The sequence below is a fragment of the Pseudomonas sp. SWRI92 genome (genome assembly GCF_014268685.1).
Taxonomy (GTDB): domain Bacteria; phylum Pseudomonadota; class Gammaproteobacteria; order Pseudomonadales; family Pseudomonadaceae; genus Aquipseudomonas; species Aquipseudomonas marvdashtae.
The window spans coordinates 111,525-226,867 of sequence record NZ_JABWQY010000008.1 but is presented as its reverse complement, the minus strand read 5'-3'; the positions used below and the strand labels follow the sequence as shown (position 1 = coordinate 226,867).

Here is a 115,343-nt window from a genome sequence, read left to right as displayed (position 1 = left end):
ATTTCGCCGTAGAGCCCCAGGAAGGCAAGACCCGTTTCCACGATTTCAAACTGGCCCCGGAACTGATGCACGCCATCCACGACTTGGGTTTCCCGTATTGCACGCCCATCCAGGCGCAGGTGCTGGGTTTCACCCTGGCCGGCAAAGACGCCATCGGCCGTGCCCAGACCGGCACCGGCAAGACCGCGGCATTCCTCATTTCCATCATCACCCAACTGCTCCAGACGCCGCCGCCCAAGGAACGCTACATGGGCGAGCCACGGGCGTTGATCATCGCGCCGACCCGCGAGCTGGTGGTGCAGATCGCCAAGGACGCCGCCGACCTGACCAAATACACCGGCCTGAACGTGATGACGTTCGTCGGCGGCATGGACTTCGACAAGCAGCTCAAGCATCTCGAAGCCCGCCACTGCGACATCCTCGTCGCAACACCGGGCCGCCTGCTGGATTTCAACCAGCGCGGCGACGTGCACTTGGACATGGTCGAAGTGATGGTGTTGGACGAAGCCGACCGCATGCTCGACATGGGCTTCATCCCGCAGGTGCGTCAGATCATTCGCCAGACGCCGCCAAAGAGCGAACGCCAGACGCTGCTGTTCTCTGCCACGTTCACCGAAGATGTGATGAACCTGGCCAAGCAATGGACCACCGACCCGTCCATTGTCGAGATCGAGGCGCTGAACGTCGCCAGCGAAAACGTCGAGCAACACATCTACGCAGTCGCCGGTGCCGACAAGTACAAGCTGCTCTACAACCTGGTCAACGACAACGGTTGGGAGCGGGTGATGGTATTCGCCAACCGCAAGGACGAAGTGCGCCGCATCGAAGAACGCCTGGTGCGCGATGGCGTCAACGCCGCGCAACTGTCGGGCGATGTGCCGCAGCACAAGCGCATCAAGACGCTCGAAGGTTTCCGTGAAGGCAAGATCCGCGTGCTGGTCGCCACCGACGTGGCCGGGCGCGGCATCCACATCGACGGCATCAGCCACGTTATCAACTTCACCCTGCCGGAAGTACCGGACGATTACGTGCACCGTATCGGCCGTACCGGTCGGGCCGGGGCCGCCGGGGTTTCGATCAGCTTCGCCGGCGAGGATGATTCCTACCAGTTGCCGTCGATCGAGGCGTTGCTGGGGAAAAAGATCAATTGCGAAACCCCGCCGACGCATTTGTTGCGGCCGGTTGAGCGCAAGCACTCTTGATTATTTGAAGTGATGGGTCCGATCAGCGCAGCCGTGACAGCTGCGCTTTTTTTTGCAGGTGCTTATGACTTCCAGCGATCCGCCGCCGCGTGATCGCTGTCCCGCCCTTCAACCCAGCGCGGGCCGTCAGCGGTGTTTTCCTTTTTCCAGAAGGGAGCGCGGGTCTTGAGGTAGTCCATGACAAAGGCGCAGGCATCGAATGCCGCCTGGCGATGGGCGCTGGCGGCGGCGACGAAGACGATTGGCTCGCCCGGCTCCAGGGCGCCGATGCGGTGCAGCACTTCCAGCTTGAGCAATGGCCAGCGCTGCTCGGCCTCGTCGGCGATCTTGCCCAGGGCTTTTTCGGTCATGCCCGGATAATGCTCCAGGAACATGCCAGACACATCCAGTCCGTCGTTGAAGTCACGCACGTAGCCGACAAAACTCACGACCGCCCCGACGCCGACGTTGGCCGCGTGCATCGCGTTGACTTCGGTTCCCGGGTCGAATGGATTGGCCTGCACACGAATCGCCATGGCTCAGCCTCCGGTCACGGTGGGGAAGAACGCCACTTCGTCACCCTCCGACAGCGGTTCATCGAGCTGGCACAGGTCTTCGTTGCGGGCGCACATGAGGTTCTGCTCCTTCAGCACCTCGGCACCGTCACGTTGGGCGAGCAACGCGCGCACATCGTCGACCGTGGCGAAATCGCCTTCCACCTTTAGCGAATCCATACCAAGCGCTTCACGGTATCGGGCGAAGAACTTCACCGTGATGTTCATGACGCATCCGCCTGGAAGTGGCCGCTCTTGCCGCCAAGCTTCTCCAACACCCGCACGCCTTCGATGGTCATGCCCCGGTCCACGGCCTTGCACATGTCATAAATGGTCAACGCGGCGACGCTGGCGGCGGTGAGGGCTTCCATTTCCACGCCGGTCTGCCCCGACAGTTTGCAGCGGGCGACGATGCGCACCCGGTCCTCGCCTTCGGCATTGAGCTCGACCTTGACGCTGGTGAGCATCAGCGGGTGGCAGAGCGGAATCAGGTCGCTGGTTTTCTTGGCCGCCTGGATGCCGGCAATACGCGCAACGGCGAACACATCACCCTTGGGGTGACCGCCGCTGACGATCATCTGCAGCGTGTCGGGCAGCATGCGCACAAAGGCTTCGGCGGTGGCTTCACGGAACGTCACGGCCTTGTCGGTCACGTCGACCATGTTGGCGCGACCTTGGGAATCGAGATGGGTCAGCACAGGGTAACTCCTGATCAGGAGCGTCGATTGTAAACCTGTGAGTCAGATTCCGGCAGGGCTGATTGTCGCACCTGCAATTGCCAGGCACTGCAAAGCCCCCTTGTGGGAGTCATAAAGAACCGGGCGACGGTGAGGTCGCCCGGTTTGGCTGGGATTACAGGTGAGATTCGGCGTATTCGGCCAGGATCGAGCGCGGTACGCCCTGCAGGGTGATATGGACCCCGTTTGGGAAATCCTTGAAACGTTCGGTCAAGTAGGTCAGCCCGGAGCTGGTCGCGGACAGGTAAGGGGTGTCGATCTGCGCCAGGTTACCCAGGCACACCACCTTGGAACCGGCACCGGCACGGGTGATGATGGTTTTCATCTGGTGCGGGGTCAGGTTCTGGCATTCGTCGATCAGGATCAGGCTCTGCTGGAAGCTGCGGCCTCGGATGTAATTGAGGGATTTGAACTGCAACGGCACTTTGCTGAGGATGTAATCGACGCTGCCATGGGTGCTTTCATCATCCATGTGCAAGGCTTCGAGGTTGTCGGTGATGGCGCCCAGCCAAGGCTCCATTTTTTCCGCTTCGGTGCCGGGCAGGAAGCCGATTTCCTGATCCAGGCCCTGCACGCTGCGGGTGGCGATAATGCGCCGGTAGCGCTTGCTGACCATGGTCTGTTCGATGGCGGCGGCCAGGGCCAGGATGGTCTTGCCGGAACCGGCGGCGCCGGACAGGTTGACCAGGTGAATGTCCGGGTCGAGCAAGGCGAACAAGGCCAGGCTCTGGTAGATGTCACGCGGTTTGAGGCCCCACGCCTCCTGGTGAAGCAAGGGCTCCTGGTGCAGATCGAGGATCAGCAGCTTGTCGACCTGGATTTCCTTGATCCAGCCGACGAATCCTTGTTCATCGATAATGAATTCATTGATGTGCACTGCCGGCAGGTTGTCGATCAGTTGCACCTGGTGCCAGGTGCGACCATGGTCCTGGCGAGTCTCGACCTTGCTCACACGGTCCCAGAAGGAGCCGGTCATGGTGTGGTAGCCGTTGGGCAGCAGCGATACGTCGTCGACCAGTTGGTCGGTGCTGTAGTCCTCCGCCGCGATTCCGCAGGCACGGGCCTTGAGGCGCATGTTGATGTCTTTGGTCACCAGCACGACAGCTTGGTCCTTGTTGCGCGCGTGCAGGTCGATCAACTGGTTGATGATGATGTTGTCGTTCAGGTGTTCAGGCAGCACCAGGTTGGGTTCGGTGCGTTTGCTCATCAGGATCGAGAGCAAGCCCTTGGGACCACTTTTGCCGCGCTGGATCGGGACCCCGAGTTCAACGTCTTCGGGCGAGGCGTCGCCCAAGGTCTTGTCGATCAGGCGGATCGCCTGCCGGCATTCAGCCGCCACGCTGTGATGCCCGCTCTTGAGCTTGTCCAGCTCTTCAAGCACGGTCATCGGGATGGCAACGTGGTGTTCTTCGAAGTTCAGCAGCGCGTTTGGATCGTGGATCAATACGTTGGTATCGAGTACATACAGGATTGGCTGGTTGGAGGAAGGGCTACGTCCGTGGTCATCCATACTCGGTCACCTTTGTGGGGGCCATTCGACGCAATACCGTGACAGTGCTGCGCCTCGAGGTAGCCACCGAATTCACCCGCGAGGATTCAGGTGAACTGCACACAATCTGGGTCTTGGAAGACGCCACCTGTGTTGCAGGTTTCGGCGGTCTGACTTCTTGATACTCCAAAACCCATGACAGGAAAAAGTACTTTGACGCTTTTTTGAAGTTTATTTTTCAGAGTGACGAATAGCCCTTGGCGTACCGCCGTCGCGCCGTTAAAGTCGGAAGTCCGGTCGCCCCGAATGCACGACAGAATCCCCTCTCGCCCAACGTTTACGGGGCTTTTGCTTTTCAGCGAAACGCGTCCTGGCAATCCTCCCAACCAATCCCGCTTTGCGCCGTTTGCGCAATGAGCCAAGGCATCGCCGTTTTGACCGCATCCTGCTTGGCGTTGAAATTGATGACGCCGTGGCGCCACAGCAACATCAGAGTCAGCACACGCTGGGCGCTTTGCTCGGGCTTGAGGCGGTTGGTGCTGTCCTGGGGATCGATATCCCATAGCGCCACTTGCAGGCCCTGGGTCCTGAAGAAGGACTGGGCATCTCCTCGGCGCTGGCCTTGGGGCGGGCGGAACAGCGGCACGTAATTCTCGGGAAGCTTGCCCTTGACCAGATCGACGCTGCGCCGCACCGAGTCCTGCCAATCCTGCCAATAGCTGTGGGAGCGGAACTCCCAGCCCTGCACCCCGACGCATTGCCCGGAATACAACGCCTGGAGATCATTGACCGAGCGATCCACCAGCCGCGCCTGGAAATCCTTGCCCAGCACAAAAAAGGTGCCGTTGATGTTCGACTTGCGCAGGTACTCGGTCAGCCACGGCGTATTGTCCGGCGCGACGTTGGCGCCGCTGTCAAAGGTCAGCAAGAACAGTCGGTCGTTCATCGCCTCGCCGTTGCGTTCGTAATCGCCGAAGCGCTCGACTTCGCTGCTGACTTGGGGAAACAGTGCTGCCTTGCGCAGCAGCTCGTCCCGATATTGCGTATGGAAGATCCGGCTCGGCTCGGCCCACTTGATGTAATAGGAATTGTCATCGAGCTCGAATCTGCCCGCCTCTTCGCGCAAGGTCGCCATGTCTTCGACCAGGTAACAAAACGACGCGTCCAATCCGCAACTGCGCTGGGCAAAGTTGTAGCTGGACAGCAGCCGCTGCCACAGCCGTGCCCGCAGGGCGTTGACCGCTGCCATGTTCACCGTGCGTAGCCCCAGGTACTGCTTGAGGGCTATTTCGTCCATGGCATCGACGTCCAGCAACACCCGGGCAAACATCAGGACCTCGGCCCGCGAGGCCACATCGAACAAGGTCGGGCTGGTGAGTTGCTCAGGCCAGGTGCTGCGGTCCAGGGTGGCGACGTCGTTGGGCGCGGCGATGACGCCGAGGCTCAGCAACCAGGCCGATAGAAGAAGGGCGATACGCAAAAGGGATGTCTCCATAACGAAACCCGCGCGGGATGATAGCTGATCCTGGGGCAGCACTGGCCTGTGACCGTATCCTTACTTGGCGAACCTGCTTTTGCCACAAAGGCTTCCCAGCAATCAATCCGGCCCGCCACCCATCCCCTATCACCTCAATAGCTGGAGTCCCCCCAAACAACCCCCTAGAATCGCCGCACCCTTAAAGGAGACGTTTGCATGCTGATGGTGATTTCCCCCGCCAAGACCCTCGATTTCGAAACACCGCCGGCCATCGAGCGCTTTACCCTGCCGCAATACCTGGATCACTCCCAGGAACTGGTCGAGCAGTTGCGAGAACTCTCACCGGCCCAGATCAGCGAGCTGATGCACGTTTCCGACAAGATCGGCGGCCTCAACGCTGCGCGGTTCGGCAGCTGGAATCCGGCGTTTACGCCAGACAATGCCAAACAAGCACTGCTGGCCTTCAAGGGTGATGTCTACACCGGTCTCGACGCACAAAGCCTCGGCGAAGCCGATTTCGATTACGCCCAGCAACATTTGCGCATGCTTTCGGGCCTGTATGGCCTGTTGCGCCCGCTGGACTTGATGCAACCCTATCGCCTGGAAATGGGCACGAAGCTGGCCAACGCCCGAGGCAAGGATCTTTATGCATTCTGGGGCACCCGTATCAGCGAGTGGCTGAACGAAGCCCTGGCCGACCAGGGCGACGACGTATTATTGAACCTGGCGTCCAATGAATACTTCTCGGCGGTCAAGCGCAGTGCACTGAACGCACGCGTCATCGATACCGAATTCAAGGACCTCAAGAACGGCCAGTACAAAATCATCAGCTTCTACGCGAAAAAAGCCCGCGGCCTGATGAGTCGGTTCGTTATAGAGCAACGCATCAATGACCCGGCGCAACTCAAACACTTCGACGTACAGGGTTATCGCTATAACGCTGAACAGTCCTCTTCGCAAAAAATGGTCTTTCTGCGCGACAACGCCCCGCAATAACGCAACGTCTCTTTCAGGCCCCGATAAGGGGCCTCGATTGAAGCCGTATGTGTCATCCCACTTCCCCGCCCAACTTGCCACTTTCTTGGCGCCAATAAATCAAACACCCCCTGCGCTAACTTTTCTTTCACTCGACAAATGTCAGATTTTTCCGTAGTGGCACCAAAATTTTTAATCCGTAGTGGCACAAAACTATCCACCCCCTTTAAACGCCCGTAACTAAAGGGCCAAACCGTAAGTGCTATCAATATGAGGGCAGTGCCATCTAGGCAAATATTTCGAAAAATTTCGAAAATGGCGATGAGCGGATCGGAACTATGTGAAATTGCACGGCTCATACCACCCGTAACGATTCTCGCCGAGCGTGTACGAGATAACTTACGTGGGACGCCGTCCGAAGTAACCGAGTTGTCACGACAACTTAGCGAAACGGTCGTCTAATTGGATCCACACTTAAGGGACGGGAGATAACGCACCACTACTATCCCCCTACAAGGCCAAGGCTGTGCCCCTATCAAGTGCTCTCACGAGCACACAAGCTTCTGATTTTGTGGGCTTTTTGCCAGAAATCGGAGGTCAACGACCTTTTGCACGGACGTCCCGACAACGAGGACTGGCTGCATAACAGGGCAGGTCATAACAACTAGGCCGCTTTGCGCACAACTTGAGTGCAATTATTTAGACACTCGGAACTTAGTATGCCTGCACACGGCATTGTGGCGCCTGCATTCCACACTTCCGAGTGCTCGATGACCGCTGAACACTATTAACTCCGGCCATTTAATGGCGTGAAAACAGAGGTAAATGCGATGCGCATTAGCATATTTGGTTTGGGTTACGTCGGTGCAGTATGTGCCGGTTGCCTGTCTGCACGGGGCCATGATGTAGTTGGCGTAGATGTCGCCAAAGACAAAATCGACATGATCAACGCCGGTAAATCTCCGATCGTTGAACCGGGTCTTGGCGAGCTGTTGGCGCAAGGCATTCAAACAGGTCGCCTGCGCGGTACCACCAACTTCGCCGAAGCAATTCGCGATACTGACCTGTCGATGATTTGTGTCGGCACGCCAAGCAAAAAGAACGGCGACCTGGAACTCAACTACATCGAAGCAGTGTGCCGCGAGATTGGTTTTGTCCTGCGTGACAAGACCACCCGTCATACCATCGTGGTTCGTAGCACCGTGCTGCCAGGCACCGTGGCTAATGTGGTCATCCCAATCCTCGAAGACTGCTCCGGCAAGAAAGCCGGCGTCGATTTCGGCGTCGCGGTCAACCCTGAATTCCTGCGTGAAAGCACTGCGATCAAGGACTACGACCAGCCGCCAATGACCGTCATCGGCGAATTCGACACTGCCTCCGGCGACGTCCTGCAATCGCTGTACGAAGAGCTCGACGCACCGATCATCCGCAAGGACATCGCCGTTGCCGAGATGATCAAGTACACCTGCAACGTCTGGCACGCCACCAAGGTGACCTTCGCCAACGAGATCGGCAACATCGCCAAGGCCGTCGGCGTCGATGGTCGTGAAGTGATGGACGTGGTCTGCCAGGACAAGGTCCTGAACCTGTCCCAGTACTACATGCGCCCAGGCTTCGCTTTCGGCGGCTCGTGCCTGCCAAAAGACGTGCGCGCCCTGACCTACCGCGCAAGCTCGCTGGACGTGGAAGCGCCGCTGCTCAACTCGCTGATGCGCAGCAACGAATCCCAGGTGCAGAACGCCTTCGACATCGTTTCCAGCCACGACAAGCGCAAAGTCGCCCTGCTGGGCCTGAGCTTCAAGGCCGGCACCGACGACCTGCGTGAAAGCCCACTGGTGGAACTGGCGGAAATGCTGATCGGCAAGGGTTTCGACCTGAAGATCTACGACAGCAACGTTGAATACGCACGCGTCCACGGTGCGAACAAGGATTACATCGAGTCGAAGATTCCTCACGTCTCGTCCTTGCTCAATTCCGACTTCGACGCGGTGATCGACAGCTCCGACATCATCATCCTCGGTAACCGCGACGAGAAGTTCCGCGCGCTGACCGAGAACGTACCGGAAGGCAAGCAGGTCATCGACCTGGTTGGTTTCATGTCCAAGGCCACCTCCCCGAGTGGCCAGACCGAAGGCATCTGCTGGTAAGTCTGTTAGCCGGCCGGGGCTTGCCCCGGCCGGCCTTTCGCCTGCCTTAACCCATCGGGCCGCCCACAAGGCCCGCCCGAGATAGAGACGGATGCAGATTATGCACAGGCTAAAGCACGGCCTGCTTCAGGCCGCCGGTTGGCTGTTTTACTTGAGTTTATTGATGGGCATCGCCACGGCGTTGCCCACGTCCACGTTCGACGCCGAATCGAAGGATTTCATCTTCCTGATCGGCGCCGTGGGCATTTGGCGTTACTCCATGGGAGCAACGCATTTCGTGCGCGGCATGATCTTCCTGTACATCGTCTACCCACACCTGCGCCGCAAGGTACGCAAGTTGGGCAAGGCGGCGGATCCGTCCCACGTGTACCTGATGGTCACCAGTTTCCGGATCGACGCACTGACCACCGCCCAGGTCTACGGCTCGGTGATTCGCGAAGCCATCGAGTGCGGGCTGCCCACTACCGTGGTCTGCTCCATCGTGGAAATGTCCGACGAATTGCTGGTCAAGAGCCTCTGGGCCCGCATGAATCCGCCAGAGCGCGTCAAGCTGGACTTCGTGCGCATCCCCGGCACAGGCAAGCGTGACGGCCTCGCCTACGGTTTCCGCGCAATCTCCCGCCACTTGCCGGACGACCGCGCCGTGGTCGCCGTGATCGATGGCGACACCGTGCTCGCCGAAGGCGTGGTACGCAAGACCGTGCCGTGGTTCCAGCTGTTCGGCAACGTCGGCGGCCTGACCACCAACGAATTCTGCGAAGTGCGCGGCGGCTACATCATGAGCGAGTGGCATAAGCTGCGCTTCGCCCAGCGTCACATCAACATGTGCTCCATGGCCCTGTCCAAGCGCGTGCTGACCATGACCGGGCGTATGTCGGTGTTCCGCGCCAGCGTGGTGACCAATCCGGACTTCATTGCCGACGTGGAAAGCGACTCGCTGCAACACTGGCGCCTGGGCCGCTTCAAGTTCCTCACCGGCGACGACAAATCGAGTTGGTTCAGCCTGATGCGCCTGGGCTACGACACGTTCTATGTGCCGGATGCGGCGATCAACACCGTCGAGCACCCGCCGGAGAAGAGCTTCATCAAGGCCAGCCGCAAGCTGATGTTCCGCTGGTACGGCAACAACCTGCGGCAGAACTCCCGGGCCCTCGGCCTGGGTATGCGGCGTCTGGGCCTGTTCACTTCAGTTGTGCTGTTCGACCAGCGCGTATCGATGTGGACCTCGCTGCTGGGCTTGACCGTGGCGATCATCGCCAGCTTCAAGTACGGCACCGCGTTCATCCTGGTGTACCTGCTGTGGATCGGCATCACACGGTTGCTGTTGACCTTGTTGCTGTCGTGCTCCGGACACCGGATCGGCCCGGCCTACCCGGCGATTCTCTATTACAACCAGATCGTCGGCGCGCTGGTGAAGATCTACGTGTTCTTCCGCCTCGATCAACAATCCTGGACTCGCCAGCCCACCCACCTGACCCGTGATCTCGCCAGCTTTCAACGTTGGTTCAACACTTGGTCGTCTCGGACCATGACCTTCTCCGCCGGCAGCATCTTTGTCGCCGTGCTGCTGACGATGGTCTGACCGGACTTGAATGAATTAACTAGGAAATCGCCCCTATGAACACCGCCGTGAATGTCAACGTAGTGCATGAATCCGAAGCCCAACGCCAACACGCCCGGGTCAAAATCCCGGCCAAGTTGCGCTTTTTCGGCCCTGACCGTACGCCCATGGAAGTCAAGGTCCTGGACCTGTCCGCCGGTGGCCTGTGCTTCAACGCCGGTCAGTTGCCGCTCAAGGTTGGCGAGACCTACAAGGCTCGCTTGCAGTTCGTGATCGACAACCTTGGCCTGGCCATGGACGTGGAACTGCAGATCCGTTCCTACGACCGCGAGACCGGCCGTACCGGTTGCCAGTTCCAGAACCTGGAGCCGCGGGACATCTCGACGCTGCGCCACATCATCACCTCGCACCTGGCCGGCGACATCGTCGGCGTCGGCGACGTGCTGGCGACGCTGCAGCGCGACAACTTCACCAAGGCTCGCAAGCAGAAAGATGAAAACGGCGGCATGAGCGCCTTCGGTCGCCTGCGCGCCGTGACCTTCAGCCTGGGGATTTTCATTGTCGGCCTGGCGGCGTTCGGTTTCATCTTCAAGTCGGTATATGGCATGTACTTCGTCAGCCACGCCCAGGCCGGCATCGTCAACGTACCGGGCATGGCGATCACCATGCCGCGCGACGGCACCGTGCAAAGCCTGGTCAAGCCCGACGGCCTGGCCGCCAAAGGCGCCCCGTTGGCGACCTTCAGCACCAGCATGCTCGACGTGCTCAAGGGTCACTTGGACGACAACCAATTGCAGCCGGCCAAGGTCGAGGAACTGTTCGGCAAGCAAATGACCGGCACCCTGACCTCGCCATGCGACTGCATCGTGGCTCAGCAAATGGTTTCCAACGGCCAGTACGCCAGCAAGGGTGACGTGATCTTCCAACTGGTTCCACGTGGCGCCGAAGCCAACGTCGAAGCGCGTTTCTCCTATCGCCAGTTCGGCGACGTGCGCCCAGGCACTCCGGTCAGCTTCCAGGTTGCAGGCGAAGACGCCACCCGCACCGGCAAGATCGTCAGCAGCAGCAGCCTCAAAAGCGCCGACCTGTCTTCCGATATCCGTGTGCTGATCCAGCCTGACGAAGCCTTGGACAGCTCCCTGGCCGGTCGTCCGGTGGAAGTCGTCAGCGACCGTGGCCCGAACCTGAACTGGCTGATCGACAAAGCCATGGCCGTTGGTCTTTAAGTCGAGGATATGCCCGTGACCATTATAAAAATCCTTAACACCCCACGGAGCCTGTGGGAGCGAGCATGCTCGCGAAAGGATCAACGCGGTCAGGATGAGATGCCGCAAGCGCGTTCCCAAGTGGGGACCCTGTGTGCCTTGGCATTGGCCGTGAGCCTGGCCGGTTGTGCCGGCCTGCCCGACCAACGCCTGGCCAACGAAGCCCTCAAGCGCGGCGACACGGCGTTGGCGCAGCAGAACTATCAGCAATTGGCAGACCTGGGCTACAGCGAAGCCCAGGTTGGCCTGGCCGATATCCAGGTAGACAGCCGCGACCCCGAGCAGATGAGAAAGGCCGAGGCGACCTACCGCGCCGCTGCCGACATCTCGCCACGGGCCCAGGCTCGCCTGGGTCGCCTGCTGGTGGCCAAGCCCGGTTCCACCGAAGCGGAAAAACATGAAGCCGAAGGTTTGCTGAAAAAGGCCTTCGCCAACGGTGAAGGCAATACCCTGATCCCGCTGGCGATGCTGTACCTGCAATACCCTCACAGCTTCCCTAACGTCAACGCCCAGCAGCAGATCAGCCAATGGCGCAGCGCCGGTTATCCGGAAGCGGGCCTGGCGCAAATCCTGCTCTATCGCACCCAGGGCACTTACGACCAGCATCTGGACGAAGTGGAAAAGGTCTGCAAGGCAGCCTTGGCCACCACCGACATCTGCTACGTCGAATTGGCCACGGTCTATCAGAAACGCGCTCAGCCCGAACAGCAGGCTGAACTGCTCAAGCAGATGCAGGCCGGTCACGCCCGTGGCGTAGTGTCTGCCCAGCGTGTGGACAGCGTCGCTCGTGTCCTGGCCGATTCGAGCCTGGGCAAGACCGACGAGAAAACCGCCCAGTCGCTGCTCGAAGGCATCGCCCCCGGCTACCCCGCTGCCTGGGTCAGCCTGGCGCAACTGCTTTACGACTTCCCCGAGCTGGGTGATGTCGACAAGATGATGCAGTACCTGGAAAACGGCCGTGCCGCCGACCAGCCGCGTGCCGAAGTGCTGCTGGGCAAGCTGTACTACGAAGGCAAGTGGGTGCCGGCTGACGCCAAAGCCGCCGAGGAACATTTCCAGAAAGCCGTTGGCCGTGAAGTGTCCGCCGACTACTACCTCGGCCAGATCTATCGCCGTGGCTACCTGGGCCAGGTGTACTCGCAAAAAGCCCTGGATCACCTGCTCAAGGCCGCTCGCAACGGCCAGAACAGCGCTGACTACGCCATTGCCCAGCTGTTTTCCCAAGGCAAGGGCACCAAGCCCAACCCGGTCAACGCTTATGTGTTCAGCCAGTTAGCCAAGGCGCAAAACACCCCGCAGGCCATCGAGCTTGCCCAGACCCTCGAAGCACAATTACCGCCGCAGCAACTTGCACAAGCGCAACGCCTGCTACAACAAGAGCAGGCCATTCGCGGCGCAATGAGCCCCGATACGCTGGAACTGCAAGCCCTAAAAGAAGATGACGGCGAGGAACCTCTATGAAGCTTTTGAAGCTCAATCCTTTTGTGCAGGCTGGTATTGGCCTGTCGTTTGCCCTGCTGTGGTCCTGCCCGACCCTGGCGGCCCTGACCGACAGCAAGAATTTTGGCCTGGAAGTGAAGATCACCGGCCAGTCCGAAGATGACCGCGACCTCGGCACCCAACGCGGTGGCGACGTCAACGGCATCGGCCTGGACCTGCGTCCATGGGTCTATGGGGAAAGTGGAGCCTGGAGCGCCTACGCCATGGCCCAGGCCGTGACGTCCACCGACATCATCGAGACCGACACCCTGCAGCAGTCGGACGACGTGACCCAGCAAACCGACAGCGGCGACCGCGAGGCCAAGAAAAACTACCTGGCCATGCGCGAATTCTGGATTGGCTACCGCGGCCTGACCCCTTATCCGGGCGAACAGTTGAAGTTCGGTCGCCAGCGCCTGCGCAACGACGACGGCCAATGGCGCGACACCAACATCGAAGCCCTGAACTGGACCTTCGACACCACCTTGCTGCGGGCCAATCTCGGCATCGCCGAACGCTTCAGCGAATACCGCACCGACCTCAAGGAGCTGTCGCCACAGGACAAGGATCGCATGCACGTCTACGGTGACGTCGGCTATCAGTGGATGCCTGGCCAGTGGGCGGGTATCCGTGCCCACCATTCCCATGACAGCGGCAGCCTCGATTACCCGACCCCGGGCGAAGCCACCGACACCCTGGACAAGACTCAGAACGGCGACTTGACCTGGCTCGGCCTGGAAGCCAACAGCGACGCCTACAACTGGCGCAACACCAACACCGTCAATTACTGGGCAAGCCTTACCGGCATGACTGGCGATCGCGACACGGTCAACCCGCTCGATGCCGACGGCACCCGCCCCGCGCAACTCAAGCGCAGTGACGACGTCGACGGCTGGGCCACCGACCTGGGTATCCGCCTGCGCCTCGACCCGCAATGGCAAGTCGGTGCAGCCTATGCCCGCGCCAGCGAGGACTACGAACAGAACGGCCTGCAAAGCAACCGGTCGAACTTCACCGGTACTCGCTCACGGGTCCACCGTTTCGGCGAAGCCTTCCGGGGCGAAATGGCCAACACCCAGAGCGCCAGCCTGTTCGGTTCCTGGCAGCTGCGCGACGAATACGACGCCAGCCTGGTGTACCACAAGTTCTGGCGCGTGGACGGCAACAAGCCGGTGGGCAGCAACGGCATCAATGCCGTGGAAAACAACACCGACGACGTGACCGGCGCCATCCTCTCCACCTCGTCCCTGCCGCTGCGTGACGGCAACAAGGACCTGGGCCAGGAAGTCGATCTGGTCGTCACCAAATACTTCAAGCAAGGCCTGCTACCGGCCGCGCTGAGTCAATCCATTGATGAGCCGTCGGCGCTGGTGCGCTTTCGTGGCGGCGTATTCAAGCCAGGCGACGCCTACGGCAAAGAGGTCGATTCGTACATGCATCGCGCCTTTGTCGACGTGATCTGGCGCTTCTGATGCGAACGGCCATGGGAGTGCCCGATATGAACCGCTACCTCAGGAACAGCCAGGCGATGAAAGGTTCGATCAGCCTGTTGGCCGCAGCGATGCTGCTGGCCGGCTCGTCGGCGTTCGCCAACGTTGAACCGGTGGTCAAACCGGGCAACGTGGTCAAGGAACTGCAACAAGCCAAGACCTACACCGTCAGCAGCGCGCCAACCGAACCGCTGGAGCTGGCCGCCCCGACCCTGCCCGACCTTTCCGGCTACACCGCCGAAGCGGTCGCCGCAAAGATCGTGCGCAGCAAGCCCGGCAAAGTCAGCGTGCGGCGGATGATGCAGGAAAACGCCTTGAAGGACTTCATCGGCGGCGACAACAAGATGGCCGAGTGGGTGGTGCGTCAGCACGGCATCCCACAGGCCATCTTCCTTGACGACGGTTATATGAATCTCAAGGACCTGGCTAAAAAGGTGCCCAAGTACATCATCGAAACTTCGCCAGGCGTCTACCTGGCGAAGATCCCGATCGTGGTCGGGCAGAAAGGCATCCTGGAAATCGACAAACAGACCCAGGAACTGCGCCTGTCCCAAGAGGGCGGCTCGTTCCTGGTCAACGATGGACATATGTTCATCCGCGACACCAAGGTCACCGGCTGGCGCGAAAAGGAAAACGGCCCCGCCACGTTCCGCTCGGCCAACGAATTCCGGCCGTTCCTGCTGTCCTGGGGCGGCACCGAGACCTACATCGTCAACACCAAGATGGCGAGCTTCGGCTATGCCAACAGTAAGTCGTACGGGGTGAGTATTTCCCAGTACACGCCGAACATGGCCAAGGTCCTCAAGCGCAAGGAACCGACCGGCTGGATCATCGGTTCCGAGTTCTCGGACATGTGGTACGGCTTCTACTGCTACGAGACCAGCGACTTTGTGATCAAAGGCAGCACGTACAAAGACAACATCGTCTACGGCATCGACCCCCACGACCGTTCCCATCGGCTGATCATCGCCGACAACACCGTCTACGGGACCAAGAAAAAGCACGGGATCATTATTTCCCGTGAGGTGAACGACAGCTTCATTTTCAATAACCGCAGCTACGACAACAAACTCTCCGGCGTGGTGATCGACCGTAACAGCGTGAACAACCTGATCGCCTACAACGAGATCTACAAGAACCACACCGACGGCATCACGCTGTACGAAAGTGGTGACAACCTGCTGTGGGGCAACAAAGTGATCAGCAACCGCCGCCACGGCATCCGGATTCGTAACAGCGTGAACATTCGCCTCTACGAAAACCTGTCCATGGCCAACGGCTTGACCGGTCTCTATGGCCACATCAAGGACCTGTCCGACACCGACCGGGACATCAAGCTCGACCCGTTCGACGCCGAAGTGTCGTTGATCGTGGTCGGTGGCGAACTGGCCGGCAACGGCAGCGGCCCGTTGTCCATCGACTCGCCATTGAGTGTCGAGCTGTACCGCGTGTCCATGCTCGCGCCGACCAAATCCAGCGGCATCAGCTTCACGGGGATTCTTGGCGAACGCCAGGACGAAATTCTCGACCTGCTGGTGCGCCAGCAAAAAGCCGTGCTGATCGACCCTGTCGAACGCCAGACCGAAATGCGGGACTGAGGAATGACCTTTATGAACCCACAGATGATCAAGCTCCTGGGCCTGTCCGCCCTGACTGCCGGCATTCTAGCCGCCGCAAGCGGCGCGCGTGCCGATGAAATCAAGGCACCGACCTTTACTGCTGAACCGTGCTGCAACCTCTGCCCTGCCGCCCATGACGCGAAGAACTACACCACGCGCTACCAGCAGAACTTCACCACGCTGGTACAGGCCCAGGGCGACTGGCTGTTCCGTACCCAGGAAGACCTGCGTACTGAATTCAATACCACGCCGGCCGGCTACAAGCGCATGCAGCAGCTGCACGATGCCTTCAAGAAAAAAGGCGTTGAACTGGTGATCGTCTACCAGCCGACCCGTGGCCTGGTGAACCGCAACAAGCTCAACCCGCAGGAAAAGGCTTCCTTCGACTACGAAAAGGCCCTGGCCAATTACAAAACCATGCTCGGTCGTTTCGCGCAGATGGGTTACGTGGTGCCGGATCTGTCGCCACTGACCAACGAAAACCTGCCCGAAACCCTGCCGGCCCACGACTTCTACTTCCGCGGCGACCAGCACTGGACCCCATACGGCGCACAGCGCACAGCGAAAATCGTCGCCGAGAAGGTCAAGCAGATCCCGGCCTTCGCTGACATTCCCAAGCAGGAATTCGAGACCAAGAAGTCCGGCCGCATGGGCAAGACCGGCACCCTGCACAACATGGCCGGGCAGCTGTGCGGCACCAGCTACGCGATCCAGTACATGGACCAGTTCACCACCGAGCCCAAGGGCGAGGCCGGCGACGGCGACCTGTTCGGCGATTCCGGCGATCCGCAGATCACCCTCGTGGGTACCAGCCACAGCGGCAAGAACTACAACTTCGCCGGCTTCCTGCAAGAAGCCATCGGCGCCGACATCCTCAACGTGGCCTTCCCCGGCGGCGGTTTCGAGGGCGCGATGATCCAGTACCTGGGCAGCGAAGAGTTCCAGAAGAGCCCGCCGAAGATTCTCATCTGGGAATTCTCGCCGCTGTATCGCCTGGACCAGGAAACCATCTACCGCCAGATGATGGCGCTACTGGACAACAACGGTTGCGAAGGCAAGCCAGCGCTGATGAGCAGCAAGGCCAAGCTCAAGCCGGGCAAAAACGAATTGATGGTCAACAGCAAGAATATGGACCTGCGTAACGGCAGTCACCAGATCGATATCCGCTTCGCCGACACCTCGGTGAAAACCTTGCAAGCCACCCTCTGGTACATGAATGGGCGCCACGAGGACATCAAGATCGAAAAACCGAACACCTCCGAAACCGACGGACGTTTCGCCTTCCAATTGCGCACCGACGAAGACTGGGCTTCGCAAAACCTGCTGGCTCTCGAAGTCCAGGGTCCTGAAGCCGGTAAAGAGCCGCTGCAAGTCGAAGCGAAAGTCTGCAAACGCAACGCATCTTCGCAAGCCGAGCAACAAACGGCTCAAATCGGACAATGAGGTCTCGTCTCATGACTAGAACCATGCGCACCCGAACGTTGAAAACGCTGCTGGCGCCGTCGCTGCTGGCCTTGGCGATGTTCGCCGGGGCCACGCAGGCCGCGGCCCCGCTGCGTCCGCCGCAGGGCTACTTCGCACCGATCGAAAAGGTCAAGGAAGGTAATGGCGGCCAAAGTTGCGATGCCGTGCCAACGCCGTATACCGGCTCGCTGCAGTTTCGCAGTAAGTACGAGGGCTCCGACAAGGCTCGCTCGACACTGAACGTGCAATCGGAAAAAGCCTTCCGCGACAGCACCGCCGACATCACCAAAATCGAGCGTGGCATTAGCAAGCAGGTCATGCAGTTCATGCGCGACGGTCGTCCCGAGCAACTGGAATGCACGCTGAACTGGCTGACCGCCTGGGCCCAGGCCGATGCGTTGATGTCCAAGGACTTCAACCACACCGGCAAGTCCATGCGCAAATGGGCCTTGGGCAGCATGGCTTCGGCCTATGTGCGCTTGAAGTTCTCCGAGTCGCGCCCGCTGGCCAACCGTCAAGAGCAAGCGCAATTGATCGAAGGCTGGTTCAGCAAAATGGCGGATCAAGTCGTCAGCGACTGGGACAATTTGCCGTTGGAAAAAACCAACAACCACTCGTACTGGGCCGCCTGGTCGGTAATGGCCACCTCCGTGGCGACCAACCGTCGCGACCTGTTCGACTGGGCCGTCAAGGAATACAAGGTAGGCGTCAACCAGGTCGACGCCGAAGGCTTCTTGCCCAATGAGCTCAAGCGCAAGCAACGGGCCCTGTCCTACCACAACTATGCCCTGCCGCCACTGGCGATGATCGCCAGTTTCGCCCAGGTCAATGGCGTGGACTTGCGCCAGGAAAACAACGGCGCCCTCAAGCGATTGGGTGACCGCGTGCTGGCCGGCGTCAAGGACCCGGATATCTTCGAAGAGAAGAACGGCGAAGAGCAGGACATGAAAGACCTGAAGATCGATTCGAAATTTGCCTGGCTCGAACCGTTCTGCAGCCTCTACACCTGCTCCGAAGACGTGCTGGAACGCAAGCATGAAATGCAGCCGTTCAAGACCTTCCGACTCGGCGGTGACTTGACGCGGGTGTACGACCCTTCGCATGAGAAAGGCGAAAAAGGAAGCTGATTACCGCTGATCGTTCCCACGCTCTGCGTGGGAATGCAGCCGGGGACGCTCTGCGTCCCAAAAAGCCGAACGCGGAGCTTCCGTAGAGGCATTCCCACGCAGAGCGTGGGAACGATCATCACCCCTCTTTTTCATGGGGGGGTTTGGGGGGGCTCTGGCCCTTGACTGTTGATTCAACATGGAGAGATCGGGATGGTATTTTCATCCAATGTGTTCCTGTTCCTATTCTTGCCGATCTTTCTCGGCTTGTATTACTTGAGCGGGCAACGCTATCGCAACCTGCTGCTGCTGATCGCCAGCTACGTGTTCTATGCCTGGTGGCGGGTGGACTTCCTGGCCCTGTTCGCAGGCGTGACCCTGTGGAACTACTGGATCGGCCTGAAAGTCGGCGCCGCCGGTGTGCGCACCAAACCGGCCCAGCGCTGGCTGTTGCTCGGCGTGGGCGTGGACTTGGCGATCCTGGGCTATTTCAAATACGCCAACTTCGGCGTGGACAGCCTCAATGCGATCATCAGTGGCTTCGGTCTGAACCCGTTCATCCTGACCCACGTACTGTTGCCGATCGGGATCTCGTTCTACATCTTCGAGTCCATCAGCTACATCATCGACGTCTACCGCGGCGACACCCCGGCAACCCGCAACCTGATCGACTTCGCGGCATTCGTGGCGATCTTCCCGCACTTGATTGCCGGTCCCGTGCTGCGTTTCCGTGACCTGGCCGACCAGTTCAACAACCGCACCCACACGCTGGACAAGTTCTCCGAAGGCTGCACGCGCTTCATGCAGGGCTTCATCAAGAAAGTGTTCATCGCCGACACCCTGGCGGTGGTGGCCGACCATTGCTTTGCCCTGCAAAACCCGACCACCGGCGATGCCTGGCTCGGCGCCCTGGCGTACACCGCGCAGTTGTACTTCGACTTCTCCGGCTACAGCGACATGGCCATCGGCCTGGGCTTGATGATGGGTTTCCGCTTCATGGAAAACTTCAAGCAGCCGTACATCAGCCAGTCGATCACCGAGTTCTGGCGTCGCTGGCACATCAGCCTGTCGACCTGGCTGCGCGATTACCTCTACATCACCCTTGGCGGTAACCGCAAAGGCACGCTGATGACCTATCGCAACCTGTTCCTGACCATGCTCCTGGGCGGTCTGTGGCACGGCGCGAACATCACCTACGTGATCTGGGGCGCCTGGCACGGCATGTGGCTGGCCATCGAGAAAGCGGTGGGTATCGACACCAACCCACGCAGCATCAACCCGATCCGCTGGGCGCTGACGTTCCTGCTGGTAGTGATGGGCTGGGTGATCTTCCGTGCAGAAAACCTGCACGTGGCCGGTCGCATGTACAGCGCCATGTTCAGCTTCGGCGACTGGTCGCTGTCGGAACTGACCCGTGCCAACCTCACCGGCCTGCAGATCGCTACGTTGGCGGTGGCCTACATCACCCTCGCCTTCTTCGGCCTGCGCGACTTCTACACCAATCGTCCGCCGGTCAAGGCCAAGCCTGAACAGAGCACCGAAGCCAACGGTCCTGCTACCGCGCAACCGGGGCTGATCAAAGCCGTACCGGGCGACAACCCGTCGACCATCCATGAACCGGGCTACACCGTCGGCGTCGAAGCCCAGGTGCAACCGGCCTACTGGACTGTGGACTGGTCTCGCTACGTGATGCGCACCCTGGTGTTGGTGCTGTTCATCGCCTCGATTCTCAAACTGTCGGCGCAAAGCTTCTCGCCGTTCCTTTACTTCCAGTTCTGAGGGATCTGAACATGACCCGCTCATTACGCATCTTCTACGTCGCGCTGTTTATGCTGATCCTGACAGCCCTGGGTATTTGGTCGATGCGCAGCTTCCTCGGCTTCAGTACCAACCCCGATGCGACCGTGCTCAACGGTCGCTGGGCCAAGGCCGTGGAAACGCACTACGACGAAGAGTTTCCGATCAAGCGCCTGGGCACCAACATCTGGGCGGCACTGGACTACAAGCTGTTCAACGAAGGCCGCAAAGGCGTGGTCCTCGGTCGCGACCAGTGGCTATACAGCGACGAAGAGTTCAACCCGATCGTCAACGAAGAACAGAACCTGCAGGACAACTACGCGCTGGTCGAAGGCGTGCGCCAGAAACTCAAGGAACAGGGCATCACGCTGGTCATGGCGATCGTCCCGGCCAAAGCGCGGCTGTACCCGGAACACCTGGGTGAAGTGAAGCCTTCGAGCATTCACGCCAACCTGTACCAGGATTTCCACGCTCGCGTGGCGGCAGACAAGATCCTCGCCCCGGACCTGCTCGGCCCGATGCAACAGGCCAAGCAAAGCGGCCAGCAAGTGTTCCTGCGCACCGACACCCACTGGACACCGGAAGGCGCGCAAATCGCTGCGGAACATCTGGCCAAGGCGATTGCCGAACGTACTCCTCTCAACGGCGAGCCACAGCGTTTCGTCACCGAGCCTGCGGAAAAGATTATCCACAAGGGCGACCTGCGTCAGTTCCTGCCGCTGGACCCGCTGTTTGAAAACCTGATGCCAGCCCAGGAGCCGCTGGTCAAACGCAACACCCGCGAAGCCGACGACCAGCCGGCCAGCGACGACGCGTTGTTTGCCGATGCCCAGGTGCCCGTGGCCCTGATCGGTACCAGCTACAGCGCCAACCCAACCTGGAACTTCGTCGGTGCGCTCAAGCAAGCCCTGCACAGCGACGTCGTCAACTACGCCGAAGACGGCCATGGCCCGATTCTGCCGATGCTCAGCTACCTCAAGAGCGACGCCTTCAAGAACAGCCCGCCACAAGTGCTGATCTGGGAGTTTCCAGAACGTTATTTGCCAGTGAACAACGAGATCGGCGACGCCGATCCGCAGTGGGTCGCCGAGCTCAAGCAAGCCGGTGCCCGCCAACAGAACGTAGCTGCTAACACACAATCCGAGACGCCCGATCGGGCGCAAAACTGAAAGAGAGGTCCACCATGACTTTCAACACTACTCCTCGCCGTCTCGCTGCTCGCTCCTTCAAGGCCGTTGCCCTGGTCGCCAGCATGAGTGCCCTTTCGTTCTCCGCCTTCGCCGGTGACTCAGCCCTGTACGGCCCGGTTGCGCCAAAAGGTTCGAGCTTCGTGCGGATCTACAACGCCAGCAACGCCGAAATCAGCGCCACCGTCGGCAGCACCAACATCAGCGACGTGGCCCCGTTGGCCAGCAGCGACTTCAGCTTCATGCCTGGCGGCGACTACAGCGCCAAAGTGGGCAGCCAGACCGTTCCGGTTAAACTGGCTTCCGATCACTATTACACCCTGGTGAACAACGCCACCGGCCAGCCACAACTGATCGAAGAACCACCGTTCAAGAACAAGCAGAAATCCCTGGTACGCGTCCAGAACCTCACCGACAAGGCGTTGACCCTCAAGACCGCTGACGGCAAGACCGAAGTGGTTCCGAACGTAGCGGCCAAGGGCCGTGGCGAACGTGAAATCAACCCGGTGAAAGTAAGCCTGGCCCTGTTCGAAGGCGACAAGAAAGTCGGCGACCTCAAGCCAGTTGCCCTGGAACGCGGCGAAGCAGCCGTGCTCTACGTGACCGGCTCGGGCAGCAGCCTGTCGCCAGTATGGGTCAAGCGTCCGGCTTCCACCCGCTGATCATTTGCCCGGGCGGCCTGCGGGCTGCTCGGGCACGGAACAAAAACAAGAGAGTGAAACGACAGAACGCAGTAGCTCTAAAACCATTTCGATTTTGTAGGAGTAACACACATGATTCCGGTGATCTTGTCAGGTGGTAGCGGCTCACGTCTTTGGCCGCTTTCGCGCAAGCAGTTCCCTAAACAGTTCCTGGCCCTGACCGGCGAGCACACTCTGTTCCAACAGACCCTCGAACGCCTGGTGTTCGAAGGCATGGACACGCCAATCGTGGTCTGCAACAAAGACCACCGCTTCATCGTCAACGAGCAACTGTCCGCTCGCAACCTGGAAGCCCAGCGCATCCTGATGGAACCGTTCGGGCGCAACACCGCGCCGGCCGTTGCCCTGACTGCGATGATGCTGGTCAACGAAGGCCGCGACGAGCTGATGCTGGTGTTGCCGGCCGACCACGTGGTGGAAGACCAGAAAGCCCTGCAACGCGCTTTGGCCCTGGCCACCGTGGCCGCCGAGCGTGGCGAAATGGTCCTGTTCGGCGTACCGGCCACCAAGCCGGAAACCGGCTACGGCTATATCAAGTCGACCAACGATGCCCTGCTGCCTGAAGGCGTCAGCCGCGTCTCGCACTTCGTCGAAAAACCCGACGTCAAGCGCGCCACTGAATTCGTCGAAGCCGGCGGCTACTTCTGGAACAGCGGCATGTTCCTGTTCCGCGCCAGCCGTTTCCTCGAAGAGCTGAAAAAGCACGATCCGGACATCTACGACACCTGCCTCCTGACCCTGGAGCGCAGCGAGCAGACCGCCGACACCATCACCTTCGACGAAGCCACCTTCGCCTGCTGCCCGGACAACTCCATCGACTACGCCGTCATGGAAAAGACCCAGCGCGCCTGCGTGGTGCCGCTGTCGGCCGGCTGGAGCGATGTCGGTTGCTGGGCGTCGCTGTGGGAAGTCAATGCAAAAGACACCAACGGCAACGTCACCAAGGGCGACGTCGTGATCCAGGACAGCCGCAATTGCATGATCCATGGCAACGGCAAACTGGTGTCGGTGATCGGCCTGGACAACATCGTCGTGGTCGAAACCAAAGACGCCATGATGATCGCCCACAAGGACAAGGTCCAAGGCGTCAAGCAACTGGTCAACACCCTCAACGCCCAGGGCCGCAGCGAAACCCAGAACCACTGCGAGGTATATCGTCCGTGGGGTTCCTATGACTCGGTGGACATGGGCGGTCGTTTCCAGGTCAAGCACATCTCGGTCAAGCCGGGCGCGTGCCTGTCGCTGCAGATGCACCACCACCGCGCCGAACACTGGATCGTGGTCAGCGGCACCGCCGAAGTGACCTGCGACGAGAACGTGTTCCTGCTCTGCGAAAACCAGTCGACCTACATCCCGATCGCGTCGGTCCACCGCCTGCGCAACCCGGGCAAGATCCCATTGGAAATCATCGAAGTGCAGTCCGGCAGCTACCTGGGTGAAGATGACATCGAGCGTTTCGAAGACATCTACGGTCGCTCCACCCCGATCGAACGTGGCGTGTCGGTGAAGACCATCGCGCAGTAACGATCAGCCGTACAAGAAGCCCCCATCCAGCCCACTGCGTCCCCTATCCGCAGCGGGTTGGGCGGGGGCTTTTTTTGGGTTCAGGCGGCGAGCCGCCTAGGGCCTGATGTCACGGCTTTTTTAAGCCACGTTTTGACTTTTATCGAGCCAGGAATCTTGATTTCAAGACTGCCTCCGAAGGCTGTATCGATCTTATCGAGCAGGGCGCGAGGCTCCATTCTTCCGACTTGTACAGCAGGAACTGCTGATTTTGCCAACAGCATTGCCTTCAAGTCTTTCAAATGACCTCTCACCATAGGTACCGTCTCGAGTTTCGAGTGCTCCGGGGCCAGAACATCTGGAGAGGCGAAAAACTCCACATTTTTGAAGTCCACGCCAAGAGCCTCTTGCAACGCCTGCTCGTCTTCAAGATCGTACTCAGCATAGTGAGTCGCCGAAGCGAGAAACGCGCGATCATTTACCTCATCATTAATGACCAAGAGAAAAAAGGTGAAGCCCATATTGCCTGCCTGGGTCCAGTCTTTTTCATTTGTGTTACCGCTCTTGTCCCCCAGCTTCTTCACGCCCTGTTGAACCAAGGCAAAATTCGAGGTGATTTCACTGAATGGCGGCTCGCCGCCGGACTGAGTGTAGTGCCGCAACTTGAAACGCTTATCCTCTGTTTTTGCCATGACGTTGGGCGCTGCCTTGGCTGTTATGAAATTCAATTTACCCGCTGTGATTTCTTCCATCATGGTGAAAGGTAGTTGCCTGTCCTTATCACTGTACTTAGCCGAATAGCGGTCGAAAATGCCCTTTGCCGTTAGCTTAGGTTCAGATACGAATTCAAGTCGGCGAAACGGCACAGCAGGATTGATGAACGGCGCTTTCTCACCTTTTTTTGTCTCCGGCCCGCTCACCACATCCTCTTTTCCGCGCCCATCCGTATCCACAAAAGTAAGCGGATTGTTTCCCACCATCGCGTATAGATTCAAACCCTCCACCGCCCCCGCCGGGTCCGGATTCACCCAACGCTGCAACCACGGGACGTAATAACGAAAACCGTAGTAGTAAAGCCCCGTCGCATCCCGCTCCTTGCCTGAATAACGGACCGTCTTGTAACTCACCTCGGTTGTATCGCTCCCGGCCAGGTAAGCGGTTTCACCAAACGGATAAAAGTGCTCCTGACTGATGATCCGCCCGTCCTGGGCCAGTTCCAGGCCGACCGAGCCCAAGTGATCCGCAATGCTGTATCGATAGCAGTCGTTCTCGCCGGTCGGCGATGCGCTTTCCCAATGCAGGACGCGGACGCCGCTGAGCCCGCCATCGGCGACGATTACCTGCAACGCCTCGCCCGTGCCGCTGTCTGCGCGCAGTTCCAGCCCCGGCAAATAACGTACTTCGGCGGACAGCGTGCGAGCGCCGGTTTGCAGGGTGCGAAGCTTTCGCACGCGTTGCCCGCCGCCGTCATAGATATAGGCCTCGCTATCGTTGAGCCCCGAGGCGCGTTCGATGGGCGTGACCGAACTCAACTGGTTACGCAGGTCCCACGCCAGGAACCGGCCTGCGTCCAATTCCAGGCAATTGCCCCGCGCATCGAACGCGGCGGCGATTTCCTCTTCCGTGGGCGGCACGCCATTGCGGTATGGCAGGCAGCGATTGCTGTACTGGGCCGCTTTGATTTCCCGGCCATGGCTTTGGGCACCGACGTGCGTCAGCTCCAATAAATTACCGGCCTCGTCGTAGCGGTAGGTCTGCCGGTAATTGCTGACCGCCGTCGGGTCGTTGCGCTCCACGGCGTTCGGCCCCTGATTGGCGGCGCCCGCCTCCCACCCCGTGGCTTCGATCAGTTGGTAGAGACTGTCGTAGACAAAACGGCTGACCGGCTCGACACGCTGGTTGGCGAAGTAGCGGATCGGCAAGACTTGATCCTCGATGCCGAGCACATTGCCCATGGGGTCATAGTCGTAGAGCAAGTGTTGCAATACCTGACCGGCGCGCCCGGCTCGGCGTTCTATCAACCGACCGTCTTCCGGGCTGTATATGAGCGTGGTCTGGACGTCGTTGCCGGCCGTCTCCTGTTCGATCTGCCCCTGGGCGTCGTAGCGAATATCACTTACCAGCGACTGCCAGGCCCCCATTCCCTCCAATTGCAATTGACTGCCAGACATCCGGCCATCGAGCGTCAGGCTTTGCCGTTGTCGATTTCCCCTGGCATCGATCTGCTCCAGCACATCCCCCAGCGGCCCGACGCGCCACGTCGAAACGGCGCCGTCACCGGGTTCAAGCAAGAGCTCGCGATCAGCCTCCAACTCCGGCCAATCGACTTGAGCCGCGTCGAGAATGAAACGACGATCCTGGACAAGGTTTTGCCCGGTCAGGGCAAACGACGCCAGCACCAGCGTCCCCGCCGGGTCGTCGTGACGGATCAATTGCCCATGCTGGTTGTGGTCTTGATCGCCCTGGCCCGGATATCCGTAGGTCATGCGCTCGGTGCAGCGACGTGGCTGGCTGGTGCCTTGCTCGAACACCGCCACGGGACGCAGCAGGTTGTCATATAAAACCTCACGTTGCGTCCCTCGACCGTCCCAGCCCAGCAAGCCTTCATCGGCAAGACCGGGCAGACCGGTCTGTATGCCCGCGTCGACGCTGTCCGTATGCAGCGTGGCGCCGGACAGCGAATAGATCGCCGAAAGATTGGCCGGCGCCGTCTCATCCGTCCGTTGCAAAGCCCACAAGCGCGGATCCCACTGTTTCACCGCGCGCCTGGCCATATCGAAGCGGCTGCGGTTGATGCGTCGCTGCGCAGGGCCATGCTCGACGTTGCGGCAATAGCCCACCGAACGCACCGGCAAACCGCGCGCGTCGACAGCAATCAGTGTTGGTGTTTTATGATCCATACTCATTAAGCAGTGCCCGTCATGACGCCATGGTTCTACAGGCCATCTAATCAACGGTCCGGCAAGACTGCCTACTGTCAGATGTGACAGTGGCGACAGGCGGGCAACCAATCGCGGTACGCAGACAAGACAATCCGGAGCATTCCGCCGTTTTTTTGCTGATTATCGGGGCATCCAAGCAGTATTTAGCTGCAATTATTGGTTAGTCACGTGCACCCGCATGGACTGGACTTTGCGAACCCTCATTTTTGAAAAAACAGTGACCGATGCGTTCGAGCGATTGAACAGAGAGACTTTTCGGTCTGGTGTATATTTTTCGATCGAAGCCGTCCCCTGGGTGGTCTGATAAATAATTTTCCAGGCTTGCGCCTCTTGGTCGAATTTCATAAAGGCAAAGGCGGTGGTGACCTCTTCCTGTTGGCCTTTGGCGCCCAAGGCATAGCCGTAGTCCTTGTAGCCCATTACCGCGCCAAGTCCGAACCCATGCTCGCTGTCAGCTAAATCATTGTATTCGGCGTTTTCCTTACCGCCTTGGACATGCCGAACACGGAGTACATTGTCGTTGAGCTGATCCACCGTCAGCGAACAACCGCTGAACCCAGGGGTGAACACATAGTCTGGATGGCTCCGCCCGGGGTCAACCGGTATGTCGACATAGCCGCCCTGAGGCGCCCAGAACGCCAATATCGCATTATTTTTTTCGGGAATGTCCCACGGACCTTCCAAGACTTTCAGCGCATTAAAGGTTCCGCTACCTGCTCCGGAATAGCTGAATTTTTCCATTGTGAACAGGAGCTTGGCCCCGCCTTGCCTGTTGTTTAACTCAGAAGAAACATTGCGAGCAGTGTTCAACAATTGAGTGGTTATCTCCACTTTGTTGAGTTCGGTTTCAGTAAGCGCATTATGGATATTGGTTGTCGTTGCGACTGCCGGTACATTGCGCTGAAAAGCGCCGGTATCAGCACGCTCCGCCCCTGGGATATCGCGTTCAGCACCCACCGCAATCACCGGGTTCCACAGCCCATTGGACAGCTTTTTAGTAATGGCGCCATCGTCATCGATAAAACTGACCGGGTTGTTTCGAGTCATCCAGTAAAGGTTCAAACCATCCACCACCCCCACCGGGTCCGGGTTCACCCAACGCTGCAACCACGGGACGTAATAACGAAAGCCATAGTAATAAAGCCCCGTCGCATCCCGCTCCTTGCCCGAATAGCGCACGGTCTTGTAACTCACCTCGGTTGCATCGCTCCCGGCCAGATAAGCCGTTTCACCAAACGGATAAAAGTGCTCCCGGCTGATAACCCGCCCGTCCTGGGCCAGTTCCAGGCCGACCGAGCCCAAGTGATCCGCAATGCTGTATCGATAGCAGTCGTTCTCGCCGGTCGGCGGTGCGCTTTCCCAATGCAGGACGCGGACGCCGCTGAGCCCGCCATCGGCGACGATTACCTGCAACGCCTCGCCCGTGCCGTTGTCCGCACGCAGTTCCAACCCTGGCAAATAACGCACCTCGGCAGCCATTGTGCGAGCGCCGGTTTGCAGGGTGCGCAGCTTGCGAGCGCGCTGCCCGCCGCCGTCATAGACATACTTTTCACTGTCGTTGAGACCCGAGGCGCGTTCGATGGGCGTGACCGAACTCAACTGGTTGCGCAAGTCCCACGCCAGGAACCGGCCCGCGTCCAATTCCAGGCAATTGCCGCGTGCATCGAACGCGGCGGCAATTTCCTCTTCCGTGGGTGCCTCGCCGTTGCGGTAAGGCAGGCAGCGATTGCTGTAGCGAGCCGCTTTGATTTCCCGACCATGGCTTTGGGCACCGACGTGGGTCAGTTCCAATAAATTACCGGCCTCGTCGTAGCGGTAGGTCTGCCGGTAATTGCTGACCGCCGTCGGGTCGTTGCGCTCCACGGCGTTCGGCCCCTGATTGGCGGCGCCCGCCTCCCACCCCGTGGCTTCGATCAGTTGGTAGAGACTGTCGTAGACAAAACGGCTGACCGGCTCGACACGCTGGTTGGCGAAGTAGCGGATCGGCAAGACTTGATCCTCGATGCCGAGCACATTGCCCATGGGGTCATAGTCGTAGAGCAAGTGTTGCAATACCTGACCGGCGCGCCCGGCTCGGCGTTCTATCAACCGACCGTCTTCCGGGCTGTATATGAGCGTGGTCTGGACGTCGTTGCCGGCCGTCTCCTGTTCGATCTGCCCGAAGGCGTCGTAGCGAATGTCGCTCACCAGCGACTGCCAATCGCCCTGCCCCGCCAACTGCAATTGACTGCCAGACATCCGGCCATCAAGCGTCAGACGTTGCCATTGTCGATTTCCCCTGGCATCGACCTGCTCCAGCACATCCCCCAGCGGCCCGACGCGCGACGTCGAAACGGCGCCATCACAGGGTTCAAGCAAGAGCTCGCGATCAGCCTCCAACTCCGGCCAATCGACTTGAGCCGCGTCGAGAATGAAACGACGATTCTGGACAAGGTTTTGCCCGGTCAGGGCAAACGACGCCAGCACCAGCGTCCCCGCCGGGTCGTCGTGACGGATCAATTGCCCATGCTGGTTGTGGTCTTGATCGCCCTGGCCCGGATATCCGTAGGTCATGCGCTCGGTACACCGACGCGGCAGCCCGTGACCTTGCTCGAACACGGCCACCGGACGCAGCGAGTCATCGTAAAGGTTCTCCTGCTGCGTCCCTCGGCCATCCCATCCGAGTAAACCTTCGCCAGCGAGGCCCGACAGACCGATCTGCATGCCCGCGTCAACGCTGTCCGTAAGCAACGTGGCGCCGGACAGCGAATAGATCGCCGAAAGATTGGCCGGCGTCGATTCGTCATTTTCCTGCAAGGCCCACAAGCGCGGATCCCACTGTTTCACCGCGCGCCCGGCCATATCGAAGCGGCTGCGGTTGATGCGTCGCTGCGCGGGGCTGCCCACAAGGCTGCGGCAATAGCCGACCGTGCGAACCGCCAAGCCTCTCGGATCGGAGGCAGTCAGCGTTGGTGTTCGATAATCCACACCCATCATCCAGTGTCCCGTTCGTAGCGCCAGGGTGGTCGCAGACCATCAAACCTCGACTCCACAACGTTGCCTACTGTCAGATGTGACAGTGACGACCGGCGGCCAAAAGGCAGGTGAATACCCATTTCCCGCCCCCTTCGGTAGGATGTGGCGAAGGTCACGGAGGCTTCAACCATGCTCATCGGCGTTTTGCTGGTCATCACCTGGCTCATCCTGCTGTTGCGCTACCCGGCCAAGGCCTTGCCGGTCTCCCTGGCGGCGTTCATCGGGCTGGGGCTGGTCGCGGCGTGGGTGCTTTGGCAGGAAAACCGCGAAACCCGGCAGCTGGATCGCCTGGATGTGCGCATTGCCTATGCGCCTGAGCGCTGCCCTGCTGATCGTCCGCTGTCGTTGAGCCTGAAAAATGGCAACGACGTGCCGTTGACCGAGCTGCACTGGCGTATAGCGGCCTACGCGCCCGGCGACACCATCAACCTGGCCGAAAACGTCTACAGCTCCCCCCGCTATCGCGGCCCTGGCGAATTGCAACCTGGCGCCGACTGGCAAGACTGCCTGCCGTTGCCGCCGTTGCGCCCCGGTTATCGCCCGCAAACGCTGGAGTTTCGTGCCGAGCGGTTGCAGGGTAGTTTTTCCAACTGATTCCATCACAACGTTACCCAAGGAAAGCGCCATGCCCGTTGCGTTGATCACCGGATGTTCCAGCGGCATCGGCCGCGCCCTCGCCGACGTCTTCAAGGCCGCCGGTTACCAAGTCTGGGCCAGTGCGCGCAGGGCTGAAGATGTGGCACTGCTCAGCGCCGCCGGGTTCACTGCCGTGCAACTGGACGTTAACGACGGCGCGGCCTTGGAACAGTTGAGTGAAAGGATCAACCAGCAACATGGCGGCCTTGATGTCCTGATCAACAACGCCGGTTATGGCGCCATGGGGCCACTGCTGGACGGCGGTGTGCCGGCCATGCAGCGCCAGTTCGAAACCAACGTGTTCGCCCTCGTCGGCGTGACCCGCGCGCTGTTTCCAGTGCTACGCCGTGCCAAAGGGTTGGTGGTGAATATCGGCAGCGTTTCCGGGGTGCTGGTCACGCCATTCGCCGGCGCCTATTGCGCCTCCAAGGCAGCGGTGCATGCCTTGAGCGATGCGCTGCGCATGGAACTGGCGCCGTTCGGCATCCGGGTGATGGAAGTCCAGCCCGGCGCCATCGCCTCCAGCTTCGCCAAGAATGCCGGTCATGAAGCCGAACGGCTGATCAGCGAACAGTCGCCCTGGTGGCCGCTGCGTGAAGGTATCCGTGCCCGGGCCAAGGCTTCCCAGGACAACCCGACCCCGGCCAGCGAATTCGCCGCAGGGCTGCTCAAAGCCGTGCAACAACCCAAACCGCCGCGCTTGTTGCGTCTGGGCAATGGCAGCCGGGCGTTGCCATTGATGGCGGCTTTGTTACCCAAGGCGCTGCTGGAGAAGGGATTGATGAAACGGTTTGGGTTGGGTCGGGCGCTTTAATCATAAAGGGGCAACGAGTTTAGGGCTGCTGTGCAGCCCAACGGGGATAAATCCCCTCGCCACAGGAGCTTTATGCAACCTCAGCGCTTAGGTTCTACCACCACCGTGCACGTCATCCCCGCCGCCAGCAACACGCCATCCGGCACCTCGTCCAGGTGAATGCGCACCGGTACCCGCTGGGCCAGGCGCACCCAGTTGAACGTGGGGTTTACGTCGGCGACCAATTCGCGGCTTTGGGGATTGTCGCGGTCGTAGATCCCCCGGGAAATACTCTCCACATGCCCCTTGAGCATCTCCCCGCTCATCATTTGCAACTGCGCAGGATCGCCAACCCGCACCTTGGGCAACTTGGTTTCTTCGAAAAAGCCATAGACCCAGAACGAATTCAGATCCACCACCGCCATCTTCGCCTCGCCGATTCGCGCGTAGTCGCCCCGGTGCACGTTGAGGTTGGTGACGTAGCCGTCCACCGCCGCGCGAACTTGCGTGCGGGCAAGGTTCAGCTCCGCGGCCTCCAGTTGCGCCTGGGCGTGCTGGTAGTCGGCCAGGGCCGAGTCGGCGAGGTTGCTGGCGTCGTCACGGTTTTCACGGGAGATCACCAGGCTGTCCAGGTCGGCACGCCTGTGGGCATTGACCTTGCGCATTTCCCAGGTGGCCTTGCGCGACGCCACCAGAGAACGGGCCTGTTTGACCGCGATGCGGTAATGCTCGGGGTCGATGCGCATCAGCAGGTCGCCCTTTTTCACCTGCTGATTGTCACGCACTGGAACCTCGACCACCTCGCCGCTGACATCGGCCGCCACGTTGATGATGTCGGCCCGCACCCGGCCATCGCGGGTCCAGGGCGTGTCCATGTAATGAACCCAGAGCGTACGACCGATCCACAGCGCCAGGGCCAGCACCAGCAACGTCGCCATCAGGCTAAAAAACTTTTTCATTGCTTCGTTCTCAACGGTAGACCGCCAGCGCCAGCGCGCCGAACAGGCAGGTAAACAGGCTCAGGCGCAGCAACGCCGGATGCCAGAAAAAACGGTACAGATCCAGCCCTGAAAGGAAACGGTCCAGCACCCAGGCCAAGCCGGCAGCGATGAAAAACATCAGGGTCATGGTGGGCATGTACACGCCATGGAAGGCGATCTCACGAGGCATGTCGAGGTTCCTGGAGCAGCGGCGCGGCGTGGGCCGACAAGGGGGATTGCGGGTCCATCAGCGAGGTCCGGATAAAGTGCAGGTAGCTTTTCACCCGGCGCAGGGCCGAGGTGTCGAAATGCGCGGCGAAAGGTTCATCAGTGGCTTGCACGCGGCTGATCGCATCGTCGACCGCCACCCGCGCACGCTCCAGATTGTTCTGGCCAGGCTGGCGGAACAGCCGCACCAGCGCTCGTCCCATCAGGCGGATCGCCTGTCGCCATGGCTGGCTTTCGGCATAGGCCGGGTGCACCGGCAGGATTGCCTGTTCCTTACGCAATTCGATGACCGCGTGGCCGACCTCCAGCACCACCAACAGCCAGCGCAACAGCTCCCGTTGCACCTGCGGCTGCCCCGCCGCGAGACCGTAGGCTTGGTGCAGCAAGTCACGGCTGCGACTCTCGAAGCCCGAGGCCAGGCCCTTGAGCTTGCCGCTGATGGCAAACACCACTTGCTCGCGCAGGTCCTGTTCGAGTCGACGCCACATCCAGCGGCTGTTGGGCGGCAGGATGATCGCGCCAGCCGCCGCGCACACCAGCATGCCGAGGATCATCGCAATGTAATCGTTGATGAAGGTGTAAGGGTTGTAGACCGTCAGGTTGTCCGGCACCGAGCCGGTGCTGAAGAAAATCAGCAGCCCCAGCCCGACGCCGGCGTATTGCGGGCGTGAACTGAGGAATGAGCCCAGCATGATCACCGGCGCCAACATCACGCAGAGCAAAGCAAAGCCGTCGATCAATGGGAAGACAAAAAACATTTCGACGAAACCGATCAACGCCCCAAACAACGTCCCACAAGCCATCTGGAACGCCATGCGCTTGGGGTTCGGCGTGGCGGCCGACAAGCCCACGGTGGCGGCAGCGATCATCGTCATGGTCGCGCCGCTCGGCCAGGCCGTGACGACCCAATAGCTGCCCAGCACCAGCAAGATAAAGGCTGCGCGAAACCCGGAAGCTGCAGCGGCCAAGCCGTTGGTCTGCGATACGAAGGGCTCGTCCCAGCGTTCGCGTTCGTGGCGATGATCGGCCAGCGACGCATGGGTCTGGGCGTAGCCGTGCAAGTCGTCGACAAAGCGATAGAGCAGCTCGTAGGCCGTATGGAAATCCAACTGCTGCGCATCACTGGGATCCGTCTCTTGGAAGAGCGCCCGCAACCGGCGCACCAAGGCCGGCAAGTCGGCCTTGTAGTCAGCCAGTGCCGCCGCCAGACGCGCCGCATCGGCATCGGTCAAGGCCCGCGCGCTGAAGCCATCGAGCAATTCGGCCAGCGTCTGCAAACCGGGTTTGATGGCGTTTACCACGTGATCCGCCCGGGCCTCGCGCAAACGTTCGAGCAACTGGTGCAAGGCATTGAAACGCGTGGTGACGCCCATGAACTCACTGTTCAAGCGGCTGAGCCGGCCGTTGCGCCGACGCATGTGCGGATCCTCGAAGACAGTCACGCTGCGCAGGCTTTCCAGGCCCACCGCTTCGGCGATGAAACCAACGTTGCGCGCCTCGAATGCCTCGGGCTGGCTGCGCCCGCGCAAGCCATCGGTGACGAACAGGGCGAATACGCCGAAGCGCTGATAAAGCGCGTTGCGCATGGCGGCGCTCGCGGTTTGCGGCAGGACCGCGGCGCTGACCAAGGTCGCACAGAGAATCCCCAAGGAAATCTCCAGTACCCGCCAGACCGCCGCCATGAACGCCGCTTCTGGATGGGCCAGGGCCGGCAGGCCGATCATTGCCGCGGTGTAGCCTGCCAGCACAAACCCGTAGGCCCGGAAATTGCGATAGCGCGCCGCCCCCGCCGAGCAGATTCCGACCCAGATTGCCAGGCAGCCGAGGAACAGTTCGGTGTTCTGTGCGAACAAGGCGATCAGCGCGACCATCACCGCCGAACCGGCCAAGGTGCCGAGCAAGCGATAGAAGCTTTTGGCCAATACCTGGCCGCTCTGGGGCTGCATGACGATGAACACCGTGATCATGGCCGTGCGCGGTTGTGGCAGTTCCAGGCGCATTGCCAGCCATAACGTCAGGAACGCGGCCAACAACACTTTGAAGATGTAGACCCAGGTCACTCCGTCGCTACGGGCCCAGTCGAAGAAACCACGGCGCCATTCGAGGCGATGGAGCCGGCGCAAGGGGGCACGTAGAGTCCTCATGAAATGTCTATTTGGCACCGTGGCTCACATCAGGCACGTCGCTGCCAGCCTCCAACCCGCCACCCAGCGCCGTCACCAGATCGGCATGAGCAGTCAATCTCGCGGCTTCTACTTGCTGAAGTACCTGTTGTTGCTTGAATAACAGGCTCTGGGCGTTGAGCACATTGAGGTAATCGGTGAGGCCACGCTGGAACGCCACCATGGCGATGTCGTAGGTGCGCTGGGCGGCGGCCACCGACTCGGCGGCGAAAGCCTGTTGCTTGTCCATCGATTCGCGGCGAATCAACTGGTCGGAAACGCTCTTGAGGGCATCCACCAGGGTCTGGTTGTAGTGCGCCACGGCGATGTCGTGACCCGCCGCGGCTTCTCCCAACGCTCCACGCAAGCGCCCTGCGTCAAAGATCGGCAGCGAGATGGCCGGCCCGACGTTGTAGGTGAGTTTCTTGCCGGTCAGAAACTCCAGCGCCCCGCCGCCGGTAGCCATGTAGCCGAGGCTGCCAACCAGATCGACATTGGGATAAAAACCGGCCCGCGCCACATCGACGCCACGGGCCTGGGCCGCCACTTGCCAGCGCGCGGCAACCACATCCGGGCGCTGGCCGAGCAGTTCGGCGGGCAACGCCGACGGCAGTTTCAACGGAGCCCCCAGCGCCAGGCTCGGCCGTTGCAGGGACGCGCCGTCTCCCGGCCCCTTGCCTGCGAGCGCCGCCAGTTGATTGCGGCTCAAGGCGATGGCTTCTTCGAGGGCGTCGAGTTGGCGATGGGTTTCGGGCAACGGCGCCTGGGCCTGGCTGACTTCAAAATGGGTGCCGATGCCGCCGTCCAGGCGTTTTTGCGCCAGTTGCCGAATCTGCTCCTGTTGAGCGAGCGTCGCGGCGACGATGTCGCGCTGGGCGTAGTGCAGCGAAAACTGGATATAGGCGCGCACAATGTTGTTCTGCAACTCCAACTGCGCCTGCCGCGCCTCGGCGACGCTGGTGTGGGCCAGATCGACAGCCTGCTCGCTGGCGTTGCGCTCGCGCCCCCATAAATCCAAGGCGTAGCTCAGGCCCAGGGCGGCGTTGTTGTCCCAGGTAGTGGTATCGGCCAGCTCGCCGGGGCCATAGAATTGATCGGTCGGCCAGTTGTGGCGCTTGAGGGTGGACTGGGCATTGATCTGCAGCGACTCGGCGGCTTGCGCGACACCGGCCATGGCCTTGGCCTGCCGCACTCGGGCGGCGGCCATGGCCAGGCTCGGGCTGTCTTGCACGGCCAAAGCGATCCAGCGATCCAGTTGCGAGTCGCCATAGGACTTCCACCATTGACGGGTGGGCCAGCGGGCCTCGCCGGCGGCCTGGCGAATCGCTTCATCGGTCGCCAGTTGGTTGGCCGACAGCGCCTTGCCTTGCGGCGCAATCCCTCCCGTGCCGATGCAACCGCCGAGGGTCAACGTCAAAACCCAAACACTGAGAGTCTTCAGCTCTGTGCTGATGCAACGCGGCACTGGCGCAAATTCCTGGAGGGAGAAGGTCGGGGACCTGTGGAAACGCAGCGGACCGCACCACAGTGGCGGCAATTCTAGGCATCGCCTCCAACGGCGATAAGCCGACCTTTCTGTGATTCTTTGTTACCGTTAACGTGATAATCCGTAAGTCGGGGTCCCGTAGCGTTGTAACTTCATGTCACAATTTGGCACCTCCCAAGAGAGCCCTCCATGGACACTTTGCAAAACATGCGCGCGTTCAGCTGTGTGGCCGAAGCCGGCAGCTTCACCGCTGCCGCCGCGCAACTGGACACCACCACGGCCAACGTCTCGCGTGCGGTTTCCAACCTCGAAGCCCACCTGCAAACCCGCCTGCTCAACCGCACCACGCGCCGCATTGCGCTGACCGAGGCGGGTAAACGCTATCTGCTGCGTTGCGAGCAGATCCTGGCGTATGTCGAAGAAGCAGAAGCCGAGGCCAGCGACGCCCACGCGCGACCTGCCGGGCAGTTGAAGGTGCACACCATGACCGGCATCGGCCAGCACTTCGTGATCGACGCCATCGCTCGCTACCGCAAGACCCATCCGGACGTGACCTTCGACCTGACCCTGGCCAACCGCGTGCCAGACATCCTCGACGAGGGCTACGACGTCTCCATCGTCCTCGCCAGCGAGCTGCCGGATTCAGGTTTCGTCTCCCAGCGCCTGGGCATCACTTACAGCATCGTTTGTGCGTCGCCCGCCTATGTGAAGGCCAGCGGCTGTCCGCAAAAACCCAGCGACCTGCTCAACCACGCCTGCCTGCGCCTGGTCAGCCCGGTCATTCCGCTGGAGAAATGGGTGTTCGACGGCCCGGAAGGCCAGGAAATGGTCACGGTCAGCAATTCACCCTTCCTGGTGAATTCCGCCGATGCCATGAAAACCGCCATTACCAGCGGCATGGGGGTAGGTGTATTGCCGGTGTACGCCGCCATCGAAGGCTTGCGCAACGGCACGCTGGTGCGGGTCATGCCCAACTATCGCTCTCAGGAACTGAACCTGTACGCCATCTATCCTTCGCGCCAGTACCTGGACGCGAAGATCAAGACGTGGGTCGAGTACTTGCGAGGTTCGCTGCCGGAGATCCTGGCGGCGCACCAGGCCGAACTGACGGCGTATGAGTTGAGTGCAAGCCTGACAGGCACCCGGGTCGTGAACTGAATCGAGAATCGTGCCTGGAGAATATCAGCGCTTGCCCATCGAACGACGCGTCCCGGGAGGCGCCGCGCCGGGGGTCTTGGTGTGACCGTTCTTCGCGCCGTTCTTGTACCAGGGCTGTTGCCCGGCACCTTTGGCCGCTGCCAGTTCGCCGGGTTTGAACGGGAACTTGAAGGTCGGGATCGCCGCCGTGGCGCTTTCAGCGCTGCCACTTTCGCTGTTGGCCAGGTCAGCCTGGTCGTCGCTCGTGAGTTCGTCCACGGGCGAAGGTGTCGGGGAAGTCATGTAAGGCTCCGGTAAAGCGGGTATGCCGGGCTCGGTGAGTGAGCCGCGAAACGCAACAGTATACCTGCCCGCTATCGCCGCGCACCGGGCAGATTCAATCGAAACTGACCGTCTGACAGCAAGCCGGGACAAAACTGACAGCCGTGACAGCTAGCCGTCACCTTCCGGACGGGCTCACAACGCTATATAAGAAAGCCAGGAATTCCTCCGTCCCGAACCGGCGTTTCACGTTCATGCCTATCCAGAAAAAAACCGTCCTGCTTGTCGTGCTGTTGATCGCCCTGGCCGCCCTCGGCCTCTGGTTTGCCATCAAGCCCGTCGCCACCCGACCCAGCGCGTCCGTCGCCGTACCGGTGAGGGTCGTCAGCGTGATTGAAAAGGACGTGCCGCGCTTTGCCAGCGGTATCGGCACGGTGCTGTCGCTGCACAGCGTGGTGATCCGCCCGCAGATCGACGGCATCCTCACCCGGCTGCTGGTCAGGGAAGGACAACTGGTCAAGAAGGGAGACCTGCTGGCGAACATCGATGATCGTTCGATCCGCGCCAGCCTCGACCAGGCCCGCGCCCAACTCGGCGAGAGCCAGGCGCAACTGGCCGTGGCCCAGGTCAACCTCAAGCGCTATAAATTGCTGAGTGTCGATGACGGCGTATCCAAACAGACCTACGACCAGCAACAAGCGTTGGTCAATCAGCTCAAGGCCTCTGCCCAAGGCAACCAGGCGGCCATCGACTCGGCGCAGGTGCAACTGTCCTATACCCAGATCCGCTCCCCGGTGACCGGTCGCGTCGGCATTCGCAACGTCGATGAAGGCAACTTCCTGCGAACCAGCGATACCGAAGGCTTGTTCACGGTGACGCAGATCGACCCGATTGCGGTGGAGTTTTCCTTGCCCCAGCAGATGTTGCCCACCTTGCAACGGCTGATCGCCGCCCCCGACCAAGCCTTGGTCAAAGCCTACATCGGCGCCGATGACGCCACCGGGGACCCACTCGGCGAGGGGCGGCTCAGCCTCATCGACAACCAGATCAATACCAACACCGGGACCCTGCGGGCCAAGGCTGAATTCAATAACGCCGCGCAACGGCTGTGGCCGGGGCAACTGGTCACCCTGAAAATCCAGACAGCCATCGAAAAAGGCGCCCTGGTGGTGCCGCCCACCGTGGTCCAGCGCGGGCTGGAGCAACACTTCGTGTACCGGGTCAAAGGCGACAAGGTGGAAAGCGTGCCGGTAGAAATGGTCTACCAGGACAGCGGCATGCACATCATCAAAGGGGTGAACGCCGGCGACCAATTGGTGAGCGACGGCCAGTCACGGCTCAAGCCCGGCGCCAGCGTCCAGGTGCTCGGCGATCCGCCCGCCCTCGCCAAGACCGGGCAGGCGCAGCCATGAAGGGCCGCGGCTCGATATCGGCGTGGTGCATCGACCACCCCATCGCCACGGTGCTGCTGACATTCGCCCTGGTGTTGCTGGGGTTGATCGCCTTCCCTCGCCTGCCCGTCGCGCCGTTGCCCGAGGCGGAGTTCCCGACTATCCAGGTCAGCGCCCAGTTGCCTGGGGCCAGTCCCGAGACCATGGCTTCGTCGGTGGCGACCCCGCTGGAAGTGCAATTCAGCGCCATCCCGGGCATCACCCAGATGACCTCCAGCAGCGCGTTGGGCTCGACCAACCTGACCCTGCAATTCAGCCTCGACAAAAGCATCGACACCGCGGCCCAGGAAGTCCAGGCGGCCATCAACACCGCCGCCGGCAAGCTGCCCAACGACATGCCGAACCTGCCGACCTGGCGTAAGGTCAATCCGGCCGACAGCCCGGTGCTGATCCTCAGCATCAGCTCCGACCTGATGCCAGGCACCGAGCTGAGTGATTACGTCGAAACCCTGCTCGCCCGCCAGATCAGCCAGATCGACGGCGTCGGGCAAATCTATATCACCGGCCAGCAACGCCCGGCGATTCGGGTCCAGGCCTCGGCCGACCGACTCGCGGCCATCGGCCTGACCCTGGCCGACCTTCGCCTGTCCCTCCAGCAAGCCAGCCTCAATCTTGCCAAGGGTGCGCTGTACGGAGCGTCGAGCATTTCCACGCTGTCCACTAACGACCAGTTGTTCAAGCCCGAAGAATACGGCGAATTGATCGTTTCCTACCGGGACGGCGCGCCGGTTCACCTCAAGGACATCGCCAAAGTCGTCAACGGTTCTGAAAACGCCTACGTCCAGGCCTGGTCCGACGATCAGCCCGGGGTCAACCTGGTCATCTTCCGCCAACCGGGAGCGAACATCGTCGAGACCGTCGACCGCATCCAGGCGGCCCTGCCGACTCTGGAAGCGATGTTGCCCGCCGCGGTGCAGGTCAAGGTGATGATCGACCGTACGCAGACCATTCGGGCGTCGCTGCACGAAGTGGAAATCACCTTGGTGATCGCGGTGCTGCTGGTGGTGGCGGTGATGGCACTGTTCCTGCGCCAGCTCTCGGCGACCCTGATTGTCTCGGCGGTGCTCGGGGTGTCGTTGATCGCCAGTTTTGCCCTGATGTACGTGATGGGATTCAGCCTGAACAATTTGACCCTGGTGGCCATCGTCATCTCGGTGGGGTTCGTGGTGGACGACGCCATCGTCGTCGTGGAAAACATCCACCGACACCTGGAAGCCGGCGACGGCATGCGCGAGGCGGCGATCAAGGGAGCTGGGGAAATCGGCTTCACCGTGGTTTCCATCAGCTTCTCGCTGGTCGCGGCGTTCATCCCGCTGTTGTTCATGGGCGGCGTGGTCGGCCGTCTGTTCAAGGAGTTCGCCCTGACGGCCACCTCGACCATCCTGATTTCGGTGGTGGTGTCCCTGACACTGGCACCAACCCTGGCGGCGCTGTTCATGCGCGCCCCGACGCACCATGTTCACGCCAAGCCCGGGTTCGGCGAACGTCTGCTGGGTTGGTACGAGCGGGGCTTGCGCAAGGCCCTCGCCCACCAGAAGCTGATGATCGGCGTGTTCTGCCTGACCTTGGCGCTCGCGGTGGTGGGCTACGTGTTCATTCCCAAGGGTTTCTTCCCGGTACAAGACACCGGCCTGGTGCTGGGCACCAGCGAAGCGGCCGCCGACGTGTCGTTCCCGGACATGGTGGCCAAGCACAAGGCCCTGGCCGAGATCGTCGCCGCCGACCCGGCGGTGCAGACTTTCTCCCACTCCGTCGGCGTCTCGGGCAACAACCAGACCATCGCCAACGGCCGCTTCTGGATCGCCCTCAAGCCCCGGGGCGAGCGCGATGTCTCGGCCAGCGGCTTCATCGACCGGATCCGTCCAAAATTGCTGAAGATTCCCGGCGTCGTGCTGTACCTGCGGGCAGGGCAAGACATCAACCTCAGCTCCGGCCCCAGCCGCGCCCAGTATCAATACGTGCTCAAGAGCAATGACGGACCGACCCTCAACGCCTGGACCCAGAAACTCACCGACAAGCTGCGCGGCAACCCGGCGTTCCGCGACATCTCCAACGACCTGCAACTGGGCGGCAGCATCACCCACATCAATATTGACCGCAGTGCGGCGGCGCGTTTCGGCCTGACCGCCACCGATGTCGACCAGGCGCTGTACGATGCGTTCGGCCAGCGCCAGATCAATGAATTCCAGACCGAGACCAACCAGTACAACGTAATCCTGGAGCTCGACACCGCGCAACGGGGCAAGGCCGAAAGCCTGGCGTATTTCTACCTGCGCTCGCCACTGAGCGGGGAAATGGTCCCGCTCTCGGCCCTGGCCCGCTTCGATGCGCCCACCAACGGCCCGCTGTCGATTGCCCATGACGGCATGTTCCCGGCGGCGAACCTGTCGTTCAACCTGGCGCCTGGGGTGGCGCTGGGCGATGCGGTGCGCCAGCTCGACCAGGCCAAGAACGAGATCGGCATGCCCGCCGCCATCACCGGTAATTTCCAGGGCGCGGCCCAGGCGTTTCAAAGTTCGCTGGCGAGCCAGCCGTGGCTGATCCTCGCCGCGCTGATGGCGGTGTACATCATCCTCGGCGTGCTCTACGAGAGTTTCGTGCACCCGCTGACGATCATCTCTACCTTGCCCTCGGCCGGCCTTGGCGCGCTGATCATGCTCTGGCTGCTGGGCCAGGACTTTTCGATCATGGCGTTGATCGGGCTGGTGCTGCTGATAGGCATCGTCAAGAAGAACGGCATCCTGATGATCGACTTCGCCCTCGACGCCCAACGCAATGGCGGGATGACGCCGCAGGAAGCGATTTTCCAGGCCTGTCTGACCCGCTTCCGTCCGATCATCATGACCACCCTGGCTGCCCTGCTCGGTGCCCTGCCGCTGATGCTCGGCTACGGCGCTGGCGCGGAACTGCGCCAGCCCCTGGGCATCGCGGTGGTTGGCGGCCTGCTGGTAAGCCAGGCGCTGACGTTGTTCACCACGCCGGTCATATACTTGTGGCTCGAGCGACTGTTCCATCGGCCCGCCCAGCATCCAGGGCCGGCGCCGACGGCGGCGCTGGCAAGCACAGACCACTGAGGCGGGCCCATGCGCGTTCTGATCATCGAAGACGAAGAAAAAACCGCTGACTACCTGCACCGCGGCCTGACAGAACAGGGCTACACCGTGGATGTGGCGCGGGACGGCGTCGAAGGGCTGCACCTGGCCCTGGAAAGCGATTACGCGGTGATCGTGCTCGACGTCATGCTGCCAGGGCTGGATGGCTTTGGCGTGCTGCGTGCCTTGCGCGCCCGCAAGCAGACGCCGGTGATCATGCTCACCGCCCGCGAACGGGTCGAAGACCGCATCAAGGGCCTGCGCGACGGTGCCGACGATTACTTGGGCAAACCCTTCTCCTTCCTTGAACTGGTGGCCCGCCTGCAAGCCCTGACTCGCCGCAGCGGCGGCCATGAACCGGTGCAGGTCAGCATCGCCGACCTGTGGATTGACCTGATCAGCCGCAAGGCCACCCGCGCCGGCCAGCGCCTGGACCTGACCGCCAAGGAGTTCTCGCTGCTCAGCGTCCTGGCCCGCCGCCAGGGCGAAATCCTCTCGAAAACCGCCATTGCCGAAATGGTCTGGGACATCAACTTCGACAGCGACGCCAACGTCGTCGAAGTGGCGATCAAACGGCTACGGGCCAAGCTCGACGGGCCGTTCGAACAGAAATTGCTGCACACCATTCGCGGCATGGGTTACGTGCTGGAGAACCGAGGTGAGTAACAGCATCGCACTGCGCCTGAGCGGCATGTTCACGCTGGTGGCGGCGCTGGTGTTCCTGCTGATTGGCGGCGCCCTGTACCAGCAGGTCGAAAAAGGCCTGGGCCTGTTGCCGGAAGCCGAACTCGATGCCCGCTACAGCGTGCTTGAATCCACCGTCGGGCGTTTCGGCACGCCCGAGCACTGGGTGAAAATCGGCAACAAACTGCGCTTGCTGGGCGAAGAAGACAAGCGCATCCATTTTTGGATCGTCAGCGGCGACCCGCGCTTTGAATACGGCAACCCAGCCCCTCAGGTCCGCGCCGTTGCCCAAGGCCCGCTGGGCAAGCACGACCTTGTATTGCCCGACCGGCATTATCCGATGAAGGTCCTGGTGAGCCAGTTCCCGGCCAAGGACCAGCGTCCGCCGTTGCGGTTCATGATCGGCATCGACACCGAGACCTTCTACCAGACCCAACATCATCTGCTGGTGGCGCTGGTGAGCCTGGCGTGTATCGGCGTTCTGCTGGCTTCCTTGCTGGGCTATTGGGTTGCGCGCATCGGCCTCAAGCCCCTCATCAAGTTGTCCGATGAAGCCCAGCGCCTGGCCCCACCCCGCCTCTCCGGACGCTTGCGCTTGTCGCCGTTGCCGCCGGAACTCAGCCAGTTCGTCAGTTCGTTCAATGCCACCCTCGATCGCGTGGAACAGGCGTACTCCCGGCTCGAGTCGTTTAACGCCGATGTTGCCCACGAACTGCGCTCGCCGCTGACCAACCTGATCGGCCAGACCCAAGTGGCGCTGACCCGCGGGCGTTCGGCCGAACATTACTTCGAAGTGCTGCAATCGAACCTCGAAGAACTGGAGCGGCTGCGCTCGATCATCAACGACATGTTGTTCCTGGCCAGCGCGGACCAGGGCAGCAAGGCCACCAAGCTGACCACCACCTCCCTGGCCGACGAGGTGGCAACCACTCTCGATTACCTCGACTTCATCCTGGAAGACGCCCAGGTCCAGGTTCGCGTCAGCGGCGACGCACAAGCCACGATCGAAATCGCCCACCTGCGCCGGGCGCTGATCAACCTGCTCAGCAACGCCGTGCAGCACACCGCGCCCGGACAAGTGATCGATGTGCAGATTGAAGTCCTCGGCGACCAGGTCTGCCTTGGCGTCACCAACCCCGGCGAGCCGATCGCTGGCGAGCACCTGCCGCGCCTGTTCGAGCGCTTCTACCGGGTCGATGCCTCCCGCAGCAACAGCGGCGCCAACCACGGGCTCGGCCTGGCCATCGTCAAGGCGATTGCGCTGATGCATGGCGGTGATGTGTTCGTGCGCAGCGACCGGGGCGCAAACACCTTCGGCATCCGTTTGCCGGCCTGAAATAAGCCACGATGTGCATTGCTCAATTCCAGTCCCACAAGCACAATCTTGCAAAAGGCCAGCATTGTCTGATGCCAGTCATCCGCGGTTGAAGATGAGCAGCCTATGGGAAGGATCCCAGTCACATGACAATGCAGATCGGAATCATGAACGCGAGCAGTGCAACACCCGGCAAGACCCCCCTTTCGATACGTTCGGAACGGGTACTCGTATTGGCCAGCTCGCTGGTTGTGATTGCCATCCTGAGTATCGTGACGTTCCTGCTGATCCGGGAACACGCCAGCGCCCAACAGGCGGCGACGCGGGCGGCGAGCAACATCGTGCAGCTGATCGACGCCGACGTGCTGCGCAACGTTGAACTCTACGACCTGTCCCTGCGAGGCTTGATTGCCGCCGCAAAGCGCGACGACCTGAAAGAGGTTTCGCCAACGATCCGCCATCTCGCCCTGTTCGACCGCGCCACCGCCGCGCCCTACAAAGGTGACATCCTGCTGCTGGACAAGCGTGGCGATGTGATCGCCGATTCCGCCTCGGTCGAACCACGTAAAGGCAACTACGCCGATCGGGAATATTTCCAGTCCCACCTTCCGGACCCCAACCCGGGCATGAAGATCAGCCGCCCGTTCCGGGCCAGGAGCCAACCGCACGATTGGCGCATCAGCTTCAGCTATCGGTTGAGCGATGACCGGGGCGATTTCATGGGCGTGGCCGAGGCAGCGATGCGCCTGGGCTACTTCAGCCAACTGTTCAAAAGCCTGAACATCGGTCACGGCGGAACGGTCAACCTGGTCAGCCGTGACGGCATCCTGCTCGCGCAGGAACCACCGCTGGCCGAAGACATGATTGGCAAGGATTTCAGCAATCGGCCGAATTTCGTGCGCATCCTGCGTGAAGGCGATGGCAGCTTCACCAGCGTGTCGAGCGTAGATCAGACGCAACGTCTCTACACCTTTTCCCAGGTAGGCGACTTGCCTTTGATAGTCGTCGTCGCGCTCTCCTCCCAGGAAGTCTTCGCTTCATGGAAACGCACGGCGTTGGTGGTCAGTGGCGCCACGGGCGCGCTGTGCATCACCTTGCTCTGGCTCACGTGGTTGCTGCGCCGGGAATTGCGACGCCGCCACCACGCCGAACGGGAGCTGGCGCAACTGGCATCCGTCGATCCGCTGACAGGCCTGGCCAACCGTCGGACCCTGGACCAGACGCTGCATCTGGAATGGCTGCGTGCGCAACGCTCCGGCCAGCCGCTGTCGGTCCTGATGATCGATGCAGACCACTTCAAGGCGTTCAACGATCGCCTTGGCCACCAACGTGGCGACGAGGCCTTGCGCGCCCTGGCGCAACTGATCGCCGAGCATGTTCGGCGACCGGCCGACCTGGCTGCGCGCTACGGGGGTGAGGAATTTTCGGTGGTGCTGCCGGAAACCACCACAGCCGGAGCGTTCATCATGGCGCAGAACATTCGTGAAGCGGTGGAGCAGCTGCCTGGCGACATGCCCATGACCGTCAGCATCGGCATCGCCACCTGGGCCCAGGGGCCGTACAGCGAACTGGAACAACTGCTGCTCGCCGCCGACAAGGCGCTTTACCAGGCCAAGGCCAGCGGGCGTAACCGGGTTGTTTGCGCGATGTAAGACAGCCCAAAAGCGCTCATGCCCTGAACCCGGCCATAAAAAAGGGCCACCCGAAGGCAGCCCTTAAAAACTAGAGAGGTTTTTTTGCTTACACGGCCGCTACAGGGCGCATGTAAGAGATTGGCGCGGTGCTGGCGTCTTCGAACGTCACGACTTCCCAAGCGTCTTTCTGCTCAATCAACTTGCGCAGCAGCTGGTTGTTCAGTGCGTGGCCGGACTTGAAGCCCCTGAACTCACCAATCAGGCTATTGCCCAGCAGGTAGAGGTCGCCGATTGCATCGAGAATCTTGTGCTTGACGAATTCGTCTTCGTAACGAAGACCGTCTTCGTTCAAGACACCGTCGGAATCGACCACGATCGCGTTTTCAACACTGCCGCCGAGTGCGAGGTTGTGCTTGCGCAGGTACTCGATGTCACTCATGAAACCAAAGGTACGGGCGCGGCTGACTTCTTTTACGAACGAAGTGCTGGAAAAATCCACGCTTGCACTTTGGGTGCGGTCACGGAAAACCGGGTGATCGAAATCGATCTCGAAGCTCACCTTGAAACCTTCGAAAGGGACGAAAGTGGCGCGCTTGTCGCCGTCTTCCACTGTCACTTCCCGCAGGATGCGGATGAACTTCTTGGCCGCGTCCTGTTCTTCCAGGCCAGCCGATTGAATCAGGAATACAAAGGGTCCGGCACTGCCATCCATGATCGGGACTTCGGACGCGGAGAGCTCGACGTAGGCGTTATCGATGCCCAGGCCAGCCATGGCCGAGAGCAAATGCTCCACCGTGTCCACTTTGACGTCACCGTTGACCAATGTGGTCGACATAGTGGTTTCGCCAACGTTTTCCGCGCGAGCAGGAATCTGCACCACAGGGTCGAGGTCGGCACGACAAAACACAATGCCGGTGTCGACAGGCGCAGGCTTGAGGGTCAAATAGACCTTCTCGCCGGAGTGCAGGCCGACACCTGTGGCACGGATAATATTCTTCAGGGTGCGTTGTTTAATCATGGCATGGGCCGCTTCAGCGCAAATTGCGAACTGGTATCAACAAAGGCTGGCGATGATAGCAGACCAGACCTTTGCTGAACACCAATCACCCGTATACCCCTGATACATTCCATCAATCGGCCTGACGACGCAGGAATGCCGGGATGTCCAGGTAATCCAGATCGTCTTGCGGATTCATCTTCGCGGCAGTCGCAGTACCGGCCTGGGCCTGGTTGCGCATGACGGTCGGACGGTCCAGGTCACGGTAGTTCACCGCCGGTGCTTCCTGACGGGAGGACACTTGTTGTTGCGGTTGCGAAGCCATGGAGGTGTGAACGGTATTGTCGATGACCTTTACCGGCTTCTCGATTTTTGCGCCCAGGCCCGTGGCAACCACGGTAACGTGCAACTCGTCGCGCATGTCCGGATCGATAACGGTACCGACCTTGACCATTGCGTGCTCGGAAGCGAAGGCTTCGATGATGCTACCCACGTCGGAGTACTCACCCAGGGACAGGTCAGGACCGGCGGTGATGTTCACCAGGATGCCGCGCGCACCTTGCAGGTTCACGTCTTCGAGCAACGGGTTGCGGATGGCCGCTTCGGTGGCCTCGCGTGCACGGTTCGGACCGCTGGCGCAGCCAGTGCCCATCATCGCCATGCCCATTTCGCTCATGACAGTCCGTACGTCGGCAAAGTCGACGTTGATCATGCCAGGACGCTTGATGATGTCGGAGATACCGCGAACGGCACCGGCCAGTACATCGTCAGCCTTGGCGAAAGCCGACAAGAGGCTTGCGTCTTTACCGAGGATGGTCAGCAGCTTCTCGTTGGGGATGGTGATCAACGAGTCGACGCTTTCAGACAGCAGACGGATACCTTCGTCGGCGATCTGCATACGCTTGCGGCCTTCGAAAGGGAACGGACGAGTCACCACCGCAACGGTGAGGATCCCCATTTCCTTGGCCACTTCGGCAATGATTGGCGCCGCACCGGTACCGGTACCGCCGCCCATGCCCGTGGTGATGAACACCATGTTGGTGCCTTGCAGGACTTCAGCAATGCGCTCACGGTCTTCGAGAGCGGCCTGACGACCCACTTCAGGGTTGGCGCCAGCGCCAAGTCCCTTGGTCACGCCAGTGCCCAATTGCAGGATGGTCCGTGCGCCGATGGATTTCAGCGCCTGGGCATCAGTGTTGGCGCAGATGAACTCAACGCCTTCAATGTTGCTCTTGACCATGTGGTTGACAGCGTTGCCGCCGCCGCCGCCGACACCGATTACTTTGATAACCGGGCTAGCGGGGATGTTGTCTACGAGTTCAAACATGTTCCCTCTCCTTACATTCTCTAGTTTTTTTTCGCCTACTGCGTTTGTTGCGTCTTCCAGCGCCAAGCCTGAAACCTGCCGCGTGAAGCTTTGATACTGTTTAAAAGTTGCCTTTAACCCAAGCCTGGAGCCGCTCGAAAAGCGGCGCTTTCGGCTCGTCGGTGCTGTAGCTGTCACGGCTGCCGATCCCCGAGAACGAAATCCCGTCGGATTGCTTTTGCAGGCCATACATCAACAGGCCCACGCCGGTGGAATAGATCGGGTTGCGGACCACGTCATCCAGGCCCTTGACGCCATGGGGCACGCCCAGGCGCACCGGCATGTGGAAAATCTCCTCGGCCAGTTCGACCGCGCCTTCCATCTTCGACGTACCGCCGGTCAGCACGATGCCGGCCGGGATCAAGTCTTCGTAGCCGCTGCGGCGCAGCTCGGCCTGGATCAGCGTGAACAGCTCGTCGTAACGCGGCTCGACCACCTCGGCCAAGGCCTGGCGCGACAGTTCGCGCGGTGGACGGTCGCCGACGCTTGGCACCTTGATGGTTTCACCGGCGCCGGCGAGTTTCGCCAGGGCGCAGGCGTAGCGGATCTTGATTTCCTCGGCGTACTGGGTCGGGGTGCGCAACGCCATGGCGATGTCGTTGGTCACCTGGTCGCCAGCAATCGGAATCACGGCCGTGTGGCGGATCGCGCCTTCGGTGAAGATCGCGATGTCGGTGGTGCCGCCGCCGATGTCCACCAGGCACACGCCCAGTTCTTTCTCGTCGTCGGTCAACACCGAGTAGGCCGAAGCCAGTTGCTCGAGGATGATGTCGTCGATTTCCAGGCCGCAGCGGCGCACGCATTTTTCAATGTTCTGTGCAGCGTTCACGGCGCAGGTCACCACGTGGACCTTGGCTTCGAGGCGCACGCCGGACATGCCCAGCGGCTCGCGCACGCCTTCCTGGTTATCGATCACATAATCCTGCGGCAGGGTGTGCAAGACACGCTGGTCGGCCGGAATCGCCACCGCTTGGGCTGCGTCGAGCACGCGCTCAAGGTCGGCGGAGCTGACTTCGCGATCACGAATCGCCACGATGCCGTGGGAGTTCAGGCTGCGGATGTGATTGCCCGCGACGCCGACGAACGCCGAGTGGATCCGGCAACCGGCCATCAGCTGCGCTTCTTCGATGGCGCGCTGGATCGATTGCACGGTGGACTCGATGTTCACCACCACGCCTTTCTTCAAGCCACGGGACGGGTGTGTACCGATCCCGACGATGACCAGCGTGCCGTCGTCCGCGACCTCGCCTACCAGCGCAACCACCTTGGAAGTGCCGATATCCAGACCGACGATCATTTTTCCGCTTTGCACGTTTGCCATGGGTCCTGCCTCTTCTTAATTCTTCGCGACAGCGGGTTCGGCCGTCGTCGGCGCTACAGGTTCCCGCCAGCCAACAGCAAGGCCGTTGGCGTAGCGCAGATCGATGCGCGCGATGTTCGTAATCTGTTCTTTGAGCGTCTTGTCATAGATGGCAATGAAGCGGCGCATCTTTTCCACCAGGTTGCCGCGACCGAGCAACAGCTCGATGCCCGGCCCCGAGCTGCCCGCGCCAGTGGTCAGGAACCAACTGCCGCGCTCTCGCAGTTCCAGGCGTGCGATGGAGAAGCCCAGCGGCCGCAACATCTGACTCAACACCTGGTATTGCTGCATCACTTTCTGCTGAGCCCTTTGAGGCCCGAACAGTTGTGGCAAATGTTCGTAGTTCGCCAGTTCCCGTGGCGTGAACGCCTGGCCCTGGTTGTTCAACAGCGACTCGTCGCCCCAACGGGCCACTGGCAATTGTTCTTCCAGGCGAATCGACACCTGGTCGGGCCACACCCGCCGCACTTCGGCGTGGGCGATCCAAGGCATCTGCTCCAGCTCCGTGCGCATGCCGGCCAGGTCGATGGTGAAGAAGCTCGACGCGACGAACGGCGCGATCCGCTGTTGCACCGCCTGCTGGCTGATGTAGCTCAGGTCGCCCTGGACGTTGATCCGGGCGATTGGCCGGTCGGCATAAGGCAGCAAGCGTTGTGCGCCTTCATACGTACCGAACCCCAACGCCACCAGCAGCACCGGCCAGAACAAGCTCTTGAGAAAACCAAAATTGGCTTTCGGCAAGCGCGCCGACATCGGCTCTTTGGCCACCATTCGGCTGGCACCCCGCGGCACCGGCTTGCGACCGGGTGCGGATGGCTGATGACGAAGCGATGCGCCTTGCATGGCTTAACCTCTTGGCTCTTGATTGCCGACACTGGCGGCCAGGATCGACAGCACCAGTTGCTGGAAATCCAGACCGGCGGCACGGGCCGCCATCGGTACCAGGCTGTGATCGGTCATGCCGGGGGCGGTATTGACTTCCAGGAACCAGAACTGCCCATCGGCGTCCTGCATCACGTCCGCCCGGCCCCAACCGGCGATACCCAGCGCCTCACAGGCCTTGGCCGTGAGGTCCATCAATTGCTTTTCCTTGTCGGCATCCAGCCCGCAGGGAATGCGGTACTGGGTGTCATTGGCGATGTACTTGGCGTCGTAGTCGTAGAACGTGTGGGGCGTGCCCAACGCGATCGGGGGCAACACCTGGTCACGCAGGGTGGCGATGGTGAACTCCGGACCGGTGATCCACTGTTCGACCAATACTTGCGAATCGTAGGAACTGGCGTCCTTCCATGCGGCGGTCAACTCAGGCAGCGAATTCACTTTCGCCATGCCGATACTTGAACCTTCATGGGCCGGTTTGACGATCAAGGGGAAGCCCAGTTCCGTCGCCGCCGAAATACAATCGGCCTCGCTCGCCAGCACGGCGTGACGCGGCGTCGGAATGCCGAGGCTGTGCCAGACCTGCTTGGTGCGCAGCTTGTCCATCGCCAGGGCGGAAGCGAGGATGCCGCTGCCGGTGTAAGGGATGCCCAAGCACTCGAGCAGACCCTGCATGCTGCCGTCTTCGCCGCCGCGACCGTGGAGAATGATGAACGCGCGGTCGATCTTTTCGCTCAGCAGGCGCTGCAGGAAATCGTCGCCCACGTCGATACCGAACGCGTCGACACCGGCGCTTTGCAAAGCGAGCAGCACGGCATTGCCGGACTTGAGGGACACCTCGCGCTCGGCGCTCTTGCCACCGAACAGCACGGCCACGCGGCCGAAGGCTTTCGGGTCCAGGGTCGAGACCAGGTTGGCGTAGGCAGCAGTCATTTCAGTTTCCCCTCGCTGGAGGCCACGATTGCCCCAGCGAATAACGGACTATTCAACAGTTTCGGGGCCAGGCCACCGATGTCACCAGCACCCTGGCAAAGCAGGATGTCGCCGGCGCGCAGCAGCGGCTTGACCAGCGGCGCGAGGTCCACGCCGCGCTCGATGTAGATCGGGTCCAACTGACCGCGCTGGCGGATGCTGTGGCACAACTGGCGGCTGTCAGCGCCCGGGATCGGCTCTTCGCCGGCCGGATAGACTTCCATCAGCAGCAGCACGTTGGCGTCGGCCAGCACCTGGACGAAATCGTCGTACAGGTCGCGAGTGCGGCTGTAGCGGTGCGGCTGGTAGACCATCACCAGACGCCGTTCCGGCCAGCCACCGCGCACGGCCTTGATCACCGCCGCGACTTCGGTCGGGTGGTGGCCATAGTCGTCCACCAGCATCACGTTGCCGCCGTCCACCGGCAATTCGCCGTAGACCTGGAAGCGTCGGCCCACGCCCTGGAACCCGGACAGGCCCTGGACGATGGCCTCATCGCTGACGCCTTCGTCGGTGGCGATGCAGATCGTGGCCAAGGAATTGAGCACGTTGTGGTTGCCGGGCATGTTCACCGACACGTCCAGCGGTTCGCGATCGGGACGCAGCACGGTGAAGAACGTCTGCATGCCCTGCTGGCGCACGTTGATGGCGCGCACGTCGGCGTCTTCGCCAAAGCCGTAGGTCACGGTCGGGCGCTTGATCAGCGGCAGGATTTCACGCACCACCGGATCGTCCAGGCACACCACCGCCAACCCGTAGAACGGCAGGTTGTGCAGGAACTCGACGAAGGTTTTCTTCAGTTTGTTGAAGTCGCCGTCGTAGGTCGCCATGTGATCGGCGTCGATGTTGGTGACCACGGCCACCAGCGGTTGCAGGTGCAGGAAACTCGCATCGCTCTCGTCGGCTTCGGCGATCAGGTAGCGGCTGGTGCCCAATTGGGCGTTGGTGCCCGCGGCGTTCAGACGGCCACCGATTACAAACGTCGGGTCCAGACCACCGGCGGCGAACACCGAGGCGATCAGGCTGGTGGTGGTGGTCTTGCCGTGGGTGCCGGCGACGGCAATGCCGTGGCGGTAGCGCATCAGCTCAGCCAGCATCTCCGCCCGTGGCACCACGGGAATACGGCGCTCCAGTGCGGTGGCGACTTCCGGGTTGGAGGTGTTCACGGCGCTGGACACCACCAGCACGTCGGCGTTAGCGGCGTTCTCGGCACGGTGGCCGATGAAGATCTGCGCGCCGAAAGATTCCAGGCGCTCGGTGACCGGGGAAGCTTTCAGGTCGGAACCAGACACTTCGTAACCCAGGTTCAACAGCACTTCGGCAATCCCGCACATGCCCACACCGCCGATCCCGACGAAGTGGATACGGCGGATACGGCGCATTTCCGGTTGTGGCATGGCTTTGCGATTCTCAACCATGGGCCACCTCCAGGCAGGTATCGACCACTTGGGCGGTGGCATCGGGTTTGGCCAAGCGGCGTGCGGCGCGGGCCATGTCTTCGAGTGTTTGCGGCTGCATCAAGACCTCTGTCAGGCGCGCGGCAAGATCCGCGGCGCCAGTCGTTCTTTGTGGCATCAGGAAGGCAGCGCCTTCACGGGCCAAATAATCGGCGTTGCGGGTCTGGTGATCGTCGATGGCGTGGGGCAAAGGCACCAGCATCGAGGGCAGACCGGCGGCAGCCAGTTCACTGACGGTGAGCGCGCCTGCGCGGCAGACCACCAGGTCGGCCCAGCCATAGGCTTGGGCCATGTCTTTGATGAACGGCTGCACTTGCGCCTCGACGCCGGCGGCGCGATAGCGTTCGGCGGTCACTTCATCGTGGTTTTTGCCAGCCTGGTGAAATACCTCCGGGCGCAGTTCGGGAGCGACCTGCGACAGGGCTTCGGGCAGCAATTTGTTCAACGGCTCTGCGCCCAGGCTTCCGCCCAGGATCAGCAAACGCGCCTTGCGTCCGGCCAGGGCCGGGCGCGGTGTATCGAGGAACAGCTCCGTGCGCACTGGATTACCGGTGGTGCGACGGCTGCCCGACAGGGTAAAGGTGTCGGGGAAGGCTTCACAGACCCGAGCGGCCAATGGCACCAGTAACCGATTGGCGGTACCGGCTACGGCGTTCTGCTCGTGAACGATCACCGGCACACCGGCCAATTTCGCCGCGACGCCACCCGGGCCGGTCACATAACCACCGAATCCGACGACACAGACCGGCCGCAGCCGACGAATGATCGCCCGCGCCTGCCAGATCGACTTGAGCAGCATCAGCGGTGCCTTGAGCAGCGACAGCTTGCCCTTGCCCCGCAGGCCGCTGGCATTGATCCGATGGAGCTCCAGGCCCGCGGCCGGCACCAGTTCATTCTCGATGCCCCGTGGCGTGCCCAGCCAGTGCACGGTATAGCCGCGCGCCTGGAATTCCCGGGCACAGGCCAGCGCCGGGAACACATGCCCACCGGTACCGCCCGCCATGATCAGCACGTTAGCGCCCATGAGTCGGCTCCTCGGCGAAGTCGCTCTCTTGGAATTCCATCTCTTCGCTGCCCAGATGCGTGCGACTCTCCCACTCGATACGCAGCAACAAGCCAAGACAGGCGCAGCAGATCACCAGGGAGCTACCGCCATAACTGAGGAACGGCAGCGTCAGACCCTTGGTCGGCAACAGGCCGACATTCACGCCGATGTTGATCAGGAACTGGCCGATCCACAGGAATGACAAGCCATACGCCACGTACGCGGCAAAAAACTGCTTGGCCTTCTCGGCCCACAAGCCAATGTACATGCCGCGCACGCAGACGAAGACGAACAGCGCGACGGTCAGCAGCGAGCCGACCACGCCCAACTCTTCGGCGAGGACCGAGAACACGAAGTCGGTGTGGGCTTCCGGCAGGTAGAACTGCTTCTGCACGCTGTTGCCCAGGCCGACGCCCAACCATTCGCCGCGCCCGAAGGCGATCAGCGCCTGCGTCAATTGATAGCCGGAACCGAACTGATCGGCCCATGGGTCGGTGAAGGTGATCAAACGCGCCATCCGGTAAGGCTGCGCCTGAACCAGCACGGTCACCGCGCCGACCGCCAGCGCCACCATCAGGGTGAAACGGAACAGCCCGACACCGCCCAGGAACAGCATCGCCGCCGCCGCCCCCATCATTACTACAGTGGCGCCGAAGTCCGGTTCCATCAGCAGCAGGCCGGCCATCGGCAGCAGCACGATGAAAGGCTTGAAGAAACCCATCCAGCTTTCGCGGACTTCTTTCTGGCGACGCACCAGGTAACCGGCGAGGTAAATCACCACGAACACCTTGGCGATTTCCGAAGGCTGCACGTTGAAAAAACTGAAACCGATCCAGCGCATGGAGCCGTTGACCTCGCGGCCAATGCCCGGCACCAGCACCATCACCAACAGGCCGAAGGCACCGAGCAGCATTAGCCAGCCCAAGCGCTGCCAGGTAGCGATCGGCACCATCATGGTGACAATGCACGCGCCCAGCCCGATCACCAGGTAAATCAGGTGGCGGATCATGTGGTAAAGGGTGTTGCCCGACTGCACGGCGGCCACTTCCGACGACGCGGAGGTGATCATCACCAGGCCCAGGCCGAGCAAGGCCAGGCAACCGGCGAGCATCGGGAAATCCAGGTCGATGCCACGGCCGGTGATCAACGGCGACGGGTACGGCTTGATGATGTTCATCAGGTTCATGCCAAGTCCTCCGCGGCCCGGGCGAACAGCTGCCCGCGCTCTTCGTAGTTCTTGAACATGTCGAAACTGGCGCAGGCCGGAGACAACAGCACCGCATCGCCTGGGTGCGCGAGGGCACGGCATTGCTGTACCGCCTCGTCCAACGAATCAACGCGAACCAACGGCACGGCATCGCCGAGGGCCTGGGCGATCAATTCCCGGTCGCGGCCCATCAGCACCACGGCGCGGCAGTTGACCGCCACTGGATCGCGCAGATCCTTGAAATCGGCGCCCTTGCCGTCGCCACCGGCGATCAGCACCAGCTTGCCATCGATGTCCGCGCCCAGGCCTTCGATGGCGGCCAGCGCGGCGCCGACGTTGGTGGCCTTGGAATCGTTGTACCAGGCCACGCCATCCAGGTCGCGTACCCACTGGCAGCGGTGCTCGAGACCGGCGAAGCTGCGCAGGGCCGAGAGCATGGCGTCGAACGGCAGCCCGACCGCGTGCCCAAGGGCCAAGGCCGCGAGTGCATTGGCCTGGTTGTGGGCGCCACGAATCTTCAGTTCGCGCACCGGCATCAGGTTCTGGAATTCGAAGGCCAGGTATTTCTCGCCGTTCTCTTCGCGCAAACCGAAGCCTTTGAAATCCGGAACGCCGAGGCCGAAGGTCCAGCAAGGCAGCCCTTCGCTCATCAACGGCCGTGTCAGCGCGTCCTGCCGATTGAATACCACCTGCCGCGCGCCACGGAAGATCCGGTGCTTGGCCAGGTGATAGGCCGGCAGGCCGCTGTACCGGTCCATGTGGTCTTCGCTGATATTGAGCACAGTCGCCACTTCGGCGCCCAGGTCATCAGTGGTTTCGAGCTGGAAGCTCGACAGTTCCATCACGTACAGCTCGACGTCGTCGCTGAGCAGGTCCAGCGCCGGGGTGCCGAGGTTGCCGCCGACGGCGACGCGCTTGCCGGCCGCAGCCGCCATTTCACCCACCAGGGTGGTGACGGTGCTCTTGGCGTTGGAACCACTGATGGCAACGATCGGTGCCTTGGCATTGCGGGCGAACAACTCGATGTCGCCGGACAATTTCACGCCACGGGCGGCGGCAGCCTGCAGGGCCGGGGTCGCCAGGGCCAGGCCGGGGCTCACGTAGAGCTCATCGGCACGGCACAGGAACTCGACGTCCAGCTCGCCACAACGCACGTCCACCTGAGGATAGTCACGACGCAGCGTGGCCAGCTCAGGCGGATTTTCCCGCGTATCGGCCACGGCGAACGACACGCCCCGGTTCGCCAGGAAGCGAACCAGGGACATGCCGCTCTTGCCGAGGCCGACAACGATGCGGAAGTGGTCAGAAGCGATCAGGGACACTCGTTCTACCTCAGCTTCAGGGTGGCAAGGCCGACCAGTACCAGAATCACGGTGATGATCCAGAAACGGACGATCACGCGCGGCTCGGGCCAGCCCTTGAGTTCAAAGTGGTGGTGGATCGGCGCCATGCGAAATACCCGGCGGCCGGTCAATTTAAAGGAGGCAACCTGAATGACGACTGACAGGGTCTCCATCACGAACACGCCGCCCATGATGAACAGGACGATTTCCTGGCGAACGATCACGGCGATGGTGCCCAGGGCCGCGCCCAGTGCCAGTGCACCGACGTCCCCCATGAAGACCTGGGCCGGATAGGTGTTGAACCAGAGGAAGCCCAGGCCGGCACCGATCAGCGCGCCGCAGAAAACAATCAGTTCACCCGCACCCGGTACATATGGAATCAGCAGGTATTCAGCGAATTTCACGTTGCCCGACAGGTAGCAGAAGATCCCCAGCGCACCGCCGACCATGACCGTCGGCATGATCGCCAGGCCGTCCAAGCCATCGGTGAGATTGACCGCGTTGCTCGAGCCGACGATCACCAGGTAGGTCAGCACGATGAAGCCCACGCCCAGTGGGATGCTGTAGTCCTTGAGCATCGGCAGGATCAGGGTGGTTTCCACCGGCGAGGCGGCGGTCATATAGAGGAAGATCGCCGCACCGAGGCCGAACACCGACTGCCAGAAATATTTCCAGCGGCTTGGTAGCCCACGGGAGTTCTTCTCGATGACCTTGCGATAGTCGTCGACCCAGCCGATGGCGCCGAACAACAGCGTCACCAGCAGCACGACCCAGACGTAACGGTTCGCCAGGTCGGCCCAGAGCAAGGTACTGATGCCGATGGAGGACAGGATCAGCGCGCCGCCCATGGTCGGGGTGCCGGATTTGGACAGGTGCGATTGCGGACCGTCGTTACGAACCGACTGGCCGATTTGCAGGCTCTGCAGGGTGCGGATCATCCACGGGCCCAGGAACAGCGACAACGACAGCGCGGTCAGCACACCCAGGATCCCGCGCAGGGTCAGGTACTGGAAGACCGCGAAGCCTTTGTGGAACTGTTGCAGGTACTCCGCTAGCAGCAGCAGCATTAATGTTTCTCCATACGGGTGCCGCACAAAGCCGCGACGATATTTTCCATCGCTGCGCTGCGTGAGCCCTTGATCAATAGGGTGGTGTTCGGGTCTTGCTCGGCGCCCAGGGCCTGGATCAGCTCGGCCTGAGTGGTGAAATGCTGCGCGTTCTCGCCAAACGCGGCGACCGCATGAGCCATCATCGGGCCGACGGCGTACAACGCATCGACCTTGCCGCGTGCATAGGCGCCGACATCGTGATGGCCTTGTTGCGCCCACTCGCCCAGTTCGCCGATATCCCCCAACACCAACACGGTGCGACCGGAGAAACCGGCAAGGATATCCACCGCTGCGCACATGGACGTCGGGTTGGCGTTGTAGGTGTCGTCGATAACGCGCATGCCGTTGCTTGCCAGCTGCGCGACGGTACGCCCCTTGACGGGTTGCACGGCGTTCAAGCCGCCAACGATGCCCGGCAGCGACACGCCCAGGGCATGGGCGGCGGCAGCGGCAGCCAGGGCATTGGCGACGTTATGGGTGCCAAGCAGGTTCAACTGCACGCGTTCGGCACCGTCGGGGCTGTGCAGGTTGAAAGCCGGGCAACCACGGGCGTCGCGGTCCAGGTCACTGGCGTAGAAGTTCGCGGCGAGGTTGCTCAGGGCGAAGGTCAACACCCTGCGCTCGCCCGCTCGGGCCTTCCAGATTTCGAAGGCCTTGTCGTCGAGATTCAGCACGGCGACGCCTTCGGCATCCAGCCCTTCGATGATCTCGCCCTTGGCCTCGACGATTTTGTCCGGGCCGCCAAACTCGCCGACATGGGCGGTCCCGGCATTGTTGAGCACGGCCACGTGGGGCTTGGTCATGCCGACGGTGTAGGCAATCTCGCCCAGGCGCGAAGCGCCGAGTTCGATGACGGCGGCGCTGTGTTCCGGCGCCAGCTCCAGCAGGGTCAGCGGTACGCCGAGATCATTGTTCAGGTTGCCACGGGTCGCCAATACCGGACCGCGGGTGCGCAGGATGCTCGCGAGCATCTCCTTGACCGTGGTCTTGCCACTGGAACCGGTAATGGCCGCGACCGGATTGGCAAACGCTGCGCGATTCAGCGCACCGAGCTGGCCCAGGGCCAGGCGAGTGTCGTTGACCAACAACTGCGGCAGCGTGCTGTTGGTCACTTCCCGCTCTACCAACGCGGCGACCGCGCCTTTGGTTGCCACTTCGTTCAAATAGTCGTGGCCGTCGAAACGCGGCCCGGCCAATGCGACGAACAATTGCCCCGGTGCGATAGCCCGGCTGTCGATGCTGACACCGTCGAAACTGGCGTCCGCAGCGATGAGACGCGCGTTCAAAGCGTTGGTCAGCTCACTGAGTTTCCAGGCCTTAAGCATGGGCCACCTCCCATGCAGTCAGCGCGTGATCGGCTTCCGCCAGATCAGAAAACGCATGGCGCTCGCCGTTGATTTCCTGATAGTCCTCATGCCCTTTTCCGGCCAGGACGACAACATCGTCCGCCGACGCACTGGCGATCAGTTGGGCAATGGCCTGGCCGCGACCGGCCACGAAGTTGACGTTATCCACCTGCGAGAAACCGGCGCGGATGTCGTCGAAAATCCGCTGCGGGTCTTCGCTACGCGGATTGTCATCGGTCACGAGCACGCCATCGGCCAGCCGCTCGACGACTTCAGCCATCAACGGACGCTTGCCACGGTCTCGATCACCGCCACAGCCAAACAGGCACAGCAACTTGCCCTTGGCATGCGGGCGCAAGGCCGTGAGAACTTTTTCCAGCGCGTCCGGCGTGTGGGCGTAATCGACCACCACCAACGGCTGGGTGCCGCCGCCCAGGCGCTGCATGCGACCGGCCGGACCCTCGAGTTGCGGCAGCACTTTGAGAATTTCGTCGAGTGCGTAATCCAGCCCGAGCAAGGCGCCGATGGCTGCCAAAACATTGCTCAGGTTGAAGCGGCCCAGCAAGGTGCTGCGCAGGAAATGCTCGCCCTGGGGCGTGACCAGCGTGGCGCGCACGCCTTCGTCATTGAATTGCGCCTGGCGGATATAAAGGTAGGCGCTGCTGTCCTCCAGGCTGTAGGTGATCAACCGGGACTCGCGTTGCTCGGCGGCCAGTTGCCGGCCGAACTCGTCATCGATATTGATGACCCGGCACCTCAAGCTATTCCAGGCAAACAGCCTGGCCTTGGCTTCACCGTAGGCCTGCATGGTGCCGTGGTAATCCAGGTGATCGCGGGACAGGTTGGTCAGCACGGCAACGTCGAATGCCAGTGCGCTGACGCGGCCCTGATCAAGGCCATGGGAAGAAACCTCCATCGCAACGGCCTTGGCACCGGCCTTCTTCAGGTCGGCCAACGTAGCTTGTACAGCAATCGGGTTTGGCGTGGTGTGCAGGCCGCTCTGCAGCGCACCGTGGAAACCGTTGCCCAGCGTCCCGACGATGCCGCAGTGCTGCCCGAGCAGGTCCAGCGCCTGCGCCACCAGTTGGGTGACGCTGGTCTTGCCGTTAGTGCCGGTCACGCCGATCAGGTTCAGGTGACGGCTCGGCTCGCCATAAAAACGTCCGGCAATATCCGACAGCTGCGCCGCCAGCCCCTTGACCGGAATCAGTGGCACATCGGTGATGGGCAGCACGGTGGCGCCGTTGACTTCATAGGCCACGGCCGCCGCTCCGCGCTTCAGGGCGTCGGCAATGTGCGCGCGACCATCGAACCGGGCGCCCGGCACCGCCAGGAACAGGTCTCCAGCACGTACGTCACGGCTATCAAGGGCCAACTCGCGAATCAGCAAGTCGTGGCCGGCGTGGGCAAAAATCTTGTTCAGGCTCAGGGACATCAGCCACGCCCTCCGTCGGGTTTCAATGGAACGACCGGGGCGGTACTCGCCTGCTGGGTCGGTGGCAGGTTATCCGGGGTGATGTTCATCAGCCGCAGCGTGCCGGACATGACTTTGCTGAACACCGGCGCGGAAACCAGGCCGCCGAAATAGCCGGCCTTGCTCGGTTCATCGATGACCACGACGATGGCGTAACGCGGGTCGCTCATCGGGCCGAAGCCGGCAAACAGCGAGCGGTAGGAGTTCTCGGCATAACCCTTGGTGCCAACGGAAGTCTTGCGCGCCGTACCGGACTTGCCGGCAACGTGATAAGCCGGCACCTGGGCGCGATACACACCGCGCGGCGCCTCGATCACTTGTTGCAGCATGCCCTGCATCGTCTTCGCGACGTCTTCCGGAATCACTTGGGTGGTCTGCGGCGCCTTGTCGGTCTTGACCAAGGTCAGCGGCGCGATACGCCCATTGTTGGCCAGCGCGGAAAACGCGTGGACGAGCTGGATCGCCGTCACGGAAACACCGTAGCCGTAGGACAACGTGGCGGTTTCCGCCTTGCGCCATTCACGATAGTTGGGCAGGTTGCCGACGCGCTCGCCCGGGAAGCCCAGGCCGGTGTCCTGGCCGAGGCCGATTTTCTGGGCCAGGCGATAAATCGTCTCGCCACCGATATCGAAGGCGATCTTGCTCATGCCGACGTTACTGGAATTGATCAGGATGCCGGTCAGGTCGAGCACCGGCCCTTCCGTCTTGGATACGTCGCGAATGGTGTACTTGCCGATCTGCAACGTCCCCGGATAGACCTCGACGGTGTCGCTTGGCTTCCAGCGTCCGGTTTCCAGGGCAGCGGCCATGGACACGGCCTTCATGGTCGAACCCGGCTCGAACACGTCGATCATCGCGCGGTTGCGCATCATCGCCGGCTGCAGGTTGCGACGGTTGTTCGGGTTGTAGGTCGGCTGGTTGACCATCGCCAGGATCTCGCCGGTCTTGACGTCCATGATCACCAGGCTACCGGCCTTGGCACCGTTCTCGACGATGGCATTGCGCAGCTCGCGGTTGGCCAGGTATTGCAAACGCAGGTCAATGGACAACGCCAAGGGCTTGCCGGCCTTGGCGTTTTTCGTGACCTGGACATCCTTGATCAGCCTGCCGCGCCGGTCCTTGATGACCTGGCGCTTGCCGGCGATTCCAGCGAGCCATTCGTCATAGGCCAGTTCGACCCCTTCCCGTCCGCGGTCATCGATATCGGTAAAACCGACCATGTGGGCGGTAACTTCACCGGCCGGGTAGAAACGCCGGAATTCCTCGATGCCGTAGACACCGGGTATTTTCAAGTCGAGCACGCTCTGGCCTTGCTCAGGCGTCAACCCGCGCACCAGGTAGATGAATTCTTTATTGGCCTGAGCTTCAAGACGCTCGGCGAGTGCCTTGGGATCCTGGCCGAGGGCCGCGGCCAGTGCCGGCCACTTTTCCTTGGCTTGCTGCATTTCCTTGGCGTTCGCCCACAGGGTCGTCACCGGGGTGCTCACGGCCAGCGGCTCGCCATTGCGGTCAGTGATCAATCCACGGTGCGCCGGAATCGGAATATGACGCACGCTGCGGGCATCGCCCTGCTCCTTGAGGAAGTCGCGATCAACTACCTGCAAGTCGATGATGCGCCAGGCAATCGCCGCGACCATGATCCCGAGCAAGCCCAGGACCAGACGAAACCGCCACGGGAACAGCGCCCCTTCGAGTTTCATCATGGCGCCACCATCTGCACTTCGGCGGCGCCGGGAATGCGCATTTTCAGTTGCTCGGTGGCCAGTACTTCGATGCGGCTATGGGCAGTCCAGGTACTCTGCTCCAGGATTAACCGGCCCCATTCGGCCTGAGCCTTGTCGCGCACGCTCAGCTCGTTATAAAGCGTGTTGAGCAACTGGCGGTTCCAATGCGCGCTGTAAGACACGGCGATGGCCGACACGAGCACGCCAATAAAAAGCAGCAGCATGAAAAAGCTGCCGCCCGGCAACGGCTTGGCGAAGAGCTTGCTCACCGCAACTTCTCCGCGACACGCATGACAGCGCTACGGGCGCGCGGATTGGCCTTGAGTTCTGCCTCGGAGGCGAACTGCGCTTTGCCGTGGATCTTGATCTTGGGGACGAACGCTTCGAAACGCACCGGCAGGTTGCGCGGCAGGTTGTCGGCTTCGCCTTTGGTGAGCTTGCGCATGAACAACTTGACGATGCGGTCTTCCAGGGAATGGAAGCTGATCACCACCAGGCGCCCACCGATTTCCAGCGCTTCAAGGGCGGCCTCGAGGCCTGCCTCAAGATCGCCCAGTTCGTTGTTGACGTGGATGCGCAGCCCCTGGAAAGCACGGGTCGCTGGATTCTTGCCTTTTTCCCAGGCCGGATTGGCGACTTTCAGCACTTCGGCCAAGTCACCGGTACGCTCGAACGGCTTGATGTCGCGGCGTTCAACTACCGCGCGCGCCATGCGCCCCGAAAAACGCTCTTCGCCGTATTCCTTGAAGACACGGGCGATTTCTTCCACCGCAGCGGTATTGACGAATTCGGCGGCGCTGACTCCGCGGGACGGATCCATGCGCATGTCCAGCGGGCCGTCGTTGAGGAAACTGAAGCCCCGTTCCGGGTCGTCCAACTGCGGCGACGACACGCCAAGGTCCAGCAGCACGCCACTGACCTTGCCGGCCAGGCCACGCTGGGCGACTTCCGAACCGAGCTCCGCAAAGCTGCGCTGCACAACGACAAAGCGGCCGTCTTCGGCCGCTAGCGCTTGCCCGGTGGCAATCGCTTGAGGATCCTTGTCGAACCCCAGCAGCCGACCGTCCGGACCGAGCTGGCTGAGGATCAGCCGACTGTGCCCGCCACGCCCGAACGTGCCGTCCAGATAGCAGCCATCAGGACGTACGGCGAGAGCCTCGACGGCTTCGTCAAGCAGTACGGTGATGTGGTTAAAGCCGCTATCAGTAGTCACAGGATCAAATCACGCAGTTCATCAGGCATGGCGCCCGGTTGTTGAATAGCAGCAAGGTCGGCGGCAGCAACCGCATTCCAGGCATCTTCGTCCCATAGTTGGAACTTGTTCAGTTGGCCCACCAGCATCGCGCGCTTATCCAGCTTGGCGTATTCGCGCAGACGCGGCGGCACCAGGAAACGACCGCTACCGTCGAGTTCGAGGTCGACGGCATTGCCGATCAGCAAGCGCTGCAAGCGGCGGTTTTCTTCACGCAACGAAGGCAGTGCGCGCAGTTTGGTTTCGATGATTTCCCACTCATCCAGCGGATAGACCGACAAACATGGGTCAACAGCGTCGATCGTGACGATTAACTGACCCGAACTTCGCGAAACGAGCTCGTCACGATACCGGCTGGGCATGGCGAGCCGGCCTTTTGCATCGAGACTGATTGCGTTAGCTCCGCGAAACACGTCTGCGTTTCTCCACTTTTGGGCGGTTTACGTTCAAAAAAACCCACTTCATGCCACTTTCCGCCACTTGCGCACACTATAGGAATGCGCCCACCGCACCGTCAAGGCGCGGATTGAAGGAAAAGCCTTATAGATCGGAGATTTAGGAGCGTTTCAGGAGGGGCAACAAGAATCTGACGTAGGAAAATTCGCCTCAACTCGAGGAAGCACAGGGGACTGCGCGCACAAGTTAAAGTGATTTGTTAAGAGTAAGATTTTTTTGGTATTAGGAACGGCGTCTGCCAGTGATTCCGGCAGGGAGGGAAAAGGTGGAGAGTCGATCTGTAAGCCGGGTTCTGTCTTGAACAGTCATTCGTCTACGATGGCCATCACTGGACATCTTTAGCAACCTACCCGGTCCCAGCGCGGGCCACGCCTTGGGACCCTATTTGGTCTTGCTCCAAGTGGGGTTTACCTAGCCACGAACTGTTGCCAGACGTGCGGTGCGCTCTTACCGCACCTTTTCACCCTTACCGGCGCCGAAGCGCTTAGGCGGTTATTTTCTGTGGCACTTTCCGTAGGCTCACGCCTCCCAGGCATTACCTGGCACTTCGCCCTATGGAGCCCGGACTTTCCTCCCCCCCCTAATTTTCATAGAGGGCAGCGACTGTCCGATCGACTCTCCGCCGCGAAGGTTAACGGTACAGCGCCTCAAGAACAAGCGCTAAAAGCCCATGACCAGCCTGGCGCCCAGCTTTCACTGGCTCTTCTGTTTTTCCAGTGCGACCTGGTACAGCACATTCTTGCGCTCGCCGGTAATCTGCGCCGCCAGGGCGGCCGCGCGCTTGAGGGGCATTTCCTCGAGCAACAGGTCCAGGATGCGCATCGCCTCGCTGCTGACGGCCTCTTCGTTTTGCGGCGGTGTCCAGCCCGCCACCAGCACGACACACTCGCCGCGCTGCTGGTTGCTGTCACCCTCGACGAAGGCTCGCAGCTCGGCTAACGGCAGGCCCTTGAGGGTTTCAAAGGTCTTGGTCAATTCCCGAGCCAACAGCGCCTGGCGCTCGGGGCCGAACACCAGCTCCATATCCTGCAAGCATTCAAGAATGCGGTGCGGCGCCTCATAAAAAATCAGTGTGCGCGGTTCTTCCTTTATAGCTTCCAGGCGCGCCCGCCGCCCCACGGCCTTGGCGGGCAGGAAACCTTCGAATATGAACCGGTCCGACGGCAGGCCCGCCGCCGACAGCGCCGCGATCAACGCACACGCCCCAGGTACCGGCACGACATTGATGCCTGCAGCGCGGGCCTGGCGTACCAAGTGATAGCCCGGATCGGAGATCAGTGGCGTACCGGCGTCAGAAATCAGCGCCACGTTGTCGCCAGCCAGCAGACGGGTGATGAAACGACTGCCTTCATCGCGTTCGTTATGCTCGTGACAAGCCGCCAAGGGCGTGGAAATACCGAAATGTTGCAGCAGGCGCTGAGAATGGCGCGTGTCTTCGGCCGCGATCAGCGCAACGTCCTGCAGGATCTTCAAGGCGCGTGCACTGATATCGTCCAGGTTGCCGATGGGCGTCGCCACCACGTAAAGCGAGCCGGCGGCGGAATTCATAGCACCTGGAGCAGTCAAAACGCACACCTCATGATTGGGGAAAACCGGCATTGTAACGCGTGTCGACGGTCTCGGCTGCTGCGCATCAAGGCTTGTGCACTCCCTCGCCACAGGCGTCAACAACTCGTCTTTTATGCGGTACCACACCCTTTGAACCACCTAAATCAACCGATTCACACCAGTAACATCGCGCCCCGGCCAACGCTTGGGTACAATTCGACGCTAATTTGATCTCGTATCAGGAACACTTACATGATCGCTTGCCTGCGGCTGCTCTCCGCCCTCTGCCTCGCTGCCCTCCTGGCGGCTTGCGCCAGCTCGCCCTCGTCCAGCCTTGGCGAACTTCCACGGACCCCGGATGCCAGTATCGAGCAGTTGCTCGAACAGGCCGCCCAAAGTAAAACGCCGGAACAAGCAGCGCTGTTGCGCCTGAGCGCCGCAGACCTGGCCTACCGCCAGGGCAATGCCGGCCAGTCCGCACAGATCCTGCAACAAGTGCCGATGGAACAACTCAAGCCCGGCCAGCAGATCTTTGCCAGCACGCTGTCGGCCGAATTGGCGATGACTCGCAATCAGCCCAAGGCAGCACTGACTTCGCTGGGCCATCCAAGCCTGCAGCACTTGAGCGAAATGCCGGTGGAACAGCAAATCCGCACCGGCACCGTCCGCGCTCGCGCCCTTGAGGCCGATGGCCAGACCCTGGCCGCCGCCAAGGAGCGGATCTTCATTGCCCCGCTGCTCGACAACGAAGCCGCGGTAAAAAATCACGAAACCATCTGGACGCTGATCGCCTCGCTGCCCACTGATCAATTGCAACCGACCACCACCGACGACCTCGGCGGCTGGTTGAGCCTGGCCAAGGCCGTGAAAACCGCCGGCACCCTGGAGCAACAACAAGCGGCCATCGACAGCTGGCGCGAGCAGAACGCCAAGCACCCCGCCGCACTGCAATTGCCGACGCCGCTGGTCAAGCTAAAAGAACTGGCGAGCCAGCCGCTGAGCAAGATCGCTTTGCTGCTGCCGCAAACCGGTCCGCTGGCCTCGGTCGCCAAGGCCCTGCGTGAAGGCTTTATGGCAGCTCACTACCAGGTGCAGCAGGCCGGGCAGAAGCCGCCGAGCATCCAGTTCTACGACAGCGCAAGCCTGACGTCGATGGATGAGTTCTATCGCAAGGCCCAGGCCGACGGCGTCCAACTGGTCGTCGGCCCGCTGGAAAAACCCTTGGTCAAACAAATCAGCACCCGCCCGCAACTACCCATTACCACCCTGGCACTGAACTACAGCGAAGGCGAACAAGGCCCGCCCCAACTGTTCCAATTCGGCCTGGCCCCAGAAGACGAAGCCCGTGAAGTCTCCCGTCGCGCTCGCGCCGACGGTCTGCATCGCGCCGCGGCCATGGTGCCGAAAGGGGAATGGGGCGATCGCGTATTGAAAGCTTTCAGCCAGGATTGGCAGGCGAACGGCGGAACCATCGTCGCAGTCGAACGCGTCGACCAGCCAGTGCAACTGGCCCAGCAGATCGCCGACATGTTCCAGTTGCGCCAGAGCGAAGGTCGCGCCAAGAGCCTGCAAAGCACCGTGGGCACAACGGTCGCCGCGCAGCCATCGCGTCGCCAGGACATCGAGTTCATCTTCCTGGCATCGACCCCGCAGCAGGCCCAGCAGATCAAGCCGACCCTGAACTTCCAGTACGCCGGCGACGTGCCGGTTTATGCGACGTCCTCCGTATTCAGCGTCAGCGGCGACCAGAATCAGTACAACGACATGAACGGCGTGCGCTTCTGCGAAACGCCTTGGTTGCTCGACGCCAACGACCCGCTGCGCCAGCAGGTCACCGCGCAATGGCCTCAGGCCGGCGGCAGCCTGGGCCGGCTGTATGCGATGGGTGCCGACGCCTATCGCCTCGCTCCGCGCCTGGGCCAGCTCAAGGCGTTGCCAGACAGCCGGATCGAAGGCCTGTCGGGAAGCCTGGCGATATCGCCGACCCAGCGCGTGCAACGCCAGTTGCCTTGGGCGCAATTCGTCAACGGCCAGGTACAGCGGCTGCCGGACACCCAGCGCTGATGCCTGACCGATCACACCTGCAAAGCGGCAAGAATGCCGAGGGCCAAGCCCTCGCGCATCTTCAGCAACAGGGTCTGCGCCTGCTGGCGCAGAACTGGTTGTGCAAACGCGGCGAGCTGGATCTGGTCATGCTTGACGGCGATACAGTAGTATTCGTCGAAGTCCGCTATAGAAAAAATACCCAATGGGGTGGCGCGCTCGATAGCATCGATGCACGCAAGCGTCAGAAGCTGGTTTTCGCCGCGCAGTACTTCCTGCAAAGCGAGCCTCGCTGGGCCGACCATCCCTGCCGTTTCGACGTGGTTGCCATCGACAGCAACGTCGATCAGCTGAACTGGCTACAAAACGCCTTCGACAGTTGAGCGCCCAGCCAAGCCGGACACCTTCACTTAACTTTTTTGCTCTTTGCTTTGCGCGCCGCACATGTTTGTGCCGATAAGTCGCGCTACTTAAGGTCACACAGATGGACATGCAATCGCGAATCCGCCAGCTTTTTCAGGCCAGTATCGACACCAAGCAACAGGCGATGGACGTACTTGCACCGCACATCGAGCAAGCGAGCCAAGTGATGGTCAACGCCCTGCTCAACGAAGGCAAAATGCTCTCGTGCGGCAATGGCGGCTCTGCCGGCGACGCGCAGCATTTTTCCTCGGAGCTGCTCAACCGCTTCGAACGCGAACGCCCGAGCCTGCCGGCCATCGCACTGACAACCGACAGCTCGACGATCACCTCGATCGCCAATGACTACAGCTACAACGAAGTATTCTCCAAACAGATCCGCGCCCTGGGCCAACCCGGCGATGTGTTGCTGGCGATTTCCACCAGCGGCAACTCGGCCAACATTATTCAAGCGATCCAGGCCGCACATGATCGCGAAATGATTGTCGTAGCATTGACCGGTCGCGACGGCGGCGGCATGGCATCGTTGCTGCTGCCTGAAGACGTCGAGATTCGCGTACCGGCCAATGTCACTGCACGTATTCAGGAAGTCCATCTGCTGGCGATCCATTGTCTTTGTGACTTGATCGACAGCCAACTGTTCGGGAGTGAAGAATGACCCCTAATCGCCTAGGCCTACTGGCCCTGACCCTGTGCCTCGGCATCAGCGGCTGCACATCGGTGGTTAATGCCAGCCGGGAAAAGCCGATTGAAGACGACCGCGGCACCCGCACCTTCGGCAGCAAGATCGACGACTCGCTGATCGAAACCAAGGTCGGCGTGAATATCGCCAAGGCCGATCCGGACCTGGACAACAACTCGCACATCGTCGTCACCAGCTTCAACGGCGTCGTGCTGCTGGCCGGCCAGACGCCACGCGCCGACCTCAAGGCCAAGGCCGAACAGGAAGCCAGCGCTGTGCAGCGTGTCAAGACCGTACATAACGAACTGCAAGTCCTGCCGCCCTCCTCGCTGCTGGCACGCCAGAACGATGCCTGGCTGACCACGAAGATCAAGACCCAGATGCTCACCGATGCGAGCATTCCGGGTTCGCGCATCAAGGTTGTGACCGAGAACGGTATTGTTTATCTGCTGGGGTTGCTGACCAAGCAGGAAGCGGCACAGGCGACCAATCTGGTTCAAGGTGTGTCTGGTGTACAGAAGATTGTGAAACTGTTCGAATACATCGACTGACGTAAAGAACAGGCACAAAAAAGGCGATCCAATTGGATCGCCTTTTTTGTGCCTGATGTCTCGTTATTTCACCACTTTCAAACTCGGCCGCCCGCTAGGACGCGGCGGCTCGTCATCCGGTGGTGGCAGGTCATCATCCGCCTCGAACTCTTCCTCGCCGTCCAACGGCACTTCCAGCTCGAACACCATGCCCTGGCCATTCTCCCGGGCATAAATCCCCAGGATCGAAGCGATAGGCACGTACAGCGTATGCGGCACCCCGCCAAAACGCCCCTCGAAGCTGACCGCATCGTTGTCCATGTGCAAATGACGCACAGCGGCCGGCGATACGTTCAGGACAATTTGTCCATCATTGGCAAAACCCTGCGGCACCTGGACCGATGGATACTCGGCATTGACCAGCATGTGCGGGGTGCAATCGTTGTCCACAATCCACTCGTAGAGCGCGCGGACCAGATAAGGTCGACTGGAGTTCATAGCGGCTCCCTAAGCCTTAGCGCATGTCGCGTTCGACACCAGACAGACTCGCCTGGAAAGCCTCACGCGCAAATTGGCGCTCCATATAATCAAGCAGCGGCTTGGCTGGCCGCGGCAGTTCGATACCCAGGATCGGCAAACGCCAGAGTATGGGCAATAGGCAGCAATCCACCAGACTTTGTTCCTCACTCAGAAAGAACGGCTTGTCGACGAACAGCGGCGACACGCCCGTCAGGCTTTCTCGCAACTCCTTACGCGCCACCACCCGCGCCGGCTCCTTGCTCCGCGGATCCAGGATCAGATCCACCAACCCGCACCAGTCACGCTGGATGCGATGGATGAGCAAGCGACTGTTGGCACGCGCGACTGGGTACACCGGCAGCAAAGGCGGATGCGGATAACGCTCATCCAGATATTCCATCACCACGGTCGACTCCCACAACGCCAGGTCACGATCGACCAGCGTAGGCAGGCTGCCGTAAGGGTTCACCTCGATCAGCTTCGGCGGCTGACGGCCCGCTTCAACGTAAATGATCTCGGCGCTGACACCCTTCTCTGCAAGTACGATGCGTACCCGGTGGGAATAGTGGTCGGCGGGGTCGGAGTAACAGGCCAACCGATTGGTCACGCCCATGGCGATCCTCCTCGCTTGTTGAAATTATCGAAAAACGGAAAAACGAGCGCGCCCAGAGGGCGCCTCCCGTAACCACCTGATCAACCAGGCTCGTTACACCTTCAGAGACGCCCTTGGGCGCGCACGATTAACAGCAACGGCTTACAGCTTTATCAATGCACGTCTTTCCAGTATTCACGCTTGAGCAGGTAAGCGAATACGAAGAAGAACGCCAGGTACAGCAATACATACGTACCGATGCGCTGATGCTCCAGCTTCACCGGGTTGGCCGAGTAGGCCAGGAAAGTCACCAGGTTCTTGACCTTCTCATCGAACTGCTCAGGTGTCAGGGTGCCAGTGTTCGGCACGATGGTCAGCTGGTCGCAGGCTTCATGGGTCAAAGCGGTGCCGGTCAGCGGATCATATTGCTTCTTGCCGTCCTCGACGATCTGAACCTGCTTGCAGCCTACCACTTGACGACCCTGCAGGCCGACCAGAACGTTCGGCATGCCGACGTTCGGGAAGACTTTGTTGTTCACGCCCCAAGGGCGCGCAGGGTCTTCATAGAACGAACGCAGGTAGCCGTAGAGCCAGTCGGTACCACGCACGCGTGCCACCAGGGTCAGGTCCGGCGGCGCTGCGCCGAACCAGGTCTTCGCGTCCGCAGGCTGCATGCCGATGTTCATGTGGTCGCCCAGCTTGGCGCCGGTGAACACCAGCTTCTCGAGCATCATCTCGTGAGGGATACCCAGGTCATCAGCCACGCGCTCGTAACGCTGGAACTTGGCACTGTGGCAGCCCATGCAGTAGTTGGCGAACGTACGGGCGCCGTCTTGCATGGCCGCTTTGTCGGAAACGTCGATGTCGACCTTTTCCAGTTCCGGCCCACTCGACGTGGACGCAAAAGACAGTACAGGCAACGCAGCAAGAATCAGTACAGAAAATAGCTTTTTCATCAGCCAGTCACCCTTTCCGGAACCGGTTTGGTCTTCTCGAGCCTGGTGTAGAAAGGCATCAGAATGAAGTAGGCGAAGTACAGGAAGGTGCAGACCTGCGACAGCAGCGTCCGACCCGGGGTCGGCGCCAGTACGCCCAGCACACCCAGGATCACGAACGAGATGCAGAACACCCAGAGCCAGATCTTGCTCAGCCAACCCTTGTAGCGCATCGACTTGACGGGGCTGCGGTCCAGCCATGGCAGGACGAACAGCACGGCGATGGCCGCGCCCATGGCGATGACGCCCAGCAGCTTGTCCGGAACCGCCCGCAGGATCGCGTAGAACGGTGTGAAGTACCAGACCGGCGCAATGTGCTCAGGCGTCTTGAAGGCGTTGGCCTGTTCGAAGTTCGGCTTCTCGAGGAAATAACCACCCATTTCCGGGAAGAAGAACACGATGGAGCAGAAGATGAACAGGAAGACCACGACGCCGACGATATCTTTCACGGTGTAGTACGGGTGGAAGGCGATGCCATCCAGCGGTACGCCGTTCTCGTCCTTGTGCTTCTTGATGTCCACACCGTCCGGGTTGTTCGAACCGACTTCATGCAGCGCCAGGATGTGCAGCACCACCAGGCCGAGGATCACGATCGGCAGGGCCACGACATGCAGGGCGAAGAAGCGGTTCAGGGTAATGCCCGAGATCAGGTAGTCACCACGGATCCACTGGGTCAGGTCGTCACCGATGACCGGAATGGCACCGAACAGCGAGATGATCACCTGGGCGCCCCAGTACGACATCTGGCCCCACGGCAGCAGGTAGCCCATGAAGGCTTCGGCCATCAGCGCCAGGTAGATCAGCATGCCGAAGACCCAGACCAGCTCACGCGGTTTCTGGTACGAACCGTAGAGCAGGCCACGGAACATGTGCAGATAGACCACGATGAAGAACGCTGAAGCGCCGGTGGAGTGCAGCAGACGCAGGATCGAGCCGTACTCGACGTCGCGCATGATGTACTCGACGGAGGCAAACGCCTCTTCCGCCGACGGGGTGTAGCTCATGGTCAGCCAGACACCGGTAACGATCTGGTTGACCAGGACGAGCAATGCCAGGGAGCCAAAGAAATAGAAGAAGTTGAAGTTCTTCGGTGCGTAGTACTTGCTGAGATGGTCTTCCCACATTTTGGTCGCGGGAAAGCGCGCATCAACCCAATCCATGAATTTGCTCATCACGCTTTCTCCGTATCGACGCCAATGACAATGATGTCATCGGTCTCATAGGAATGCGGGGGAACCGGCAGGTTCAAAGGTGCAGGCTGCGATTTGTAGACGCGACCGGCCAGGTCATAGTGGGAGCCGTGGCAAGGGCAGAAATAACCGCCAACCCAGTCCTTGCCCAAGTCGACAGGCGCGACTTCGGGACGGAACGTTGGCGAGCAGCCCAAGTGGGTGCAGAGGCCAACCAGAAGCAGGATCTCCGGCTTGATCGAGCGCGTCTCAGGGTTGACGTATTCCGGCTGGACCGAGTTCTTGGAAGAGGGATCGGACAGCTGGCCCTCGATCTTTTTCAGATTCCCCAGAATCTCCTCTGTACGGCGGACGATGAACACCGGCTGACCACGCCATTCAGCAATCATCTGCTGCCCTGGCTCGATCTTGCCGATATTCACTTTCACCGGTGCACCTGCGGCTTTCGCCTTGGCACTGGGAAACCATGACCCCACGAACGGGACCACGGCCCCCACCGCTCCTGCAGCACCCACCACGGATGTGGCTGCTACCAGGAAGCGACGCCGGCCTGCATTCACGCCGTCATTGCTCATTCAGTCCTCTCCCATCAGCTTTGTGGCCTGTTAGATCAGGCGTCTACTAAGTAAAAATCTGAACTTATAAAAATTTTGCCGAATGGTAATGAAAACCCCCAATTCTGACAAGGTAATTACCATGCGGCCAAACCGCCAAGCCTTGTAGTATAGGGGCTCTACGAATGTGGCAAGTTGTCACAGAGCAATTATTTCGCCCATAAAAAAACGCCCAGCTCCGTGAGGAACTGGGCGCCTTTTGAACGCGGAAGCGAAATTAACGCTTCGAGTACTGCGGACGCTTACGCGCTTTACGCAGACCGACTTTCTTACGTTCAACTTCGCGAGCATCGCGAGTTACGAAGCCAGCTTTACGCAGCGCGCCGCGCAGAGTTTCGTCGTAATCCATCAGGGCACGAGTGATGCCGTGGCGGATTGCGCCAGCTTGACCACTCACACCACCACCGATAACGGTGACGTAGATGTCGAATTTTTCGACGGTCTCGGTCAGTTCCAGCGGCTGACGAACTACCATGCGGGCAGTTTCGCGGCCGAAGAAGTTATCCAGGGAGCGGTTGTTGATGGAGATGTTACCAGTGCCCGGACGCAGGAAGACGCGTGCGGTTGCGGTCTTGCGACGGCCAGTGCCGTAATTTTGAGTCGCCGACATAATGAACTATTCCGTTAAAACTTCAGTTCTTGGGGCTGCTGAGCAGTATGAGGGTGAGCAGCGCCCGCATAAACCTTCAGCTTACGATACATGTCGCGACCCAGTGGGTTTTTAGGCAGCATGCCTTTAACCGCGGTCTCGAGCACGCGCTCAGGGGCTTTGGCGATCAGCTTTTCGAAGTTGATCGACTTGATGCCGCCAGGAAAACCGGAGTGGGAGTAGTACATTTTGTCAGTGGTTTTAGCGCCAGTAACACGTACTTGCTCAGCATTAATGACGACGATGTAGTCACCGGTGTCAACGTGAGGGGTGTACTCAGGCTTGTGCTTGCCACGCAGACGGCTCGCGATTTCGGTGGCCAGACGACCCAGGGTCTGACCAGCAGCGTCGACGACAAACCAGTCGCGCTTTACTGTTTCCGGTTTAGCAGTAAAAGTTTTCATTCTTTATAGCCTCAGGGGCCGCCCTGTAAATTAGACGGCGGATCTTACTGAATAGTGCGTACTTTGACAAGTCAAAGGCAGCCGGATACAGACGCTTTCGGGGGCTCGGGTCGGCGCGTCCGTTCAACGGCAAGATTCTTCGGCGGCGGCGCATCACTTCCACTGCAGAAAGAGGTGCGCAATTATGCAGATTGCGAAAAATATTTCAACCTGCTTTTATGATTGTTTTGCCCAAGGAGTCCCCGATGGACTATCGCAAGCTAGGCCGTACCGATCTGAATGTCAGCGCCTTATGCCTCGGAACCATGACCTGGGGCGAGCAGAACAGCGAGGCCGAGGCGTTCGCCCAGATCGAACGCGCCAAGGGTGCCGGGATCAACTTCCTCGACACCGCCGAAATGTACCCCGTACCGCCCAAGGCCGAGACCTACGCCACCACCGAGTGCTACATCGGCAACTATTTCAAGAGCCGCGGTGACCGCGCCGACTGGGTCCTGGCAAGCAAGATCGCCGGCCCCGGCAACACCATCGATTACATCCGCGACAAAAATCTGAAGCACAACCGCCACCACATCGTCGAAGCGTTGGATGCAAGCCTCAAGCGCCTGCAGACCGACTGGATCGATCTCTACCAACTGCACTGGCCGGAACGCAGCACCAACTTTTTTGGCCAACTGGGCTACACCCACAAGGCCGACGAAGACTTCACGCCGCTGGAGGAAACCCTCGAAGCCCTGGACGAACAGGTCCGCGCTGGCAAGATCCGCCACATCGGCCTGTCTAACGAAACACCGTGGGGCACCATGAAATTCCTCGCCCTGGCCGAAGCTCGGGGCTGGCCGCGAGCGGTGTCGATCCAGAACCCGTACAACCTGCTCAACCGCAGCTTCGAGATCGGCCTGGCGGAAATCGCCATTCGCGAACAGTGTGGCCTGCTGGCCTATTCGCCCCTGGCGTTCGGTTTCCTGTCGGGCAAATACGAGAACGGCGCACGGCCGGCCAAGGGTCGCCTGACGCTCTACAGCCGCTTCATGCGCTACTTCAACCCGCAGTCGGAAGCCGCCTGCAGCCGCTATGTGGCCCTGGCTCGCGAACACGGCCTGGACCCGGCACAGATGGCCCTGGCATTCGTTACCCAGCAGCCGTTCGTGACCAGTAACATCATCGGCGCCACAACCCTGGAGCAACTGGACAGCAACATCGCCAGCTTCGACCTGAAGCTGTCGGATGAAGTGCTGGCGGGGATCGAGGCGATCCACAAGGATCATCCGAATCCGGCGCCATAACCTCAAGCGGAACGTCCCTTGCACCGATCCGACGCCGAGCGTGGGATCGGTCACGCCGCATTACAGCGACCGCGCAATGATCTCCTTCATGATTTCATTGGTCCCGGCATAGATCCGCTGCACCCGCGCATCGGCCCATGCCCGGGCAACCGGGTATTCCCACATGAAGCCGTAGCCGCCATGCAACTGCACGCATTCGTCGAGCACCTTGCATTGCAGGTCGGTGCCCCAGTATTTCGCCATCGCCGCGGTCGGCACGTCGAGCTTGCCTTGCAGGTGCAGTTCCAGGCAGCGGTCGACAAAGACTCGGCCGATCTGGATCTCGGTGGCCATTTCCGCCAGTTTGAAGCGGGTGTTCTGGAAGTCGGCGATGGACTTGCCAAATGCCTTGCGATCACGGGTGTAGTCCAGCGTCCACTGCAGCGCCGCTTCGGCCGAGGCCAGGCCACCGATGGCGACGGTCAGGCGCTCCTGGGGCAACTCTTGCATCAGGTAGGCAAACCCCATTCCGGCCTGCCCCAAGAGATTTTCCTTCGGTACGCGAACATCCTGGAAGAACAGTTCGGAGGTGTCCTGGGCCTTCATGCCGACTTTTTCCAGGCGCTTACCTTTCTCGAAGCCGGGTGTGCCTGCTTCCACGAGGAACAGGCTGGTGCCCTTGGCCCCCGCCTTCGGGTCGGTCTTGGCGACGACGATGACCAAGTCAGCCAGGAAGCCATTAGTGATGAACGTCTTGGAGCCGTTGATGACATATTCATCGCCATCCAGCACCGCCGAGGTCTTCACACCTTGCAGGTCAGAGCCCGCGCCTGGCTCGGTCATGGCAATGGCCGTGACCATTTCGCCCGACACCAGTTTTGGCAGGTATTTATGCTTCAGCGCCTCGCTGCCGTAATGCAGGATGTACGGCGCGACAATATCGGAATGCAGTGAAAAGCCGATCCCGGTCAGCCCCAGGCGGCCGATTTCCTCGATCACCACGGTGCTGTAGAGAAAGTCCGCGTCCAGTCCACCGTAGGTCTCCGGCAGATGCGAGCACAACATCCCCGCCTCCCCTGCCTTATTCCACAGCTGACGGTCGACATGCCCCTGTTTTTCCCACTGGCTGTGGTACGGCACGGCTTCTTTTTCAAGGAAGCTTCGTACCGTGTCTCGAAACAATTCGTGCTCGGGACTGAACAGGGTTCTTGGGATCATGACGTACCTCTGATTATTGTTCGATGGCTTATCCGACAGAGCCTAAGCCCGGGCTGGATGACAGGACACTGGACACATGCGACAAAAAATAAGACGATCCAGCCGTTTAGTGACCACTATCCCCTATAAAAATAAAGATCAATTATGTCCATGCACGTCTCCACGCCCTTGCGGCGCGTCAGCATCCTGGCAACCGACCGGGTTTTCGCTTCCACCCTCATGCAGGCCAAGGATTTTTTCCACCTGGCCAGCCTGCGCTATGGCAAACAACTGGGCCACGGCCTGACGCCGGCATTCGAAACCCGCCTGGTCAGCCCCGATGGCAAGCCAGTCAACAGTTTCAGCGACGTGATCATGCCGGTGGACGGCGGCCTGGAAGACACCGACGTGATCATCCTGCCAGCTTTCTGGGATGACTTCGCCAGCCTGTGCCAACGTTATCCACAGGTCCTGCCATGGCTGCGAGAGCAGCATGCTCGCGGCGCGGTACTTTGTGGCGAAGCCACTGGGGTGTTCTGGCTGGCCGAGGCCGGGCTGCTCGATGGCAAGGAAGCCACCACCTACTGGCGTTTCTTCAATGCCTTCAAGGAACGCTTTCCCCAGGTGCACCTGAACCAGGACAAGCACCTGACCGACGCCGACAACCTGTTTTGTGCCGGCGGCACCACATCGGCATGCGACCTCTACATCTACCTGATTGAACGCTTCTGCGGCGCCAATGTGGCCCAGGCCGTGGCGCGAGACATCTTGTACGAAGTACAACGCAGCTACTCGCCCGGACGCATCGGCTTCGGCGGCCAGAAGCTGCACCAGGACGTGATCATCCTGCAAATCCAGCAGTGGCTCGAAGAGCACTTCGCCGACAAGTTCCGCTTCGAGGACGTCGCCCGCGAGCACGGCATGAGCATCCGCAATTTCATGCGCCGCTTCCAGACCGCCACGGGTGACAAGCCGCTGCATTACCTGCAACGACTGCGCATAGAAACCGCCAAGGGCCTGCTGTCCGGCAGCCGCAAGAGCATCAAGACCATCAGCTACGAAGTCGGCTACGACGATGCGAGTTTTTTCGCGCGATTGTTCCGGCAGCACACCGACCTGTCGCCGAACCAGTATCGGCAGCAGTTCCAGCAGGCCGCGTGACCCCATGGGTAAATGCAACCCAATGCAGGAGCGGGCCTGCTCGCGCCTACCTTTGATCTTGTGTGCGAAGAAAAGCCAGTCTTTCTTGCACATTCCTACATAAAAAGCGGAATGCGGAGCGCCCAAGTGCTGGATTTCGCTCACATACTTCACCGCGTGAACACCGCAACATCACACCCCTGAAAAACATCATCAGGGAAGAGTAAGAATGACCATCGGATCAAGCTACAACTACCCCTCCTCCGCCGCCAAGGAGGCCGCTCGAACCAAGCGCTCGGCTGACAACAAATGGGCGGCTCGCTTTCCAAACCCACCCGATTTGTGCTTCGACTACCGGGCGTTGGTCGAACAGAAAAATGGCATTGCCACGGCCACTGACCCCCAACACAGAATTTGCATCATAGGCGCCGGCATCACCGGCTTGACTGCCGCCAGAGAGCTTTATCGTTGCGGATTCACCCACATCACTCTACTGGAGCAATCCAGGCGCATAGGCGGCAGGCACCTGACCGTCCCCGGAAGCAAACACTCCATCGCAAGCCATACCCCCTTTGAAATGGGGGCTATGCGCATGCCCTTCTTCAACCAGGCTGATGAGCCGCCGACAGATGGGCGTTCAATGATGGCGTACTACGCCAAGGCCTTTGACTTATCGACGTCGGATTTCGCCAATCCAGGCAGCCAATGGGTCCGCTCGACAGGCATCTTCCTGCGCGAGGGCAGCCTTGGCGGTGAATCGACCCCACAGATGCAGATCTGGAAGAATGAAGACGGTCACACACCGCCTCCCGGCAAAGAATTGCAAGAGGTGTATTCCAAGTGGAAAACATTTGCCGATCGTATGACTCGGCACGTAGCGGAGGTTTACGCCAGTGCGAAATGGGAAACCATGTGGGCCGCTATTGTTGCAAAGTACGAGAGCGTTTCGTTTCGCGATCTGGTGAGCATGCCGGCTTTACAACACTGGGACGAACGCTCTCCGGGAGACTTTGGCGGGATGGGAATGTCCGCGAAAGAGTCCGCAATCTTCTATGCGATTGGCATAGGCGACGGCAGCTGGGGTGCATTTTATGACGTCTGCTCTATTTATCCGCTGCGCACCGCCATCTTTGGATTCAGCAGCCATCTGCAACTGATCCATGGTCGGGTAGACCCGATGGGAGACCCGCTCGCATCGCCCCACCTGCATAGCGAAGCGGTTTTTGATTCCATGGAGCTGATTTTCGACAGTCCCCGCTACGTCGGGCTCGCCGCATTGGCCGAGTGTCTACTGTTCATGAAAACCGATGAAACCAAAAAATCCTTCTACGAACATTGCCGCGACGCAAAGGATGGTTTGCTCACGGACTCGTCCGTAACAAAGCTGACAAAATTGGCCAACCAAAAGATACGCGTCCACTTCGACTGGAAACACAGCCAGCCCGAGCGACTCCAGCAACGCTTTGAAGATTTCGACTCGGTGATCATGACGCTTCCCTCCTGGCTGATCGAAACGCGCATTGAGCTTGAAAACTTCACCGCGCAAATGCTGCCTTTCGAGACCATCAATGCTTATAAAACAGCTCACTGGGAGACCAGCTGCAAAGTCTTTGCGCCACTGAAAAAATCATTTCTCTCGAAAAACACCAAGATTCCGCAGGCCATTGTCACCGACAGCTTCATCCACGACGTCTACACCTACCGCTACAACGACACCTACAGCTATGACTGCATTCTCCTGAGCTACACGTGGGAAGACGACGCAACCAAACTCGCCTCATTCACCGACAGGGAACTAGTGACCAAGTGCGCCAAGGAGCTAGATCGAATACTGATGAAGTGCACCAATGTCCAAGAAAGAATTTCTCCCTACATCGGGCTCGATCAAGCCAAGGTCCAGCGCTGGATGACCGATAGGAATGCGTTGGGTTGCGCAAAGCTGTACAGACCTGGCGCCTACTACGATGCTGTGAGCTTGATGAAGTACAACAGGGACTTTGGACATCACTCAGGTCTGTATTTTTCTGGCGAATCATTTTCGGTAGATGCCGGCTGGACGGAGCCTTGCTTTCGAGGCGCCGTCGACGCTGTCATTCATATCTGTAATAAAACCGCTGCGACGTTCAATGGTGGTTTTTCCATGAGCGACTATCCGTATTACAAAACCGCAACCTGACGTCCTTTTGCGCTTGGAGCCGTTCACGACGTGCATTGGCTCCCCCCCTACCAAGGGATCCGCTCATTCATCTTCGGAGACTGCCTACAACCTAAACGGAAACGGCTGACTTACGCTCCGCGCCCGTTTCACCTCTTATGAACACGCCATTAAACAGCGTGAATAACAATAAGAAGAGGTTTACGAAAAATGAGCGAGCCAACCAGTCCTGTTCGTGTAGCAGTCGTGCAATTCGACCCCCAGGTCGGCATCAACAATCGCGAGGATAATCTGCACCGCAGCCTTGCTCTGGCCCTGGAGGCAGTGAACGGCGGAGCGAATCTCATCGTCCTGCCCGAGTTATCAAGTACCGGTTATTTCTTCAGCAACCGACAGGATGCGTTCGACCACTCCGAATCAATCCCCGGCGGACAGAGCGTGCAAGCCTGGATGGACTTCGCCCGCCAGCACAAGATTTACCTGGTGGCTGGTTTGACGGAGCGTGAAGGCATGCGGCTCTTCAATACTGCCGTTCTGGTGGGGCCCGACGGATTTATCGGCAAGTATCGAAAAGCGCATTTGTGGAATCTGGAGAAACTGTGGTTCACACCGGGTGACCTGGGTTTTCCGGTGTTTGACACACCAATAGGCCGTATAGGGTTGCTGATTTGCTGGGATATCTGGTTCCCGGAAGTGCCGCGAATTCTCAGCCAGCAAGGCGCGGACATCATTTGCAGCTTGAACAACTGGGTCTGGACGCCACCGCCTCTGTTCGATGACGCAGGCAAGTGCATGGCGTCGTACCTGACGATGACGGCAGCGCATGTAAACAACGTATTTATTGCAGCGGCAAGCCGCATAGGTGAGGAGCGAGGTGCCCGCTACCTGGGCTGTTCGTTGATCGCTGGCACCAACGGCTGGCCGATCGGTGCGGTGGCTTCGGCTGACCAACAAGAAGTGCTTTTTGCCGATATTGACCTGACCAGTTCCCGAAGCGCTGCCATCTGGAACAATTTGAATGACTTGCACCGAGATCGTCGAGCCGACCTTTACGATCAAATGCTCGGCTATACCCAGCACCCTTGTCTGCCGCGTTGATAAGGGAGCGACTCAATGGAAACTACACGCGAGAAGCTCGACCAACGCCAACATACCGCCAGATCACCGCTGGATATCGCCATCACTTTGCTGATGCTTGGCGCGATAGCGCTGGTGATCTGGCTTTCGTTCACGAACCGCGCTTCCTGGCCAGACCTCTGGCCAGACTACAGCCACATGGTATCCAACCTGCCGCAACCAAGTGCCTGGTTACGCTGGGTGCTGGGAGATATCAGCGAGGTTGCGTTCTACAAACATGAGTTCGCCTCTATTGGGCTGCTCGCCGGAGCGTATCTGGCGTACCGGGCCAATCGGACCGGAAAAGCCTGGCAAGGATTTTCCATCTGCTATGGCAGCGGCCTGTGGCCTTGGCTGATTACCAGTTCGCTGCTTGGGCTATTGCTGAGCAACCTGCTGTGGGGCTGGACCGTTACCGCCACGGCCTGGCAGCCCACGTTTGCGGCTTTTGTTTCATTGCCGGCGGCGATGGTGCTGATGTTTGGCGGCGGCTGGAAGATTGCGATCAATGGCGCAATCATGGGCGCTTTGCTCGTCACCCCGGCGTGCTTATTAATCGTCAATTACGTCTGCAATCCACTTGGGCTACCGGTGGTGATCGGGAATGTCTCGGGGATGGCTATCGCCAGCGTCATTGCGTTTCTGCTCTGTCGCTACCTGCCGAGCCTGGTGAAGTCGCAGGCATCCGGGAAACCCTGCGAACCGCCACCAGCACCCACCAACGCCAAGGCGCCTGACTACGGTGTCGTCTGGAGTTTGCGCCGGGTTTTGGCAGATTTTTCAGAGGCGCCATTCTTCGGCAATGAATGGGCCAGCCTCGGTCTGATACTGGGCGCGTTGCTGGCTTTCACCTTGAACCCAATGAGCCCGGCTTACGGCTCGGGTTTATTGCCCCAACTGATCGGTGCACAGGCGCTGACTTCGGCGCTGGGTGTGGTGATATGGCGTCGACAGTGGATATTGCGAGGATGGTACCCCACCTACATTCCGCTGGTATCGGTCGTGCCGGCAGCGGTTTTGACCTACGGCGCCAGTTGGCAGGTGATTGCCGCAAGCGCGTCGCTGGGTGCATTGATTGCGCCACCATTGGCGTGCGCAATTGCTAAGCGGTTACCAGCCGACATGCATGCCTTCATCGCAAATGTCCTGTCGATGGCCATCAGTACCTTACTCATCATTCCGTTTATCGGACTTCTGATAGCCAACTGAGCCTTCACGGCATGGCTGTATTGCGGCCTTGAGGCGGATACAGCCATTTCTACTACAAGTAAGCGAGGTGTATATCATATGGATCTGCCCAAACTGGCCATCGCGTCAATTGGCGGCACCGTGAGCATGCGGGCCCAGGCCGCCAGCAAAGGCGTGATCCCGACCGTCAGCGGTGAAACCCTGATGGCTGCGGTACCGGAGTTGACGAGTTTGGCACACGTCAACGTCGAAACCCTCGGGATGTTACCGAGCGCTTCACTGAATTTCGATTTTTTACTGAGTGTCCTCAGCTGGGCGAACTATCAGATTGAGCAAGGTGCCGTGGGTGTTGTCATCACGCAGGGCACGGACACGCTGGAAGAAAGCGCCACATTTTTCGATCACCTTTGGAACCATGACGAGCCGTTGGTGCTTACCGGCGCCATGCGCTCGGCTGCCCAGGCAGGGGCCGACGGACCGGCGAATCTACTGGATGCTTGCCGGGTTGGCTTGGCCGACAATAGCCGTCGACGTGGCGTTCTGGTGGTAATGAACGGGCAAATTCACCCGGCGCACGCAGTTCGCAAAACCGATTCAATGGCATTGCAGGCATTTTCTTCACCCATCGTCGGCCCGGCCGGTCTATTGTCGGAGGGTAAAGTTCACTATCTGCGCCCCACTCTGCCGCGCAACGTCCTGCCCTTGCCGCAACATACGACACAGAAAGTTGCCTTGCTACAGGCGTCGCTGTCTGCCGACACACTGTTGCTGGAAAACATTCTCACATTAGGTTACGACGGGTTGGTGATCGCCGGTTTCGGTGCTGGACACCTTTCGGAAACCTGGGCTGAGGCGATTGATGATATCGCCAAGAAAATCCCGGTCATCATTGCAACTCGCTGCGGCTCAGGACCCACGGCTCGTTCAACTTACGGGTTCAAGGGCGGCGAGATGGATTTGATTCGCAGAGGCGCATCGATGGCTGGCTTTGCCTGTCCACGCAAAGCCAGGATTCTCTTGTGGCTACTGATTGGTTGCCGACGACAGGATGATTTGGCTCGCTATCTGAAAGAGGACATCCGGTGTCAGCAGCCTTGAGACTTACCTGAATCATAGTGGTTTGAGGGGCTGCTGCGCACCCCGGCGGGAGCAAGCTCCCTCGCCACAATGATTCAGACAAACCCAGAGCGAACAGCATGACGGCAATCGCAGGACTTTCGGATTCGCCAATCCCCTAAGGCTTATGCGCCCGCGACAGGAATTCGTGGGATTGCATTTCCAGCAGACGGCTCAGGGTCCGCTGGAATTCGAAGGTCAGGCGACCGCCGGTATAGAGATCCTTGAGTTCGACTTCGGCCGAGATGATCAGCTTCACGTTGCGGTCGTAGAACTCGTCGACCATGTTGATGAAGCGGCGAGCGATGTCGTCAGTGGTGACGCTCATCTGCTCGACGCCGCTGATCAGCACGGCGTGGAAGATCTTGCCCAGTTCAATGTAGTCGTTCTGGCTGCGGGGACCGTCGCAGAGTTCGCGGAAATCGAACCACGCCACGTCGTCACAGGTGCGGATGGCACGGATCTCGCGGTTCTCGATGATCAGCACATCGTTTTCCACCGCCTGGGTGCATTCCGGCGTCAGGGCGCGGAAGCTCTTGCGCAAGCTCTCTTCAGCGGCGGCGTCCAACGGGAAGTGGAACAACTCCGCTTGCTCAAGGTGACGCAGGCGATAGTCCACACCGCTGTCGACGTTGACGACTTCAGTGTGTTCCTTGATCAGCTTGATCGCCGGGAGGAAGCGCGCGCGTTGCAGGCCGTCCTTGTACAGGCCGTCCGGCACGATGTTCGAGGTGGCGACCAGGGTCACGCCGTTCTTGAACAGCTCTTCCATCAAGGTGCCGAGGATCATGGCGTCGGTGATGTCGGAAACGAAGAACTCATCGAAGCAGATCACCCGGGTCTCGTCGGAAAAACGCTTGGCGATGAGGGTCAACGGGTTCTTTTCGCCGCCCAGGGTCTTCATTTCCTCGTGCACACGCTTCATGAAGCGGTGGAAGTGCGTCCGGGTCTTTTCCTTGAACGGCAGCGCTTCGAAGAAGGTGTCCACCAGGTAGGTCTTGCCACGGCCGACGCCGCCCCAAAAGTACAGGCCCTTGACCGGCGCCTGGTCTTTTTTGCCGAACAGTTTGCCCAAGAAGCCCGGCTTGTTGTTCGAAGCGGCAATCAAGTCGTCGTACAGGCGCTGCAAGTGCCGCACGGCCGTTTCCTGGGCTGCGTCGTGGAAGAACTCCGGGCGTTTCAGATCAGCTTGATATCGTTCTAGGGGCGTCATATTCGTTAGCAAGGCAACAAAAACGGGCCGTCACTGTAGCGATGGCCCGGAAGAATGGCAATCGGCCCTTTTTCGGGCCGATGGTCGGATAATGCCTGGGATCAGTCCTGCGCAGGCGTCAGGGCGACACGCAAGGCGTCGATCGCCGCGTCCCGGGCGCTGCTGTCGGCGAAAACCGGGCTGTTGGCCACGCATTCGCCGTCGAGCCAGACGCTGAAACCCAGGTCGTCATTGCGTACGTCCAGCGGCTGGCCAGCTTGCAGTTGCTTGGTCACTTGGCCTGCGGTCTTGCCGTCAGCGAAATTGCTCGAGAGCAACAGTTGCTCGCCATCGGCCGACAGCAGGCGGAAGCGGAAGCTGCCATCCTCGTCGCGGAAACTGACGAAACGTGCCGCCTTGGCTGCTTTCTTTTTAGTCTGGGTGGCGACTTGGACCTGACTGACGAAGGACCGCAGGCCAACGGCCTCACGCAGTTCGTTGAGGAACGGCGTTGCCACGGCCCGGGCCTTGCTCGCGCCCAGTTGCAGGATGTCTTCAAGGTCCGATGGACGCTCGATGAACTGGTGATAACGCTCGCGCGCTTCACCCAGCTCGCTGTCGAGCAACTGGAACAGGCGGTTCTTCGCCTCGCCCCACCCCAAGCCCTGCAACAGCTCGCTACGGAATTCGGCGGACTGCGCCGGGGTGGCGAACGCCTGGAACAGCGTGAACAGATGCGAATTGTCCGGATCCTTGGCTTCGCCCGGCGCGCGGGAGTCGGTGACGATCCGCGAGATCGCGTCCTTCATGTCCTTGGCGCTGCTGAACAACGGGATGGTGTTGTCGTAGCTCTTGGACATCTTGCGACCGTCGAGGCCCGGCAGCGTGGCGACGCTTTCTTCGATCAGCGCCTCGGGCATGGTGAAGAACTCCTTGCCCTGGCCGAACAGGTGGTTGAAGCGCTGGCCGATGTCGCGGGCCATTTCCACGTGCTGGATCTGGTCGCGGCCGACCGGCACCTTGTGGGCGTTGAACATCAGAATGTCGGCAGCCATGAGGATCGGGTAGCTGTAGAGGCCCATGGTGACGCCGGCGTCCGGGTCTTCGCCGGTCTCGACATTCTTGTCCACCGAGGCCTTGTAGGCGTGGGCGCGGTTGAGCAGGCCCTTGGCGGCGACGCAGGTCAGCAGCCAGGTCAGTTCCGGGATTTCGGGAATGTCGGACTGGCGATAGAACGTCACGCGTTCCACGTCCAGGCCACCGGCCAGCCAGGTGGCGGCGATCTCCAGGCGCGAACGCTGGATACGCAGCGGGTCGTCACATTTGATCAGGGCGTGATAATCGGCCAGGAAGTAGAACGAATCGGCATTGCTGTCGCGGCTGGCGAGGATCGCCGGACGGATGGCGCCGGCATAGTTGCCCAGGTGCGGGGTGCCGGTGGTGGTGATGCCGGTCAGGATACGGGTACGCGTCGTCATGGGTTTATCGCTTGTCAGACTGCTGTCAATTCGAGAGGCGCGGCAGGAGCAGATCCTTGAGATCGGTCAGCTTGCCATGAAAAAAGTGTCCGCATTCTGCCACTTTCAGCAGCTCGTGGGGGCGCTGCAGCGTGTCGGACCATTCGTAGACAAGCTGGGGATCGACGACTTCATCGGTTTCAGGCTGGATCACCGTCAACTCACCACCCGTCGGCAAGGGCGAATGTTCATCCAGGCGCATCACGGCAGGTGCGACCATGAACAGGTGCTTGAGCGCCTGGCCCTGGGCTTGCAACCGACCGCCGAGGGTCGCGGCGACGAAACCACCGAACGAGAAACCGAACAGCGTGAGCGGCAACTGGGGATACTTTTCCAGCAGCCAGGCGGCCGCGGCTTGGGCATCGTCCACTTCGCCGGTGCCCATATCGTGACTGCCAGCACTGGCACCCACGCCGCGATAATTGAAACGCAACGTAACCAGGCCGGCGTCGCGAGCGGTACGTTGCAGGGTCGAGACCACCTTGTTGAGCATGGTCCCGCCCTGCACCGGGTTCGGGTGGCAGATCAGCGCCAGGCCACGGGGCGCTTCGCTGTCCAGATACAAGGCTTCCAGTTGGCCCACGGGGCCATCGATGAATACAGGGGTTTCGCGCATAAGCAAGGGAAAGAACTCCGTGACCCCGAATAGGGTCGACTCGTCTAGCTAAAAGTCTGTGCCTGGCATGATTGCGATGTTCTTCGCGGTATACAGCGCAGGTCCGAGCCGTTAACGTAAAGCAAAGCCGTTTATAGAGGAAGGACTCGTGGAACACTCGCTCTTAGTTTGGCTGTTGCCGACTCTTGCCCTGGTTGCCGGTGTCGCCATTGGATTCCTGGTTGCCCGACTGCTGCCCAACGCGGTGCCCAACAGCACGCAGCGTCAGCTGGACGACATCCAGGAACGTTTCGACAGTTACCAGAATGAAGTGGTCACTCACTTCAACAGCACCGCGTCCCTGGTGAAGAAACTCACCCAGAGTTACCAGGACGTCCAGGATCATCTGTCCGAAGGCGCCAACCGCCTGGCCCTGGACGAACAGACTCGCCAACGTCTGCTGGCCGCCCTGCAAGCCGATGCGGCGCAGACGCCACGGGAACGCCTGACCCCACCAAAAGGGATCCAGGAACCGCCACGGGACTACGCCCCCAAGGCGCCGAATTCACCCGGCATGCTCGATGAGCATTACGGGTTGAAGAAGTAAATTTCGAGCGACACCCAAAAAGCCCGCCCGATCGCATGATCGGGCGGGCTTTTTATTGGTTCTATTTTCTCACTTCAATTTGATTCCCCCACCACAGGGATTGGTGTCCTGAGGCATCTCAGTTAAGCCAACACCTCACCCGCCACCTGGTCGATAGCCCCCTTGGTGATGTCGACGATCAGGTCAGCCTCTTCGCGGGTCAGGATCAGCGGTGGGGCGAAGCCCAGGATGTCACCGTGGGGCATCGCGCGGGCGATCATGCCGCGCTCCAGGCAGGCGGCCGAAACCTTCGGGCCAACTTTCAGTGCCGGGTCGAACGCCGTGCGCTGTTCACGATCGGCCATGAATTCCACCGCCGCCAACATGCCATCACCCCGGACTTCACCCACCAGCGGATGACCTTCAAGGGTTTCACGCAACCTACGGTTGAGGTAGCCGCCCACGTCTTCAGCGTTGGCCGTGAGGTTTTCCCGTTCAAGAATGTCGAGGTTGGCCAGGGCCGCCGCCGCGCAGATCGGGTGTCCGGAGTAAGTCCAGCCATGGCCCATCGCGCCTTCGGCCTGGGAGGCTTTTTCAATCACGCTCCAAACTTTTTCGCCGATGATCACCGCCGACAACGGCGCATAAGCACTGGTCAGCCCCTTGGCGGTGGTGATCAGGTCCGGCTTCATGCCATAGCGCTGGCTGCCCATTTTCGAACCGAGGCGGCCAAACGCGCAGACCACCTCGTCGGCGATCAGCAGCACGTCGTACTTGTCCAGCACGGCCTGGATTGCATCCCAATAACCCGCTGGCGGAACGATGATGCCGCCAGTGCCCATCACCGGTTCGCCGATGAACGCCGCGACGGTGTCCGGGCCTTCGGCGAGGATCATTTTTTCCAGCTCATCGGCGCAATAACGCACAAAGTTCGCTTCGTCCATGCCCGCCGGGGCCTTGCGATACCAATGCGGACATACGGTGTGCTTGACGCCTTCCGCCGGCAGGTCGAAGTGTTGGTGAAAGGCCGGCAGCCCAGTCAGGCTGCCGGTCATGATGCCCGAGCCGTGGTAGCCACGGTCACGGGAGATGATTTTCTTCTTCTGCGGCCGGCCCAGGACGTTGTTGTAGTAACGCACCAGTTTGATCTGCGTTTCGTTGGCGTCGGAGCCGGACAACCCGTAATAAACCTTCTTCATCCCCTCCGGCGCCCAATCCATGATGCGGCTGGACAGCTCGATGATCGCCTCGCTCGAATGGCCTACATAGGTGTGGTAATAGGCCAATTCCTTGGCCTGCTTATAGATGGCGTCGGCGACCTCGGTGCGTCCGTAACCAATGTTCACGCAATAGAGCCCGGCGAAAGCGTCGATGAAATCACGCCCTTCATGGTCGCGAATGCGAATACCTGACGCGCTCTTGATGATCCGTCCCTTGAGCGCACCACTTGCGTGATCATGGGCGTGGGTCGAGGGGTGCATGAAATGCGCACGGTCTTGTTCGAACAGCGTGTTGAGTTCTTGGCTCATGCGGGCTCTCCTGGGAACTGGCCTTGATGGTGCAGGCAAAAATATTTGGTTTCGACAAAGGGCTCGAAGCCCTCGCTGCCACCCTCGCGGCCGAGGCCCGAGGCTTTCATGCCACCGAAGGGAATCGGGTGGCCGGTGAACTTGACGCCGTTGACCGCGACCATGGCGTGGTCGAGACGGCGAATCAGCGGATAAATGACGTCCAGGCGGTTCGAGCAAATATAGGCCGCCAGGCCGTACTCGGTGTCGTTGGCCATTTCGATGGCCTCGTCCAAGGTGTCGAACGGCATCACCCCGGCGATGGGCGCGAAATTTTCCTCACGGTAGATACGCATCTGCGGCGTGACATCGGCCAGCACGGTCGGCTGATAGAACAACCCGCCCAAGGCGTGAGCCTCGCCGCCCACCAGGCGTTGAGCGCCGAGGGCCAGGGCATCGGCGACACGATCAGCAGTCCCATCGAACGCCGCCTGGTGCATCAACGGGCCGACGTCCACGCCCTGCTCTTGTTGATCGACCATTGCCGGCCCGACCCGCAAGGCACGGGCAGCTTCGGCGAAACGCGCAAGAAATGCCTGATAGACCGGACGCTGCACCATGATCCGGTTGGCCGCACAGCAATCCTGGCCCGACGTCTGGAACTTCGCTTCGACGGCGACTTTCACCGCTAGCGCCAAATCGGCGTCGGCGCAGACAATGAACGGCGCGTTACCCCCTAACTCCAACGCGACTTTTTTCACGTCATGGGCCGCCGCTTGCAGGACCAATTTGCCCACTCGGGTCGAGCCGGTGAAACTCACCGAGCGCACGCGACGGTCCTTGACCAGGGTTTCCATGGCCATTTGCGGCTCGCCCAAGACCACGTTGAAGACCCCGGCGGGAAAACCTGCCTCCTCGGCCAGTTGTGCCAATGCCAGGGCCGAATACGGTGTTTCATGGGCTGGCTTGATCACCACCGTGCAGCCGGCGGCCAGTGCGGCGGCGGCCTTGCGGGTGATCATTGCCGATGGGAAATTCCACGGTGTGAGCAACGCGCAGACGCCCACCGGTTCCTTGAGGGTGCCCAAGTGAGCATTGAGGATGTGACTGGGGATGTTCTGCCCATACAGGCGTCGGGCCTCTTCGGCGAACCATGGAATGAAGCTGGCGGCATAGGCGATTTCGCCACGGGATTCGGCCAACGGCTTGCCCTGTTCCAGGCTGAGAATGCGCGCCAGGTCTTCACTGTGCTCGGTGATCAACGCTGCCCAGCGCCGCAGGATCGCGCCGCGAGTTTCCAGGCTCTGCTCGCGCCACGCCGGGAAGGCGCGATGCGCCGCGTCCACCGCCGCGACGATCTGCGGCTGATCGAGCATCGGCACATGACCGATGACCGTGCGGGTGGCAGGGTTGTGCACCGCGATGCTCTGGCCACTGTCGCTGTGGACCCAATGGCCGTCGATGTAGCAAAGCGCCTTGAACAGCAGCGGATGTTGATAAGGCATGACGTTCACTCCAGACCGTTTGCGTGATCCCATGCTAGGGCAGCGGCGCTCGGGATTTCGGGTGTTTGCGCGGGGTCAGACCTTGGGTTTTTTCTGGAAAGAACCTGCTGGAAAGTGGTTTCTGCGGTGCTCAGGAAGAAGCCGTCAACTCCGCTGGCAACGCGCCGGCGGTCTTGATGGTCTTGGTGACGATGTAGGTGAAATAGCGTTCGATGCCAAGGTCTTCAAGCAGCAGTTGATCGACGAAACGCTGGTAGGCATCAACGTCCGGCGCCTGGATCATCGCCAAGTAATCCACACCACCGCCGGTGGCGTAACAGAACGCCACTTCCGGCGCGGCGATCATGCGTTGCTCGAAACGGCGCATGTCCTGGGCGGTGTGTCGGGCCAGGGTGATTTCCACCAGCACCTGCTGACGCTTGAACACCGCGCCCCAATCGATCTGCGCCCGGTAGCCAATGATCAGGCCCGCCGCTTCCAGCTTGCGCACCCGCTCCCAGGCCGGCGTCACCGAGAGGTTGATGGCCTCGGCCAGGCTCGACTTGGTGATCCGCCCGTCCTCGGCGAGGATCTGCAGGATCTTCAGGTCGTAGCGATCGAGCTTGTGCATGGGCCGGGCTCTCCAGAAAATTCAAACATCACACCATCTCCCGTGGCGAGGGAGCTTGCTCCCGCTGGGCCGCGCAGCGGCCCCAATGTCAGAGTCGCGATGGCTCAGGCCAAAAAAGCGACGACTGCTTCGCAGCCGAGCGGGAGCAAGCTCCCTCGCCACGGGGTGGTGTGTCAGTTGAGGTGGATCACGCCAACACATCCGCAATCACCACCAGCGTATCGCCGCACTGCACCAACCCGGGAAAGTGCCGGGCCGCCAGCAGGCCGCTGCGAGCGGCGCGGTATTCGACCGGGGCGACGCCGCTGCGGGTGGCGTCGTAAATCCGCGCCACCACCTCGCCCTGGGTCACGTTTTCGCCGAGATCACGGCACATTTCCAGCAAGCCGTCGTGCTCACTGGCGATGAAGCAACTGGCGTCCGGCATGTCGAGTATCAGCGACGGTTGCAACTCGATCGAGCCCCGCAAGATGCCGGCGTGGACCAACAGGTTGCGCACACCCCGCTCGGCAATCGCCACGCTACGCGCGCTCGACGAACCGCCGCCACCCAGCTCGGTCGTGACGAAGACCTTGCCTTGCGACTCGGCCGCGGTGTCGTACATCGACCCGGCGTCCAGCTCAAGCATGCGCATGCAATACGGCGCGTTGAATGCCAGCATCCCGGCCTCGCAACGGGCCTGCTGCGTTTTGTCAGGCAATACATGGCAGGCGGCGAAGGGCAGGAAATCCAGGGTCCGGCCACCGGAATGGATGTCCAGGACAATGTCCGCCAGCGGCAACAAGGTGCGATTGAAATAGTCGGCGATTTTCTCGGTGACGGTGCCGTCCGGCCTGCCGGGAAAACTGCGGTTGAGGTTGCCTTTGTCGATCGGCGAGGTCCGGCGCCCGGCATGAAACGCCGGGGTGTTCATGAACGGCACGATGATCACCCGCCCGCTGACGTCTTCGGCGCTCAACTGCTGCGCCAGCTTGCTCAGGGCCACTGGGCCTTCGTATTCGTCGCCGTGGTTGCCGCCACTGAGCAGCGCCGTCGGGCCGCTGCCACGCTGGATCACAGTGATGGGAATCATCACCGCGCCCCAGGCCGAGTCGTCCCGCGAATACGGCAACTTGAGAAAACCGTGCTGCACGCCCTCGCGGCTGAAGTCGACCGTGGCGCTGATGGGATTGTTGGGCACGTCAGGCATGGCTCAATCCTTCACGAACAGTTGACGGGGCACGTTGCACAGCGTCTCGACGCCGGTCTCGGTGATCAGGATGCTCTCGGTGATTTCCAGGCCCCAATCGTCCATCCACAGCCCCGGCATGAAGTGGAAGGTCATGCCCGGTTGCAACACGCTGTTGTCGCCGGGGCGCAGGCTCATGGTGCGCTCGCCCCAATCCGGTGGATAACTGATCCCGATGGGGTAACCGCAACGGCTGTCCTTGTGGATGCCGAATTTCTCCAGCACCTTGAAAAACGCCACGGCGATGTCGCCGGTGGTGTTGCCCGGCTTGGCCGCATCCAGACCGGCGGCGATGCCTTCGACCACGGCTTTTTCGCCGTCGAGGAAATGCTGCGGCGGCTTGCCCAGGTAAATGGTCCGCGACAGCGGGCAGTGGTAACGCTTGTAGCAACCGGCGATTTCAAAAAAGGTGCCGGCGCCCTTCTCGAACGGTGAATCGTCCCAGGTCAGGTGCGGCGCGCTGGCATCGGCGCCGGTGGGCAACAGCGGCACGATGGCCGGGTAGTCACCGCCATGGCCGTCGGCGCCGAGGATGCCGCTGCTGTAGATCTCCGCCACCAGTTCGTTCTTGCGCATGCCCGGCTCGATCCGCTCGAGGATCCGGCCGTGCATGTTCTCGACGATGCGCGCGGCGATGCGCATGTAGGCGATTTCCTGGGGCGACTTGACCGCCCGCTGCCAATTTACCAGGCCAACCGCGTCCACCAGTTTCGCCTCGGGCAGGTGCTTTTGCAGCGACAGGTACGCGGCGGCGCTGAAGTAATAGTTGTCCATCTCCACGCCGATGGTCAGCGCGCCCCAGCCACGGGCGATGATCACCTCGCGGGACAGGTAGTCCATCGGGTGGCGCTCGCGGGACTGCACGTAGATGTCCGGGTAGCCGACGATGTTGTCGGCCTGCATGAATACCGTGCGCTTGGCGCCGTTGGCATCCTGGCCGCGACCGAACCACACGGGTTCGCCGTCCAATGCAAGCAGCACGCACTGGTGCACATAGAACGACCAACCGTCATAGCCGGTGAGCCAGGCCATGTTCGACGGATCGGTCACCACCAGCAGCTCCAGGCCCTGGGCCTGCATGGCGGCCCGAACCTTCGCCAGGCGCTGGGCGTATTCCTCCCGTTTAAACGGAAGATTGACGACTATCTCTGACATCCATCTGCCCTCTGATCAATGACGCACGAATGAAAAATGGTTAGCGGCCGAATGGGAAACCCGTGCCCGCCGCCCGCGCCCGCTCGAACGCCAGGTTGGCGATGGCGGTGTCCTGGGCGCCGGTGCCCGTGAGGTCGCACAGGGTGATTTGCGACGGGCTGATACGTGCGGCCCGTTGCCCCGCCAGCACCCGCCCCAGCTCCAGAAGCGCCAGGTCATCGCGAACGGTGCCGGCCGCCAGGGCGTGGTGCAACTCGCCGAGCACGCGGGTCTGGCTCAGGCGATCGGCGACGTAGCAATCGACAGCCGCCAGGGCTTGCGGAGAAATTTCGTTCTTGTGTTCAGCGTCGGAGCCCATCGCGGTGATGTGCAGGCCGGGGCGCAAATGGCGCGCCTCGATCAGCGGCTCGCGGCTGGGGGTGCAGGTGATGGCGATGTCCACCCCCTCCAGGGCTTCGTCGACCGTGCGACACGCGGTGACCGATAATCCGCTGGCGCGCGCCAGTTCAGCGCTGAACGCCTTGGCCTTCTCTGCGTCCCGCGCCCAGACCCGCACCTCCTCGATAGGTCGCACCAGCCGCAGCGCCTGAAGCTGCAACGCCGCCTGTTCGCCGGCCCCGATCAGCGCAACGCTGCGGCTGTCTTCGCGAGACAGGCACCGCGCCGCCACCGCCCCTGCCGCTGCCGTTCGCACGGCGGTGAGGTAGCCGTTGTCCAGCAACAGCGCCTCCAGCAAACCGGTGCGCGCCGAGAGCAGCATCATCATGCCGTTGAGGCTGGGCAGGCCGAGCTTGGGGTTATCGAAAAAACCCGGGCTGACCTTGATGGCGAACCGTTCCAGGCCTGGCAGGTAAGCAGTCTTTACGTCCACTTCGCCGTTATGTTCGGGGATGTCCAGCCGCAGGATCGGCGGCATCGCCACGGCGGCGGTGGCCAACAGCACGAAGGCCTGTTCGACGGCGTCGATGCTGGCCAAATCCAGGGCCACGCAACTGCGCAAGTCGGCTTCGCTCAATAGGGTGACTTCACTCATGACAGGCTCCGTTAACGGGTTATCAAGCGTTGGCGCCAGCGATCACGCGGGCATGTTGTTCGGTGTCGACGTTGCGCCCGCTGAGCACCACCACAATCGGGCCACGCGGTTCGACCAAGCCGTCGAGCAACGCCGCGATACCCACCACGGCAGCGCCTTCGAGCACCAGGCGTTCTTGGTGATAGGCGTGGCGGATGGCGTTGGCGATCGAAGCTTCCGAGAGCAGGTGCATGTCATCGCTCAGTTGGCGCGCCATGTCGAAGGTGTAGCGGTTGTCCAGGCCAATGCCGCCGCCGAGGGAATCGGCCAGGGTTAGCAATTCTTCGACGTCCACCGGGTGTCCGGCGGCGAGGCTGGCGTGCATTGCAGCGCCTCGCGCCATGCTGATGCCGTGGACTTGTATCGCTTGATTGGCGCTTTTGAGCGCCAGGGCCACACCGGCAAACAAGCCGCCGCCGGACAACGGCACCAGCACCTGGGCCACGTCGGGTTGCTGTTCAAGGATCTCCAGGCCGAGGGTGCCTTGGCCGGCGATGATCGCTGGATGATCGAAGGGCGGCAGGAAGGTCGCGCCCTCATCTTTGGCAATGCGTTCGGCTTCGCGCTGGGCATCGTCCTGGGACTGGCCAACGATGCATACCTCGGCACCCAGGTCGCGGATCGCCTGCACTTTGTTGCCCGGCACGAGGTTCGACAGGCAGACAATCGCCTTGACCCCTTGTTGCGACGCGGCATGGGCCAGTGCCCGACCATGGTTACCGGTCGAGGCCGTCACCACGCCTGACGCCTTCTGCTCCGGGCTGAGTTGCGCCACGGCATTGCTCGCCCCGCGCAGCTTGAAGCTGCCAGTGATTTGCATGGATTCGAGCTTGAGATACACCGCCACGCCCATCAGTCGCGACAGGCTGGGAGAATGTTCCATGGGCGTGCGTCGCACCAGCGACTCGATGCGCTGGCGAGCGAGATAGACATCCTGTAGCTGCAACACTGCCATGACCGCGTCCCGAGCTGATGTGTTGGGCGCAGTCTAAGAGGGCTGGATTGTGGTGATGAATGTACTAGGGCAATTTAATTTGCATTCGTTGCGATTGAACGAAAGGCCCGAAGGTCACCCCTGTGGCGAGGGGATTTAGCGAAACGTCGCACCGCCCCGCTGGGCTGCAGCCCCCTACGTCATGGCTGACACATCGCAGTAAAGAGATCCTAGGGGCGCTTCGCACCCCAACGGGGATAAATCCCCTCGCCACAAAGGCGCGCGCAGTTCTTGAGTAAGCACCTGCTTCCACAGAGCACTGTCATCAGAAATCATGAATCTGCGGATATTGGTTGAAGATCTCGCGCATGCCGATCAGCGCATGGCGCATTTCTTCGTCGCTGCATTCGGCGCCGACGCACACCCGCACGGCACGGGGCTTGGGCGTCCCGCGTACGGTGAACGGGTCGGGCGACGTCACGGCGATGTGCTTGTGCCGCAGCGCCCGCACGAGGCTGTCCACTTCCCAATGCGGCGGGATGCCGATCCATGCGTTCAATGCGTGAGGGTGCTGGGCCAGCAGGTGCTCGCCCATGTATTCGGTGACCATCGCCTGGCGCCCCGCCAACAGGCGTCGCTGCAAATGCACCAGTGATTCGGCGCGCCCATCGCGGATCCAGCGGGCGGCGATCTCCGAGACCATCGGCGTGGCCATCCAACTGTTCACCCGCAGGATGCTCTCGGTGCGCAGCGCCAGGCGCTTGGGCACCACCAGGTAACCGATGCGCAGACCGGTGAGCACCGACTTGGTCATGCTCGTGCAGTAGAAGGACAGCTCCGGCAGATAATGGCTGATGGGCGGCGCGCGGCGTTCGTCCAGCAGCGGACCGTAGACGTCGTCTTCGATGATGTGCACGCCGAAACGCCGCGCAATCTCGGCGATTTCCCGGCGACGCGTGTCGGGCATCAGGCTGGTGGTGGGGTTGTTCAGGTTCGGCGTGCACACCAGCGCGGTGATGCGCTCGTTGCTGCACATGTCTTCGAAATGTTCCGGGTCGATGCCATGGCGGTCCATCTCCAAACCCTTGAGGGTAAAGCCCAGCACCTGGGAGTTGCCGATCACGCCGTGGTCGGTCACGCCCTCACAGAGCACCACGTCGTCGGGGCCGGCCAGTGACGCCAGGGCAAGGAAGATCCCGTGGGCCGCGCCGTTGGTGATCAGGATATCGTTGCGATCAACCTTGAGCCCCTGGCGACCGATCCATTGAGCCGCCGCTTCGCGATGGGATTCAAAGCCTGCGATCGGACGAAACGCGTGGATCCACGGCTGGTCTTCTTCAGTGCTCAGCTCGGCGCAGGTGTCGCGCCAGAATTGATCGTGCTCGCGGGTGTGCAGGATGCGCGTGATGGAAAAATCCACCAGGGCGCGCTCGGGGCTGTCGAGGATGTAAGTGGCGACCCGGTCGCTCATGCGCCGCGAGACGAAACTGCCACGCCCGACCTCACAACGCACCAACCCCTGACGCTCCAGTTCCTTGTAGGCATTGGTGACGGTCTGCACGCTGATGCCCATGGCGTCGGCCACTTGCCGTTGCGGCGGCAGGCGCTGGTCGTTGGCCAGGGCGCCCTGCTCGATGTCGTCGGCGATGGCCTGCACCAGTATCTTGTATTTGGATTCACCACTGCGGGCGACGTCCAAGGCTGATTTCCACTTATCCATAACGCTGCAACCCGCGTGTGTACTGGTGCGCACAGCATTGCGCGGCAATCGCTGCAAAGCAATTGTCCTAGTGCAATACAATCAGCGCCGGGGCTTTTGTATGCTCGGTCCAAGGTCGTCATCCAGGCGGGTTCATCGCCCCGACAAAAAGCCGGATCGACCTGTACCGGCGCCGTTATCGATTCCAGGCCTCGCCCGGGTCCGCCGCTGTACGCTTTGCTCTTGTCACACTGCCTCCTAACACAGAACCGTCCACCGACGGATCCACAAGAAACAGGAGATTTTATCGATGAGCAATTTTCTTCCCGGCACCTGCGCGCCCCTGCGCCGGCTCTTGTTGACCTGCGCGGTGCTCGGCCTGGCCGGCACCGTTCAAGCCGCGACCCTGGACACCGTCAAAAGCAACAGCAGCATCCGCATCGGCTATGCGAACGAAACCCCGTTCGCCTTCACCGAAACCGACGGCACCGTGACCGGGGAATCGCCGGAAATCGCCAAGATCATCTTTGCCAAAATGGGCATCAAGCAGGTCAACGGGGTGCTTACCGAATGGGGTTCGCTGATTCCGGGGCTGCGCGCTGGTCGCTTCGACGTGATTGCCGCGGGCATGTACATCACCCCCGCGCGCTGCAAGCAGGTCTTGTTCACCGACCCCCAGTACCAACTGCCCGACGCCTTGCTCGTGGCCAAGGGCAACCCGAAAAAACTCCACAGCTATGAAGACATCGCCAAGCAACCGGACGTGAAGCTGGCGATCATGGCCGGCACAGTGAACCTGGCCTACGCCCGCGATTCCGGGGTCAAGGATGAGCAGATCCTCCAGGTCCCCGACACCACCGCGCAATTGCAAGCGGTGCGCGCCGGCCGCGCCGATGCTGCCGTCGGCACGCAACTGACCATGAAAGGCTTGGCCAGCAAGGGCGGCGACAAGGTCGAGGCAATGACCGAGTTCAAGGACGATCCATCCCACATCGGCTACGGCGCCCTGGCCTTTCGCCCCGAGGACAAAGACCTGCGCGACGCGGTCAATGCCGAGCTGAAAAAGTGGCTGGGCTCCGAGGAACACCTCAAGGCCGTCGCGCCATTCGGTTTCGACAAGTCCAACGTCACCAGCAAGACCGCGGCCGAGCTCTGCGCTCAGCCATAGTCGAACTGGCGTGCCGAAACGGGCATGACGCGCACGCGTGATGCCTGTTCCCTGCTTCATCGGATATCGGGTTGAACCATGGGCGAATTACTTCCGTTACTGATTCAAGGGGCCTGGGTCACGCTGCAGGTGACCTTCTTCGGCTCATTGCTGGCAATTGTCGCGGCGGTGCTCGCGGCCCTCGGTCGGCTGTCGCCGTGGCGCGCGTTGCGCTGGTTTTCGATTACCTACATCGAAGTGTTCCGTGGCACATCGCTGCTGGTGCAGTTGTTCTGGCTGTTCTTCGTGCTGCCGCTGCCGCCGTTCAACATCGAGCTGAGCCCGTACGCCGTGGCAATCGTCGGCCTGGGGCTGCACATCGGCGCGTATGGGGCCGAAGTGATGCGCGGCGCCATCAGCTCGGTCGCCAAGGGCCAATACGAAGCCTGCACGGCGTTGAATTTCAGCGGCTTCACGCGCTTCAAGCGAATCATCTTGCCGCAAGCGCTGCTAGCGGCCATCCCGCCGGGCACCAACTTGCTGATCGAGCTGCTGAAGAACACCTCGCTGGTGTCACTGATCACCTTGTCCGACCTGAGCTTTCGGGCGCGACAGTTGGACCAGGCGACGTTCCAGACCCTGGAAATCTTCAGCCTGGCGCTGGTGATGTATTTCATCCTCGCCCAGGCCATCAACTTCGGCATGCGCAGCATTGAGCGCCGGTTGAGCCGGGGCCGGATGCGTGGAGGTCTGTCATGACCCTGTTCGACTGGTCCTACGCGGCGCAAATCCTCCCGGATCTGCTGCGGGCCTCCCTTAATACCGTCGGCATTACCCTGATCGGTTTCCTGATCGCGATCGTCCTGGGGCTGTTCCTGGCGATTGGCCGGCGCAGTCGCAAGTTCTGGTTGTCGTGGCCGACCACGGCAGTGATCGAGTTCATCCGCAGCACGCCGCTGCTGATCCAGGTGTATTTCCTCTACTACGTGCTGCCCAACTACGGCTTGAGCCTGACGGCCATGCAAGTCGGCATTCTCGGCATCGGCCTGCACTACGCCTGTTACATCGCCGAGGTCTATCGCAGTGGCCTCGACGCGGTGCCGCGGGCGCAGTGGGAAGCGGTGACCGCGTTGAACATCGCGCCGTACGATGCCTACCGCAACATTATCCTGCCCCAGGCGTTGCGACCGATCATCCCGCCGCTGGGCAACTACCTGGTGGCGATGCTCAAGGACACGCCAGTGCTGTCGGCAATCACCGTGGTGGAAATCATGCAGCAGGCCAAGAACATCGGCTCCGAGCATTTCCGTTACCTGGAACCGATCACCCTGGTCGGCCTGTTCTTCCTCGCCCTGAGCCTTGCCTTGGCTTATCTGGTACGGCGCCTTGAAACGCGCATGGAGCTACGCTAATGACTTTACCTCTGTCCACGCCCACCGATTTGTCCCGGCGCAGCACGCTGGCATCGCAGCAGGAGGCCCCGGCCATGCAGATTCCGACACCGTCCCGGCCAATTGTGAGTTTCCAGGACGTGACCAAGAGCTATGGCAGCTTTACCGTGCTCGATCATCTGAACCTGGACGTCGCGCCCGGCGAAAAAGTTGCGATCATCGGCCCCAGCGGCTCGGGCAAATCCACCCTGCTGCGGGTGTTGATGACGCTTGAAGGCATCGACCAGGGCCAGATCCGCATCGAAGACGATTCCCTGACCCACATGCCCAACCGCAACGGCGTGCTGGTGCCGGCCAACGACCGGCACATCCGCCGGGTACGCGGCAAGATCGGCATGGTGTTCCAGAGCTTCAACCTGTTTCCCCACATGACCGCGTTGCAGAACGTGATCGAGGCGCCGGTGCAGGTGCTCGGCATGAATCCGAAGGAAGCCCGCGAGCGCGCGGCCGATCTGCTGGAGCTGGTGGGCCTGGGCAGCAAGCTCGACCATTACCCGTCGCAGTTGTCCGGCGGTCAGCAACAACGGGTGGCGATTGCCCGGGCCTTGGCGATGCGGCCCAAGGTGATGTTGTTCGACGAGGTGACTTCGGCGCTGGATCCGGAGTTGTGTGGCGAGGTCTTGAACGTGATCCGCAAGCTGGGCGCCGAGCACAATCTGACGATGCTGATGGTGACCCACCAGATGGGCTTCGCTCGGGAGTTCGCCGACCGGGTGTGCTTCTTCTACAAGGGGCAGATCCACGAGCAAGGCACACCGGCGCAGATCTTCGAGAACCCGCAGCAAGAGCGTACATGTGCGTTCTTGAGTGCGGTGAAAGAGGCTAACTAACCCCTAACCCATCACTCAAGTGAACACCTTTGTGGCGAGGGAGCTTGCTCCCGCTGGACTGCGCAGCAGGCCCAAAACCGACCGCCGCGGTGTGTCTGGAGGATTGAGGTGACTGGTCTGGGGGTTGCTGCGCAACCCAGCGGGAGCAAGCTCCCTCGCCACAAGGGCCCCAGCCACGAAAAAGGGGCCATGTTTCCATGGCCCCCGTTTCATTTACCGCCCAGCGATCACGGGTACTGCTGGTAAGTCTGCCCCTGCTGTTGCGGTGCCTGGTACTGCTGCCCCGGAATCGCCTTGAGGTTGACCTCGACACGACGGTTCTGCGCGCGGCCATTGACGTCGGCGTTGCTGGCGACCGGGTTGTCCGGGCCGGCTCCGCGAGCCGTGAGGTTGGCACCGCTCACGCCTTGCGACGTCAGGTAGGTCGCCACGCTCTGGGCACGACGCTGGGACAGGTCCATGTTGTGCTGGCGGCTGCCGGTGCTGTCGGTGTAGCCGACGATTTCAATCTGGTTCTGGTTGAACTCCTTGAGGGAGTTGGCCAGGTTGTTCAGCGGCTGGTAGAAGCTCGACGCAATGTTCGCCGAGTCGGTGGCAAAAGTGATGTTGCCCGGCATGATCAACTTGATCTGGTCGCCCTGGCGCTGCACTTCGACACCGGTATTGGCCATGCTGGCGCGCAGTTTCTTCTCCTGCTGGTCGGCGTAGTAACCGTAGCCGGCCGCCGAAGCCCCTACCACCGCCGCGCCGATCAATGCCCCTTTGCCACGGTTATCGTGGCCGATGGCCGCGCCCGCCAATGCACCGGCCAAGGCGCCGAGGCCGCCATACTTGGCGGTTTTGCTCATGCCGGAAGAATCGGTAGAGGCCTGGCCTTGGTTGTCATAGGGGTTGGGCGACGCACAGCCGGACAACAGGGCCACGGCAGTAGCGACAACGATCAAGCGACGCGAGGTGAACATGGAGATGCTCCTGGGTTTTCAGTCTGAGTGCCAAAGTGTAGGCAATCGACTCTGGCTGGCGTTGGAACGCGACAATCGTTAAAAATTCCGTTCCGCTGCGCTGCGCTTCGCCCGGATCGATGATGAGTCATCGGTCCGGGCGAAGTCCCCCTCAGGCCTAGGCCAAGCAGCGGCTCACGCCCCTGACGATCATCTCCACTTCCCGCCCGTCGATCGTCAGGGGCGGCAGCAGGCGGATGGTCTTGCCCCGGGTGACATTGATCAGCAAGCCGTGGTCCCGGGCGGCACAGAGGGTCAGGTCACGGACCGGTTGCTTGAGTTCTACGCCGATCATCAGCCCTTGGCCACGAATCTCACGCACGTTCGGATTATCCGCCAATTCGGCCCGCAACCGACCGAGCAATTGCTCGCCCTGGCGCCGGGCATTCTCCAGCAGGCCTTGTTCCTCGATGATGTCCAACACCGTGCAACCGACGCGACAGGCCAACGGATTGCCGCCAAACGTGCTGCCATGGCTGCCGGGGGTAAACAGCTCGGCGGCCTTGCCTCGGGCCAGGCAGGCGCCGATAGGCACGCCGTTGCCCAAGCCTTTGGCGAGGGTCATGACGTCCGGCACGATGCCTTCGTGCTGGAAAGCGAACCACTGGCCGGTGCGGCCGATGCCGGTCTGGATCTCGTCAAGCATCAGCAACCAGGCGCGCCGGCTGCACAGGTCCCGTAGCGCTTTCAAATAACCCGGCGGCGCGAGTTGCACGCCACTTTCGCCCTGGATCGGTTCAACCAATATCGCGACGATACGCTCGCCGTGGGCTTGCTGGACCTTTTCCAAGGCAGCGAGATCGCCGAACGGCACCTTGACGTAATCCCCCGGCAAGCGATTGAAGCCCAGCCGCACCGACGGGCCGTCGCTGGCGGACATCGTGCCCAAGGTACGCCCATGAAAGGCGTTGTCCATGACCACGACCAGCGGCTGCTCGACGCCTTTATGCCAGCCGTGCAGGCGTGCCAGTTTCAGTGCGGTTTCATTGGCTTCGGCCCCTGAATTGTTGAAAAACACCCGCTCCATGCCCGAGAGCTGCGTGAGCTTGTGCGCCAGCCGTTGTTGCCAGTCGATGCTGTACAGGTTGGAGGTGTGCAGCAGCAGGCCGGCCTGCTCACTGATGGCCGCCACCAACCTGGGATGGGAATGCCCGACGTTGGTCACCGCCACACCCGCCACCGCGTCCAGATACTCGCGACCGTCCCGGTCCCACAGGCGTGTACCCAGGCCATGGGTGAAGTTCAGCGCCAAGGGTTGGTAAGTGGTCATCAGGCAGGCGGCGGTCATGACATCTGGCTCCATTCGAGTGATTTTTTCCAGTATGGTTAGCCACTCTCGATGGATAAACGCCGTTCTACTTAAATCATTTAAAAGCTGAGCTTGATAATGGATTTGTTCCAGGCAATGACCGTGTACGTAAAAGTGGTGGAAACCGGCAGCCTGACTGCGGCGGCGCAGGCGTGTGAAATGTCGACGACCATGGTGGGCAATCATCTTCGGGCATTGGAGCAACGCCTCGGTGCGCGCCTGATCAACCGGACGACCCGCCGCCAGCGCTTGACCGAAATCGGCTCGGCCTACTATCAGCGTTGCCTGGAAGTGATCGGGCTGGTCGCCGACTCCGAACGCCTGGCCGAGCAGACCCAAGGTGAACCCACCGGCACGTTGCGCATCACCGCGCCGCTGACATTCGGCACGGAGCGCCTGGCACCGGCGTTGGCCGAATTCAGCCAACGCTATCCGCAGGTCAAGCTCGATGTGGTGCTGACCAACCAGCGTCTCGATCTGCTCGACCACGGCTTTGACGTAGCCATTCGCCTGGGCCATCCCGACCCGAAGCTGATCGCCCGCCCCCTGATGGACTACACCCTTACCGTTTGCGCCTCCAAGGCTTACTTGGCCCGGCGCGGCACGCCGCAAAAGCCCGATGACCTGCAACACCATGATTGCCTGTCATTCGCCTATTCGGCCGGCGACGAATGGCGCTTTGCCCAGGAGCATTGGCCGATCAACGGACCGGAGGGCGAAATCAAAGTGCCGGTGACCGGACCGATGCTGATCAACAGCTCTTCCGGCCTGCACCGTGCGGCCCTGGCTGGCATGGGCGTGGTGATGCTGCCCGATGCATTGGTGGAGCAGGACCTGAAGAACGGAGACTTGGTGGCCCTCCTGCAAGGCTATCAATTGCCCCACCGCCCGATGAGCCTGCTCTACGCCCAGGACCGCTACCGTTTGCCGAAATTGCGTAGTTTTGTCGAGTTTGCGTTGCACAAGTGGGGTAAACCCAGTCTGAACAGTGCCCGCTAGTGGCGCTCCGCCCCATCGGCTACTCTTTAGTCCTGGAGAGCATTTTGATATCAGGGCTGATTGAGGGAACGATGATGGACGACGCCTCGAAAATCGAATTGCTGCGGCTCGATTTATCCGATCTGGACGAAAGCGTGCTGCACACCATCATGGAGCTGGTCAGCGACGGCATCTGGGACTGGAACGCCAACACCGGGTTCGTCTACCGCAACCCCGGTTGGTACACGATGCTCGGCTACACGCCCCACTCGCTGAGCAACACCGTGCTGACGTGGGAGAACGTCATCCATCCCGATGATTACCCCCAGGTCATGGCGCTGTTCGATGACTATCTGGAACACCGATCCCCCACGTATCACGCCGAATATCGCTGCCGCACGCAGGACGGTTCCCATATCTGGATCGAAGACCGCGGCTATGTCATCGCCCGCAACCCCGACGGCAGCGTGGCCCGGATGATCGGCGCCCATCGCAGCATCGACGACAAGAAGCGCCTGTTCGAGCAACTGGAACGGCGCAACAAGTCCCTGGAAGCGGTCATAGAGGAACGCACCCGCGAACTGTCCCGGGTCAACCATCAATTGCAAATCCAACTCGACGAAAATCGCAGGCTCGCCGAAACCGATGCCTTGACCCTTGTCGCCAACCGTTATCGCCTGGAGCAGGCGCTGCCGCTGGCCTGTGAACGCGCCCAGCGCTTTCGCGAACCGCTGTCGCTGATCGCGATGGACATCGACGACTTCAAGGACATCAATGACCGTTACGGTCATGCTTTCGGCGACGCAGCGCTGGTGCAAGTGGTGCAGGCCGTCAAACGCTGCGAGCGCGACGGCGACCTGCTGGTGCGCTGGGGCGGTGACGAATTCATCATGATTTTGCCAAACACATCACTGGCCGATGCCGTGCTGATGGCCGAAAGCATCCGCCGAGGCCTTTCCGACCTGTTGCCGGTGGGCGACTTCCACATCACGATGAGCTTTGGCGTGGTGCAACGGGTCGAGGACGAGCCGCAGGCAGCGCTGCTGGACCGGGCGGACCAGGCGCTGTATCGCTCCAAGGTGGGCGGCAAGAATGTGATTTGTGTCTGACTCGAATTGAACCCTTGAGGCGCTTGCAGCGGTCATAGACTGTAACTCTTTCGATCAGGTTCCTGCCGTTGACGACACGACTCCCCTTCTCTTCACGCCTTTTCCTGGGTTGTGCCGGCTGGTCGTTGCCCAGGGAGCATTGGCCGTCGTTTCCTGTCGAGGGTACTCATCTGCAGCGCTATGGCGCACGCTTTCCGGCCGTGGAGATCAACAGTTCGTTCTACCGCCCGCACCGCCCCGCGACGTACGCGAAGTGGGCAGACAGCGTGGCCCCGGACTTCCGCTTCTCGGTCAAGGTGCCGAAGCAAATCACCCACGAGCGGCGCTTGCACGATTGCAACGGGCTTGTGGATGAATTCCTGGGGCAGTGCTCGCAACTGGGCGAGAAACTGGGTTGCCTGTTGATTCAATTGCCGCCGTCGCTGGCCTTTGACAGTGTGCCAGCCGGGCGTTTCTTTGCGGCGTTGCGAGACCGCTATCAGGGCCACGCGGTACTTGAACCTCGACACCCGAGCTGGCTCGCACCGCAGGTCACGGCGATGCTGCTGGACGAACGCATCGGTCGGGTCGCCGCGGATCCTTCGCCTCTGCCAGGCGGCGATGAACCGGCGGGCTGGCCGGGCGTGCGTTACTACCGGCTGCACGGCTCGCCCAGAATTTACTACTCGGCGTACGAACACGCCTGGCTGGAGCAGCTCGCGCGAAAATTGAAGGCCGCACCGGACACACCGACCTGGTGCATCTTCGACAACACCGCCAGCGGCGCCGCGACATTGGATGCGCTGCGATTGATGGACCTGATGCTGGGGTAAAATATTCACCGGTGGCCGGTCCGACCGTGACAACACCGCCCGCGTCCAATAGATTAGGCGACCGGAAAAAAGCTCAATGCCTTTCTCGCCTTATCCAGCTAACAGAAGTAGTGAAATTTCAATGTCCGATTCCAATACCGCTGAATCTGTAGTCACCCTGTCGTCCAAAGCGGAATACGAAAACTCCATCAATCTTTCACAGCATCTGCCCCAGGCCAAAAGCATCAGCGAAATGGTCCTCGATGCCTTCCAGTCGAACCGCGAAAGCGACCAGATCCGCGAGCTGCGCAACGCCATTCGCCAGGCGCACGATGCGTTCGATGACGACAAGGCCTACGAACTGATGGGCCAGCTCAAGCAGCTCAAGGACGCCGAAGCCGCCGATTTCGCAGCCTTGGAAGACCTCAGCAGCCGCTTCCCGATCAGCCGCATTCTCTCCAGCTACAAGGATGATCCGGATTTCCAGGAACTGGTCTACGGCTTGGCCCTGAAAGTGCTGAACCAGACCCACCAGGCCATCAGCAACCCCAGCGGCAGCAAGGGCAAGACCTCGCGCGCCAAGAAAGAAGCCGAGGTGTTTGTCATCAGCAAGGACGGCATCAGCGTGACCCTGCCGCTGCGCACACCGCGCTCCAAGCCGAACGTCGATCGCGAGGCCTTCGAGTTCCTGGGCTTCAACTTCGTTGGTGAAGGCGACGAAGCCGAGCTGGAAAGCGAAACCTTCCTGGACAATGACGGCACCGAACAACCAGTCACCCGCAAGAACATTGTCACCGCGCTGCAGCAGCAGAAAGCATTCGACGGCTACAGCATCGCTCAGCAATAAGGCCCGGTTGATTTCCCCCGTGGCCGCGGCGCTCTGAAACAGCGCCCATGAAAAAGCCCCGCGCTTCTCTCGAAGGCGGGGCTTTTTCATGACTATCAGCTTTTCAAACAGCGCCGAGACGCTCGACCATATCTGGAAACTTTTCGACCAGTTTGATCAGCAAAGCCGCTTGGGCATTAGGCTTGGATTTTTCCTGCTCCCAGTTCCGAAGAGTGCCTGGACTGGTCCGGATGCTCTTGGCAAAAACGGCTTGAGACATATGAAGCCGGTCACGCAAAGCCACGATTTCCTGGGCCGATACCTCGGGAACCGGTTTGTCCTCGATCGATATCTGGCGAAGGGTAATCTTGCCCTCGCGGTGAGCGGCCATCTCTTCGACGCCTTGCATCATCTCGGCAAACAGATCGCGCTTTTTCATAAGGTACCTCGTACTTTCAACTCAGCTTCTATGGCGCGCTTGAGCGTCTTCTCTTGCTCGGAGGTCAGGTTTTTCAACTCATCCTTGTCATAAATCGCAAACATCCAGAACTGACGATCATTCATGAGCCAATAGTAAATAACTCGCAACCCACCTCGTTTCCCTTTGCCACGACGTTCATCGAACCAGCGCAGCTTACGAAAGCCTCCGGTACGTGGCATGACATCACCGACCTCTGGATGCCCCAGCATATAGGACTGGAGGAGGCGATATTCATCGTCAGCCAGGTATTGACCAACTGTGGCGGTGAACGACGTTGTTTCGAAAAATAGGGTTCGCATGGCCAAAACTATAGGCAAATTGCGCATAGTTCAACAAGCCACAACCTGTTGCGACGAATGACACCCCGCTTCCCGCGGCTGATCGCAAGAAAAAGCCCCGCGCTTCTCTCGAAGGCGGGGCTTTTTATGCAGCGTCTGAAACTTAAGGTGCGTAGGTCAGCAGCAGCTCACTCGGCACTTTGAAGTCCAGGGACATCATGACGCTCAGGGCGGTGATGGTGAAGATCGAGAACACGAACAGCTTGCGTGCCCAGACCGTGTCATCCACTGCCTTGTAGCCGGTCCAGGCCATGTACAGCCAGTACATGCCCATGGCGGCGGCGACGGCGAGGTAGCTCATGCCGGCGTAGCCGCTGAAGGTCAACATCAAGGTCGCCACGAGGAAGGCCAGGATGTAGAGCAGGATGTGCTTCTTGGCGACCTGAATGCCACGCTTGACCGGCAGCACCGGAATCGAGGCCGCCAGGTAGTCGTTGAAGCGGAAGATTGCGATGGCGTAGGAATGCGGCATCTGCCACAGGCTGAACATGACCAGTAGCGTCAGCGCGGCCATGTCGAAGCTGTTGCTGACCGCGACATAACCGATCACCGGCGGCATCGCCCCCGACAGGCTGCCCACCAGCGTGCCGTGGACCGACTTGCGCTTGAGGTACAGGCTGTAGAGGCCGACGTAGATGACAAAACCGATCACCGCGAACAACGCCGCCAACGGGTTGGCGACCCAATAAAGCAGCGCCACGCCGGCCACGCCCAGCACCGTGGCGAATGCCAGGGCCAGTTGCACCGGAATCAGGCCTTGGACCAGCGCCCGATTCTTGGTGCGTTCCATCTTGATGTCGATGTCGCGGTCGATGCAGTTGTTGAACACGCAACCGGACGCCACCACCAGGGAGGTGCCGATCATCGCCGCCAGAAAGATGGCCAGATCGACATGCCCTTTCGAGGCCAGGAAAAACCCGCCCGCCACAGAAAGCACGTTACCGAAAATGATCCCCGGCTTGGTGATTTGGATAAAGTGCTTCAGTGACATCCGGAGTTTCCTCAGTGCGCCATCATGTTGGTGTGGATGCTGAACATGATCCACAACGACAGGCCGACCAACAGTACGATCACCAACGCGGCGAAGACGAACGCAATCACGTTGTTACGCTGGGCGGCCGAACGGTCCAGGTGCAGGAAGTACACCAGGTGGACCAATACTTGGACCACGGCGAAGATCAGGATGATCCAAAGCGTCAGGCTCTTGGGCAGCGATGGGTACATCACCAGGCCGAACGGAATGACAGTCAGGATCACCGACAGGATGAAGCCGATGGCGTAGGACTTGACGCTGCCGTGGCCGGCGTCGTGGCCATCATGGGAATGAGCGTTAGCCATTTACAGGGTCCCCATCAGATAAACAACGGTGAATACGCAGATCCACACCACGTCCAGGAAGTGCCAGAACAGGCTCAGGCAGCTCAGGCGCGTCTTGTTGGTGGCGGTCAGGCCGTTTTTCTGGACCTGATACATCATGATCGCCATCCAGATCAGACCGCTGGTCACGTGCAGGCCGTGGGTCCCGACCAGGGTGAAGAACCCGGACAGGAAGCCGCTGCGGCTAGGGCCGTAGCCTTCGGCGATCAAGATATGAAACTCGTTGATCTCCATGGCGATAAAGCCGGCGCCCAGCAGGAAGGTCATCGCCAACCAGCCCAGGACCTGGGTTTTCTTGCCCTTGAACAACGCCAGCATGGCGAAGCCGTAGGTGATCGAGCTGAACAGCAGCAGCGCGGTTTCGCCCAGTACGTACGGCAGTTCGAAGATGTCGGCGCCCGAAGGGCCACCGGCGACGTTGTTTACCAGCACCGCGTACACCGCGAAGATCGACGCAAACAGAATGCAGTCGGTCATCAGGTAGAGCCAGAAACCGAATACGGTCATCTCGCCCGAGTCGTGGTGATGGTCATCGTGCCCATGGTCATGACCATGGGCGTGTCCAACAGTGGTCACTAAGTTCGACATGGTTTAAGCCTGTTCCAACGAGGTTTCAACACGGGTGGCGGAGGCTGGGACTTTCCCGGCCGCGACCAGACGCTTGTGCTGCTCGGCTTCGATGCGCTCGATGACATCCACCGGCACCATGTAGCCCTGATCATCACGGGCGGCATGGATGGTGAAATACACCACGGTGCCGACCAGGCTGGCGATGGCCAGCCACCAGATGTGCCAGATCATCGCGAAACCGAACACGGTCAACAGCGCGCCCATGACCACACCGGTAGCGGTGTTGTTGGGCATGTGGATCGGCGCGTACTTGGCCGGAGCCTGGTATGCGGTACCGTCCTCCTTGGCTTCGGTGAACGGATCGATGACGTCCGCTTTTGGCAGCACGGCAAAGTTGTAGAACGGTGGTGGCGAAGAAGTCGACCATTCCAGGGTATGGGCATTCCACGGGTCACCGTGTTCGCACATGTTTTCCGGCTTCTTGCGGTCACGCACACTGACGTACAACTGGATCAGCTGGCAGGCGATGCCGACCGCGATCATCACCGCACCGAACATGGCGACGTACAGGTACGGCACCCATTCAGGGTTGGTGGTGGCGTTCAGGCGACGGGTCATGCCCATGAAACCCAGTGCATAGAGCGGCATGAATGCGACGAAGAAGCCCGAGATCCAGAACCAGAACGCTGCCTTGCCCCAACCTTCGTGCAGCTTGAAGCCGAACGCTTTCGGGAAGTAGAACGCAAAACCCGCGATGTAGCCGAACACGGCGCCGCCGATGATCACGTTATGGAAGTGCGCGATCACGAACAGGCTGTTGTGCAGCACGAAGTCCGCACCCGGAATGGCCAGCAGTACGCCGGTCATGCCGCCGATGGCGAAGGTCACCATGAAGCCCAGGGTCCACAGCACGTGACTGGTGAAACGCAGGCGGCCCTGATAGATGGTGAACAGCCAGTTGAACAGCTTCACACCCGTTGGGATGGAAATCAGCATCGTCGCCAAACCGAAGAAGGCGTTGACGCTGGCCCCGGAACCCATGGTGAAGAAGTGGTGCAGCCAGACCATGAAGCCCAGTACCGAGATCGCGCCGGAAGCGTAGATCATCGAGTGGTGGCCGAACAGTTTCTTGCCGGAGAAGGTCGAGATGACTTCGGAGAAAATACCGAACGCCGGCAGGATCAGGATGTACACCTCAGGGTGACCCCAGGCCCAGAACAGGTTGACGTACATCATCGGATTTCCACCCAGTTCATTGGTGAAAATGTGGAAATCCATGTAGCGGTCAAGCGTCAGCAGAGCCAGGGTAGCGGTGAGGATCGGGAACGAAGCGACGATCAGTACGTTGGCCCAGGTGCAGGTCCAGGTGAAGATCGGCATGTCCATCAGCTTCATGCCCGGGGTACGCATCTTCAGCACGGTGGCCAGGAAGTTGACCCCCGTCAGCGTCGTACCCAACCCGGATAGCTGTAGCGCCCAGATGTAGTAATCCATCCCCACGCCCGGACTGTATTGCAGGCCCGACAGCGGCGGATAGGCAACCCAACCGGTCTTGGCGAATTCGCCGACGCCCAGGGACAGGTTGATCAGCACCACGCCGGACACCAGCAGCCAGAAACTCAAGGAGTTCAGGAACGGATAGGCCACGTCACGCGCGCCGATCTGCAGCGGCACTGCGAGGTTCATCAGGCCGGTGAAGAATGGCATCGCCATGAAGATGATCATGATCACACCGTGGGCGGTGAAGATCTGGTCGTAGTGTTCAGGCGGCAGGTAGCCGGGCGAACCCTCGGTGGCCATGGCCAGCTGGGTACGCATCATGATCGCGTCGGCAAAGCCGCGCAGCAACATGACCATGGCGACGATGATGTACATCACGCCGATCTTCTTGTGGTCTACCGAAGTCAACCACTCGGTCCACAGGTAGCTCCACTTCTTGAAATAAGTGATACCTGCGAACAACGCCAGACCACCGAGCGCGATGATGGCGAGGGTCACCATGACAATCGGCTCGTGGAACGGGATCGCTTCCCAACTTAATTTACCAAACATCGTTTACTCCTCTGCCCCGGCAGCTGAATGCGAGCTCATGTCCATCCCTTCCATGTTGTGGGCCACTTCCTTGTCTTTCTTCTCGTGATGCATCGGCTTGCCCGGATTCATCCCTTCATACTTATCGATGATGGTCTGGAACAGGTTCGGCGTGACCGACGAGTAGAGTTCGACTGGGTTGTTCTGGCTCGGCTTGGAAAGGGCTTCGTATTCAGCTTTTTCAAGCTGTTTAGGTGCCTTCTTCACATCGTTGACCCAGGCGTCGAAGTCTTCCTGGGTCGTGGCGATTGCTTTGAACTTCATGCCGGTAAAGCCCGCGCCGCTGTAGTTGGCGGAGATACCGTCGAGTTCGGCGTTCTGGTTGGCGATCAGGTGCAGCTTGGTCTGCATGCCGGCCATCGCATAGATCTGGCCGCCCAGGCCCGGGATGAAGAACGAGTTCATCACGGTGTCGGAGGTGACCTTGAAGTTGATCGGCGTATGGGCCGGGAACACGATCTTGTTGACCGTGGCGATGCCTTGTTCCGGATAGATGAACAGCCACTTCCAGTCCATCGAGACCACTTCGATGGTGATCGGCTTGACGTCGGAATCCAGCGGACGATAAGGGTCCAGGGCGTGGGTCGATTTGTAGGTGATGTAACCCAGGGCAATGATGATCAGTACCGGAATGGTCCACACCGCGATTTCGATTTTGGTCGAGTGGGACCATTTCGGCGTGTACGTGGCACTGGTGTTGGACGCGCGGTATTTCCAGGCGAACAGGAACGTCATGACGATAACCGGCACGACGACCAGCAACATCAGCAGCGTGGCGGTGATGATCAGGTTTCGTTCATCCAGGCCGACCTGGCCCTTGGGATCGAGCAAGGTCATGTTGCAGCCTCCCAGCAGCAACGTGCCGAGCAACGGCAACAAGCCTAGTAATCGGGGGTACCTGTTTTTACTCATCTCACGACCTCTAAAGCAGCTTGCGCAATGCAGTTGGGTTTTGATCGCCAACACTTCACCCTGCCAAGGGTTGGCATTTTCTTGGATTGAATAAGGGCGGCCCGTCGAACGTCAGACGCTGTTCGACACATCCTGGGCCAGCAGTGAGTTCTTATTCGTTGGTCAAAGGCCTAGTTCAAGCCCAATTCCATTTGGTGCGGGTAGTTGGAGGCACCGACACCTGGGGTCGCATGGGGCGCTGGCGCCCTTCGACCACTCTCGTGCTCAAGCTTGAGCCGGGTCGGAAAATCGGTGCGGGCGATTGTAGTGAGCTGGAGCCTTGGAGACCATGTCTTAACCCGAAATAATTTTTATCCGATCCGGCAACAATCTATCGCCGCTATTGCAACGGGCCAGCATGTTATCGAAATTAATTCTCAACAAGAACCCCAAAAATCGTAGGGCTACTACGCCCGATTTAGACAGCTCCAGGGAATTCCATCGGACCTGAACGCCCTTTATGCGCCCATTTTTCGGGGGCTGTGCGGCAAGACGCTTCGCTGTTAAAAATGCCTGCTTCGGCAGAGAACTGGCGAGCGAACCGGGGCCAATCCGGCTGTTTTTTTGTTGCAGGATGGTACGACAATTCACGTCATGAAAGGTCGCCAGGGGCAAGATATGTGACAACGTGTCGCACGTTGTCACAGGGCATTCTTGTTCCGGATCAAGGCTGTCTTCCACCGGGACTGAAATGCAAAGCGCCCCGGCTCCTGAAAGAGGAAACCGGGGCGTCTCAAGCGTGGCTTCAGCGAAGCGGCTTGCGATTACGCGACACCAACAAAGGCACCAGCACGACGGTCAACACGAACGCCACCAGCGCCCACTGCGCCAGCGACAGACCCAGGATCGGTGGATACGGGGTGGAGCAGAAACCATCGACCTGGAAGCCCAGCGGGAAAATCTTCGCCAGCGGCAGGTCGTCCACAATGGGTTGCAGGACGTCGACGCCACAACTGACCGCGGGGAAAAACTGGGTGTACACGTGATGGCCCGCCACGCCTGCCCCGGCCAGGGCACACAGCACCACGAGACTTTCGAAAATCGTCAGGCTGCGGCGCGTGCGCATGGCGGCACCGATGAAGGCGAAGATGGCGATCAGCAACAACGCATAGCGCTGCAGGATGCACAGTGGGCATGGCGCCTCGCCGAGTACCACCTGCATGTACAGCGCACCGCCGATCAGCCCCAGGCAGATCAGCCCCAGCAGCACGAGGTAGCGCCGCTCTCGGCCTAACCGCATCATTTCCTCACTCATTGCGTTTCCCTTTATAGACATGGATCGACGCGCGACCTGGCGGCACCCGGCGCGCTATCGGATGGCCGAAGTCTACACGCAGATCATGGCCGTGAACGAGCCGCTGTCGGCAACATCAAGGGAATAGACAGGAAGAGAGTTAACTGTGGATTAATTCTGGCTGGGGAAGGCTCTTTGGAAAGGGGCGGACAGCGCCGCCCCCATTGCGAGCAGGCTCGATGCTGTCTTATTCCAGCGCTGCCGCCGGACCAAAGAACTCGTAGCGGCTCTGTTCCGCCGGCACGCCCAAGGCCTTGAGGTGACGCTTGACGGCCGCCATGAAACCCTTCGGTCCAAGGAAGTAGGCATCGACGTCCCGCTGCTCCGGCAGCCATTGCGCCAACTGTTGCTCGCCCAACAAACCGACCTTGTCAGCCACGCGACCCGAACCGTCGTCTTCGTCGTAGCAATAGAAGCGCTTGAGCTGCGGGTGACGTGTGGCCAGGTCGTCGATCCAGTCACGGAAAGCGTGGACGCCGCCGTTGCGCGCGCAGTGGATGAAATGCACCGGCCGCTCGGTTTGCAGCGCCGCCTGCAACATCGCCAGGGTCGGGGTGATACCGACGCCGCCGCTGATCAGCACCAGTGGCTTGTCGCTGGCCGTGAGGTAAAAGTCCCCGGACGGCGGGAACAGGGGGATGCGGCTGCCAACCTGGAAATCGTCGTGCAAGTAATTGGACACGCGACCGCCCGCCTCGCGCTTGACGCTGATGCGGTATTGACCGTTGTCCGCCAGGGCCGACAGCGAATAATTGCGCCGCACTTCTTCGCCATCCAGGACCAGCTTCAGGCCAATGTATTGGCCTGGTTCGGCTTGAAGGATCGGCCCTTTGTCCGCCGGCTCGAAGTAGAACGAGGTGATCTCCGAGCTTTCCGACACCTTGGCCGCCAGGATGAACTCGCGCTCGCCGCGCCAGCCGCCTGGTGCCGCGGCCTTCTGGTCATACAGCCCGGCTTCGGCGCCGATGAGAATATCGGCCAACTGGTTGTAGGCGGCGCCCCACGCCGAAATCACTTCAGGCGTAGCGATTTCCTCGCCCAGCACCTCGGCGATCGCCCGCAGGAGGCAGGAACCCACAATCGGGTAGTGCTCTGGTTGAATCTGCAAGGCAACGTGCTTGTTGACGATTTTCGCCACCAGGTCGCCCAATTGATCGAGCTGATCGATGTGCCGCGCATACATGAGCACACCGTTGGCCAAGGCACGCGGCTGATCGCCACTGGCCTGGTGGGCCTGGTTGAACAGCGGTCGCACTTCTGGATACTCGGACAGCATCATGCGATAGAAGTGAGTAATCAGCGCTTCACCACCGCTCTCAAGCAAGGGGACGGTGGAACGGATGATGGCGCGTTGCTCTCGACTCAGCATAGGTGACTCCTCACATGGAACAGATAACAGATACCTAGGCTTATCAGTTTCCATGCCAAGAATTTATTCGTTGAATTTCAACAGGTTGAAAACAACCTAGTCATAAAGACACGATGCCGTTTATAGTCGTTATGACCAGATGGAGTCATTATGACCGCAACCTCCTTGCTCACCTCGCTGCTGCCCCTGGTGGCGGACCTGTCCCGCGAACTGCCAGAGGGCGAGCGCTACCGCCGCCTCCTTGGCGCCTTGCGCGCCCTGCTGCCATGCGACGCCGCCGCGCTGTTGCGCCTGGACGGCGACTGCCTGGTGCCACTGGCGGTGGATGGCTTGAGCACCGACACGCTGGGTCGACGATTCCGCATCAGCGAGCACCCGCGCTTCGAGGCGTTGTTGGCCAGTTCGCAGCCAACGCGCTTCGCCACCGACAGCGACCTGCCCGATCCATACGATGGGCTGGTCGAGGGGCTGGACGAGCATCTCGAAGTCCACGATTGCATGGGGTGCCCGCTATTCGTCGATGAACGGCCCTGGGGGTTGCTGACCCTCGACTCCCTGGACCCGGAACGTTTCGAGCCCATCGACCTGAGCGCCTTGCAAGCCTTCGCGAGCCTCGCCGCCGCAACGGTCAGCGCCGCCCAGCGTATCGAGCACCTGGCCTTGAGGGCCGAAGACGAACACCACCGTGCCGAGGTTTATCGCCAGGCCAGCGGCCAGCAGCACCGCGACATGGTCGGCCAGAGCAAGGCCCATAAACGCTTGGTGGAAGAAATCAATCTGGTGGGTGGCAGCGACCTGACTGTGCTGATAACCGGCGAAACCGGTGTCGGCAAAGAGTTGGTGGCCCAGGCGATTCACGCCGCCTCCCCGCGCGCCGACCAGCCGCTGATCAGCCTCAACTGCGCGGCCC

Annotated in this window: 101 protein-coding genes and 1 other RNA gene (2 of these 102 cut by a window edge); 42 read left to right on the top strand and 60 right to left on the bottom strand. The window is 60.7% G+C overall.

Going from position 1 to position 115,343, the window contains the following annotated elements; translation table 11 throughout:
- On the top strand, positions 1-1,202 hold the 3' portion of the coding sequence (gene rhlB, locus HU762_RS15335; RefSeq protein WP_186638402.1) for an ATP-dependent RNA helicase RhlB. It extends 274 nt beyond the left edge of the window; 1,202 of the gene's 1,476 nt are visible here — the last part of the coding sequence; its start codon lies off the left edge, out of view; it ends in the stop codon at positions 1,200-1,202.
- A gap of 62 nt (positions 1,203-1,264) precedes the next feature.
- On the opposite strand, the gene moaE is transcribed toward rhlB, so the two are convergent.
- The 5 genes from moaE to HU762_RS15310 all read right to left on the bottom strand — a co-directional run bounded on the left by moaE (position 1,265) and on the right by HU762_RS15310 (position 5,441).
- Positions 1,265-1,717 (bottom strand): molybdopterin synthase catalytic subunit MoaE, encoded by a 453-nt coding sequence (gene moaE / locus HU762_RS15330; RefSeq protein WP_186638401.1) that lies wholly within the window; start codon positions 1,715-1,717, stop codon positions 1,265-1,267.
- A 3-nt stretch (positions 1,718-1,720) separates the two neighbouring features.
- A complete protein-coding gene (gene moaD / locus HU762_RS15325) occupies positions 1,721-1,963 on the bottom strand; it encodes a molybdopterin converting factor subunit 1 (protein ID WP_186638400.1) in 243 nt (80 codons plus the stop codon).
- Complete coding sequence (gene moaC, locus HU762_RS15320; RefSeq protein ID WP_030139643.1) at positions 1,960-2,433, bottom strand: cyclic pyranopterin monophosphate synthase MoaC; 474 nt, start codon at positions 2,431-2,433, stop codon at positions 1,960-1,962. Before moaC ends, moaD begins: the two co-directional genes overlap by 4 nt.
- A gap of 154 nt (positions 2,434-2,587) precedes the next feature.
- The gene (locus HU762_RS15315) at positions 2,588-3,982 is read right to left on the bottom strand and encodes a PhoH family protein (protein WP_072408927.1); all 1,395 of its coding nucleotides are present in this window, start codon (positions 3,980-3,982) and stop codon (positions 2,588-2,590) included.
- A 334-nt stretch (positions 3,983-4,316) separates the two neighbouring features.
- Positions 4,317-5,441: a polysaccharide deacetylase family protein gene (locus HU762_RS15310; protein ID WP_186638399.1), complete on the bottom strand. Its 1,125-nt coding sequence runs from the start codon at positions 5,439-5,441 to the stop codon at positions 4,317-4,319.
- Between the two features lie 213 nt (positions 5,442-5,654).
- Between HU762_RS15310 and yaaA the strand changes: the two genes are divergently transcribed.
- The 13 genes from yaaA (at position 5,655) to HU762_RS15245 (ending at position 23,753) form a co-directional block, all read left to right on the top strand.
- Positions 5,655-6,434 (top strand): peroxide stress protein YaaA, encoded by a 780-nt coding sequence (yaaA, locus tag HU762_RS15305; RefSeq protein WP_186638398.1) that lies wholly within the window; start codon positions 5,655-5,657, stop codon positions 6,432-6,434.
- Positions 6,435-7,243: 809 nt separating this feature from the next.
- The gene (locus tag HU762_RS15300) at positions 7,244-8,560 is read left to right on the top strand and encodes a nucleotide sugar dehydrogenase (RefSeq protein ID WP_186638397.1); all 1,317 of its coding nucleotides are present in this window, start codon (positions 7,244-7,246) and stop codon (positions 8,558-8,560) included.
- 97 nt (positions 8,561-8,657) lie between these two features.
- On the top strand, positions 8,658-10,142 hold the full coding sequence (gene alg8 / locus HU762_RS15295) for a mannuronan synthase (RefSeq protein ID WP_186638435.1): 1,485 nt from the start codon (positions 8,658-8,660) through the stop codon (positions 10,140-10,142).
- Between the two features lie 35 nt (positions 10,143-10,177).
- The gene (locus HU762_RS15290; RefSeq protein WP_186638396.1) at positions 10,178-11,347 is read left to right on the top strand and encodes an alginate biosynthesis protein Alg44; all 1,170 of its coding nucleotides are present in this window, start codon (positions 10,178-10,180) and stop codon (positions 11,345-11,347) included.
- 15 nt (positions 11,348-11,362) lie between these two features.
- A complete protein-coding gene (gene algK / locus HU762_RS15285) occupies positions 11,363-12,847 on the top strand; it encodes an alginate biosynthesis TPR repeat lipoprotein AlgK (RefSeq protein ID WP_186638394.1) in 1,485 nt (494 codons plus the stop codon).
- Between the two features lie 5 nt (positions 12,848-12,852).
- Entirely contained in the window at positions 12,853-14,337 is a 1,485-nt protein-coding gene (locus HU762_RS15280; protein WP_186638433.1) for an alginate export family protein, read from the top strand.
- Positions 14,338-14,363: 26 nt separating this feature from the next.
- A complete protein-coding gene (gene algG, locus HU762_RS15275) occupies positions 14,364-15,953 on the top strand; it encodes a mannuronan 5-epimerase AlgG (RefSeq protein ID WP_186638392.1) in 1,590 nt (529 codons plus the stop codon).
- Positions 15,954-15,965: 12 nt separating this feature from the next.
- Positions 15,966-17,417, top strand: a complete 1,452-nt coding sequence (locus HU762_RS15270) for an alginate O-acetyltransferase (RefSeq protein WP_186638390.1) — start codon at positions 15,966-15,968, stop codon at positions 17,415-17,417.
- A gap of 11 nt (positions 17,418-17,428) precedes the next feature.
- Complete coding sequence (locus tag HU762_RS15265; protein ID WP_186610966.1) at positions 17,429-18,565, top strand: mannuronate-specific alginate lyase; 1,137 nt, start codon at positions 17,429-17,431, stop codon at positions 18,563-18,565.
- Between the two features lie 192 nt (positions 18,566-18,757).
- Positions 18,758-20,323 carry an MBOAT family protein gene (locus HU762_RS15260; protein ID WP_186638388.1) on the top strand — a complete coding sequence of 522 codons (1,566 nt, stop codon included), beginning with the start codon at positions 18,758-18,760 and terminating at the stop codon, positions 20,321-20,323.
- An 11-nt stretch (positions 20,324-20,334) separates the two neighbouring features.
- Positions 20,335-21,510 carry an alginate O-acetyltransferase gene (locus HU762_RS15255; protein ID WP_186638386.1) on the top strand — a complete coding sequence of 392 codons (1,176 nt, stop codon included), beginning with the start codon at positions 20,335-20,337 and terminating at the stop codon, positions 21,508-21,510.
- A gap of 14 nt (positions 21,511-21,524) precedes the next feature.
- The gene (locus HU762_RS15250) at positions 21,525-22,190 is read left to right on the top strand and encodes an alginate O-acetyltransferase AlgF (RefSeq protein WP_186638385.1); all 666 of its coding nucleotides are present in this window, start codon (positions 21,525-21,527) and stop codon (positions 22,188-22,190) included.
- 111 nt (positions 22,191-22,301) lie between these two features.
- On the top strand, positions 22,302-23,753 hold the full coding sequence (locus HU762_RS15245) for a mannose-1-phosphate guanylyltransferase/mannose-6-phosphate isomerase (RefSeq protein WP_186610970.1): 1,452 nt from the start codon (positions 22,302-22,304) through the stop codon (positions 23,751-23,753).
- 80 nt (positions 23,754-23,833) lie between these two features.
- Here the strand turns inward: HU762_RS15245 and HU762_RS15240 are convergent, their stop codons facing one another.
- Both HU762_RS15240 and HU762_RS15235 read right to left on the bottom strand, forming a co-directional pair.
- On the bottom strand, positions 23,834-26,638 hold the full coding sequence (locus HU762_RS15240) for an RHS repeat protein (RefSeq protein WP_186638384.1): 2,805 nt from the start codon (positions 26,636-26,638) through the stop codon (positions 23,834-23,836).
- Positions 26,639-26,827: 189 nt separating this feature from the next.
- On the bottom strand, positions 26,828-29,647 hold the full coding sequence (locus HU762_RS15235; protein WP_186638431.1) for an RHS repeat-associated core domain-containing protein: 2,820 nt from the start codon (positions 29,645-29,647) through the stop codon (positions 26,828-26,830).
- Between the two features lie 171 nt (positions 29,648-29,818).
- Here HU762_RS15235 and HU762_RS15230 point away from each other — a divergent pair, with 171 nt between their 5' ends.
- Both HU762_RS15230 and HU762_RS15225 read left to right on the top strand, forming a co-directional pair.
- Positions 29,819-30,283, top strand: a complete 465-nt coding sequence (locus tag HU762_RS15230; RefSeq protein WP_186638383.1) for a multidrug transporter — start codon at positions 29,819-29,821, stop codon at positions 30,281-30,283.
- 31 nt (positions 30,284-30,314) lie between these two features.
- Positions 30,315-31,139: an SDR family oxidoreductase gene (locus HU762_RS15225; protein ID WP_186638382.1), complete on the top strand. Its 825-nt coding sequence runs from the start codon at positions 30,315-30,317 to the stop codon at positions 31,137-31,139.
- An 80-nt stretch (positions 31,140-31,219) separates the two neighbouring features.
- On the opposite strand, the gene HU762_RS15220 is transcribed toward HU762_RS15225, so the two are convergent.
- From HU762_RS15220 to HU762_RS15205, 4 genes are read right to left on the bottom strand one after another with little or no spacing between them, the layout of a single operon-like run.
- Entirely contained in the window at positions 31,220-32,077 is an 858-nt protein-coding gene (locus tag HU762_RS15220) for an HlyD family secretion protein (RefSeq protein WP_186638381.1), read from the bottom strand.
- Positions 32,078-32,087: 10 nt separating this feature from the next.
- Positions 32,088-32,288 (bottom strand): DUF1656 domain-containing protein, encoded by a 201-nt coding sequence (locus tag HU762_RS15215; RefSeq protein WP_186638379.1) that lies wholly within the window; start codon positions 32,286-32,288, stop codon positions 32,088-32,090.
- Positions 32,278-34,470: an FUSC family protein gene (locus tag HU762_RS15210; protein ID WP_186638377.1), complete on the bottom strand. Its 2,193-nt coding sequence runs from the start codon at positions 34,468-34,470 to the stop codon at positions 32,278-32,280. Before HU762_RS15210 ends, HU762_RS15215 begins: the two co-directional genes overlap by 11 nt.
- A 7-nt stretch (positions 34,471-34,477) precedes the next feature.
- On the bottom strand, positions 34,478-35,953 hold the full coding sequence (locus HU762_RS15205) for an efflux transporter outer membrane subunit (protein ID WP_186638373.1): 1,476 nt from the start codon (positions 35,951-35,953) through the stop codon (positions 34,478-34,480).
- A 210-nt stretch (positions 35,954-36,163) separates the two neighbouring features.
- Here HU762_RS15205 and HU762_RS15200 point away from each other — a divergent pair, with 210 nt between their 5' ends.
- A complete protein-coding gene (locus tag HU762_RS15200; protein WP_186638370.1) occupies positions 36,164-37,132 on the top strand; it encodes a LysR family transcriptional regulator in 969 nt (322 codons plus the stop codon).
- Positions 37,133-37,156: 24 nt separating this feature from the next.
- On the opposite strand, the gene HU762_RS15195 is transcribed toward HU762_RS15200, so the two are convergent.
- The gene (locus HU762_RS15195) at positions 37,157-37,414 is read right to left on the bottom strand and encodes a hypothetical protein (protein WP_186638367.1); all 258 of its coding nucleotides are present in this window, start codon (positions 37,412-37,414) and stop codon (positions 37,157-37,159) included.
- A 233-nt stretch (positions 37,415-37,647) separates the two neighbouring features.
- Here HU762_RS15195 and HU762_RS15190 point away from each other — a divergent pair, with 233 nt between their 5' ends.
- The 5 genes from HU762_RS15190 (at position 37,648) to HU762_RS15170 (ending at position 45,587) form a co-directional block, all read left to right on the top strand.
- On the top strand, positions 37,648-38,805 hold the full coding sequence (locus HU762_RS15190) for an efflux RND transporter periplasmic adaptor subunit (RefSeq protein ID WP_186638364.1): 1,158 nt from the start codon (positions 37,648-37,650) through the stop codon (positions 38,803-38,805).
- The gene (locus tag HU762_RS15185) at positions 38,802-41,918 is read left to right on the top strand and encodes a multidrug efflux RND transporter permease subunit (protein WP_186638362.1); all 3,117 of its coding nucleotides are present in this window, start codon (positions 38,802-38,804) and stop codon (positions 41,916-41,918) included. The genes HU762_RS15190 and HU762_RS15185 overlap by 4 nt, the downstream gene beginning before the upstream one ends.
- A 9-nt stretch (positions 41,919-41,927) precedes the next feature.
- Positions 41,928-42,602 carry a heavy metal response regulator transcription factor gene (locus tag HU762_RS15180; RefSeq protein ID WP_186638360.1) on the top strand — a complete coding sequence of 225 codons (675 nt, stop codon included), beginning with the start codon at positions 41,928-41,930 and terminating at the stop codon, positions 42,600-42,602.
- On the top strand, positions 42,595-43,956 hold the full coding sequence (locus HU762_RS15175) for a heavy metal sensor histidine kinase (RefSeq protein WP_346656870.1): 1,362 nt from the start codon (positions 42,595-42,597) through the stop codon (positions 43,954-43,956). The genes HU762_RS15180 and HU762_RS15175 overlap by 8 nt, the downstream gene beginning before the upstream one ends.
- 146 nt (positions 43,957-44,102) lie before the next feature.
- The gene (locus tag HU762_RS15170) at positions 44,103-45,587 is read left to right on the top strand and encodes a sensor domain-containing diguanylate cyclase (RefSeq protein ID WP_186638428.1); all 1,485 of its coding nucleotides are present in this window, start codon (positions 44,103-44,105) and stop codon (positions 45,585-45,587) included.
- A gap of 88 nt (positions 45,588-45,675) precedes the next feature.
- Here the strand turns inward: HU762_RS15170 and lpxC are convergent, their stop codons facing one another.
- From lpxC to rsmI, 18 genes are all read right to left on the bottom strand, one after another.
- Positions 45,676-46,587 carry a UDP-3-O-acyl-N-acetylglucosamine deacetylase gene (gene lpxC / locus HU762_RS15165; RefSeq protein WP_186638357.1) on the bottom strand — a complete coding sequence of 304 codons (912 nt, stop codon included), beginning with the start codon at positions 46,585-46,587 and terminating at the stop codon, positions 45,676-45,678.
- A gap of 112 nt (positions 46,588-46,699) precedes the next feature.
- Positions 46,700-47,893 (bottom strand): cell division protein FtsZ, encoded by a 1,194-nt coding sequence (gene ftsZ, locus HU762_RS15160; protein ID WP_135847083.1) that lies wholly within the window; start codon positions 47,891-47,893, stop codon positions 46,700-46,702.
- Positions 47,894-47,993: 100 nt separating this feature from the next.
- Positions 47,994-49,253 carry a cell division protein FtsA gene (gene ftsA, locus HU762_RS15155; RefSeq protein WP_186638354.1) on the bottom strand — a complete coding sequence of 420 codons (1,260 nt, stop codon included), beginning with the start codon at positions 49,251-49,253 and terminating at the stop codon, positions 47,994-47,996.
- A 15-nt stretch (positions 49,254-49,268) separates the two neighbouring features.
- Positions 49,269-50,135, bottom strand: a complete 867-nt coding sequence (locus HU762_RS15150) for a cell division protein FtsQ/DivIB (protein WP_018606096.1) — start codon at positions 50,133-50,135, stop codon at positions 49,269-49,271.
- A gap of 3 nt (positions 50,136-50,138) precedes the next feature.
- Positions 50,139-51,104 (bottom strand): D-alanine--D-alanine ligase, encoded by a 966-nt coding sequence (locus HU762_RS15145; RefSeq protein ID WP_186638351.1) that lies wholly within the window; start codon positions 51,102-51,104, stop codon positions 50,139-50,141.
- Positions 51,101-52,561, bottom strand: coding sequence for a UDP-N-acetylmuramate--L-alanine ligase (gene murC / locus HU762_RS15140; protein WP_186638348.1), 1,461 nt, complete (start codon positions 52,559-52,561; stop codon positions 51,101-51,103). Before murC ends, HU762_RS15145 begins: the two co-directional genes overlap by 4 nt.
- Positions 52,554-53,624 (bottom strand): undecaprenyldiphospho-muramoylpentapeptide beta-N-acetylglucosaminyltransferase, encoded by a 1,071-nt coding sequence (gene murG, locus HU762_RS15135; RefSeq protein ID WP_186638345.1) that lies wholly within the window; start codon positions 53,622-53,624, stop codon positions 52,554-52,556. Before murG ends, murC begins: the two co-directional genes overlap by 8 nt.
- The gene (ftsW, locus tag HU762_RS15130; RefSeq protein ID WP_186638427.1) at positions 53,614-54,825 is read right to left on the bottom strand and encodes a putative lipid II flippase FtsW; all 1,212 of its coding nucleotides are present in this window, start codon (positions 54,823-54,825) and stop codon (positions 53,614-53,616) included. Before ftsW ends, murG begins: the two co-directional genes overlap by 11 nt.
- A 2-nt stretch (positions 54,826-54,827) precedes the next feature.
- On the bottom strand, positions 54,828-56,174 hold the full coding sequence (gene murD, locus HU762_RS15125; RefSeq protein ID WP_186638343.1) for a UDP-N-acetylmuramoyl-L-alanine--D-glutamate ligase: 1,347 nt from the start codon (positions 56,172-56,174) through the stop codon (positions 54,828-54,830).
- Between the two features lie 5 nt (positions 56,175-56,179).
- Positions 56,180-57,262 (bottom strand): phospho-N-acetylmuramoyl-pentapeptide-transferase, encoded by a 1,083-nt coding sequence (mraY, locus tag HU762_RS15120; RefSeq protein ID WP_186638341.1) that lies wholly within the window; start codon positions 57,260-57,262, stop codon positions 56,180-56,182.
- The gene (murF, locus tag HU762_RS15115; RefSeq protein ID WP_186638339.1) at positions 57,262-58,629 is read right to left on the bottom strand and encodes a UDP-N-acetylmuramoyl-tripeptide--D-alanyl-D-alanine ligase; all 1,368 of its coding nucleotides are present in this window, start codon (positions 58,627-58,629) and stop codon (positions 57,262-57,264) included. Before murF ends, mraY begins: the two co-directional genes overlap by 1 nt.
- The gene (locus tag HU762_RS15110; protein ID WP_186638337.1) at positions 58,622-60,085 is read right to left on the bottom strand and encodes a UDP-N-acetylmuramoyl-L-alanyl-D-glutamate--2,6-diaminopimelate ligase; all 1,464 of its coding nucleotides are present in this window, start codon (positions 60,083-60,085) and stop codon (positions 58,622-58,624) included. Before HU762_RS15110 ends, murF begins: the two co-directional genes overlap by 8 nt.
- Positions 60,085-61,824, bottom strand: coding sequence for a penicillin-binding protein 2 (locus HU762_RS15105; RefSeq protein ID WP_186638426.1), 1,740 nt, complete (start codon positions 61,822-61,824; stop codon positions 60,085-60,087). The genes HU762_RS15110 and HU762_RS15105 overlap by 1 nt, the downstream gene beginning before the upstream one ends.
- Positions 61,824-62,117, bottom strand: coding sequence for a cell division protein FtsL (ftsL, locus tag HU762_RS15100; RefSeq protein ID WP_003178214.1), 294 nt, complete (start codon positions 62,115-62,117; stop codon positions 61,824-61,826). Before ftsL ends, HU762_RS15105 begins: the two co-directional genes overlap by 1 nt.
- Positions 62,114-63,061, bottom strand: coding sequence for a 16S rRNA (cytosine(1402)-N(4))-methyltransferase RsmH (gene rsmH / locus HU762_RS15095; protein WP_186638335.1), 948 nt, complete (start codon positions 63,059-63,061; stop codon positions 62,114-62,116). The genes ftsL and rsmH overlap by 4 nt, the downstream gene beginning before the upstream one ends.
- Positions 63,058-63,513 (bottom strand): division/cell wall cluster transcriptional repressor MraZ, encoded by a 456-nt coding sequence (mraZ, locus tag HU762_RS15090; RefSeq protein WP_186638323.1) that lies wholly within the window; start codon positions 63,511-63,513, stop codon positions 63,058-63,060. The genes rsmH and mraZ overlap by 4 nt, the downstream gene beginning before the upstream one ends.
- Before the next feature lie 308 nt (positions 63,514-63,821).
- Positions 63,822-64,175, bottom strand: an RNA gene (gene rnpB / locus HU762_RS15085) — RNase P RNA component class A.
- 74 nt (positions 64,176-64,249) lie between these two features.
- Positions 64,250-65,104, bottom strand: coding sequence for a 16S rRNA (cytidine(1402)-2'-O)-methyltransferase (gene rsmI, locus HU762_RS15080; protein ID WP_186638321.1), 855 nt, complete (start codon positions 65,102-65,104; stop codon positions 64,250-64,252).
- A gap of 252 nt (positions 65,105-65,356) precedes the next feature.
- On the opposite strand from rsmI, the gene HU762_RS15075 reads away from it, so the two are divergent.
- The 4 genes from HU762_RS15075 (at position 65,357) to HU762_RS15060 (ending at position 68,800) form a co-directional block, all read left to right on the top strand.
- Complete coding sequence (locus HU762_RS15075; RefSeq protein WP_186638319.1) at positions 65,357-67,168, top strand: penicillin-binding protein activator; 1,812 nt, start codon at positions 65,357-65,359, stop codon at positions 67,166-67,168.
- The gene (locus HU762_RS15070; protein WP_186638317.1) at positions 67,168-67,530 is read left to right on the top strand and encodes a YraN family protein; all 363 of its coding nucleotides are present in this window, start codon (positions 67,168-67,170) and stop codon (positions 67,528-67,530) included. The genes HU762_RS15075 and HU762_RS15070 overlap by 1 nt, the downstream gene beginning before the upstream one ends.
- A 101-nt stretch (positions 67,531-67,631) precedes the next feature.
- Positions 67,632-68,225, top strand: a complete 594-nt coding sequence (locus HU762_RS15065) for a phosphoheptose isomerase (RefSeq protein ID WP_007928463.1) — start codon at positions 67,632-67,634, stop codon at positions 68,223-68,225.
- Positions 68,222-68,800, top strand: a complete 579-nt coding sequence (locus HU762_RS15060; protein WP_186638315.1) for a BON domain-containing protein — start codon at positions 68,222-68,224, stop codon at positions 68,798-68,800. The genes HU762_RS15065 and HU762_RS15060 overlap by 4 nt, the downstream gene beginning before the upstream one ends.
- A 63-nt stretch (positions 68,801-68,863) precedes the next feature.
- Here HU762_RS15060 and HU762_RS15055 read toward each other — a convergent pair whose 3' ends face one another.
- The 7 genes from HU762_RS15055 to rplM all read right to left on the bottom strand — a co-directional run bounded on the left by HU762_RS15055 (position 68,864) and on the right by rplM (position 73,742).
- Positions 68,864-69,277, bottom strand: a complete 414-nt coding sequence (locus tag HU762_RS15055; RefSeq protein ID WP_186638313.1) for a ClpXP protease specificity-enhancing factor — start codon at positions 69,275-69,277, stop codon at positions 68,864-68,866.
- Between the two features lie 16 nt (positions 69,278-69,293).
- Positions 69,294-69,911: a glutathione S-transferase N-terminal domain-containing protein gene (locus HU762_RS15050; RefSeq protein ID WP_186638310.1), complete on the bottom strand. Its 618-nt coding sequence runs from the start codon at positions 69,909-69,911 to the stop codon at positions 69,294-69,296.
- A 152-nt stretch (positions 69,912-70,063) separates the two neighbouring features.
- Positions 70,064-70,846, bottom strand: coding sequence for a cytochrome c1 (locus tag HU762_RS15045; protein WP_186610995.1), 783 nt, complete (start codon positions 70,844-70,846; stop codon positions 70,064-70,066).
- Positions 70,846-72,057, bottom strand: a complete 1,212-nt coding sequence (locus tag HU762_RS15040; RefSeq protein ID WP_092393821.1) for a cytochrome bc complex cytochrome b subunit — start codon at positions 72,055-72,057, stop codon at positions 70,846-70,848. Before HU762_RS15040 ends, HU762_RS15045 begins: the two co-directional genes overlap by 1 nt.
- The gene (petA, locus tag HU762_RS15035) at positions 72,057-72,650 is read right to left on the bottom strand and encodes a ubiquinol-cytochrome c reductase iron-sulfur subunit (protein ID WP_186610996.1); all 594 of its coding nucleotides are present in this window, start codon (positions 72,648-72,650) and stop codon (positions 72,057-72,059) included. Before petA ends, HU762_RS15040 begins: the two co-directional genes overlap by 1 nt.
- A gap of 256 nt (positions 72,651-72,906) precedes the next feature.
- The gene (gene rpsI / locus HU762_RS15030; protein ID WP_003205364.1) at positions 72,907-73,299 is read right to left on the bottom strand and encodes a 30S ribosomal protein S9; all 393 of its coding nucleotides are present in this window, start codon (positions 73,297-73,299) and stop codon (positions 72,907-72,909) included.
- 14 nt (positions 73,300-73,313) lie between these two features.
- Positions 73,314-73,742: a 50S ribosomal protein L13 gene (rplM, locus tag HU762_RS15025; RefSeq protein ID WP_003178186.1), complete on the bottom strand. Its 429-nt coding sequence runs from the start codon at positions 73,740-73,742 to the stop codon at positions 73,314-73,316.
- Positions 73,743-73,987: 245 nt separating this feature from the next.
- Here rplM and HU762_RS15020 point away from each other — a divergent pair, with 245 nt between their 5' ends.
- The gene (locus HU762_RS15020) at positions 73,988-75,028 is read left to right on the top strand and encodes an NADP(H)-dependent aldo-keto reductase (RefSeq protein ID WP_186638308.1); all 1,041 of its coding nucleotides are present in this window, start codon (positions 73,988-73,990) and stop codon (positions 75,026-75,028) included.
- A 60-nt stretch (positions 75,029-75,088) separates the two neighbouring features.
- Here the strand turns inward: HU762_RS15020 and HU762_RS15015 are convergent, their stop codons facing one another.
- Entirely contained in the window at positions 75,089-76,225 is a 1,137-nt protein-coding gene (locus tag HU762_RS15015) for an acyl-CoA dehydrogenase family protein (RefSeq protein ID WP_186638300.1), read from the bottom strand.
- Positions 76,226-76,468: 243 nt separating this feature from the next.
- On the opposite strand from HU762_RS15015, the gene HU762_RS15010 reads away from it, so the two are divergent.
- The 5 genes from HU762_RS15010 to HU762_RS14990 all read left to right on the top strand — a co-directional run bounded on the left by HU762_RS15010 (position 76,469) and on the right by HU762_RS14990 (position 82,901).
- Positions 76,469-77,365 (top strand): GlxA family transcriptional regulator, encoded by an 897-nt coding sequence (locus HU762_RS15010; protein ID WP_186638425.1) that lies wholly within the window; start codon positions 76,469-76,471, stop codon positions 77,363-77,365.
- A gap of 208 nt (positions 77,366-77,573) precedes the next feature.
- On the top strand, positions 77,574-79,520 hold the full coding sequence (locus tag HU762_RS15005) for an FAD-dependent oxidoreductase (RefSeq protein WP_186638294.1): 1,947 nt from the start codon (positions 77,574-77,576) through the stop codon (positions 79,518-79,520).
- A 189-nt stretch (positions 79,521-79,709) separates the two neighbouring features.
- The gene (locus HU762_RS15000; RefSeq protein ID WP_186638283.1) at positions 79,710-80,597 is read left to right on the top strand and encodes a nitrilase family protein; all 888 of its coding nucleotides are present in this window, start codon (positions 79,710-79,712) and stop codon (positions 80,595-80,597) included.
- A gap of 15 nt (positions 80,598-80,612) precedes the next feature.
- Positions 80,613-81,824, top strand: a complete 1,212-nt coding sequence (locus tag HU762_RS14995) for a hypothetical protein (RefSeq protein WP_186638280.1) — start codon at positions 80,613-80,615, stop codon at positions 81,822-81,824.
- Between the two features lie 78 nt (positions 81,825-81,902).
- Positions 81,903-82,901 (top strand): asparaginase, encoded by a 999-nt coding sequence (locus HU762_RS14990; RefSeq protein WP_186638277.1) that lies wholly within the window; start codon positions 81,903-81,905, stop codon positions 82,899-82,901.
- Between the two features lie 136 nt (positions 82,902-83,037).
- Here the strand turns inward: HU762_RS14990 and zapE are convergent, their stop codons facing one another.
- The 3 genes from zapE to HU762_RS14975 form a co-directional block, all read right to left on the bottom strand.
- The gene (gene zapE, locus HU762_RS14985) at positions 83,038-84,132 is read right to left on the bottom strand and encodes a cell division protein ZapE (protein ID WP_186638274.1); all 1,095 of its coding nucleotides are present in this window, start codon (positions 84,130-84,132) and stop codon (positions 83,038-83,040) included.
- A 101-nt stretch (positions 84,133-84,233) separates the two neighbouring features.
- On the bottom strand, positions 84,234-85,589 hold the full coding sequence (locus HU762_RS14980) for a tryptophan--tRNA ligase (protein WP_186638271.1): 1,356 nt from the start codon (positions 85,587-85,589) through the stop codon (positions 84,234-84,236).
- A gap of 25 nt (positions 85,590-85,614) precedes the next feature.
- Positions 85,615-86,244, bottom strand: a complete 630-nt coding sequence (locus HU762_RS14975; RefSeq protein WP_186638424.1) for an alpha/beta fold hydrolase — start codon at positions 86,242-86,244, stop codon at positions 85,615-85,617.
- 148 nt (positions 86,245-86,392) lie between these two features.
- Between HU762_RS14975 and HU762_RS14970 the strand changes: the two genes are divergently transcribed.
- Positions 86,393-86,830 carry a DUF1043 family protein gene (locus tag HU762_RS14970; RefSeq protein ID WP_186638269.1) on the top strand — a complete coding sequence of 146 codons (438 nt, stop codon included), beginning with the start codon at positions 86,393-86,395 and terminating at the stop codon, positions 86,828-86,830.
- A 122-nt stretch (positions 86,831-86,952) separates the two neighbouring features.
- Here the strand turns inward: HU762_RS14970 and HU762_RS14965 are convergent, their stop codons facing one another.
- From HU762_RS14965 to HU762_RS14930, 8 genes are all read right to left on the bottom strand, one after another.
- The gene (locus HU762_RS14965; protein ID WP_186638268.1) at positions 86,953-88,338 is read right to left on the bottom strand and encodes an aspartate aminotransferase family protein; all 1,386 of its coding nucleotides are present in this window, start codon (positions 88,336-88,338) and stop codon (positions 86,953-86,955) included.
- The gene (locus HU762_RS14960; protein ID WP_186638267.1) at positions 88,335-89,822 is read right to left on the bottom strand and encodes an NAD-dependent succinate-semialdehyde dehydrogenase; all 1,488 of its coding nucleotides are present in this window, start codon (positions 89,820-89,822) and stop codon (positions 88,335-88,337) included. Before HU762_RS14960 ends, HU762_RS14965 begins: the two co-directional genes overlap by 4 nt.
- Positions 89,823-89,952: 130 nt before the next feature.
- On the bottom strand, positions 89,953-90,432 hold the full coding sequence (locus HU762_RS14955; protein ID WP_186638266.1) for an Lrp/AsnC family transcriptional regulator: 480 nt from the start codon (positions 90,430-90,432) through the stop codon (positions 89,953-89,955).
- 187 nt (positions 90,433-90,619) lie between these two features.
- Complete coding sequence (gene doeB / locus HU762_RS14950) at positions 90,620-91,621, bottom strand: N(2)-acetyl-L-2,4-diaminobutanoate deacetylase DoeB (RefSeq protein WP_186638265.1); 1,002 nt, start codon at positions 91,619-91,621, stop codon at positions 90,620-90,622.
- Positions 91,622-91,624: 3 nt separating this feature from the next.
- Positions 91,625-92,815 carry an ectoine hydrolase DoeA gene (doeA, locus tag HU762_RS14945; protein ID WP_186638255.1) on the bottom strand — a complete coding sequence of 397 codons (1,191 nt, stop codon included), beginning with the start codon at positions 92,813-92,815 and terminating at the stop codon, positions 91,625-91,627.
- A 40-nt stretch (positions 92,816-92,855) separates the two neighbouring features.
- Complete coding sequence (locus tag HU762_RS14940; protein ID WP_186638248.1) at positions 92,856-93,848, bottom strand: cyclodeaminase; 993 nt, start codon at positions 93,846-93,848, stop codon at positions 92,856-92,858.
- A gap of 22 nt (positions 93,849-93,870) precedes the next feature.
- Positions 93,871-94,842, bottom strand: a complete 972-nt coding sequence (gene eutB, locus HU762_RS14935; protein WP_186638241.1) for a hydroxyectoine utilization dehydratase EutB — start codon at positions 94,840-94,842, stop codon at positions 93,871-93,873.
- A 304-nt stretch (positions 94,843-95,146) separates the two neighbouring features.
- The gene (locus HU762_RS14930; RefSeq protein WP_186638238.1) at positions 95,147-96,541 is read right to left on the bottom strand and encodes a PLP-dependent aminotransferase family protein; all 1,395 of its coding nucleotides are present in this window, start codon (positions 96,539-96,541) and stop codon (positions 95,147-95,149) included.
- 289 nt (positions 96,542-96,830) lie between these two features.
- On the opposite strand from HU762_RS14930, the gene ehuB reads away from it, so the two are divergent.
- The 4 genes from ehuB to ehuA all read left to right on the top strand — a co-directional run bounded on the left by ehuB (position 96,831) and on the right by ehuA (position 99,948).
- Positions 96,831-97,688: an ectoine/hydroxyectoine ABC transporter substrate-binding protein EhuB gene (gene ehuB / locus HU762_RS14925; protein ID WP_186638235.1), complete on the top strand. Its 858-nt coding sequence runs from the start codon at positions 96,831-96,833 to the stop codon at positions 97,686-97,688.
- 78 nt (positions 97,689-97,766) lie between these two features.
- Complete coding sequence (gene ehuC, locus HU762_RS14920; protein ID WP_186611011.1) at positions 97,767-98,426, top strand: ectoine/hydroxyectoine ABC transporter permease subunit EhuC; 660 nt, start codon at positions 97,767-97,769, stop codon at positions 98,424-98,426.
- Entirely contained in the window at positions 98,423-99,079 is a 657-nt protein-coding gene (ehuD, locus tag HU762_RS14915; RefSeq protein ID WP_186638231.1) for an ectoine/hydroxyectoine ABC transporter permease subunit EhuD, read from the top strand. Before ehuC ends, ehuD begins: the two co-directional genes overlap by 4 nt.
- Before the next feature lie 74 nt (positions 99,080-99,153).
- Positions 99,154-99,948 (top strand): ectoine/hydroxyectoine ABC transporter ATP-binding protein EhuA, encoded by a 795-nt coding sequence (ehuA, locus tag HU762_RS14910; RefSeq protein WP_189664404.1) that lies wholly within the window; start codon positions 99,154-99,156, stop codon positions 99,946-99,948.
- 227 nt (positions 99,949-100,175) lie between these two features.
- On the opposite strand, the gene HU762_RS14905 is transcribed toward ehuA, so the two are convergent.
- Both HU762_RS14905 and HU762_RS14900 read right to left on the bottom strand, forming a co-directional pair.
- Positions 100,176-100,910, bottom strand: coding sequence for an OmpA family protein (locus tag HU762_RS14905; protein ID WP_186611013.1), 735 nt, complete (start codon positions 100,908-100,910; stop codon positions 100,176-100,178).
- 157 nt (positions 100,911-101,067) lie between these two features.
- The gene (locus tag HU762_RS14900; protein ID WP_186638223.1) at positions 101,068-102,237 is read right to left on the bottom strand and encodes an aspartate aminotransferase family protein; all 1,170 of its coding nucleotides are present in this window, start codon (positions 102,235-102,237) and stop codon (positions 101,068-101,070) included.
- A 99-nt stretch (positions 102,238-102,336) separates the two neighbouring features.
- On the opposite strand from HU762_RS14900, the gene HU762_RS14895 reads away from it, so the two are divergent.
- From HU762_RS14895 to HU762_RS14880, 4 genes are all read left to right on the top strand, one after another.
- On the top strand, positions 102,337-103,257 hold the full coding sequence (locus tag HU762_RS14895; protein WP_186638222.1) for a LysR family transcriptional regulator: 921 nt from the start codon (positions 102,337-102,339) through the stop codon (positions 103,255-103,257).
- Positions 103,258-103,331: 74 nt separating this feature from the next.
- Positions 103,332-104,345, top strand: a complete 1,014-nt coding sequence (locus HU762_RS14890; protein ID WP_186638418.1) for a diguanylate cyclase — start codon at positions 103,332-103,334, stop codon at positions 104,343-104,345.
- A 68-nt stretch (positions 104,346-104,413) separates the two neighbouring features.
- Positions 104,414-105,157: a DUF72 domain-containing protein gene (locus tag HU762_RS14885; RefSeq protein WP_186638220.1), complete on the top strand. Its 744-nt coding sequence runs from the start codon at positions 104,414-104,416 to the stop codon at positions 105,155-105,157.
- A gap of 121 nt (positions 105,158-105,278) precedes the next feature.
- Positions 105,279-105,983 carry a hypothetical protein gene (locus tag HU762_RS14880; protein ID WP_186638218.1) on the top strand — a complete coding sequence of 235 codons (705 nt, stop codon included), beginning with the start codon at positions 105,279-105,281 and terminating at the stop codon, positions 105,981-105,983.
- Positions 105,984-106,086: 103 nt separating this feature from the next.
- Here HU762_RS14880 and HU762_RS14875 read toward each other — a convergent pair whose 3' ends face one another.
- The 9 genes from HU762_RS14875 to hmpA form a co-directional block, all read right to left on the bottom strand.
- On the bottom strand, positions 106,087-106,401 hold the full coding sequence (locus tag HU762_RS14875) for a helix-turn-helix domain-containing protein (protein ID WP_030139928.1): 315 nt from the start codon (positions 106,399-106,401) through the stop codon (positions 106,087-106,089).
- Positions 106,398-106,742 (bottom strand): toxin, encoded by a 345-nt coding sequence (locus HU762_RS14870; protein WP_186638216.1) that lies wholly within the window; start codon positions 106,740-106,742, stop codon positions 106,398-106,400. The genes HU762_RS14875 and HU762_RS14870 overlap by 4 nt, the downstream gene beginning before the upstream one ends.
- A 142-nt stretch (positions 106,743-106,884) precedes the next feature.
- Positions 106,885-107,772 (bottom strand): heme o synthase, encoded by an 888-nt coding sequence (gene cyoE, locus HU762_RS14865; RefSeq protein ID WP_039591595.1) that lies wholly within the window; start codon positions 107,770-107,772, stop codon positions 106,885-106,887.
- An 11-nt stretch (positions 107,773-107,783) separates the two neighbouring features.
- Positions 107,784-108,119: a cytochrome o ubiquinol oxidase subunit IV gene (gene cyoD / locus HU762_RS14860; RefSeq protein WP_039591596.1), complete on the bottom strand. Its 336-nt coding sequence runs from the start codon at positions 108,117-108,119 to the stop codon at positions 107,784-107,786.
- Positions 108,120-108,746: a cytochrome o ubiquinol oxidase subunit III gene (locus tag HU762_RS14855; RefSeq protein WP_186638212.1), complete on the bottom strand. Its 627-nt coding sequence runs from the start codon at positions 108,744-108,746 to the stop codon at positions 108,120-108,122.
- 3 nt (positions 108,747-108,749) lie between these two features.
- Positions 108,750-110,780 carry a cytochrome o ubiquinol oxidase subunit I gene (cyoB, locus tag HU762_RS14850; protein WP_186638210.1) on the bottom strand — a complete coding sequence of 677 codons (2,031 nt, stop codon included), beginning with the start codon at positions 110,778-110,780 and terminating at the stop codon, positions 108,750-108,752.
- A gap of 3 nt (positions 110,781-110,783) precedes the next feature.
- Positions 110,784-111,731 carry a ubiquinol oxidase subunit II gene (cyoA, locus tag HU762_RS14845; RefSeq protein ID WP_186611020.1) on the bottom strand — a complete coding sequence of 316 codons (948 nt, stop codon included), beginning with the start codon at positions 111,729-111,731 and terminating at the stop codon, positions 110,784-110,786.
- A gap of 784 nt (positions 111,732-112,515) precedes the next feature.
- Complete coding sequence (locus HU762_RS14840) at positions 112,516-113,025, bottom strand: disulfide bond formation protein B (protein ID WP_186638208.1); 510 nt, start codon at positions 113,023-113,025, stop codon at positions 112,516-112,518.
- A 226-nt stretch (positions 113,026-113,251) separates the two neighbouring features.
- Positions 113,252-114,433 carry an NO-inducible flavohemoprotein gene (hmpA, locus tag HU762_RS14835; protein ID WP_186638205.1) on the bottom strand — a complete coding sequence of 394 codons (1,182 nt, stop codon included), beginning with the start codon at positions 114,431-114,433 and terminating at the stop codon, positions 113,252-113,254.
- Between the two features lie 150 nt (positions 114,434-114,583).
- On the opposite strand from hmpA, the gene norR reads away from it, so the two are divergent.
- Positions 114,584-115,343: the start of a nitric oxide reductase transcriptional regulator NorR gene (gene norR / locus HU762_RS14830; RefSeq protein ID WP_186638203.1), read on the top strand. Its footprint extends 794 nt past the window's final position; 760 of the gene's 1,554 nt are visible here — the first part of the coding sequence; the start codon lies at positions 114,584-114,586; its stop codon lies beyond the right edge, outside the window.

What these genes read in the sequence shown, in the direction of transcription:
- moaE (WP_186638401.1), bottom strand. Translation starts at nt 1,717, where the DNA reads ATGGCGATTCGTGTGCAGGCCAATCCATTCGACCCGGGAACCGAAGTC.
- moaD (WP_186638400.1), bottom strand. Translation starts at nt 1,963, where the DNA reads ATGAACATCACGGTGAAGTTCTTCGCCCGATACCGTGAAGCGCTTGGT.
- HU762_RS15315 (WP_072408927.1), bottom strand. Translation starts at nt 3,982, where the DNA reads ATGGATGACCACGGACGTAGCCCTTCCTCCAACCAGCCAATCCTGTAT.
- yaaA (WP_186638398.1), top strand. Translation starts at nt 5,655, where the DNA reads ATGCTGATGGTGATTTCCCCCGCCAAGACCCTCGATTTCGAAACACCG.
- HU762_RS15300 (WP_186638397.1), top strand. Translation starts at nt 7,244, where the DNA reads ATGCGCATTAGCATATTTGGTTTGGGTTACGTCGGTGCAGTATGTGCC.
- HU762_RS15290 (WP_186638396.1), top strand. Translation starts at nt 10,178, where the DNA reads ATGAACACCGCCGTGAATGTCAACGTAGTGCATGAATCCGAAGCCCAA.
- algG (WP_186638392.1), top strand. Translation starts at nt 14,364, where the DNA reads ATGAACCGCTACCTCAGGAACAGCCAGGCGATGAAAGGTTCGATCAGC.
- HU762_RS15270 (WP_186638390.1), top strand. Translation starts at nt 15,966, where the DNA reads ATGAACCCACAGATGATCAAGCTCCTGGGCCTGTCCGCCCTGACTGCC.
- HU762_RS15265 (WP_186610966.1), top strand. Translation starts at nt 17,429, where the DNA reads ATGACTAGAACCATGCGCACCCGAACGTTGAAAACGCTGCTGGCGCCG.
- HU762_RS15260 (WP_186638388.1), top strand. Translation starts at nt 18,758, where the DNA reads ATGGTATTTTCATCCAATGTGTTCCTGTTCCTATTCTTGCCGATCTTT.
- HU762_RS15255 (WP_186638386.1), top strand. Translation starts at nt 20,335, where the DNA reads ATGACCCGCTCATTACGCATCTTCTACGTCGCGCTGTTTATGCTGATC.
- HU762_RS15250 (WP_186638385.1), top strand. Translation starts at nt 21,525, where the DNA reads ATGACTTTCAACACTACTCCTCGCCGTCTCGCTGCTCGCTCCTTCAAG.
- HU762_RS15245 (WP_186610970.1), top strand. Translation starts at nt 22,302, where the DNA reads ATGATTCCGGTGATCTTGTCAGGTGGTAGCGGCTCACGTCTTTGGCCG.
- HU762_RS15240 (WP_186638384.1), bottom strand. Translation starts at nt 26,638, where the DNA reads ATGAGTATGGATCATAAAACACCAACACTGATTGCTGTCGACGCGCGC.
- HU762_RS15235 (WP_186638431.1), bottom strand. Translation starts at nt 29,647, where the DNA reads ATGGGTGTGGATTATCGAACACCAACGCTGACTGCCTCCGATCCGAGA.
- HU762_RS15230 (WP_186638383.1), top strand. Translation starts at nt 29,819, where the DNA reads ATGCTCATCGGCGTTTTGCTGGTCATCACCTGGCTCATCCTGCTGTTG.
- HU762_RS15225 (WP_186638382.1), top strand. Translation starts at nt 30,315, where the DNA reads ATGCCCGTTGCGTTGATCACCGGATGTTCCAGCGGCATCGGCCGCGCC.
- HU762_RS15220 (WP_186638381.1), bottom strand. Translation starts at nt 32,077, where the DNA reads ATGAAAAAGTTTTTTAGCCTGATGGCGACGTTGCTGGTGCTGGCCCTG.
- HU762_RS15215 (WP_186638379.1), bottom strand. Translation starts at nt 32,288, where the DNA reads ATGCCTCGTGAGATCGCCTTCCATGGCGTGTACATGCCCACCATGACC.
- HU762_RS15210 (WP_186638377.1), bottom strand. Translation starts at nt 34,470, where the DNA reads ATGAGGACTCTACGTGCCCCCTTGCGCCGGCTCCATCGCCTCGAATGG.
- HU762_RS15200 (WP_186638370.1), top strand. Translation starts at nt 36,164, where the DNA reads ATGGACACTTTGCAAAACATGCGCGCGTTCAGCTGTGTGGCCGAAGCC.
- HU762_RS15195 (WP_186638367.1), bottom strand. Translation starts at nt 37,414, where the DNA reads ATGACTTCCCCGACACCTTCGCCCGTGGACGAACTCACGAGCGACGAC.
- HU762_RS15190 (WP_186638364.1), top strand. Translation starts at nt 37,648, where the DNA reads ATGCCTATCCAGAAAAAAACCGTCCTGCTTGTCGTGCTGTTGATCGCC.
- HU762_RS15185 (WP_186638362.1), top strand. Translation starts at nt 38,802, where the DNA reads ATGAAGGGCCGCGGCTCGATATCGGCGTGGTGCATCGACCACCCCATC.
- HU762_RS15180 (WP_186638360.1), top strand. Translation starts at nt 41,928, where the DNA reads ATGCGCGTTCTGATCATCGAAGACGAAGAAAAAACCGCTGACTACCTG.
- HU762_RS15170 (WP_186638428.1), top strand. Translation starts at nt 44,103, where the DNA reads ATGAACGCGAGCAGTGCAACACCCGGCAAGACCCCCCTTTCGATACGT.
- lpxC (WP_186638357.1), bottom strand. Translation starts at nt 46,587, where the DNA reads ATGATTAAACAACGCACCCTGAAGAATATTATCCGTGCCACAGGTGTC.
- ftsZ (WP_135847083.1), bottom strand. Translation starts at nt 47,893, where the DNA reads ATGTTTGAACTCGTAGACAACATCCCCGCTAGCCCGGTTATCAAAGTA.
- ftsA (WP_186638354.1), bottom strand. Translation starts at nt 49,253, where the DNA reads ATGGCAAACGTGCAAAGCGGAAAAATGATCGTCGGTCTGGATATCGGC.
- HU762_RS15150 (WP_018606096.1), bottom strand. Translation starts at nt 50,135, where the DNA reads ATGCAAGGCGCATCGCTTCGTCATCAGCCATCCGCACCCGGTCGCAAG.
- HU762_RS15145 (WP_186638351.1), bottom strand. Translation starts at nt 51,104, where the DNA reads ATGACTGCTGCCTACGCCAACCTGGTCTCGACCCTGGACCCGAAAGCC.
- murC (WP_186638348.1), bottom strand. Translation starts at nt 52,561, where the DNA reads ATGGTTGAGAATCGCAAAGCCATGCCACAACCGGAAATGCGCCGTATC.
- murG (WP_186638345.1), bottom strand. Translation starts at nt 53,624, where the DNA reads ATGGGCGCTAACGTGCTGATCATGGCGGGCGGTACCGGTGGGCATGTG.
- mraY (WP_186638341.1), bottom strand. Translation starts at nt 57,262, where the DNA reads ATGCTGCTGCTGCTAGCGGAGTACCTGCAACAGTTCCACAAAGGCTTC.
- murF (WP_186638339.1), bottom strand. Translation starts at nt 58,629, where the DNA reads ATGCTTAAGGCCTGGAAACTCAGTGAGCTGACCAACGCTTTGAACGCG.
- HU762_RS15110 (WP_186638337.1), bottom strand. Translation starts at nt 60,085, where the DNA reads ATGTCCCTGAGCCTGAACAAGATTTTTGCCCACGCCGGCCACGACTTG.
- HU762_RS15105 (WP_186638426.1), bottom strand. Translation starts at nt 61,824, where the DNA reads ATGAAACTCGAAGGGGCGCTGTTCCCGTGGCGGTTTCGTCTGGTCCTG.
- rsmI (WP_186638321.1), bottom strand. Translation starts at nt 65,104, where the DNA reads ATGAATTCCGCCGCCGGCTCGCTTTACGTGGTGGCGACGCCCATCGGC.
- HU762_RS15075 (WP_186638319.1), top strand. Translation starts at nt 65,357, where the DNA reads ATGATCGCTTGCCTGCGGCTGCTCTCCGCCCTCTGCCTCGCTGCCCTC.
- HU762_RS15070 (WP_186638317.1), top strand. Translation starts at nt 67,168, where the DNA reads ATGCCTGACCGATCACACCTGCAAAGCGGCAAGAATGCCGAGGGCCAA.
- HU762_RS15065 (WP_007928463.1), top strand. Translation starts at nt 67,632, where the DNA reads ATGGACATGCAATCGCGAATCCGCCAGCTTTTTCAGGCCAGTATCGAC.
- HU762_RS15060 (WP_186638315.1), top strand. Translation starts at nt 68,222, where the DNA reads ATGACCCCTAATCGCCTAGGCCTACTGGCCCTGACCCTGTGCCTCGGC.
- HU762_RS15055 (WP_186638313.1), bottom strand. Translation starts at nt 69,277, where the DNA reads ATGAACTCCAGTCGACCTTATCTGGTCCGCGCGCTCTACGAGTGGATT.
- HU762_RS15050 (WP_186638310.1), bottom strand. Translation starts at nt 69,911, where the DNA reads ATGGGCGTGACCAATCGGTTGGCCTGTTACTCCGACCCCGCCGACCAC.
- HU762_RS15045 (WP_186610995.1), bottom strand. Translation starts at nt 70,846, where the DNA reads ATGAAAAAGCTATTTTCTGTACTGATTCTTGCTGCGTTGCCTGTACTG.
- HU762_RS15040 (WP_092393821.1), bottom strand. Translation starts at nt 72,057, where the DNA reads ATGAGCAAATTCATGGATTGGGTTGATGCGCGCTTTCCCGCGACCAAA.
- petA (WP_186610996.1), bottom strand. Translation starts at nt 72,650, where the DNA reads ATGAGCAATGACGGCGTGAATGCAGGCCGGCGTCGCTTCCTGGTAGCA.
- rpsI (WP_003205364.1), bottom strand. Translation starts at nt 73,299, where the DNA reads ATGTCGGCGACTCAAAATTACGGCACTGGCCGTCGCAAGACCGCAACC.
- rplM (WP_003178186.1), bottom strand. Translation starts at nt 73,742, where the DNA reads ATGAAAACTTTTACTGCTAAACCGGAAACAGTAAAGCGCGACTGGTTT.
- HU762_RS15020 (WP_186638308.1), top strand. Translation starts at nt 73,988, where the DNA reads ATGGACTATCGCAAGCTAGGCCGTACCGATCTGAATGTCAGCGCCTTA.
- HU762_RS15015 (WP_186638300.1), bottom strand. Translation starts at nt 76,225, where the DNA reads ATGATCCCAAGAACCCTGTTCAGTCCCGAGCACGAATTGTTTCGAGAC.
- HU762_RS15005 (WP_186638294.1), top strand. Translation starts at nt 77,574, where the DNA reads ATGACCATCGGATCAAGCTACAACTACCCCTCCTCCGCCGCCAAGGAG.
- HU762_RS15000 (WP_186638283.1), top strand. Translation starts at nt 79,710, where the DNA reads ATGAGCGAGCCAACCAGTCCTGTTCGTGTAGCAGTCGTGCAATTCGAC.
- HU762_RS14995 (WP_186638280.1), top strand. Translation starts at nt 80,613, where the DNA reads ATGGAAACTACACGCGAGAAGCTCGACCAACGCCAACATACCGCCAGA.
- HU762_RS14990 (WP_186638277.1), top strand. Translation starts at nt 81,903, where the DNA reads ATGGATCTGCCCAAACTGGCCATCGCGTCAATTGGCGGCACCGTGAGC.
- zapE (WP_186638274.1), bottom strand. Translation starts at nt 84,132, where the DNA reads ATGACGCCCCTAGAACGATATCAAGCTGATCTGAAACGCCCGGAGTTC.
- HU762_RS14980 (WP_186638271.1), bottom strand. Translation starts at nt 85,589, where the DNA reads ATGACGACGCGTACCCGTATCCTGACCGGCATCACCACCACCGGCACC.
- HU762_RS14975 (WP_186638424.1), bottom strand. Translation starts at nt 86,244, where the DNA reads ATGCGCGAAACCCCTGTATTCATCGATGGCCCCGTGGGCCAACTGGAA.
- HU762_RS14965 (WP_186638268.1), bottom strand. Translation starts at nt 88,338, where the DNA reads ATGAGCCAAGAACTCAACACGCTGTTCGAACAAGACCGTGCGCATTTC.
- HU762_RS14960 (WP_186638267.1), bottom strand. Translation starts at nt 89,822, where the DNA reads ATGCCTTATCAACATCCGCTGCTGTTCAAGGCGCTTTGCTACATCGAC.
- HU762_RS14955 (WP_186638266.1), bottom strand. Translation starts at nt 90,432, where the DNA reads ATGCACAAGCTCGATCGCTACGACCTGAAGATCCTGCAGATCCTCGCC.
- doeB (WP_186638265.1), bottom strand. Translation starts at nt 91,621, where the DNA reads ATGCCTGACGTGCCCAACAATCCCATCAGCGCCACGGTCGACTTCAGC.
- doeA (WP_186638255.1), bottom strand. Translation starts at nt 92,815, where the DNA reads ATGTCAGAGATAGTCGTCAATCTTCCGTTTAAACGGGAGGAATACGCC.
- HU762_RS14940 (WP_186638248.1), bottom strand. Translation starts at nt 93,848, where the DNA reads ATGAGTGAAGTCACCCTATTGAGCGAAGCCGACTTGCGCAGTTGCGTG.
- eutB (WP_186638241.1), bottom strand. Translation starts at nt 94,842, where the DNA reads ATGGCAGTGTTGCAGCTACAGGATGTCTATCTCGCTCGCCAGCGCATC.
- HU762_RS14930 (WP_186638238.1), bottom strand. Translation starts at nt 96,541, where the DNA reads ATGGATAAGTGGAAATCAGCCTTGGACGTCGCCCGCAGTGGTGAATCC.
- ehuB (WP_186638235.1), top strand. Translation starts at nt 96,831, where the DNA reads ATGAGCAATTTTCTTCCCGGCACCTGCGCGCCCCTGCGCCGGCTCTTG.
- ehuC (WP_186611011.1), top strand. Translation starts at nt 97,767, where the DNA reads ATGGGCGAATTACTTCCGTTACTGATTCAAGGGGCCTGGGTCACGCTG.
- ehuD (WP_186638231.1), top strand. Translation starts at nt 98,423, where the DNA reads ATGACCCTGTTCGACTGGTCCTACGCGGCGCAAATCCTCCCGGATCTG.
- ehuA (WP_189664404.1), top strand. Translation starts at nt 99,154, where the DNA reads ATGCAGATTCCGACACCGTCCCGGCCAATTGTGAGTTTCCAGGACGTG.
- HU762_RS14905 (WP_186611013.1), bottom strand. Translation starts at nt 100,910, where the DNA reads ATGTTCACCTCGCGTCGCTTGATCGTTGTCGCTACTGCCGTGGCCCTG.
- HU762_RS14900 (WP_186638223.1), bottom strand. Translation starts at nt 102,237, where the DNA reads ATGACCGCCGCCTGCCTGATGACCACTTACCAACCCTTGGCGCTGAAC.
- HU762_RS14895 (WP_186638222.1), top strand. Translation starts at nt 102,337, where the DNA reads ATGGATTTGTTCCAGGCAATGACCGTGTACGTAAAAGTGGTGGAAACC.
- HU762_RS14890 (WP_186638418.1), top strand. Translation starts at nt 103,332, where the DNA reads ATGGACGACGCCTCGAAAATCGAATTGCTGCGGCTCGATTTATCCGAT.
- HU762_RS14880 (WP_186638218.1), top strand. Translation starts at nt 105,279, where the DNA reads ATGTCCGATTCCAATACCGCTGAATCTGTAGTCACCCTGTCGTCCAAA.
- HU762_RS14875 (WP_030139928.1), bottom strand. Translation starts at nt 106,401, where the DNA reads ATGAAAAAGCGCGATCTGTTTGCCGAGATGATGCAAGGCGTCGAAGAG.
- HU762_RS14870 (WP_186638216.1), bottom strand. Translation starts at nt 106,742, where the DNA reads ATGCGAACCCTATTTTTCGAAACAACGTCGTTCACCGCCACAGTTGGT.
- cyoE (WP_039591595.1), bottom strand. Translation starts at nt 107,772, where the DNA reads ATGTCACTGAAGCACTTTATCCAAATCACCAAGCCGGGGATCATTTTC.
- cyoD (WP_039591596.1), bottom strand. Translation starts at nt 108,119, where the DNA reads ATGGCTAACGCTCATTCCCATGATGGCCACGACGCCGGCCACGGCAGC.
- HU762_RS14855 (WP_186638212.1), bottom strand. Translation starts at nt 108,746, where the DNA reads ATGTCGAACTTAGTGACCACTGTTGGACACGCCCATGGTCATGACCAT.
- cyoB (WP_186638210.1), bottom strand. Translation starts at nt 110,780, where the DNA reads ATGTTTGGTAAATTAAGTTGGGAAGCGATCCCGTTCCACGAGCCGATT.
- cyoA (WP_186611020.1), bottom strand. Translation starts at nt 111,731, where the DNA reads ATGAGTAAAAACAGGTACCCCCGATTACTAGGCTTGTTGCCGTTGCTC.
- HU762_RS14840 (WP_186638208.1), bottom strand. Translation starts at nt 113,025, where the DNA reads ATGAGTGAGGAAATGATGCGGTTAGGCCGAGAGCGGCGCTACCTCGTG.
- hmpA (WP_186638205.1), bottom strand. Translation starts at nt 114,433, where the DNA reads ATGCTGAGTCGAGAGCAACGCGCCATCATCCGTTCCACCGTCCCCTTG.